Source organism: Pseudomonas sp. BO3-4 (assembly GCF_034044115.1).
In the GTDB taxonomy this organism is placed as follows: Bacteria; Pseudomonadota; Gammaproteobacteria; order Pseudomonadales; family Pseudomonadaceae; genus Aquipseudomonas; species Aquipseudomonas alloputida.
The window spans coordinates 3,181,119-3,292,778 of record NZ_CP139018.1 but is presented as its reverse complement, the minus strand read 5'-3'; the positions used below and the strand labels follow the sequence as shown (position 1 = coordinate 3,292,778).

Genomic DNA, 111,660 nt, shown 5'->3' with positions numbered 1-111,660 from the left:
ACCGGCTTGTGCCTGGATGTGTTCGATGCGCAGGCGTGCCAGCTCATCGCCGCGAAAACCACGCCAGAAACCCAGCAACAGCAAGGCGCTGTCACGGCGAGCCCGGCGCAGGGCTGCCAAATCATGGTGCTCGCGGGCTTGTCGGGCTTCTTCTTCAAAACACGCTACAGCGGTTTGCAGGTGTTGCAACAACAGCGGGGCAGCCTGCTTGGGCGGCGTCGGGTGCAGGGTGCGGATGCCGCGTAGCACCTGACGTACCAACGGCGCCTTGGTCGGGTCGGGGAAACCTTGGGCGACGTGCCATTGGCTGAGCGCGGCCAGGCGTTGGCGCAGGGTGCTGACTGCATGCTGGTCGGCATGATCGGCCAGGTAGCGGGCGATAGTCTCGGCGGTGGCCGGGAGAAAGCCGCCCCAATGGCTTTCGAAGTGCTCGATGGCGGCCTGGTAGCTGCGCCGGGTGTTGTCACGGGTGGCGGCGCGAAGGTAGCGCTCGATATCGGTCATGGTGCGGGTGTCGGTGTGTGATCGGTACACGATAAACCGAAATGCGTTGCCTGTCCTTGCCCAACGCCATCGGCAAGCCTGCCGTTGCGCTCAGTACACGCATGCCTTGTCCTCGATACCGTTGAAGGGCGGGTAAACCCACAGCTGCGGCAGCGACAGTGGCCGGCTGAAGTGGTAGCCCTGGGCGATATCGCAGCCGGCAAGCTTCAGGTACACCACCTGCTCACGGGTTTCCACCCCCTCGGCCACCACTTCCAGGCCCAGGCGCTTGGCCAGGATGATGGTGGAGGACACGATCGGGCTGTCGTCATGGCTGTTGGACAGCGCCGCGATCAGCGAACGATCGATCTTCAGCTTGCTCAGAGGCAGTGAATGCAGGTGGGCAAAGCCGGCGTAGCCACGGCCAAAATCGTCCAGGCTGATACCCAAACCTGCGCCGCGCAACGTATGCAGGTGCGTCAACGCCGTGCCTTCGGGGTCCAGGATGGTGGTTTCGGTAATTTCCAGCTCCAGCTGCTGGGGCGCGATGCCGTGATGCTGCAATTTGCTCAGCAGCCGGTCAGCGAAATCGGCTTGACGCAGCTGCAGGGCGGAGACATTGACTGCCAGCCGTGTCTTGCGGCCTTGGGCATTCCAGCTCGACAAGGCTTCACAGGCCAGCCGCAGCACCTCCCAACCCAGTTCGACAATGAAACCACTGCGCTCGGCCAGGCCGATGAAGCGGTCCGGGTACAGCAGGCCGAAATCAGGGTGGTCCCAGCGCACCAGCGCCTCGTAGGCCAGCACCTGGTGGGTGTCCAGGCGCATCTGTGGCTGGTAGTGCAGCACGAACTGGCGTTCGGCCAAGGCACTGCCGAACGCTTGCTCAAGGGTGAAAGCCTGGATATCGGCCCGGTTCAGCGAGGGGTCGAAAAAGCGATACTGCGCGCGTCCAGCCTGCTTGGCCGAGTACATTGCAGCATCGGCACTGCGTATCAGGCTGTCGATGTCCTGGCCATCACGCGGGCAGATGCTCACCCCTACGCTGGGGCTGGTGTTGACCTCTTGGCCATCCAGGGCGTACGCGGCCGACAGTTTCTGCACCAGTTCGTGGACCCAGGCGTTGATCTGTTCCTCGCTGCGCTCGCCGGCCAGCAGCACCACGAATTCGTCGCCGCCAAAGCGCGAAGCCTCGTCGCCGGGCTCCAGCAGGCGCTGGATACGCCCGGCCACAGCCTGTAGCAGCAGGTCACCAATCTTGTGTCCGAGCGAGTCGTTGATCGACTTGAAACGGTCCATGTCGATGAACAGAATCGCCATCAGTCGGCGCTTGCCACGTTGCCGAGTCAGCGCCTGGCTGGCCACTTCGACGAACTGGCGGCGGTTGTGCAGGCCGCTGAGGTGGTCCGTGGCGGCGGCGTGGCTGCTGCGCCGGTGTTCGTCCTCCAGGCGCACGATCAGTTGCTGATTGACCTGCTGGGCATGTTCCAGCGCGTCGAAGGCCTCCTGGCGTTTGCGTAGCAGGCGCAAGGTCCATAGCAGGCTGGCCAGGATCATCAGGGTCATGCTCAGGTTCAACCAGAACTGCCGGGAATAGGCCAGCGTCGAGGGTGCGAGGATTTCTGCCTGGCGCTGGCTGACCACCACGCTGAAGCCGTGCTCGGGTACATGGCGGTACAAGCTTTGGTAGGCATCACCCGCTATGTATTGGGTCAGCATGCCTGCTTCGGTGTTTAGCACCGGCAGCGGTGGCTGCAATAGGTCGCCCGCAGTCACCACGCCGCTGTTGTCGATGCGCAGCCGCTCCAGGCCGTCATCCTGCAGCAGACGCACCAGGCCACTGTTGCCCAGGTCGATAGGCTGAAACAGCACCGCCAGGTAGCCGACGTCCAATTGCACCACCAAAAGGTTGTCGATTTCCCGGCCGGTCGAATTGGTCAACGGCAGCAGGAAGGGCAGGCGCCCAGTGGGCGGGGCAGCGTTTTGGCTGACAGGCTGAATGCTCGGCAGGAAAGGTTTGAAACCGTAGCGGTCAATGTGCCGCTGCAGTTGGTGCAACCAGTCTGCCGGCAACTCGGCGGCCTCATCGGTGTGGCTGGCCGCTAGCAGCCGGCCTTGTCGGTCGTACAGGCTCAAGCGCTTGAACACTGGGTCTGCGGCCAGGCTGGGTACCAGGCTGAAGTTGCCTTGGCGCAGCGCTTTCATGTCGTCCTGGGTAACACGACCCACCGCCTGGGCGCGGTCGACAAGCTGTCGCAGGTTTTCGCCCACGATGCTGGCCAGGTTCAGGTGCTCGACGGCCTTGGCCGACAGTGCACCCTGTCGGGCGGTGGCTTTCTGCGTGACGTGCAGCCCCCAGAGAAAGGCCAGGGTCGCTGCACAGAGCATCAGGATCAGCAGTCGCAGAAGGCTGGAGGAGGAAAGCGAACGGCGAATCACTGCTGATAGTTCCCGACCCTGGGTAATGCTCGGAAAATACGACAATAAGATGACAGCCTGATGACTGGTGGCCAATAGCCTTTAGGGGATTTCCCTATTAGCCATGGGTGTTTGCAGGCGAGCTGTTTCCTCTTCGAGGTAACTCATCAATGCGCTGACTTCGGCATCGCCCAAGCGCATGTTGGGCATGGCCAGGCGGTTGTACTGTTCGAACAGCAGCATGGCCAAGGGGTCTTTTTCGGCCAGCATCTGGTCGGGCACCTTGAGCCAGCGGGCCAGCCAGTTGGCGTCACGCTGACGGGTCACGCCCAGCAGGTCGGGGCCGATGCCTGGCTGGCCTGGCTCGGTGTTGCCCACGGTATGGCAGGACGAGCAGCGGGTACGGAATATCTGCTCGCCGCTGCTGGGTGAGCGGATTTGCGGAGCCTGAGCGTAGTCATTGCTCATGGCGCTGGCCTGCTTCCAGTTGTGCAGGCTGTTGCCCAGGCGGTCTGCGAGGATGTACGGGCTTTCGAAAGGCGAGGCTTTCATCCAGCGGCCGGTGGACTGGTTGCCGATGATGAGGCTCAGGTTGTGGTCTTTTGAGCGGCCGTTTTCCAGGCCATCGATCCACAACCCCAGGCTGCGGCGTAGTTGCTCGATGTCGTCGGGTTCGCCGGTCAGCAAGGTCCAGCCTGGGCCGATGCCGAACTTTTCGGCATAGCGCTTGAGGGTGGCGGGGGTGTCGTTATAAGGGTCGATGCTGATGGAGTAGAGGAAGATGTCTTTGCCGACCCGGTCACCGAGGATTTTCTGTACCTGGCGCAGGCGAGCGGTTTCTACTGGGCAGGAGTCGGAGCAGCCGGTAAAGATGAAGTTGATGGCGACCACCTTGTCCTTGATCAGGTCGTCGAAGAAATGCACTTTTTCGCCGTCCTGAGTGAGCAAGGGGATGTTGGGGAAATAGCTGGCCCCCCAGGGAGAGGCCGCTGCTTCGGCCACCGTTCGTTGGGGTTGCAGCGGCCAGAACGGAATGCTGGCGGCGAACAACGCGAGTACCAGCAGGAAACGCCATGAGCTGGGCATGATGCGGTCCTCGTGGGTTGGCTGATGGGGGCCGCATGGCGGCCCCGCTTTGCACTCACTTGTAGGTGACTGGCGCTGTCACCGTCTGGCCCAGCGTCGATTTCACCGTGACCGTCGCTGGCGTGGCCGGGCCAAAGCCGGTGGTGGTCACCGCTACCCGCCAACGGGCCCCCGTAGTCGTGGCAGTCAGCGTCGCGTTCCCCAGGCTTACCGGACCACCGGTGGTTGCTGCAGTCACGCTGATGCTGTTGCCCGTGGCCACCGTGGTTGTCCCCTGCACATCCCAGGTGAACCGGTTGCCGCTACGCAGTTGCACTGTGGCACTGGTGACCTTGAGCTCGTCGGCCGCCACTGCTGGGGTGACGGCGATGCTGACCGTGGCCGGGGTCACCGACTCGGCCCCCTTGGTATCACGCGCCGTGTAATTGAAGCTGGCCGTGAACGGCGTGGCGACCGTAGCGGGTGGGTTGTACGTCACGGTGGTGCCGTCTGTGCTGACGGCTCCCTGGCCGGAGTCTGGCTGGCTGAGGCCGGTGACCGTGAGCGGTACGTTGCCGTCCGGGTCGCTGTCGTTGGCCAGCACGTTCAGGGTGATCGCCTTGCCTGCAGTCGTTGCGGCACTGTCATTGGCCACGACAGGTGGTTTGTTGGCCGGGTCGTCATTGTCGTCATCGGTTTTGGTGCGGAACGTTGGCAGGCCTACCGAGGCCATGTAACGCACGCCATCCCATCCTGGCAGCGGGGTGGGCATCACCTGGAACTGCCCCGGGTGTTCAAGGTCCCAGCGCAGCAGCATCGAAGAGTCCTCGTGCTGGGTGTTGTGGCAGTGCTCCATGTAGGTGCCGGCGAACTCGCGGAAGCGGATGGCCATTTCCACCTCTTCGGACGAATCAGGTTCCGACCCGATACGGTACACATCCTTGCGCGCCCATTTTTCCCATTCTGGCGGGGCCTTGCCGTCGCGGCTAAGAATCACGCCTTCCTCGAAGTGCACGTGTACCGGGTGGCTCCAGCCATTGCCGCCGTTGACGATCTTCCACACTTCCAGGGTGCCGTCGCCGCTAAAACCACCGTCGGTGGATTGGTTGGCCAATTGCGGCGCGGCACTGATGCGGCGCGGGTCCATGCTGTAGCCAAAGCCGCCGTCGGTCTTGATGGTCCACGGGGTGGTGTCCGTACCGTCAGAGCGGCCAAAGATGAACTCGCGGTGGCGGGCATCCTTGAGTTTGGCCTGGTCGGCTGCGGCGTCGCGGTCAATGGGCAGGGGCAGCATTTTCAGGCCAGCAGCTTTGCCTGGCTTGGCCGGCTCATAGGCTACCGGGTCCATGCTCAGGTCCTGGCCGGTGTACGGTTGCACCCACAGTTGCAGAAACTTGCCGACAGCCGGGTCGCCGTTGTCCCACTGCGGGCCTTTGCTGGTCTGCTTGATTACCGCCTTGTATTTTTCCGACAGCACGTCGGCCAACGGGATAGCTTGATTCGGACCTTTGCCGGAGTCGTGCTCCATCAGGTTGACGAAGTACAGCTTGTCGCCGGCCTTGATGCCGTTCTTGGCGAAGTTGATGATGATGTCGTAGCGCTCGGCAATGGCCTGCAACGGCAAGACGCCGTTGTTGTCTTGCAGGTTGCCGTCACCATTGAGGTCCATCGTGCCGTCGAATGGCACCGCGTGTTCCATGATATTGCCGTCGTTGGCGATCATGTGGAACGGCACCCGCGCATACGACAGGTTGGAGCCGGACGGGCCTTTGAACTCACCACTGGTACCGGCAATCTCCCGCACCACGGCGAACTTGAAGTAGCGCGACACCGAGCCGTTGAGGAGACGGAAGCGGTAACTGCGCGCACGCACCTTGAGCTTGGGCTTGTACTGCCAGTTGACCAGAATCTGGTCAGCGAGGAAGCCGTCCGTGTTGAACGGGTTGAACCACAGCTGGCCATTGGCATCCCAGGCTTTGTCGGCAATCACCAGGTTGACGTCATAGTCACGGTTCCCCCAAGGCATGGCTGACCCGCTTGGGAAGCGCAGGTTGACGCCGTCCTGCAGGGCCTCGTTGCCGCGGTCCAGGGCGCTGTAGTAGTTCATCATCACGGCGTTGCCCTTGTAGACGTTCTGCGCCGTGAAATCCATCATGTGGTCGTGGAACCAGTGGGTACTCATGGTTTCGCGCCAGTCGCCACGAATCTTGATACTGCCGTTCTCGCAGGTTTTCAGGCCCGGTGAACCATCGTTGACGAACAAGGTTTCACCCGGCGAGCAGGGGAACGCTGCACGCGGGTCCTGGGCACGGGTGTTGATGGTGTCGTAGCCGGCCAGCTGCACCGGCCAGCGGTAGTCGTAGTACTGGCCGGGGAAGAAGTACGCGTTGGCAAAGCCGTCGCTTTCGGCCGGCGAGTGGCCGTTGTGCTCGTGGGTCGAAATGGTATGCAGGCCAAAGCCACCGTTGGCCGAGGGGTCAATCGGCAGGGCATTGTAATGGCGCATCAGAATTGGCTGGCCGTAGCGCACCATCAGCAGCTTGGGCGGGAAGGTGCCGTCGAAGGTCCAGAGCGATTTGTGGTTTTGCAGCGGCATGTTCGGATGGAAGCGTGTGTCGATGCCCTTGGTGGTGCCCAGCGTGGTCGGAATGTCGGAGGTCTGGTAGTACAGGCCGCCCGGGGCAAATTCGCCGACGGCATAGTTGTGCATTTGCTTGCGGTCGCGCAGACCGAGGTTGATGCGCGCACCGGCCTGGGCGGTCTTGAACGCTGCCTGCGGGTAGAACTCGGTCCAGCGCTGGTGCGACCAGCCTTTTCCTGGTGGCCGGCCTTCAGCGGGTGAACCGACCGGCTGGCGGTTGAGGAACATCTCGATCTGCGCCTTCCATGGGTTGCGGTCCAGCACGTTGGCGTACTGGGTCGGAAACGGGTACAGGCCGGGTTGCTTGAGGAACGCTTCCAGAGCGCTGCCACTGGGTCCGCTGCGTGCTACCACGTTGGGGTCTTGCGCGGGGGCCGCGCCGAGGGTCGGTACCGGGAAGGTCAGATCGGGCGCCGGCGTGGTCGGGTCGAGCTTCTCTGCTCCGAATTCTTCGAACAGCAACAGTTGCTGGGTGAAAGGTTGTGCACCGAACAACGGGCTGGGTTTGCCGTTGGTAGGGTACTTGTCCGATGTTTGCAGGGCCGGCGGCAGCACGTTGTCGGTGCCTACCGTGTTGCGGTCGCCATACGCGCCATCGGTCAGCTCCAGCGAGCCTTCGTTGGCCTCTGGCATGGTGTTCAGCTCAAGCAAGGCAGCGGTCGGGTCGTCCGGCTGGTCGGTGTAGGCCGACGGGTCGGTCGGCGGTGGCATGCTGTTGTCGTCGAGGGGGGCTGCCATGGCCGTGATCAACCCGAGGCTGATCATCAGCGCAGTGACGGAGGACAGATGGAACACGCGTCTGGACGCGTGACTCGCAGCAGGTGTTTTCATTGGCTTAAGCCTCTTTTGCGGCCTTAGGGCCTTAAGCCATCAATGGCGTTTTGCCCGTTAAATGGCCATCAGCAACAGCTATGCCAACAGATATTTCAGTAATGCTTTGACATACATAACTTTGCAGCGACTGGCGTGCACTCAAAGATGGCGCGTCAAGAATGGGGACAGATACCCATTAGCGGGTCACCATTGCCCACAGTTTGGGGCGTGACAGCCGCGGCGCCCTCGGGTATACCTGAGCGCTACCAAGGGGAGCCCGGCAATGGGCTGAGAAACCGCTGAACGCTGCAGCGCGGTGACCCTTCGAACCTGATCCGGATCATGCCGGCGAAGGGATGGGGCTCGTAACCTGCCTTTTTGCCGGCCTCACTGCGAGGCCAGTCCATGCCAACTTTCAAGGTCTCGCTGTCACCCTCATCAAGGACAGCAACATGACCGAACGTTTCAGCCAGTCCCTGCGCCGCCAGAGCGAGCCGACCTGGTCGGCGGCCGTTGGCCACCGTTTCGTGACCCGATTGTGCGACGGCAGCCTGCCGGACCCGATCATGGTCGACTACCTGGTCCAGGACCACCGTTTCCTCGACAGCTTCGTGACCCTGCTAGGCGCGGCCATCGCCACCGCTGACACGTTTGAAGCCCGCCTGCGCTTCGGCCGCTTTGCCGGGATGATCTGCAGTGACGAGAACACCTACTTCCTGCGTGCCTTCGAGGCCTTGGGTGTCAGCCCGGCGCAACGCAGTGAACCGGCCGATACCGCGCCTACCGCAGGTTTCAAGGCGATCATGCGCGAAGCGGCAGCCACCCGTTCCTACGCAGCGGCACTGGCGGTGCTGAACGTTGCCGAAGGCCTGTACCTGGACTGGGCGCTCAAGGCGCCGAAACCGATGCCGGACAACTTCGTCCATGCCGAGTGGATTACCCTGCATGACAACCCGGCATTCCAGGCATTCGTCGCTTTCCTGCAGGCCGAACTGGACCGCGTCGGCCCGCAGGAGGCCGCATTGGCAAGTGACTTCTACCAGCGCACCGTGGCGCTGGAGCTGGCTTTCTTCGATGCAGTGTACCCGGAGGGCAAATGAGCATGGATATCTTCGAGCGCCTCAAGGCCGCTGCCTCGCCACAATGGAACAGCTACGTAGACCATGACTTCGTGCGTCAGATGGGCGAGGGCACGCTGAGCGAGGAAGCGTTCCGGACCTACCTTGTGCAGGATTACCTGTTCCTGATCCAGTTCGCCCGCGCCTGGGCGTTGGCCGCCTACAAGAGCCGCCGCCCGGCCGACATTCGTGCAGCGCAGGCCGGGCTGGCGGCGATCCTGGATGAAACCGAGCTGCACGTGCGCCTGTGCGTGCGCTGGGGCTTGACCCAGGCAGACATCGAGGCCGCGCCAGAGCATCAGGCCACGGTGGCATACACCCGTTATGTGCTGGACTGCGGCGCAGCCGGCGACCTGCTGGAGCTGCACGTGGCACTGGCACCTTGCGTGATCGGCTATGCCGAAATCGGCCGGACCCTGGCCGAGCGCATTGGCGACTTGAGCAATCACCCCTACCGCGAGTGGATTGGCGAGTATGCCGGGGAGGGCTACCAAGGGGTGGCCGCAGCAGCGCGCAAGCACCTGGATGAACTGGCGGCGCGCAGCATGACCGAGCAGCGGTTCGCCGAACTGGCAGGGATTTTTGGCCAGGCCTCCAGCCTGGAGGCTGATTTCTGGCAAATGGGGTTGGACGGGACCGTGTAAACCGCCGTGGGCTGGGTGATTACTACCCAGCCCAGGCCCGCTTTGGTGCATGAGCGCCTCAAAATAAGTCGTCCCGCACACTTCAGATCGTCAGATCGCAGCTTTAATGTGCACAGTGCATATGGATTTCTGGGCGAGCAGCCCGATTTCTTCCGGGTGGCGGCGCAGGAAAAAGCGGCCCGCATATTGCTCTTTCCGCTCCCAACTACACACCCGGAGCCCCGTGCAATGAGCTCACCCAGCGAATTTCCACTCAGCGAAGCCCCCCAGTCCGCCCGCAAGGGCCTGCTGCCGATCGCGATGGTCTTGTTCAGCTTCACCTTCTTTACCGGCACGATGTTCGCCGGCGGCAAGCTGGGCATGGCATTCAGTTTTGTCGACATGCTGTGGGTAGCTACCCTCGGCAACAGTTTGCTTGCCTTGTATGCCGCAGTGCTGGCCTTCATCGCCTCACGCAGCGGGCTGAATACCGTGTTGATGGGGCGCTTCTGTTTCGGTGAAGCGGGGAGCCGGCTCTCGGACTTTCTGCTGGGTTTTGCCGAACTGGGCTGGTATGCCTGGGGTACGGCCACGGTGGCCATCGTGCTGGTCAAGCTGCTGGGGCTGGCGGATGGTTTCGGCATGCCGTTGATGGTGCTGTTCGGGCTGGGTTTCAGCATTACGGCCATCATCGGGTTCAAGGGGCTGGACCTGTTGTCGCGGGTGTCGGTGCCATTGATGTTCGTGCTGCTGTTGGTGTCCATGTACATCGCCACCCGCGATGCCGGTGGCTTTGCCGGCCTGGCTGCAGTCGTCCCGCATGAAACCATGACCTTTTCGGCGGCAGTGACCATGGTCTTCGGCACCTTCGCCAGTGGCGCCACCCAAGCCACCAACTGGACACGGCTGGCACGCAGTGGCCGGGTAGCGGTGATCGCCAGCGTGGTGGCATTCCTCCTTGGCAACGGCCTGATGGTGGTGGCCGGGGCGTGGTGCGCGATGGTTTATCAGCAGGCCGATATCGTCGACGTGATGATGCTGCAGGGCCTGTCGTTCGCGGCCGTGGTGATGCTGTGCCTGAACCTGTGGACCATTCAGGGTCCGACCATCTACAACGTGTCGGCCGCCGCCTGCCACTTGTTGCGCAGCGAGCGCCGGCGCACGGCAACGCTGGTGGCGGCCGGGGTTGGCATTGTGCTGGCGATGGGTGGCATGTACGAAATGCTGATCCCGTTCCTGGTGCTGCTGGGGTCGATCATTCCGCCGGTGGGTGGGGTGATCATGGCTGACTTCTGGTACCGCCACCGCGGCAAATACCCGGCACTGGGTACGGCAAACCTGCCACGCTACAACCTCACCGGGCTGTTTGCCTATGCCGTGGGCGCTGTACTGGCCTATGCCTCACCGTGGGTCGCGCCGCTGGTGGGCATCGCCGCCTCGGCAGTGTGCTACATCGTCATTCTAGAGCTGGGCGCACGCCGCCGCGCGCCCGGCCAGGCGGGCGTCGAGCCGTGAGCCTGGCGCTGGACGAGCTCCTTCATTTGCCCGGTCTGCACGAAATGCAGGTGCGGGCCGGCGCGCGCAACCTGCAGCGGCGGGTACGCTGGCCTTACGTGGCGGAGAACGAGGGTATCGCCGAATGGGTGATGGGCGGTGAACTGGTATTCGTCACCGGCATCAATCACCCGCGCGGCGAAGCCAACCTGCTGAGCCTGGTGGAGGATGGCGACGCCGTGGGCATTGCCGGCATGGTGATTCTCACCGGCGGCAGTTTCATCCAGAGCATCCCGGCGCCCGTTGTCGCGCGCGCCGAGCAGCTGGGCTTGCCGCTGATCGAACAGCCCTACGCACTGAAGATGGTGGTGGTCACCCACCTGATCGGCACTGCACTGGTACAGATGAGCCAGGCGCGCCGCTCGCGTAACGACATCCTTGGGCAACTGCTCACAGGCGACTACCCAAGCCTGGCGATTGCCCGGCAGCGGGCAGCACACCTGCAACTGGCCCTGGATAAACCGCGGCGCCTGCTGGCGTTGCGCCTGACGGGCGTGGACGCCTTGTTCGAGCGCCAAGGGCTGGCCCACGGCGAGCGTACCTGGCAAGCCACCCGGCAGGCCCTGGAAGACCAGCTCGAAGCCTGGTGCCGCCAGCGGCCCGGCAGTGTGACGGCGCAGTTGCCGGGCGACCTGTTCGTGGTGCTGCTGGCCGATACACACGACTTACCCGAGACGTTGGGCGCGCTGTACCGGCAGTTGCAAGCCGCGACTGATGAACTGGGCCTTTACATGGGCTTGTCGAGCCTCGCTGACGATTGCGCGCACTACCGCCAGGCCCTCAACGAGGCACGCCAGGCGCTGGATGTGGCGCAGCATCTGCGCCCGGCCAACGGTTATTGCAACTTCAGCGAGCTCGGCGTGTTGCGCCTGCTGCAAGGTATTGTTGACCGCTCGCTGGTTGACGATTTCGTCAGCCGCACCCTCGGCCCGCTGATCGCCCCTGGGCGCAAACACGCCCATGCTTTGGTGCATACCCTCGACGCCTTGCTCATGGAAAATGGCAACGGGCTCAAGGCCGCACAGCGTCTGGGGCTGCACCGCAACACGATCAATCAGCGCATCCAGCGCATCGAACAACTGAGCGGGCAGTCGCTGGACGACCCGCTTTTTCGCATGAATGCTTCGGTCGCCATGCTGGTATGGCGCATGAGCGAAGCCCACGGCAAGGAGTAACAGCATGAACATCATCAACGCACGCCTGCGCGGCAAGCCTGGCCTGTTCCGCGTCGAACTGAACGGCGAGCGCATTGCCGCCATCGTGCCCCAGACCGACGTCGTGGCGCCCGCTACGGCCAATGACCTGGACGCCGGGCAAAACCTGGTGGTCGCGCCCTTTGTCGAGCCGCACATTCACCTAGATGCCACGCTGACCGCAGGTGAGCCGAAGTGGAACATGAGCGGCACGTTGTTCGAAGGCATCGAGCGCTGGTCGGAGCGCAAGGAAATCACCACCCACGACGACATCAAGACCCGTGCGAAAAAAACCATCGGCATGCTGGCGGACCACGGTATCCAGCATGTGCGCACCCATGTCGATGTGACCGACCCGAAACTCACCGCGCTCAAGGCCATGGTCGAGGTGCGTGACGAAGTGCGGGAGCTGATCGACCTGCAGATTGTCGCCTTCCCGCAGGAGGGCATCGAGTCGTACGCCAACGGCCGGGCGCTGATGACTGAAGCCGTGGCGATTGGCGCCGACGTCGTCGGCGGCATTCCGCATTTCGAAAATACCCGCGACCAGGGGGTATCGTCGGTGAAGTTCCTGATGGACCTGGCCGAGCGCACCGGCTGCCTGGTGGACGTGCACTGCGACGAGACCGACGACCCGCAATCACGCTTCCTCGAAGTGTTGGCCGAAGAAGCGCGGGTACGCGGCATGGGGGCCCGGGTCACGGCCAGCCACACCGTGGCCATGGGCTCGTATGACAATGCGTATTGCTACAAGCTGTTCCGCCTGCTCAAGCTGTCGGGCATCAACTTCGTGTCGTGCCCGACCGAGAGCATTCACCTGCAAGGGCGCTTCGACAACTACCCGAAGCGTCGTGGCGTGACCCGCGTGGCCGAGATCGACCGCGCCGGCATGAACGTGTGCTTCGGCCAGGACTCCATCGTCGACCCGTGGTACCCACTGGGCAATGGCAATATCCTGCGCATTCTCGAAGCCGGCCTGCACATCTGTCACATGCTCGGCTATGAAGACCTGCAGCGCTGCCTGGACCTGATTACCGACAACAGCGCCCGCACCCTGAACCTGGGCGAGCGCTATGGCATCGAGGTGGGTCGGCCGGCGAACCTGTTGCTGCTGTCGGCGCCAGATGATTACGAGATGGTGCGCAGCCAGGGGCACGCGTTGGTATCGGTACGCAATGGCAAGGTGCTGATGCAGCGCACGCCAGCGCAGGTGCAACGTTTGCGCTGACGCTGTTGTCGCCTCAGGCGCACAGGGCTGCCAGGGCGTAGCTTGCGACTTGTGCATCCTGCACTGCCACACCGGTCAGGTCCGCCAAGGTAATCTGGCTGTCGTGCTCACGCCCCTTGGCACGGCCAGCCAGCAGCGTACCCAGCTCGATCAGCTGGTGAGCGTCGATCTGGCCACTGCCGAGGGCATGGGCCACTTCGCCGTACTGGCTGCACTGCGCGATGGCGTCGACGATGATGCGGTCCGCCCTGGCCACCAGTGCCGGGTCCAGTTCCTGCTTGCCGGGCGCATCGGCACCGACGGCGGTGATATGCGTGCCCGGCTGGACCCAATCGCTGTGCAACAGCGCCTGGCGAGAAGGCGTGGTGCAGACGATCAGGTTTGCCGCGCCCGCAACCTCGGCAGCATCCTGCGTGCTGTGCACTGCGAAGCCCAGCTCGCGGGCAAATGCCGTATAGGCCGCAAGCCCGCGTTCATGCCGACCCCAGACAATCACCTGGCGACAATCAGTAACAGCGCGAAGCTGCTCAAGCTGCATCTGCGCCTGCATGCCGGTGCCGAGGATGCCAATGGCCTTGACCTGGGCCGGCGCCAGCAGCCGGGCGGCGATACGCCCGGCCAATGCGGTGCGCATGGCAGTCAGCCAGCCTTGGTCCTGCAGCAGTGCCAGCGGCTGACCGGTGTGTGCAGACAACACAAGCATCAAGCCATCATTGCTCGGCAGGCCCTTGGACGGGTTGTCGTAGAAGCCTGTCGAAAGCTTGACGGTGAAGGTCGGGCTGCCTTCGATGTAGGCCGACTTCACGCAACAGTCACCGTTCGCGCCCTTGAATGCGAAGCCCTGCACGGGCGGCACCTGCACCTTGCCTTCGGAGTAGGCGATGAAGCCTTCCTCCAGTTGGCTGACCGCGAGCTCGGGGTTGAAGCGAGCGATGATCTGCGCCTTGCTGAAGACCCTCATTGAACAGCCTCGAGGAACTTCTCCAGCAGGATGTTACGGCCACACAGGATCACCGCGACACGCTTGCCCTGATAGCGTTCGGCGAGCTTCTGCATGCCGGCGACCGCAACCGCTGCAGCGCCTTCGATGATCCAGCGCTCACTGCTGGCGATGTCGCGCATGGCGCGGCGGATTTCGTCCTCGCTGACCAGCACAGTATCGGTGAGCAGCGCCTGGCAAAGCGGGAAGGTGATCGAGCCTGGCTCGACACCGCCAGCCGTGCCATCCGACAGCGTTTCGCAGGCATCCAATTCGATGATTTCACCGGCCTTGAGTGATTGCTGCAGGGTTGGGTCATTCGCCGGCCAGCAGCCGATGATCTCAGTGCCCGGCTTGAGGACGCGCAGGGCGGCGCCGATACCGGAAATCATCCCGCCACCGCCCACGGCGACGAACACCGCGTCCAGGTCTGGCGCCTGCTCGAACAACTCCACGCCTATGGTGCCCTGGCCGGCAATGACTTGCAGGTCGTTGTAGGGGGATACGAAGGGTACGCCGTGGGCCTTGGCTTGCCTGGCGGCTTCCAGCTCTGCACTCAGCGGGTCGGTGGGCAGGCAGACCACTTCGGCGCCCAGCATGCGCATTGCCTCTGTTTTGTATGCCGATGCGCCCGTGGTGGTGTAGACCTTCACTGGCACGCCAGCCATCTTGCCGGCCAAGGCTAGTGCCTGCCCATGGTTACCGGAAGAGGCAGCTATGACCCCCTGCTTGCGCGCCTCGGCCGGCAGCAGGCGCATCTTGTTGCTGGCACCGCGAAACTTGAATGAACCGGTGTGCTGCAGGTGTTCGCATTTGAGCAGCACTTCACAGCCGGTCAATGCCGACAAACGAGGGCTGTGCAAGAGCGGGGTAATGCTGACGGCCGGGCGGAGCGCCGCATGGGCGTCCTGAATGTTTTGGTGCAGCGTATCAAGGAACTGGGCATCAACTGACGGGGTGGCTGGCATGACGGGTCCTTGCAGGCGTATGGATAACTTGTCCACAATAGAATAATATTCCACCAGCAGCAAGGGCGTGTGCCTACAGCCAGGCAATACCGCCTAGGCCCTGACTTCCTTCAGGTATTTGTACACGGTGGCTCGCCCCATGCTGAGGACGTTGGCAACGTAATCGGCGCCGCTGCGCCCCTCGAATGCACCCTCGGCGTGTAAGGCCAGTACGAGGTTGCGCTTGTCTTTCATCTTCAAGGTCTGCAGCGACAGGTTATGCGCTTGCAGCCACGCTTGCAGGAAGGTGTTGATGCGCTCCTGCCAATCGTTGCGGAACAACGCATCCGGTTGCGGCTCCAGCCGACTCATCTGGAAGAACGCATCCAATGCCACACGCGCCTGTTCCAGCACCGACACGTTCAGATTGATGCACATCAGATACTCGGCTTCGCCTTGCGAATTGTGCAGCACAGCACTGATCGAGCGGACCTTCTGACCGTTCCAGTTGAGCTTCTCGTAGGGACCAAGGTTGGTACCCTTCAAAAGGTCACCCAGTTCTGAACCGAGTGCTGAATCATCGCCGAGCTTGCGATGTGAGAAATTATTGGCGATATGAACGATTGTCTGGGCGCGTATCTCATGAATGACGACTTCCGCGTGGGGGTACAGCAGCAGGGCAATGCTTTCAGCGATTGCCTGGTAATTTTCCAGTGTCATGCATTAGCCAATGATCTATTGAAGATCGCCTATGTTGGCCCTAGAGAATCCTGGGCACAAGACGGAGCTTTACCGGGTCAGGATCAAGTCCTGGCTGCGAGCCGTTCGCCTCGGCCATTGCTGCGTCAGCAGCATCCCAAGTCCTCCAGTGGGATCCGCAGCCGGCGAGCGACCTCGCCTTGGCCTGGCTCCGCCAATTGCTGGTGGAGCAGGCCAAGGCGTTGGCTCAGGGCTGAAGATCGCCGCTGTCGCCGATCAGCCCTAGCGCTTCGATGGCCAGCAGCGCGCACCGCTCATCGTTGTCCGAGGTATCGCCACTGACGCCGATGGCGCCCAGCAGGCGGCCTTCTGCATCGCGCAGAAGAACGCCGCCGGCGACCGGAATCACCTCGCCACCGGTGAGGCTGTTGATAGCATCGAAGAAGGCCGGCATGGTCTGGGCGCGGCGCGCCAGTTCGCGGCCGCCGAAGCCCAGGCCCAGGCAGCCGCGGGCCTTGCCGGTGGCGATCTGCGGGCGCAGGAAGCTGGCCTGCTCATCGCGCAGCACCGCCAACGGGTGGCCGGCGCTGTCGAGCACCGCTGCGGCCATAGGCTTGAGGTTCAAAGCGCGTGCCTGGTGCAGGGTCGCGACGGCCAGTTGCACTGCCAGTTCGAAGTTGAGCGTTGTCATGTTCACAGGCTCCATTTGCCGAGTTCGGACACGCGGTCGCGGGTGTAGAGGTCGGTCCATTTCAGCGAATTGAAGTCCGACACCTGCTTGGGGTTGTAGGCGGTGCGTTGCAGCCGTACCGGCTCGCCGGCCTTGTACACCGCCTGCAGCCGAGCGCGGTCTTGAAGGATGCGGATGTCGTCCAGGGGCGAACCGTCGAGCACCAGCAGGTCGGCCTGTTTGCCCGGTTCCAGGGTGCCGAGCGTCTCGCCGCGCGGCATCAAGCGTGCGCCGACATGGGTTGCGGCGAATAACGCTTCGGCCGGGGTGAAGTCCAGGTGCCGTACCAGCAGCTCCAGTTCGCGAGCGTGCCATTCGCCATAGGGCGTCACTGCAAAGCCGCTGTCGCTGCCGCAGGCGAAGGGTACGCCGGCGGCCTTGGCGCGCTTGAGTACCGGCGCGCCGAGCTCGAGGGTCCGGGCGCAGTAGGCGGCGTAGCCGGTGCTGATCGCGGGGTCATGGGGCTGGCAGAAGTCCACGGTGTTCTGCGGGAAGGTCATGGTCGGAGCGAGCACGCTGCCAGCCTCGAGCAGCGCTTCGATGCAGGCGTCATCCATGTAGAAGGCGTGGAACACCAGGTCGACGCCGGCCTTGGCCGCGTACATCACCGCTTCTCGGCCATAGGCGTGGGTAGCCACCCGGCAGCCGAGGCGATGAGCTTCGTAGACCATCTCACGGGTCTCGTCGGCGGTGAAAGCGGCGATGATTTCGCCGTTGGGGCGGCGGTGGGTGCCGTCCATGGCGATCTTGATCAGGTCCACGCCGTCCTTGGCCTGCTTGCGGATCTGGGCAATGGCATCGTCACGGCTGGTGACCAGCGCGGCGGTGAAGTACTCAGGGGCGCCGACGCGGCTGGGGAACCAGTCGTTCAGGCTCTGTCGATTGGTGATCACTCGGCTGCTTGCCGCGATACGGGGGCCTTCGAACAGTCCGGCGTTGACCGTATTGCGCACGGCAATGCTGAGTTGGCCACTGTCGCCAGGGCAGACCATGGACGTCACGCCGGCAGCCAGAACGTGCTGAGCGAAGAACAGCCCCCGCAGGGCGCGAAACTCGTCGCTGGTCCAGATGTCGATGTCTTCCTCGCTCTGGGCATTGCCAAACGCCAGGTGGGTGTGCACGTCCACCAGCCCGGGCATGACGAACTGGCCGTGGGCTTCACGGTCGCCGGGTTGCGGACGGGGTGCCTCGGCGGATGGCCCGACATGGCGGATCACGCCGCCTTCGATGATCAATGTCTGTCGTTGGCGGGTGTGCAGGCCAGTACCGTCGAACAGGGTAGAGCAGTGCAGGTGCAGGGCACTCATTGGTGAGCTCTCTCATCGTGAGGTTGGTGCAAGGCTAGGCCGTGGTGACTGCCCAGCACCAACAGATGCTATTGATGGCCAGGTATCGATGGCATCGATACTTGGCGCTCTCTGGCGCAGAAACGAGAACGGCGCCAATCGGCGCCGTCGGAGCCAGGGCCGGCAGCGCCGATCAGGCCGTGTGGCCGCCAAGGGTTTCGGCGATCCAGTCGGCGATGTAGTGCCCGGCATTGATGCTGTTGTCGAAGCTCGAGTGCTGCACGCCGCCTTCACGGTCAGTGAAAATCTTCAGTTCGCGTTTCGGGCTGTTGACCAGTTGCTCGTAGGTGCGGTGTGCCCATTTGAGCGGGATCTGCGAGTCTTTCTCGCCGTGGGTAACCAGAAACGGTACGTGGATGCGGTCGAGTACACCGTCGAGGTGTACGTTTTCGGCGATGCGCATGAAGTCGTCCAGGTCCTTCGCCCCCCAGACCCATTGCACATGCGCCCAGTAGTGTGGCACCGGGAAGTTGCCTTCCTTCTCCAGGCGACGCTTCTGCACGTCGCGCCAGTCGTGGTTGGCGCCCCACACCACGCCGCAAGCAAAGCGCGGTTCGAACGCCACTGCGCGCGGACAGTAGTAGCCGCCCAGGGAAACGCCTTCCAGGCCGATGCGCTTGGCATCGACATCAGCGCGGGTTTCCAGCCAGTCCACTATGCGGCTGGCCCAGTGTTCGCTGTCATGGCGTGCCGTCATGCCGTGGAGGCGAAGCGCTTCGCCGGTGCCAGGCTGGTCGACAATCAGCGACGACACGCCTCGCCTGGCCAGCCAGGCAGGCAGGCCGACGCGGTATTTCATTTCCTTGGTCGAATCCAGCCCGTTGACTTGCACCAGCAGCGGTGCCGGGCCACTCACGCCTTCTGCGCGCACCAGCAATCCCGAGAGGTGCTTGCCTTCATACGGGATCTCTACGCGCTCACAGTTCTCCTTGGCCAAATCGATGCCACGGGCGAAGGTGTCGAGGAAGCGCTGATACAAGGCCGCACGACCCGGCGCGCCGTGGGCCTGCAAGCGTTCGCAGGTGAGGTAATAGGTGGCCGCGCGGTTGTATTTTTCGCCGGCGGACAAGCGTCGGCCGGCGGTTTCGTCCTCTTCGGCCAAGCCGCACAGCTTGTCGGCCATGGTCGACCATATTTCCCGGAAGGCCTGGGTGCCGGCGGCGTCGGGCTGTTTGGCGGCTTCCTGCAGCGGTGCGCACATTTCCTCGATTTCACCCATGCGGGCACCCATTTCAATGGCCAGGTCCACCGAGAGGTTCCAGACGTAATTGGTGGGGAAGTAACGGAACATTCTTGTTGTCCTTCTGCGGTCGTGGAGTCCGGCGCCCACTTGAGCGACAGGCAGGCAGGGCGCGGTTTGAAGGCAAGGTACGCAGGCAGGGCAGGGTGGGGCCAATCGTGATCAGGGATGCGAGGTATCGCGAAACGCGATGCCCCAGCACCGTCGCGGTGTCTGGGGCGATGGCCGCCGCTCAGGCGGTGGCGCGCAGAGCATCTGGCTGCGTGCTGGCGCACTGAATGACATCGCTGATGCGCTCGCGCAGCCATCTGTGCATGGGGTCGCCGTCCATGCTGCGGTGCCACAGTATGAATTCACGCATAACCGGGATCTTCACTGGCGGTGGCAACAGGCGCAGCGGCAGGTAGCCGGCATAGAGTTCGGCCAGTCGGCGGTGCATGGTAGCGATCCGCACGGTGCCCACCAACAACTGGGGCAGGGTGTTGAAGTCGTTGGTGATGACTTCCAGCCGCCGATTGAAGCCGTACTGGTTCATGAACCAGTCCTCGATGCTCAAGTGGCGGTTGCGGCCAAAGCCCACCGAAATGTGGCCCATCTGCATGTACTGCTCAAGTGTCAGATGCTCGCCCACCAAGGGGTTGTCGCGCCACACCACGCAGACATGATCTTCCTCGAACAGCAGCTGCGCCGGATGGCCTTCGATGAGGTAGCGCTCGGGCACGATCATCATGTCGACCTCGCCTCGCATCAGCAATTCGGCGCTACTGTCGCCTGGGCCGATCATCTCGAAGGTAATGTGCGGCGCCTCCTGATGGATTTTCTGGATGACCTGAGCGAATACCACACTGATCAGGTAGTCCGAGGTCACCAGGCGGAAGTGTCGCTTGCTGGCGGCCGGATCGAACACCGGCTTGGCCGTTATCGAGGCGCGAATGGTCAGTAGCACCTCGCGTACCGGTTTGGCCAGTTCCAGAGCATAGGGGGTGGGCTGCATCTTGCGGCCGACCTGCACCAGCAACTCATCCTCGAAAAACGTTCGCAAACGCCCCAGCACTCCACTGGTGGCCGATTGAGTCATGTGCAGGCGCTCGGCGGCGCGTGTGATGTTTTGCTCCTCGAGCAGGATGTCCAGGGCAACCAGCAGGTTCAAGTCCAGGTGGTGAAAGCGCATGGTGATAGCTCTCGGTTCTTGTAGTTATTTTCGCGATACCTTCCCGCTGCATTGCCGCTACGTCAAGACCTGCAAGCCACGATACCGAGCCAACGCCACAGCACATGGGCTGTGGTCCAGGTATCGCGATTGCCGATGCCTCGCATTCTGACTCGCGATTGGTCACGCCACCCCGCCACCGAGCAACCTGCACGCCAGTCGTACGGCCGACGTGCCGCCGCGACCCATTACCGGTGACCTGCCTCGCCGAATAACAATTTCAATGGAGTGGTAGCCATGAATATTCTTGGTCTCGACGCGCTGGTGTTTGGCGTCGACGATATCCAGGCCTGTGCCGATTGCCTGCGTGACTATGGCCTCGATGCCGTTCAACTGGACGGCGACGGTGGCCGTTTCGAGGCGCTGGACGGCACCTCGATCATTATCCGCCGCGGCGACGACCCTGGCTTGCCGCCGGCGCTCGGGCCGACCCCATCGCTGCGCGAGACCGTTTACGGCGTCGCTTCGAGCACCGATCTGGCGGCCATCGCCGACGAACTGGGCCGTGATCGCGAAGTACGGCGCGACGCCAGCGGCGCGTTGCACACCTTCGACGACCTGGGCTTTGCCATTGCCTTCCAGGTGACCTGCCGTCGCCCCTTCGACGCGCCGGCCGACCTTACCAACGCCCCCGGTAGCGCACCGCAGCGCCCGATCAACCAGCTCGGCATTGCCCCGGACATGCCGGCGTTGCCGCGCACCTTGTCCCACGTGGTGTACTTCGTACCCGATGCGGCCAAGGGTGAAGCGTTCTACCGCGATCGCCTGGGCTTCGTCACCACTGACAGCTTCATCGGCGTCGGCCCGTTCATGCGCACCGCCGCCATGGATGATCACCACTGCCTGTTCATGATCCAGACCCCACCCCACATGCAGGGTTGCGAGCACTTCACCTTCCATATGGGCAGCGGCACCGAGGTCCTGCTGGCCGGTACGCGTTTCCAGCAGCAAGGCTGGACCAGCTTCTGGGGCCCGGGCCGACACCTGCTGGGTTCCAACTGGTTCTGGTACTTCAACAGCCCGCTGGGCTGCCACATCGAGTACGACGCCGACATGGACAAGCACGATGACGCATGGGCGGCGCGTCAGGCGCCGATGTCGGCCGACAACTCGCAGCTGTTCCTGTTCGCCTCGCGGGAGAAATGGGCACCCAGCGGCCCGCCTGCGAAGCAGGGTTGAAACATGGCGTGGGTGGAGCTGTGCCGGCTCGATGAGCTGGGCGAGGGTCACGCGCGCGGTTTCGACCCACAGGGCAGGGGCGCGGACAGCCTGTTCGCCCTGCGGTACCTGGGCCAGGTACGCGTCTACCGCAACCTGTGCCCGCATTTGATGGTGCCCCTGGAGTACCGCAAGAACCGCTTTTTGAGCGCCGATGGCCAGTGGATCGTCTGCTACGCCCACGGTGCGCGCTTCATGCCCGAAGACGGCACTTGCGTTCACGGCCCCTGCCGAGGCGAAGCCTTGGAGGCACTCGATCACAAGGAAGCGGACGGCTGGCTGCTATTGCCGCTGGAGCAGCTCGATCGCTGACCTATCGCGCCGCGCGATAGGTCGCATCCCGCGACGCGATTGGTCATGGACCGGCGCAGGCGGGAAGCTGTGCATAGGCACAGGAAACGGCCGCCCCGCATGACGGGGCGCACAACAAGAACAAAACGTGAGACATGCCATGGATACTGTGAACAACGTGTTGATCGTGGGCGGCGGAATTGGCGGGCTGTGTGCCGCCATCGCCTTGCGCCGCAAGGGCGTCGCCGTCGATCTGGTCGAGCTGAAAACCGAGTGGACCGTCTACGGCGTCGGCATCATTCAACAGAGCAATGTGGTGCGCGAGATGCACCGGCTGGGCCTGCTCGAAGCCTACCTTGATGCCGCCTACTCCTTCGAGGACGTGGCCATCTATACCACCGAAGGGCAGCAACTGGCGCGCATCCCTGGCCAGCGCCTGGCCGGTCCGCAGTATCCGGCCAATGTGGGTATCTCGCGCCGCGCCCTGCACAAGGTGTTGAGCGAAACTGCCATCGAACTGGGCACCCAGGTGCGCCTGGGCACCTCGGTGGAAAGTTTCGAGCAAGACGACAGCGCAGTGGACGTGCTGTTCACCGATGGCAGCCAGGGGCGCTACGGTCTGATGGTCGGCGCCGACGGGTTGTTCTCGAAAGTCCGCAGCGTGCTGTTCGGTGATCGTTATCAGCCGCGTTTCACCGGGCAGTCGGTGTGGCGCTACAACTTCCCGCGTGCGGCAGGTATCGACCACCTTGCCAACTACCAAGGGCCCTCTGGCAACGCGGGGCTGGTTCCGCTGGCCGATGACCTGATGTACCTCTTCACCACCTCCCACGAGCCGGGCAACCCCTGGATGGAACCGGCCGCTTTGGCTGATGGCCTTCGCCAGCGCCTGGCCGGTTTCGGCGGGCTGATCGGCGAATTGCGCGAGCAGATCGTCGACAACGCCGGGGTCGTTTACAAGCCGCTTGAAGCGGTGTTTGTCGACGAACCCTGGTACTGCGGTCGAGTGCTGCTGATCGGGGATGCCGCCCATGCCACCACGCCACACCTGGGGCAGGGGGCTGGCATGGCCATTGAGGACGCCGTGGTGCTCGCCGAAGAACTCACCGCGGGTGGCAGCCTCGACGCGCAATTGCAGCGTTTCATGGGCCGGCGTTTCGAGCGCTGCAAGTTCATCAGCGAAATGTCCCTGCTGGCAGGTGTGAAGGAGATCCAGCGCGATCCTTCCTTCGACCGCATCGGCCTGGTCAAGCGCATGCTGGAGGTCACTGCGCAGCCGATCTGACTCCCCGTACCCGGCACGCCCTGCCTTGTCGGCGCGCCGGCCCTATGCCAACACCGACGCACAATAAAAAGAAAGAGGAAACCCCGATGTTGACTCGCAAAGGTGCATTCACACGGCCGTTACCGGCGCTCAAGCCCCTCAGCCTGGCGCTTGTCGCGCTGGCCGCAAGCCAGGCGCAGGCCTTTGAATTCGATACCGGCAACCCCGACCTGCGGGTGCGCTGGGACAATACCCTGAAATACAGCGCCGCCTGGCGTACACAGGACGCGAGCAGCAAGCTCACCCAAGGGCAGACCGCGCTGAACCTGGACGACGGTGACCGCAACTTCGACAAGGGCCTGATCTCCAACCGCCTCGACCTGCTGTCGGAACTGGACATTACTTACAACAACGTCGGCGCACGGGTCAGCGGCGCGGCCTGGTACGACGATGTCTACAACCAAGGGACTGACAACAACGACCCTGGCCGTGCCAACAGTTATTCGGTCGACTACGACGCGTTCACCGACGACACGCGCAAGCTGCATGGGCGCAAGGGCGAGCTGCTCGACGCCTTTATCTTCGGCAAGACCGAGATCGGCGACATGCCGCTGTCCGGCCGTTTGGGTCAATACGCCATGCAGTGGGGCGAGAGCCTGTTCTTTGGCATGAACGGCATTGCTGGCGGCATGGCTCCGGTGGACGTGGTCAAGGGGCTGTCGGTACCCAACACGCAGTTCAAGGAACTGATCCGTCCGGTACAGCAGATTTCCGGACAACTCCAACTGACGCCGGATGTGTCGGTGGGGGCCTATTACCAGTTCGAGTGGGAGGCCAACCGCCTGCCGGCAGCGGGCAGCTATTTCTCCACAGACGACTTCTTCGGTGATGGCGCCGAGCGCATGTTCGTCGGCGCGCCGGTGTTCCCCGGTGGCCAACCTCTGGCGTTCTTCCACGGCAACGACAAGCAAGCCAAGGACTCAGGGCAGGGCGGCATGCAGGTGCGCTGGCGCACCGAGACGGTCGACTGGGGCCTGTACGCCATCCGCTTCCACGACAAGTCGCCGCAGCTCAATGTACGCCCGAACTTCGCCAACCTCGACCCGGTCAGCGGCAAGGCCGGCGAGTTCTACTGGGTGTATCCCGAGGGTATCGAGGCGTTCGGTGCGAGCTTCTCCACCACCGTTGGCAACTTCAACCTCGCCGGTGAGTTGTCAACGCGCTGGAACCAGCCGTTGGCCTCGACCAACCAGCATGCGTTGGCCGTGGGCGAGGCGATCGACAATGACGATAACCCGGTTTACGCCACCGGCCGCACGTTGCACGCCAACGTCTCCTGGCTTGCCAGCCTGGAGCCGAACTTCATCGCTGCCGAGTCGAGCTTCCTCGGCGAAATCGCCTGGAACCGGGTGATGAGCGTGAGCAAGAACGCCGATGCCGTTGACCCTAACGCCGACCGTGACGCCACCAGCCTGCGCCTGGTGTTCGAACCGATGTACCGGCAGATCTTACCGGGTCTCGACCTGTCGGTGCCGATCGGCGCGAGCTACACCAACGGCGCGTCGATGGCGCTGGGCACCGGTTTTGGTACCGATCATGGCGGTGACTTGAACATCGGCCTGAAAGGTAACTACCTCAACACCTGGAGTTTGGGTCTGACCTACACGCACTACTACGGCCCGGAGAACACCTTCCTCGACGCCGATAACCACTACACCTTCGAACAGTCGCTCAAAGACCGCGACTTCATCGCCTTCACTGTCAGCCGCACCTTCTGACCGAGGACCACCCGATGAAACACAATAATAAAGTCGTTTCCCTGCTCACTGCCCTGAGTGCCTCGCTGCTATTGGCCCACGGCGCCGTTGCCGCAGTGCCCGCCGAGCAGGCGGCCATGCTCAAGACCAGCCTGACCCCGCTCGGTGGCGAGCGGGCCGGCAATGCGGATGGCAGCATTCCTGCCTGGACCGGTGGCTACATCCAGGCCGACCCGGCCTATAAGGAAGGCGGCAAGCGTGGCGATCCGTTCGCCAGCGACAAGCGGCTGTTGAGCATCACCGCGCAGAACATGGCGCAGTATGCCGACAAGCTGACGCCGGGCATCCAGGCCATGCTGAAGAAGTACCCGGACAGCTATCGTCTCGACGTCTACCCGACACGCCGCAGCGCTGCCGCTCCGCAGTCGGTGTACGACGCCACCCTCGCCAACGCCACCAGCGGCAAGCTGGTGGACGGCCCCGCCGGCCCCATGCCCGAAGGCGCATCCGGCGGCATCCCGTTCCCGATCCCGGCCAATGGCGTGGAAGCCATGTGGAACCACCTGCTGCGTTGGCGGGGTGCGTCCTGGCACGCCAGCTTCAATCAGTACCTGACCACCGCCGACGGCAAGCACGTGCTCACCAATGACTCGCGGGCCGATTTGCAGATGCCCTGGTACCTGCCCGGTGGCAGTGGCGACAAGGGTGTGTTCTGGTCCATCCGCATGACCAACGACGGCCCGCCCCTGCGTGCCGGGGAGTCCATTACCGGCCTTGAGAATCTCAACGCCGACAAAGCTGCGGTCTGGACCTACCTGCCTGGTCAGCGCCGTGTGCGTCGCCTGCCCAACGCCTGCTGCGACACGCCGACCCCGGCCACCGCCGGCGTCATGAGCTTCGATGAGCTGTACGTGTTCAACGGTCGTCTTGATCGCTTCGACTGGAAGCTGGTGGGCAAGAAGGAGATGTACATCCCCTACAACGCCAACAAGGTGTTCACCGCCAGCAACGCCGAGGCGCTGTTGGCCCCCCATCACCTGAACCCCGACGCCATCCGCTGGGAGCTGCACCGTGTGTGGGAGGTGGAGGCGACGCTGAAGAATGGCCAGCGTCATGTGATGCCGCGTAGCACCTACTACCTCGACGAAGACACCTGGGCTGCCGTGCTGGGCGAGCGCTATGACGCCCGCAACCAGTTGGCCAAGGTGGTCTGGACATCGCCGGTGGTGCTGCCTGACCTGCCGGGTGTGGTGACCTTGACCAACGGCTTCTACGACCTGCTCTCCGGTGCCTGGTTCGCCGGTGACCTGTTCGCAGGCAAGAACGAACAGTACCGCATCGTGCCGCCCTACAAGGACTCGGTGTTCACCGCCGACGCCATGGCCGGCGAGGGTGTGCGCTGAGCAGGCGCGCTGCGCAGGTGCAGTACCGACTCTAAGAACAAAAGGTTGCGTGCGATGAACAAGATGCTCTACGGCTGGCTGCTGGCAGCCTGTTGCGGGCTGCCGCCGGCGTTCGCCGGTGACAGCGTGGATGTGCTCGCGCAGCCCGCGCTGCACGGCCCCCAGGCCCTGCGTGCGGTGTTGCAGGATGTGGCCCGGGCCGATGCACGCCTGGTCGCGGTGGGTGAACGTGGCGTGGTACTGCTGTCCGATGACAATGGTGCCACCTGGCGCCAGGCCACTGCCGTGCCGGTGGGTGTCAGCCTGACCGCCGTGCAGTTCATCGACGCCCGCAACGGCTGGGCGGTCGGCCATGCCGGCGTGGTCTTGCACAGCCAGGACGGTGGTGAGCACTGGAGCGTGCAGCTCGACGGCAAGCGCGCCGCCGCCCTGGAGGTGCAGGCAGCCGAGGCTGCCTCAGACGAGCGTCGCCTGGCGGCGGCGCAACGGCTGCTGGCCGACGGCGCGGACAAGCCGTTGTTGGCCCTGAATTTCACCGATGCCCGCAACGGCCTGGTCGTGGGTGCCTACGGGGTGGCCATGCGCACCGCCGACGGCGGGCGCAGCTGGCAGTCGGAGATCGGCCGACTGCCGAACGGGCGTGGACTGCACCTGTATGCCCTGGCGCGCCAAGGCAACCAGGTGTACATCGCCGGCGAGCAGGGCCTGCTGCTTCGCTCGCGTGATGGCGGTGAGCATTACGAGGCGCTGCACGGGCCCTACGATGGCAGCTACTTCGCCGCCACCGTGTTGCCTGATGGCCGTCTGCTGCTCGGCGGCCTGCGCGGTTCGCTGTTCGCCTCTGACGACGGTGGCGACAGTTTCCAGGCGCTAGCCAACCCGATCCCGGCATCGATCAACGGCCTGCGCGTCGCCGGTGGCCAGTTGTTGCTCGCCAACCAGGCAGGGATGCTCCTGCGCAGCGGCCTCGGCGCCTTTGTCGCCCAGCCCGTGGCGGTCTCCGATGGCCTGCCACTGACCGCCGCTACCACCGCCGCCGATGGCTCCATCGTCGCCGTCGGCATGGCCGGTGCGCGCCGCCTGGAACCTTCCTCTCTTTCCACCACGACGGACTGAACCATGCACGTCATGAATTCATCTGCGCCTTCCAGCGGCCATCTCGACGACTTCGACAGCGCGTCCGGCTCGCTGCTGGAACGTGCGCTCTTCAACCACCGTGTGCTGGTGTTGCTGCTGTGCCTGGCGGCGACCTTGCTGCTCGGCTGGCAGGCCTCGCGCCTGACCCTCAATGCCAGCTTCGAGAAGATGATCCCGCGCGATCATCCGTTCATCCACAACTATCTGGAGCACCGCCAGGAACTCGCCGGCCTGGGCAACGCGGTGCGCATCGCCGTGGCCAATCCGCGCGGTAGCATCTACGACAAGGACTACCTGCACAGCCTGCAGCAGCTCAACGACGCGGTATACCTGCTGCCTGGCGTCGACCGTGCGGCGATGAAGTCGCTGTGGACGCCGTCCACCCGCTGGACCGGAGTCACCGAGGAGGGCCTGGAAGGTGGCCCGGTGGTGCCCGACGGCTACGATGGCGCTGCCGCTAGCCTGGAAGCGCTCAAGCGCAACGTGGAACGCTCCAACGAGATTGGTCAACTTGTGGCCTTCGACCAGCGTTCGAGCATTGTCTACGTGCCGCTGCTGGAGAAGACCCCGGACGGCCAGGCCCTCGACTACACGGCCTTCGCCCATGAGCTGGAAACCCTGCGCGAGCGCTTCCAGGCGCAGGGGGTGGAGATCCACATCACCGGTTTCGCCAAGGTCGTCGGCGACCTCATGGACGGCCTGCGGCAGATCCTGCTGTTCTTTGCCGCCGCCATTGCCATCACCGCCGCCGTGCTGTACTGGTACACCCGCTGTGTGCGCAGCACCGCGCTGGTGGTGGTGTGTTCGCTGGTGGCAGTGATCTGGCAGCTCGGCCTGCTGCCACTGCTGGGTTACGCGCTCGACCCCTATTCGGTGCTGGTACCGTTCCTGGTGTTCGCCATTGGCATGAGCCATGGCGCCCAGAAGATGAACGGCATCATGCAGGACATCGGCCGCGGTATGCATCGCCTTGTGGCAGCGCGGTTCACCTTCCGCCGGTTATTTCTGGCCGGGCTCACCGCGCTGCTATGCGATGCGGTTGGTTTTGCCGTGCTCATGATCATTCAGATACAGGTGATCCAGGACCTGGCCGTCATCGCCAGCCTGGGCGTGGCGGTGCTGATCTTCACCAACCTGATTCTGCTGCCGGTGCTGCTCTCCTACGTGGGCGTCAGTGCCCGTGCGGCGCGGCGCAGCCTGCGCGCTGAAGAGGGCGAGGCCAGCGGAGCGGGCAAGCATGCGGTGTGGCGCTTCCTCGACCTGTTCACCCGCCGGCGCTGGGCGGCGGCGTGCATCGCCGTCGCTGCGCTGATGGCTGCCGGGGGCTACGCCGTGAGCCTGCACCTGAAGGTCGGCGACCTCGACGCCGGCGCTCCCGAGCTGCGCGCCGATTCGCGCTACAACCGCGACAATGCCTTCGTCACCCGGCACTACGGCGCCAGCAGCGATGTGTTCGCGGTGATGGTGCGCACCGCCCCCGGTGGCTGTTCGGCCTACGGCACCTTGAAACACGTGGATGACCTCGACTGGCAACTGCGTGGCCTGCAGGGCGTGGACTCGACAAACTCGTTGGCGTTGCTCAACCGCCGGGTGCTGGTCGGCCTCTCCGAAGGCAGCCCGAAGTGGTATGACCTGGTCAACAACCAGGCGACCCTGAACATGGTCACCGCCGGTGCCCCGCGCGGGCTGTACAACGACGACTGCAGCCTGCTGACGCTCTATGCCTACCTGAACGATCACAAGGCCGACACCCTGGCGCGGGTGGTCGACAGCGTCCAGGCGTTTGCCCAGGCCAACGACAGCGAGCAGGCCAGCTTCCTCATGGCTGCCGGCAGTGCAGGCATCGAGGCTGCCACCAACCAGGTGGTCAAGCAGGCCAACCGCGACATGCTCTGGTGGGTCTACGGCGCGGTGATCGTGCTCTGCCTGGTGACCTTCCGCTCCTGGCGCGCGGTGCTCTGCGCGGTGCTGCCACTGGTACTCACCTCGATCCTCTGCGAAGCGCTGATGGTGGCGCTGGGTATTGGCGTGAAGGTGGCGACCCTGCCGGTGATCGCCCTTGGGGTCGGCATCGGCGTGGACTACGCGCTGTATGTGATGAGCATCGTGCTGGCCCAGCTGCGCCAAGGCGCGAGCCTGTCCCAGGCGTATTACCGCGCGCTGCTGTTCACCGGCAAGGTGGTCATGCTCACCGGTATCACCCTGGCCATCGGCGTTGGTACCTGGATCTTCTCGCCGATCAAGTTCCAGGCCGACATGGGCGTGCTGCTGGCATTCATGTTCGTCTGGAACATGGTCGGCGCATTGATCCTGCTGCCGGCGTTGGCCTACTTCCTGTTGCCGCACCGCAAGGCCTGTACCGAGCAGCTGACATTGCCGGCGCATGAGCACACAAGGCGCGAGCACAGCAGCGGGATGCTGGAGCAGGGCGCCAGTTTTCGCCCACTGGAGGAGGTGAGCCATGGCCGCTGAACGCACCGCCGGAAGCGCCCAGGCTGCCTTGCTGCTGTTCGGCAGTTGCCTGCCCGTCCTGGGGGCGGTGCTCATCGCACCGGTGCTACCCCGCATGCACGCGCATTTTGCCGAGACGCCGGGCGTGGCCGTGCTGGTGCCGGTGGCCCTGACGTTGCCGGCACTGGTGATAGCCTTGTTGGCGCCGCTGGCCGGGGTGTTGGCAGACCGTGTGGGGCGGCGAGCACTGCTGCTGGCGAGCATGTTGCTCTACAGCCTGTGCGGTTTGTTGCCGTTGTGGCTGGACTCGCTGGTGCTGATTGTCGCCAGCCGCGCCGGCATCGGCTTGGCCGAAGCCGGCATCATGACCTGTTGCACCACGCTGATGGGTGACTACTTCGACGGCCAGCGCCGGGCGCGGTTGTTCGCTTTGCAGATGGTGGTCACCTCGTTGGCGGCGGCGTTGTTCATGGGCGTGGGCGGTGCGCTGGGGGAAAGCGACTGGCGGACACCGTTCACCCTCTATGCGGTGGGTGCGCTGTGCCTGCCCTTGATGGCCCTGCTGTTGTGGGAGCCGCGTGCCTGCCAGACCGCCAGCGAAGCCACCGTCGATTCGCGTTTTCCATGGGCGGCCCTGACGCCGTTATACCTGCTCACCGTGCTGGCTGGCGTCAGCCTGTTCATCGTCCCGGTACAGGCCGGTTACGTGCTGCAGTTACTGCACATAGATGCGCCCCGTCAGGTCGGCCTGGCCATGGGCGCCAACCAGCTCGGCGTGTTGGCCGGCGCACTGGCTTTTCGCTTACTGGCGCGCTTGCCGGCTGGGCGGTTGCTGGCCTTGGGCTTTGCCACGGCGGGGCTCGGTGGCGGCCTGATGGCGCTGGCGAGCAGCCACGCGCCAGTGGTGCTGGCGGTGCTGATCAACGGCCTGGGTGTTGGGCTGTTGCTGCCGACGCTGATCACCCTGGTGATGCAGCAGGTTGGCTTCGATCAGCGCGGCCGTGCCACGGGTGGGTTCACTTCGGCGATTTTCGCGGGTGAGTTCGTCAGTCCATTGATCGTCCTGGCATTGACCGCTGGTGTGGCTACGCAACTGCCGCATGCACTGCTGCTGGTCGCCATCGGACAACTGCTACTGGCGCCTGTGTGCCTGTCCTTGATGCGCCACCGGCGTGCGGTGACGGTGGCAGGTGCACGATGAACGAAATTTTCCTTGGCGGGCGAGCCGGTGCCAGTCGCTCTCTGCGCAGCGCCATGTGGCTGACCAGCACGCGCCTACCGGCCATGGCTGAAGGCGCAGCGTTCATCAGCGGACAGAATCTTATTGTCGACGGTGGCTCGACCATCGGCGACGGCAATTGAAAGGAGACAGCATGCAATCGCTTCCTGCATTCAAACGTGTAGTCACCGGCCACGATGCCGAGGGCCAGGCGGTCGTCGCCAGTTGCGGCCCGACACCGAACAACTTCCCACTCAAGGCGGTGCCTGGCACCCTGTTCTACGAAGTCTGGAACAGTGTCGGCAGCCCGGCGACACTGGACAACGGCAATGATCCGACAGCGCAGCCGCTGCAATTGAGCCCTGGCCCGCTGGGCAGCGTGATTCGCGTGGTGGACATACCGCCTGACAGCGTGCAGAACCAGGTCAGTGCCGAAGATGCAGCCGCTGCCTTCGCCGAGATCGGCGAGGCGAGTGCCGGCACGGGCAAAGCCGACTCGAAGCACAAGCTGATGCACCGCACCGAAACCCTGGACTACGGCATCGTTACCGAGGGCGAGGTCTGGCTGGTGCTGGACGATGGCGAAGTCCACCTCAAACGGGGCGATATCGTGGTCCAGCGCGGTACCAACCACGCTTGGAGCAACCGCAGCGAACAGATGGCCCGGATGGTCTTCATCCTGCTCGATGGGCGTTATGCCGAGACGCTCAAGGAGCTGCTGCCATGAAGCTCGCCACGTTCGACGACGGCAGCCGCGATGGTCGCCTGCTGGTGGTGGCCCGTGACCTCGGGCATGCGGTCGATGCCAGCGACATCGCCACCAGCTTGCAGGTCGCGCTGGAAAACTGGCCCCAGGTCGAAGCCCGCTTGCAGGCTCTGTATCAGCAGCTCAACGACGATGCGGTTGCGGGTGCCTTCGCGCTCGACCTCGCTCGACTGGCTGCGCCCCTGCCGCGTGCCAGCCAATGGCTGGATGGCTCGTGCTTCCTCAGCCATGGCGCGTTGATGCAGAAGGCCTTCAACCTGGACCCGATCGAAGGCGTCGAGCACACACCACTGATTTACCAGGGTGCCAGCGACGACTTTCTCGGGCCACTCGCGGACATTCCCTTGCCCAGCGAGGCCCACGGCATCGACTTCGAGGGCGAGTTCGCGGTGTTGCTCGATGACGTACCCATGGGATGCCCGGCGGAGCAGGCCTTGCAGCATGTTCGCCTGATCCTGCAACTCAACGATGTCAGCCTGCGGGCCCTGGCACCGCGGGAAATGAAGACCGGCTTCGGCTTTCTCCAGGCCAAGCCCGCCAGCAGTTTCGCGCCCGTCGCGGTCACCCCGGACGAACTCGGCGAGGCCTGGCGCGACGGCCGGGTGCACTTGCCGCTGCACGTGCACTGGAACGGCGAGTGGTTCGGCCATCCGCATGGCGGCGCCATGCACTTCGGTTTCCACCAGTTGATTGCCCATGCGGCGCTGACGCGACGCTTGAGTGCGGGCACGCTACTGGGCTCCGGCACCGTGTCCAACGCCGAGCGCAGCGTGGGCTCGGCGTGCATCGCCGAGCGCCGCGCCATCGAAACCATCGCCTGCGGTGCGCCGCGCACGGCCTTCATGCGCTTTGGCGACCGGGTGCGCATGGAGGCTCGCGGGCCCGAGGGCGAGGTGCTGTTCGGGGCGATTGACCAGCGCGTGGTGCGGGGAGGCTGGCCATGCGAGTGATGGTCACCGGGGCCAATGGCTTCGTCGGGCGCCAGTTGGTGCAGCGCCTGCTGGACCTGGGCGAGCTGCGCGGGCGGCGAATCGAGGCACTGCTGGCGCTGGATCAGGCACTGGATGGCCTGCCCGAAGACGCGCGCCTGCGTCGCCATCACGGTAGCGTCACTGACGCGGCCTTGCTGCGTCGAGTGCTGGCTGACGGTGTCGACGTGGTCTTCCATCTCGTCAGCGTGCCTGGCGGCGCTGCCGAGGCGCAGTACGAACGGGGTTACCAGGTAAACCTGCAAGCAAGCCTGGAGCTGCTCGACCAACTGCGTAATCCCCTCTGTCCACCGGTGCTGGTGTACGCCAGCAGCGTCGCGGTGTACGGCGGCAAGTTGCCGACGCGCATGGACGAAGGCCAGCCAGCGTCGCCCCAGCTGTCCTATGCGGCGCACAAACGCATGGTGGAGATCGCGTTGCAGGACCTTGCCCGCCGTGGCGAGGTTGACGGCCGCGCCTTGCGCTTGCCCGGTATCGTTGCTCGCCCGCGCGAGCCGAATGGTCTGCGCTCGGCGTTCATGAGCGACCTGTTGCACGCCTATGTGGCCGGGGAGGCCTACACCTGCCCGGTGTCACCCGAAGCGAGCGCCTGGTGGATGTCGGCCCGTTGTTGCGTGGACAACCTGCTGCACGCCGCCGAGCTGGAAGACCCGGGCAGCCAGCGGGTTTGGCAACTGCCCGTGCTGCATTTGACCATCGCCCAGGTGCTGAACGGGCTGGCGGCTGTTGTTGGCGAGGCCAACCGTGAGCGCATCGCCTTCGCCCCCGATCCCCAGCTCGAAAGCCTGTTTGGCCGCTACCCACCGTTGCGTACCTCGTTTGCCCGCGAACTGGGCTTCTGCCACGACGGTTCAGTGGCCGGGCTGCTGCGTAATGCCCTCGACTTGCCGCCGCGCCACACCCGTCGCGCGGCCATCCGCAAAGGAATCCTCGTATGAGCTTGAACACACGTCGCTTGCTGGACCTGTCTGTCACCCTGGACAACAACCCTTACACTGATCCGCCACCTTTGCTGCCGAAGATCGATTATATGGATCATCAGCAGGGTTGGCCGGAGATGGCCGCGATGTTTCCCGGGCTGCGCAAGGAGGACCTGCCGGGCGACGAGTCCTGGGCGGCGGAGCGCCTGCAGATCACCACTCACAGCGGTACTCACATGGACGCGCCCTGGCACTACGCATCCACCACCGACGGTGGCAAGCCGGCCTTCGGCATCGACGAACTGCCGCTGGAGTGGTGCCTGCAGCCGGGGGTGAAGCTGGATTTTCGTCATATGGCGGATGGCCACGTGGTCACTGCGGCGCAGGTCGAGGCGGAGCTTGCGCGTATTGGTCATGAGCTGCAGCCGCTGGAGATCGTGCTTGTCAACACCCGCGCGGGCAGCTTGTTCGGCCAGCCAGGCTATCTCGAAGCCGGAGTGGGGATGGGCCGCGAGGCGACCTTGTACCTGCTGGAGCGCGGGGTGAGGGTGGTCGGTACCGATGCCTGGAGTTGGGATGCGCCATTCAAGTTCACCCGCGAACGCTTCAGTGAAACGGGCGACGCCTCGATCATTTGGGAGGGCCATAAGGCCGGGCGTGATATCGGCTATGGGCAGATGGAGAAGCTGGCCAATCTGGAGCAGCTACCGGCGGATGGGTTTCTGGTAAGTTGCTTCCCTTACAAGATCCGGCATGCCTCAGCCGGCTTCGTCCGGGCGGTAGCGATCTTCGATTAGGGACAAAGCCATGGGCGAAAGGAGCGGGCGTGCGCAGCTGCCGTCAGCCGTTGGCCGTCGGGCAGCTGCGGGCGATGGTCAAACGTCCAGCACCAACCGGGCGCTGTGGCAGCCCGATACGCAGGGCGTTATCCATTCTCCGCTGTTGCGCTGGGCATCGCTGAGGTACTCGTCGCGGTGATCAAGCTGCCCCTCGATGACCCGGCTGACACAGGCGCCGCAGATACCCATCCCACATGACACGGGTAGCTCCACGCCAGCCCGCGATGCTGCTTGTACCAAACTTTCGCCCGGTTGCACCTCGACCTGAAGACGACTGCGCTGTAGCACCAGTGTGCAGTGACGCTCCACGTGCAAGGTGGGTTCTGCGGCCTGGAAATGTTCGCGATGAAGCGCCGTGGTTGGCCAGCCGCTTGCCAGCGCGACGTGCTCAACACAATCCATGAAACCTGCAGGGCCACAGCAATAGAGGCTTGCGCTGCCGTCCCAGGCCGGCAGGTGTTCCTCCAGGTACCCGGCGATCATCGGGGCGCGCAAGCCTGCATGAACCTCGGTATTCGCATCGAGGTACTGGACAAAAGGCACCTGTTTGGCATCGCGGGTGAAAAACAGCAAGCGCACCGACCGACCTTGCGCTTGGCATTGCCGGTACATGGCGAGCAGTGGCGTGACTCCTATGCCTGCGGCCACCAAGACGACCTGTCCAGTGCCAGGTTGCAGGTTAAAGAAGTTGCGCGGCAGGCCCACCTCCACCCGGGCACCCAGCCGCAGGTGCTCGTGCAGCCATTGCGAGCCGCCGCGGGAGGCTTTTTCGCGCTTGATGCCCAGGTATACATGACCGTCCTCGGGCAGGCTGACCACTGAGTATTGGCGTACCACGCCATTGCCCAGGCGCAGGTCCACATGAGCACCGGGTGCCCAGTCGAAGGGCAGGGGAGCAGGACTCGGCGGGGCCAGTTCCACACCTAGCACGTCGTCGGCTTCAAGGCGCAGGGCCCGCACCTGCAGAGGCGTCCAGCTCATGCGCGTACCCCCGCGGCCTGTTGCAGGCGAAGTACAGCCTGCCGCGCCTGGCTGCCCAGTTCGGCCAGGTCCAAGCCAGGAAGCGCATCGTTTTCCACGCTCAGGCGGCCGCCCACCAGCAATGCCCGCAGCGTCGGACGGCCACCGCCAACCACTGGCGCGATACCCAGATCATGCAGACCGAAGTAGCGGGGTTGATCGAGGCGGTAGATCGCCAGGTCCGCCGCCATGCCGACCTGCAGCGTGCCGATGGCGTCCAGGCCCAGCACCTGGGCGCCACCTGCTGTGCCCCAGCGCACAACGTCCTCCACGCTGGCGACATGGGCACCGCCCTCCAGATCGCCGCCGGCATGGCGGGCCATGGCGCGTTCGCCGGCCTTGGCCCTTTGCATCAGCCAGGCGGCGTGGGTTTCGCTGATCATGTCGCAGGCTTCGTTGGAGGCAGCGCCATCCACGCCGATCGAAACCGACATGCCTGCAGCCTCCATGGCAACGATATCTGCGATACCACTGCCAAGCCGGCCATTGCTTTGTGGGCAGTGGGCGATGCCGGTGCCGGTGGCGCCCAGCAGCTGGATTTCTTCGGCGCTCAGCTTGACCAGGTGCGCGAACCACACGTCCGGCCCGAGCCATTCCTGCTCCGCGCAGAACACCACGGGCGAGAGGCCGTGGCGATCATGGACTTCGTTCTGGTACTCCACGGTTTCGCTCAAATGGCTGTGCAGGCGGATGCCCAGGCGGCGTGCGGTGCGGGCGGTCTCCCGCAGGTGCTCGGGCGGCATGGAGTAGGGCGGGCTGGTCGGCGCCATTACCACACGGCGCCAGGCATCATCGGCGGGATCATGGTAGACCTGCACCAAGCGCTGAACATCGTCCAGGTACTGCTTGAGGGTCTCAGGTCCGGCCGTCGCGGGGCCTTCCGCCTGACGTACCTGGGTTGCGCCGCCCCGGCAAAGGACGAAACGCAGTCCCAGGCGCTCGGCTTCTTCGAAGAGGATCTGTGCGCTGTCGAAGGCCATGCCTGGCAAGTACAGGTAATGATGGTCGGCCACCGTGCTGCAGCCGGAACGGGCCAGCTCCACCAGCCCGACCCGTGCGGCCAAGCGAAAACTGTGCTCATCGAACAGCCCGCGATAGCGATAGGGCACGGCCCCCAACCAGGCACCGAGGCTCTGGTCGATGCCAGCGGGAATGCCCTTGAGCAAGGACTGGAACAGATGGTGATGGGTGTTCACCCAGCCTGGATACACCACGCAATCGGTGGCATCGAGCACTTGCTCACCTGGTAACGGTTGCAGCGAGCCCAGGGCGGCGATACGCCCCTGGGTGATACGGATGTCCGGCCCGACATGGCGCGCGGCGCCGCCGCGCAGGCCAGTGAGGATGGCGCTGGCGTTACGGATCAGCCAGCTGTTGCTGTGTTTCATGTTCGTCTCCATAGGCAGTACGGCGTTTTGCATGGAAGTCAGCCCAGTTCGCTTTCGTGCCAGTGGCGCAGGCTCAAGCGCGCCAGCAACGCCATCAGGCTGAACAGCGCCACGCCGGTCAGGGCGATCAACACCAGGGCGGCGAATAGGCGGGGGATGTTGAGCTGGAATCCCGCCTGCAGGATCTGATAGGCCAGGCCCGCACCCGTGCCGCCCGTACCGGCGACGAACTCGGCCACCACCGCGCCGATCAATGCCAAGCCACTGGCGATGCGCAGGCCAGCGAAAAAGCACGGTAAGGCGCTGGGAATGCGCAGGCGCAACAGCACTTGCCAGCGGCTGGCACGGTTCAGGTGGAACAGGTTGAGCAGGCCAGGGTTGACGCTGCGCAGGCCCAGGACGGTGTTGGCGATGATCGGGAAGATCGCCACCAGCGTGGCGCAGATCACCAACGCCAAGGTCGTGTCGCTGCACCAGATGATGATCAGCGGCGCGATGGCCACCACCGGCGTGACCTGCAGCAGAATCGCGTAGGGAAACAGACTGGCCTCCACGACGCGGCTCTGCACGAACACGAACGCCGCCAGCGTGCCGATGACAACGGCGAGGGCGAATGACAGGAAGGTGATCTTCAGGGTCATCCACAGTGCCCCCAGCAGCATCGGGCCATCGGCGACCAGGGTGCGGCCGATATCGGCCGGTGACGGTACCAGGTACACCGGGACTTTCCAGGCGATGCATGCCAGTTGCCAGACGCCGAGCAGCAAGGCGCCAACCAGTAGTGGTGAAACGATGCGTAGTACGGAAGGGTGGCGTAGCCAGGGAGTAGAGGGTCGGCTCATGATGATGCTCTCAGGAAGGGTCGCCATTGGCCTGGGCCAGGAGTCGGGACAGGTGCGCGCATTGCTCGATGAACGCCGGCGAAGTACGGTATGCCTCGTCGCGTTCCCGTGGGCCGTCGATGATTACATCGGCGATCACTCGACCGGGACGCGCGCCCATCACGACCACCCGCGAAGACAGGTACACCGCCTCGAAGATGCTGTGGGTCACGAATACCACCGTCAGGTCGCGCTGGAGCCAGAGCTGGCGCAGGTCGCTATCGAGCTTGTTGCGGGTGAACTCGTCCAGGGCGCCGAAGGGTTCGTCCATCAGCAGCAGATTGGGTTCGGTGGCTAATGCCCGGGCAATGGAGGCGCGCATCTGCATACCGCCGGAGAGCTCCCGCGGGTAAACGTCGCCGAACTTGCCCAGCCCCACCAGTTCCAGGGCGGCTTGCACCTTGGGCTGGCTCTGGGCCTTGGGGGCGCCGGCCAAGTCCAGGGGCAAGCGCACGTTGTCGTGCACTTTGGCCCATGGCATCAGGGTGGCTTCCTGGAACACCATGGCCAGGCTGCGCCCCGGTGTGCCTGCGTGGTGGTCCGTACCCGGGGCATCCTTGCCCCACCAGCGCACATGGCCGGCGGAGGGCTGTTCGAGCCCGGCGAACATTTTCAGCAGGGTGCTTTTGCCACACCCCGACGGGCCCAAGAGCGAGACGAACTCGCCGCGTTCGATCGCCAGTTTCACGCGGCTCAAGGCATGGGTGCCATTGCTGTAGGTTTTTTCCACCTGATTGGCGAACAAAGGGGTGTCCACACCGATGGTGTTCGGCAGGGCCTGCGGCTGGACGTCGGCTTTGGATAGGGTCTGCATCAACATAGCGCTCTCCCCGTGGGTCATGAGCGGTGGTGAATGCCCCGGCGCACCGGGGCGTTGGGCAAGTGTCAGTGGCTGAGGAACACTTCGCTCTCGCCATGGGCTTCAAGCAGACCCAATAGTTGCCGACGGATAACCAACCCAGGCTTGTCCGATGGCATGTGCAGTTCCACCCTGCGGCGGGTGTCGACACAGGCGTCAGGATCGGTGGCTTCCAGTATGTCGCGGTCTTCGGCTGTGATCGCCGCGTCCCAGTCGATCAGTTCCTGGGTTGAGCATTGGTCTTCGCTGTCGTTGCGATACAACCACTGCACGAGCATCAGTCGGTTGTCGTCGATGGGCGTGGCGCAGTTGTAGATGATGTGATGGATGCCGCTGTCCGGATACATGCAGCCAAAGCGCCGGGAGAAGGGCAGGTAATAGCGGTTGAGCAGGTGCCGCTGGGTGATTGGCTCGGTGGTACCGGTGATACGGAAGCTTGCCTCGGGGTTGCGGATCGGCACGCGGGTCTCGGCTTCGAAGCCATAATCGGTTTCGCGAAATGCGTAACTGGCCGGTTGGGGCTGGTCGAACAAGCCGAAATTGGCCTTGTGCACGAAGGAAAAGTGCGAGTTGTCGAAGGAATTCTCCATGACCCGCAGCGGGCTGGTCTTCCACTCTTCGTAAAACTGGAAGATGCGTCGGTAACCGGGGGCGCCGTCTTCTGGGAACTCAGGGATCGGTTGTAGCGGGTCGTCCAGGCTGACCCAGGCATAGCCGTACTTCTCCTGGCAGTGATAAGCCTTCACCGCGGCACCCGGAGGAATAGCGCCGGTGGGATTCTGCGGGATCTTCACGCAGGTGCCAGTGCAGTCGTATTCCCAGCCGTGGTACCCGCAGGCGATATTGCCCTCAGCACTGACGAAGCCTTTGGACAGTTTGGCGGTGCGGTGGCAGCAGCGGTCCTGCATTGCCACCGGGGTACCATCGGGACGCTTCCACAACACCAGCGCTTCACCCAGCAGGGTGAATGGCTTGGGGCCGTCTTCGAGGGCTGTCATAGGGAGCAGGGCATACCAGAAACGGCGCAATACAGGTTGTTTGGTAACCAACATAATCAGGATTCCTCACAGCGTTGAGCTTGTTAGGGTGTTCAGCGGCTGCCGACCTGCTCGGCCTCAGGGAGTACCTTCAGGTCTTGCACAAAGCGCGTGGTGTACGCGTTGCGCCAAGGTGCGTCGGGACCGAGCAGACCCGCCTCGACCATGAAGTCGCGGGTTGCTTGCCAGCGGCTGTCCGTCATGGTGCCGATCCCCTGGGTTGCAGCCTCTCCACCGGTGACCAGGCGGTACTGCTTGAGGGTCGAGACGCCCCAGGCCAGCAGTTCATCGGTCATGTTGGGGTTGTCGCGCTTGATCAGTGCATTGCCGGCGCTGGGGTCATCCAGATAGCGCTTCCAACCCTCCATGGACGCGCGCACGAAACCTGCTACCCGCTCCGGGTGCTGAGCGATGATGTCTTGACGGGTGACCACGGTGGATCCGTAGGGTGGATAACCGGCATCTGCGAAGAGGAAAAAGTTAGGCGTCACGCCTGCCTTTATCGCCTGGAACAGTTCCGAGCTGGCATACGCCTGTTGTGTGGTTTGCGGGTCGGCTAGAAAGGGTTGCAGGTTGAAGGTGTAAGGCCGCGCCTGGTTGTCAGCCAATTGATATTTACCCTTCAGCCAGGGCCACCAGGTTTGCTGGCCCGAGGTGGACACCAGCACAGGCTTGCCGCCAAGCCCATCAAGTCCGCTGACGTCCGCGTGGGTCATCAACCCTTGCGGGTCTCCCTGGAAGGGCGCAGCCACTGCGACCACTGGCAGGCCTTGCTCGACACTTTTTAGAATCTGCAGGTCATAGTTGACGATGAAATCAGCTTGCTTGCTGACCAGCAGTTGCATGCCATTGACCTGTGGTCCCCCCATGCGGATGGACACATCCAGGCCTTCCTTTTCGTACAACCCATCGGCCAGTGCCTGGTAGAAGCCGCCCTGTTCGGCCTGAGCATACCAGGAGGTCAGCAACACGACTTTGTCGCCAGCGATCGCCAACGGAGCGATCGTCAGCGTGGTGGGGAGCAACGCTGCTGCCAACAGCGAGCGTAACGGGCGAGCCAAGGCAAAACGCGTTTTCATCATGTGTTCTTCACCCCGATTCAAAAACCGCCGTGCGCCGGATAGCGCGACAGCGAAGGAGCCGGGCGGAGAGAACGTGGGAAGAGAATGGCGTCGCGAAGCAAAAGGGCGTGAACTGGCGACTGACATTGCTCTCTTGCCCGGGGCTGCCATAGCCTCGTTCAAACATCCGCTCGGATGTACGCCCCGAAGGACGCAAGAGCAATGCCCCATGCCATGCCTGGCACTGACCGCTTCTACTCGCTGATACAAGAAGCCAGAAGCATGCCAATTTCATGAAGCCGCTGACTTTGCGGTGTAGCGACCCGCATCCGAGGGGGCCTGGACTGACGCGTGAGTTGAGAAGGTGCAGAACGTACCGATTGAGCACTAATAAAGTGCGCAATGTTCTGATGGGATGGTGTTCATTGATTCTGAGGATTGCTCACAATAAGCAAATTACGTGTATCCGATTAGTTGGCACGCGCCCTGCTTTGCGCTAACTCGAGTAGAAGCGGTCAGTGCCAAAAGTTGGCATGGGACATTGCTCTGGCGGCCTCGCGCCGCTCCCCCGGCAAGGGTGGCGCCTCGGCATGAGCCGGGGCCAGAGGAGAGGTCGTCCGCTGCTGCATACCCTTGCTGGCGAAAACCAACAATCACGACCCAAGGGATGCAAATGAAACCGAACGCTCTTTCCTGGCTGCTTCACAGCGTCGTCCCACTCTGCGCGCTGGCCACTGGCAGTGCCCAGGCGAATCCGCTGATGTGGAGCAACAACAGCCTAAGCTACCTCTACGGGCATGGTTATAAAGTCGATGGCACCGGCAACGATATCCAGCAAACCATCACCTTCGAGCACGCCAGTGGCTGGACGTGGGGCGACATGTTCTTGTTCGTCGATAACAAGTGGTCCAACGGCTTGTCCGGCAACGATGGCTACACCTATTACGGCGAGTTTTCACCGCGACTGTCGCTCGGCAAAATCAGCGGACACCGTCTTAGCTATGGCATCGTCAAGGATGTGTTGATCGCTGCCACCTATGAGCGCGGAGAAGGGCGCAATCGAAAGTACCTGCTTGGGCCCGCTGTTGACCTGAACCTGCCTGGTTTTGATCGTTTTTCACTGAACACTTACTACCGCAAGCCCGATGGGATAACCGGCAAAGCGTCTGGACAGTGGCAGATCAACCCGACCTGGGCGATGACGATACCGCTCGGGCGCTCCGACATTTTGTTCGACGGTTATCTGGAGTGGTACGTCAATGATGTGGGGACGAAGGGTACCTCGAACTATGTAGCCAAGAGTTTCCACTTCAACCCCCAAATCAAGTACGACGTCGGTAAGGCGATGGGGCAAGCGCCGGCGCGTTTCTATGCGGGAATCGAGTGGGACTATTGGTCCGACAAATATGGCATCGAAGACAGCCACGGTTTTCCGACCGATCAGAACGCGTTGAGTGCATTGATCAAGGTGCATTTCTAGGCTCTGTACGAATGCAGATGTCGCAAACACCGCATGGACAAGCCAGCGAGACAACTGCGGCATAGCTTTTCGTAAGCTTGTCGAAGGGTGTCACGACCCGGCGGTTCCCTTCAGTCAGCCAGACATGCGCTCGATGATGTTGTGCTGTTGGTACTTGGGCCGATCAAACAGTCTGGGTAAACCACGCTTTGGATTGCACTTCATTGAGCGCATGCGGGTGCCCATGTAGCGGCTCATTATAACCAACACGTCCGCTCGCCTGTGTCAGAGCCTTCAGTTCGCGATTGTTCACAGATTCAGTCATGAGCGCTGCTGCGCCAGCTGAATCCAAGCGATTTTACCGCTCACATACGATAAGCCGTGATTATTCCACCTGAGGAAATGTTTGCAGGAGGGGTTTTCTATCGCCATAATTGGTACGTAATTACATGTTACATAACACAGTACAAAATCGTAGGAGCAAGCATGGCCCGTGGCGGCATCAACAAGGTGGTAGTGCAGCAGGCACGTCAGGCACTGATCGCCCGGGGTGAGAACCCCAGCATCGATGCCATACGTATCGAATTGGGCAATACCGGCTCCAAAACCACGATTCACCGCTACCTGAAGGAACTGAACGGCCAGCAGCCGGTGGCTTCCGAGGGCGGGGTCGCGCTGAGCGATGTGCTGAGCCGCCTGGTTGGGCAACTGGCAACCCAGCTGCAGGACGAGGCCAACCTGAAGATCGAGCAGGCCGAGAGCACCTTCACGCAACAGCGCGAGACGCTTGAGGCGCAGCTGGAAATCGCCCAGCAGGCACTGGCTGCAGCGCATCAGCAACACAAGATCGATGCAGCGGCATTGGCTGCAGAGACAGAAAAACTGTTGTCCACGCAGAGCACGCTGCAAGCCGAACAGCTGCGCAGTGCCAGCCTCAACCAGTCGCTGGGTGAGTTGCAGGTGCGCCTGGCTGACAAGGACGAGCAGGTCAAATCGTTGGAAGACAAGCACCGCCATGCCCGCGACGCCCTGGAGCACTACCGCAATGCCAGCCGTGAACAGCGTGAGCAGGAACAGCGCCGCCACGAAGCGCAGTTGCAGCAGATGCAGGTGGAATTACGTCAGATGCAGCAGGGCATGATCGTCAAGCAGGACGAACTTACCCGCTTGCACCGTGACAATGAGCGGTTGCTGGGAGAGCATCGTCAGGCGGCCAGTGAATGCCGGGCGCAGGATGAGTTGCTGGAACAACGCGATGCGCAGATCCAAGGCCTGCGCACGATCCTGGCCCAGGCACAAGGCGCCAGCGAAGAGATGCGCCGGCAGCTGGATGTGCAAGCCCAGAGCCTTGAAGCCAGGCGCGACGTGTGCACCGAGCAGGCGCGGCAGTTGCAGTGGCTTGAGGAGCAGTTGAAGGCGCGTGACGAGGCGCTGGCGCAGTGTCGCGCGCAGTTGGCCCCGGTCGCAGATTAATCAGGCGTTTCCTGGTGGGTGGTTTCTTCCTTGATTACTGGTCTCGTTGCCGGCAAGCCATGTGCGATCCCTTGGGAACCGGCTTGCCGGCGACGGTCACCACAGACGACTGTCAGCCTTCAGCGCGCCTGGCGGCCTCTACGCCTGCCGCCGACAGCTTGATCGGGTAGTGCACGCTGATCTGATGATCACTGCTTACCGCCACGCTACCGTCGTGAATCAAACCGGCTTCCTGCAACGTCTTGAGCATGCCGGCCACCGCCTTTTCGCCGCGGTAGTTGTCCAGTACTTCCTTGCCTAGCCCTTCGGGGTGCGCATGCAACAGGCGGGTAAGTACTTCGGTCTTCAATGCATCGTTACTCATGTGCGGCCTCACTTGCCGTGCTTGGACTGAAGGGCTTTGGCCTGCTCCAGGTGCTGTTCGAGTTTGGGCAGCGTTTCGCTGGCAAAGGCCTTCAGTTCAGCCTTGTCGGACGATGCAGCCTCTTTCTTGAACAGCTCCACCGCTTTTTCGTGAGCGTCGACCTGGTTGTTGAGGTACGACTTGTCGAAGGACTCATCGCGCCACTCCAGGATCATTTTCTTGATCTTGTCGGTCATCGCGGCTTCATCCGGAACCGAAATGTCCAGTTTGCGGGCAATGTCGCCGAGTTTCTGGTTGGCCTGGGTGTGGTCGGTGACCATTTGCTGGGCGAATGTCTTGATCTCGGCGTTTTGGCTTTTCTCCTGAGCCAGCTTGCCAGTCACCACTTCGGCAATGCCGGCTTCGGTGGCCGCATCGACGAAATCATCGGAAGTCGCGGCCATTGCTTGCACCGATGCCAGGCCCAACACCATGGAAAAACCAACGCGTCTGATGAAGAGACTCTTCATGCTTCACTCCTTTAAACCGTGGCGCGACCTCAATGTCGCGTACGGTTGAGGGGGAAGGCAGGGCAAAGGTTTAATCTTTTTTGCCGCCGGTTCCGACCGTGCGACGCTGAACTATAGTGAAGACGGCGAACGCGGTACGGCCAGGGATTCCAATGTGCGCAGCCAGGAAACAGGACGACGATGGGCTTTACGCCATAAGTGGCGAGGGCCGCGCGGTGGCGCTGTTCCGCCTGGTACTGGCGTTCATGCTGGTGGTGATGCTGGCATTTGTACTGGTGGAAGGTTGGCGCATCTGGCGCGACTACCGCTTTGCCTATAACAATGCCGAGAACATGGTCAGCAACCTGGCCCGAGCCACGGCGCAGCACGCCGAGGACGCTATCCGCCAGGTCGACGCCATTACCGCAGCCTTGGCCGAGCGGCTGGAAGGCGATGGTTTCGATCACATCGACCGGCCCCGCCTGCACGCCTTGCTGGCCCAGCAAAAAAGCATCATGCCGCAGTTGCACGGGCTTTTCGTTTACGGCCCGGACGGCAGCTGGATCGTCACTGATCAGGCGGCCATCCCGCCCAACGCCAATAACGCCGACCGGGACTACTTCGCCTATCACCGCAGCCATACCGACCCTGGTGTACGTATCGGTTCGGTGGTGCGCAGCCGTTCCACCGGCGACCTGATCATTCCTATTTCCAGGCGCCTGGAGTATGCCGACGGCAGCTTCGCCGGCGTATTGCTCGGCACCATCAAAGTGGAGTGGTTCGTGCGTTACTACGGCGACTTCAAGATCGACGAACGCGGCGCGCTGGTGCTGGCCAAGCGCGACGGCACCCTCCTGGTACGGCGCCCGTTCGTGGAACAGGTGATAGGCCGAAGTCTTGCCAACAGTGAGATCTTCCGCAACCACTTACCGTATGCCACAGAAGGGGTAGCCGAGGCGGTAGCGGTCGTCGATGGTACCCCTCGGCTGTATGGCTACCGCGCGTTGTCCAGCTACCCGTTGGTTGTGGAGGCGGGGCTGTCGCGTGAATCCATTGTCGCGCCCTGGCGGTACGATGCGATCAAGTCGGTGGCGGTATTGCTGCTGTTGTTGGTAGGGCTGGCAGCGTTTGGCGGGGTGGTGCTGCGCCAACTGCGCGAGCGGATCGCCATCGAGCGGGCGCTGCTCCAGGCGCATCAGACGCTGAAAGCGTTGGCCTTGACCGACAGCCTTACCGGGCTGGGTAACCGTCGGCGGCTGGATGGGGTGTTCGAACCTGAGCTGCGCCGTGCACGGCGCCAAGGCTACCCCCTGGCGCTGGTGATGCTAGACCTGGATTACTTCAAGGCCTACAACGACCGCTACGGCCACCCGGCTGGCGACCAGTGCTTGCGACGCTTTGCCGAAGTGCTGCAGCAGGCCTTGAAACGGCCGGCCGATCTGGCGGTGCGCTATGGTGGGGAGGAGTTTACGCTGTTGCTGCCCGATACCGATCGCCGCGGGGCGGAAATGCTGGTGCAGGAGTTACAGCAGCTGGTGCGCCGACAGGCACTGGAACATGCCGCTAGCCCATTGGGGAGGGTGTCGTTCAGTGCCGGGATCGCGGTGGTCGACCTGGCGCGGGAGGGCGTCACTGCCGAGGCGCTGGTCGCGGCGGCGGACGGGGCGTTGTACCAGGCCAAACAGCAGGGGCGGGATGGGTATTGCGTGGCGGGAAATGTGGCGGCGGGGCAGGGTTGCTGACCTGGATGGAGATTGCGCAGGCGCCATGCGTCGCGATGAAACGCTAAAGCCCCAGGCGCATTGCACAACGCCCGCTGAGACCGTGAGCATGCTCGCTTGCGAGGATGCTCTGGAGTCGTTCGCAAAGCCGGCTTTCCTGAAGCATCTCAAACCCTAAACGGGCATAAAACGGCGCATTCCACGGCACATCCACAAAGGTGGTCAGCGTCAGCTCGCGCACACCGGCGCAGCGCCCTGCATCGACCACTTGCTGCAGCAACCGGCGCCCAACACCTTGCCCTTGGGCCTCCTGGCGAACCGATATTTCATGAAGGTGCAATGCCTGATCCGCCAGCCGCGCGCAGGCAAAACCCACAATGCGCCCAGCCGGGTCCTGCGCCACCCAACTACTACCCGCCTCGACGAAAGCCCTGTGCGCCGCGCAATCCATGACTTCGCCTTGCGCCAGCCAGGCCAGTGCCGGCCAACTGGCAAAAGCCTGGGCTGCCGAGCGCTCGACGTCCGGTAGCCACGTGATGTCCCGTTCAAGGGTGGGGCGGATAAGCATGAGTCACTCCTGTCGTTCTAATCCGTCGCCAGCACCTGCGGCTGTAGTTGCCAGCGCACCGAGCTTACACCTTTCTCCAGGCTGACCCTGCTGACCAGGCGCTCCAGTTGCGCCGGCGCCTGCGCGGTGCCCAACAGCTCGGCGCGCACCTCCAGGCGCGCAGGGTTGTCCAGGTCCTGGCTCTGCAACGACTGCAGGCGCAGTTGTGGATCGCCCAGGCTGTGCAGCATCAGGCTACGCACCTGGATCTCATCCTCGCCGCGGCAGACGACGCGGACTTCGAAATGCTGTTCCACCTCGCTGGCCGGCACTACATCCTGACGGTCGAGGCGCTGGGCGATGTCACGCAACAAGATGTTGGCGCAGAGCACCACCAGGCTACCCAGTGCCGCCTCCATCATCAGCCCGAGGCTGCACAGCACGCCGACCGCAGCCGTGCACCACAAGGTGGCCGCGGTGTTCAGGCCACGTACATTGAAACCATCGCGCATGATGACACCACCGCCGAGAAAGCCGATGCCCGACACCACATAGGCTGCGACGCGCGACGCATCGGCAGGCGCCATGCCTGGCACCGCCTGGGTCATCAATACGAACAGGCAGGCACCGGTACTGACCAGCGCATTGGTGCGCAGCCCAGTCAGGCGTTGGCGCAATTGCCGCTCGGCACCGATCAGCGCCCCCAGCACCAGGGCAATGCTGACGCGCAGCAGAAATACTTTTCAATCCATAGCAAACCTCTTCCGCAGGCACACGCCCGCATGAACGCCATCAGTTGGCGCGGTTGAAATAACCAGAAATTGCGCAGGACCACGCGGAGGGAAGGAGAAGCGGGGGTTACAGGAAACCACCGTCTTGCCAGAGCGGCCAGACAGTGCAGAACACTGCCGGGCTAGCGCGCCACGCGGGCCTGTCGCAAGCGACTGGGGCTACTGTCCAAGGCAGGTCTCCTGTTGAGGAAGGCAAAATTGCGTCGCGGACCATACGCCGCAGGGCAAAGCAGGTCAAGGGCAAACACATGACAATGGCTTCATCCGGGAACGGCCTGCTGCCGGTCACGCCCACATGGAAAAAACCCTGGGCAGCCGGTAACCTTGCGCCTTCCTTTGCCATCACCCGGACCGTTCCATGCTGTTCAATCTCGCCGTATTGTTCGGCACCCTGGTGGCCATGGAGGGCGTTGGTACGCTGGCTCACAAGTACATCATGCATGGCTGGGGCTGGTGGCTGCACCGATCGCACCATGAGCCACACCTGGGCATGCTCGAAACCAACGACCTGTACCTGGTGGCCCTGGGGCTGATCGCCACGGCGCTGGTGGCGCTGGGCAAAAGTGGTTATGCGCCTTTGCAGTGGGTAGGCGGTGGTGTGGCAGGGTATGGCGCACTGTATGTACTGGCCCACGACGGTTTCTTTCACCGGCATTGGCCGCGCAAGCCGCGGCCGGTCAACCGCTACCTGAAACGCCTGCACCGCGCACACCGCCTGCACCATGCGGTGAAGGGGCGCACGGGGAGCGTGTCGTTCGGGTTCTTCTATGCGCCGCCGCTGAAGGTGTTGAAGCAGCAACTGCGCAGCAGGCGCAGCCCATCGTGACGCATCCCCGGCACCTGCCGGGCATTGGGTGACGTCAGTTCACGGTTTCACCTTTGGGCTCTGCCGTCACATGCCCGCGGCTCACCCACCAGCCAAACCCGGCCGCAGTAAAGAACATGATCAAGCTGTACAACGCAGCCGGCACCGCCATGGTCGCGTTGTTCAGCAGCGAAGGGCTCAACGCCAGGGCAATCGCCAAGGTCCCGTTATGGATGCCAATTTCCATACCAATGGCAATCGCCTGGCGCTTGGGAATGTTCAACAGCCGCGGCACCCAATAGCCCACCGTCAGGCTCAGCAGGTTGAACAGGAGCGCCGCCAGGCCCACCACCGGTGCGTACTCGACCACTGTCTGCCAGTCCTTGGCCAGTGCCAGGACGATGGTGAAGGCCAGGAACAGCGCAGCCACCAGCTTCATCGGTTTTTCCATGCGCGCAGCGAACGCCGGGGCAAAATGGCGAATCAGCATGCCCAGCGCCACCGGCAGCAAGACGATGGCGAACACCTGCATGACCTTGGCGAACTGCAGTGGAATAGCCTGGTCCGAGGCCATGAACCAACTCAGCGACAGGTTCACCAGCAACGGCATGGTCAGGATCGCGATCAGTGAGTTGACCGCCGTCAGGGTGATGTTCAACGCCACGTCGCCGTGGGCCAGATGGCTGAACAGGTTGGCCGTGGTACCGCCCGGCGAAGCAGCCAGCAGCATCAACCCCACTGCCAGGGCAGATTCTAGACCAAAGCCGTTGGCGATCAGGAAGCACACCAGCGGCAACAGCAGGATCTGGCACACCAGGCCCACCACCACGGGCTTTGGGTACTTCACCACGCGAGCGAAGTCAGCCAGGGTCAGCGACAACCCAAGGCCAAGCATGATGATGCCCAGGGCAAGCGGCAGAAACGCAGTGAGCAGGGGCGAGGCGGTCATGAGTGGTCTCTCGGGCGAAGGATCTGAAGCAGTGTAGGTCGGCCTTGATTGATAGCTAATTGCAAAGGGCCAGCTCTTGGTAACCGTTTGTTACCACGTGCAGCGGCTGGCGAGGCTGCATGCCGCATTGCAGCAGGCATGCAGGCGAAGTAGCATTCCGTTTTTACCTTAGGATTAGCCTGATATGCCGTTCCAGCAAGGTCTGCTTGCCACCCCGGTGCCGGCCCACGCCCGTCACCTGTTCTTCACCCTGCAGTCGCCCGAGGCGTTGCCTGCCGCGCTGGATGCCTTGCTGCCGCAGGTCGATGGCAAACAGTTGCTGCTGGGCGTAGGCGCCCCGCTGGCCAAGGCCCTGGGCCGTGAAATACCAGGCCTGCGCCCGTTCCCGCTGCTGGATGCTGCGGTGGAGAACCCCAGCACCCAACACGCCCTGTGGCTGTGGCTGCGTGGCGACGAACGTGGCGACCTGCTGCTGCGCGCCCAGGCCCTGGAGCAGGCGCTGGCTCCCGCGCTGGGCCTGGCCGACAGCGTTGATGGCTTCCTGCACCGGGGCGGCCATGACCTTACCGGTTATGAAGACGGCACCGAAAACCCGGTAGACGAAGAAGCGGTGCAAGCGGCCATTGCCGCAGATGGCTCCAGCTTTGCCGCGTTCCAGCTGTGGAAGCACGACCTGCAATACTTCAAGTCGCTGCCTCAGGCTGACCAGGACAACATCATCGGCCGTCGCTTGAGCGATAACGAAGAACTCGACGACGCCCCCGAGTCCGCGCACGTCAAGCGCACCGCCCAGGAAAGCTTTGAACCCGAGGCGTTCATGGTCCGTCGCTCGGTAGCCTGGGCCGACCAACGCGGCGCCGGCCTGGCTTTCGTCGCCCTGGGCAAGAGTTTCGAGGCATTCGAGGTGCAGCTGCGGCGCATGAGTGGCCTGGAAGACGGCATCATCGACGGGCTGTACCGCTTTAGCCGCCCGCTGACGGGGGGCTACTACTGGTGCCCGCCAATGAGCGAGACGGGTGTTGATCTGAGCCCCTTGCTGCGGGCCTGATCTCTAAACATCCAGATACAGAAACACCCGCAGGCGAGGGACAGAGCGGCTAGGCTTGAAAGTTTCCGATTCATGACGGGAGATTTTCCATGTACGCACGTCGTGAAGTCCTACGCGCAGGTGCAACATTGGGGTTGCTGGCCGCCGCCAGCCCTTGGCTGCACGCTGCCGCGCCGGCGGGTTTGCTGGCCCGTAAAGTCCCGTCCACCGGTGAAGCGTTGCCGGTGATCGGTGCCGGTACTTCGGGCAGTTTCGAGGTAGAAAGCGGTTCGCCCCAGTACCTTCAGCTCAAAACGGTGCTGAAGGCATTTTTCGAAGGCGGCGGCCGGGTGATCGACACCTCGCCCAACTACGGGGGCGCCGACAGCATTCTCGGCCAGTTGCTGGAAGAGGGCGGCTGGCACCGCCAGTGCTTCCTGGCCACCAAGATCGCCGCCAATAGCCGGGCTGAAGCCCAAGCGCAGTGGGCCGGCAGCCTCAAGAGCCTGCGCACCGACAAGGTCGACTTGCTGCAGATTCACAACCTGCGCGACTGGCAGACCCAGCTGCCTTATGCCCGCGAGCTGAAGCAGCAGGGCGGGACGCGTTATGTCGGCATCACCCATTACCTGAACAGTGGTCACGACGACGTCGCCCGTATCGTGCGCAGCGAGCCGCTGGACTTCATCCAGATCAACTACTCGGTCAACGCGCCGGACGCTGCCCGGGAACTGCTGCCGCTGTGCCAGGACAAGGGCGTTGCGGTGTTGATCAATCGGGCCTTCGACGATGGTCGGCTGTTCGCCCGGGTCAAGGGCCAGGCCTTGCCGGGCTGGGCCGCCGAAGCAGGCATCGGCAGCTGGGCACAGCTGTTTCTCAAGTTCGCCATCAGCCACCCGGCAGTGACCACGGTCATACCCGCTACCAGTCGGCCTGACCGCCAGCTCGATCAGCTCAAGGCCGGGCATGAGCCAATGCTCACCCCGGCGCAGCAACAGGCGCTGATCACGCAGTTTGCCTGACATCATGCAAGCCTGGCGGCGGCGCCTGGACCAAGGGCTGAATATCCAGCCTGGTGAGGGGCCGGCGGTCATCGCCGGCTTGTTGCTGTTCTACCTGCTGTTCACCGGTTACTTCATGCTGCGCCCGGTGCGCGAAACCATGGGCGTTGCCGGTGGCGTGGAAAACCTGCAGTGGCTGTTCACCGGCACGTTCATTGCCACGTTGGCGTGCCTGCCGCTGTTCGGCTGGCTGGCATCCAGGGTGCAGCGCAGGCATATCCTGCCTTGGACTTATGGTTTTTTCGCCAGCAACCTGTTGCTGTTCGCGGCACTGTTGGCCGGTAACCCTGACGATCTCTGGACCGCCCGGGCCTTCTACATCTGGCTGTCGGTGTTCAATTTGCTGACGATCTCGCTGGCCTGGAGCGTGCTTGCCGATCTGTTTTCCACCGCCCAAGGCAAGCGGCTGTTCGGTCTGCTGGCAGCCGGGGCCAGCCTAGGCGGGCTCAGTGGCCCCCTGCTTGGCACCCTGCTGGTGGCGCCGCTCGGCCATGCCGGGTTACTGGTGCTGGCGGCGGTATTTCTGCTGGGCAGTATCGGCGCGACACTGTTCCTGCAACGCTGGCGAGCCCGTCAACCCATTGCGATTCAAACCGAACATCAGGACGCGCGGCCACTGGGTGGCAACCCCTTTGCTGGCGCCACCGCCGTCCTGCGTTCGCCCTATCTGCTAGGCATCGCCTTGTTCGTGGTATTGCTGGCCAGCGTCAGCACATTCCTGTACTTCGAGCAGGCGCGTATTGTCAGCGAAACCTTCACGGACCGCACCCGACAGACACAGGTGTTCGGCCTGATCGACACGGTTGTGCAGGCCCTGGCCATCCTCACCCAGGTCTTTCTTACCGGGCGCCTGGCCCGTCGGCTGGGTGTCGGTGTGTTGCTGGTTGCAGTGCCGCTGGTCATGGCTGTCGGCTTCTTGTGGCTGGCACTGGCCCCGGTGTTTGCCCTGTTCGTGGTGGTGATGGTGGTGCGCCGGGCAGGTGAATACGCACTGGTACGGCCAGGGCGGGAGATGCTGTTCACCGTGCTGCCCGCCGAGGACAAGTACAAAGCCAAGAACTTCATCGACACGGTGGTCTACCGTGGTGGCGATGCGCTGAGCGGCTGGGTCAAGCGTGGGTTGGACGTCATGGGCGAGCACCCACAATTGGCGATGCTGATCGGCGCGCTGCTTGCCGTGGGCTGGGCCGCGACGGGCGGCTGGCTGGGCCGGCGCCAGGCGCGCATGGATCGCCCGCCGCACCACTGACACGCGCACCAAATACGGCGATGCCGCTTATTTAACGCCACCGGTCCGAACCTCTCGTAATAAAGCGAATCTGCCGATATCGCCGAACTCCGAATCTGTGTACGGCATCTTGCCGTGCATTCCGAAGTCATATGAGGTTTGAACACCATGGCCACTAAAGACAACAGCCGCACCGGCAATCAACAAGGCAGCCAAGGCGGTAACAAGAACCCGGGCAATTTCGCCAATGACCGTGAAAAAGCTTCCGAAGCCGGTCGCAAAGGCGGCCAGTCCTCGGGCGGCAACATGCCCCACGACCGCGAGTCGGGCCACAAGGGCGGCCGTTCGTAACTGACCGACGCGCAGTGCCGGGGCGACCTGGCACTGCAATTATCCAAGGGGGTACTCCATGCGACTGACTCCACTGATCATCCTGATGGCGGCGCTGAGCTTGGTCGGCGGCTGTTTCGACCGCGACAATGACCACCCTGGTAAAGATTCCGACCCCAGCAAGCCTTCGCTGCAGATGCAGCAACCTGATTCCAAGCCTGCACCGCAGCCTGCGCCCGACCCCGAGCCGATGCCTGGCCAAAAGCCGAGCCAGTAAGAAGACAAGGAGCACGGCATGACGGTGATGAACCGCAATACTGCAAGAACTGCGCAAGTGGTCACCGAATCGACCAGCCTGCGACAACGCTACCAAGCAATGCTCGCAGGCCAGGATGCTGGCAGCGGCTCATGGCTCGAGGAACAACTGGCGGGGGCCGCGAGCATGCCGGACGACTTGCCCGACACACCGTCCGAGTTGCCGGCCTGGAGCAAAAAGCATACCGCCGAGGTCGCCAAGGCCTACACCGATTACCGGGCACAACGCCGTCAAGGCATGCCCCGGCGTTACTTTTCCAACCGCGCCCACGCATTGTGGTTCCTGCAACAGGTTGCGCCGACCAAGGCCGTCGATGGCGCCTGGCTGCAGGGCACCCTGCATCACTGGCGCGATCCACGTTATCACGGGCTGATTCGCACCTATCTGGAAGAGCTCGGCAACGGTGATCCACGCTGCAACCATGTGCTGATCTATCAGCGCCTGCTTGGTCGCCTGGGTTGCGTAGAGGCCATGCCCCTGGATGACACGCGGTATCTGCAAGGGGCCCTGCAACTTGCCCTGGGGCAGCACTGCGACACTCACCTGCCAGAGGTGGTTGGCTACAACCTCGGTTATGAGCAGCCACCGCTGCATCTGCTGATCACCACGTACGAGCTGGCCGAACTGGGCATCGACGGGCAGTATTTTCAGTTGCATGTGACCATCGACAATGCCGCCAGCGGCCACGCCCGCCTGGCAATTCAGGCGCTGAACCAGCTAAGCCCCGCGCATGATACGCAGGCGTTCTACGCCCGCGCGCGCGTAGGCTACCGCCTGAATGACCGGGGTATCGCCACGCCAGACCTCATCGGCCAGTTCGACCTGCAAGGCGAACTGTTTGCAGCCCTTGAACGCAAGCGGGTCTATGGCCAATTGATGCATGCCGACCATTGCCGCCTGCAGCAGCGTACGATCAATCAATGGCTGGCCGAACCCGGCGCCATGCCCGCATTCGTTGCCGCATTGCAGGCTCAGGGTTGGATCCGCAGAGGGCAGCCGCCAGCGAACAGCCGCTGGTGGACGCTGATCGACGGGCCGACCGCGGCGATGTTCGGAGTGTTCAACGCCTATGAAAAACAGCTATGGCATGACTGGATCGCCGACGATTGGCAGCCGTCCATCCGCCGCGTGTCCCCTGGCAGTTGGGGGCTGCCCGAGGAGCCTGAAGACATACCCAAGGACGCCTTGAATGTGGCCCCCAAGGCGTTGATCCAGAGGATGGTCGGCAATCGCCACGCCACGCCCGACGGTCTGTCTGCCACGCGCGCCTACATGCGCGTAACCGGGCTGCGCCAGGAGGAACCACGTTGATGATGCTCGCTCACAGGCAAATCGAGGCAGACCAGGCGTTGCTACAACTGGGACAGCGCCTGCGCGCCGATGGATACCGCTTTACCTGCGTGACACCCGCCACCCACGCGCGCGTCAATGCCCGCGAGGGCTGCGGGCAGGCCAGCACCCTGCGCGATATATTCGGCTGGAGCCGACCTTTCGAGCCAGGTTTGCTGTCGGCAGATCAGTTACTGTTGCTCGAACGTGCGCAGGCGTTGGGTGCACAGGGTGAACGGCTGATCAGCACGGTACGCTGGTCCAGCCTGGATGATTTACTGTTGCTGCATTCGGCGTATCCAACCGACGCCAGCGATGCCGTGTTCTTCGGCCCGGACAGTTACCGCTTTGCCCAGGTCATCCGCGATCACCTCCAGCACTGCCCCGAGCGGGTCGAGCATGCAGTGGATATCGGCTGTGGCAGCGGGGTGGGCGCCTTGCTGATTGCCCGCGCCGCCCAGCACGCACAGGTCAGCGCCGTTGACATCAACCCCCTGGCACTGCGCTATACGGCAATCAATGCAGCCTTGGCGGGTGTGAGTAACCTGTCGGTCGAGCCCAGCGACTTGCTGGACGGTATCAGCGGCACGTTCGACCTGATCGTTGCCAACCCGCCCTACATGCTGGACCCCAACGCCCGCCTGTACCGCCACGGCGGAGGCGCGCTAGGCGTCGACCTGTCGCTACGTATCGTGGAGCAGGCTCGCGATCGGCTGAGCCGCCACGGTACGTTGCTGCTATACACAGGCGTGGCCATTGTCGAAGGCCGCGATGCCTTGCTCGAAGCCATCCGCCTGCGCCTGGCCGGTCCGGATTGGGCTTGGGTGTATCGGGAAATCGACCCGGACGTATTTGGCGAGCAACTGGCTGAGCCGGGCTACGAACAGGTCGAACGCATCGCCGCCGTGGCGCTCACCGTTACCCGCAGCCGCTGAGGCAGCATGATCCGGCCCTGTACGTTCGGCATCGAGGAAGAGTACCTGCTGGTGAACCTGGGCTCGGGTCAGGTTCCGGCCACACCGTCACCCGCGGTGATCGGGCGCTGCCGTGAAGCACTTGGCCGCTATTTCGCCCAGGAAATGTTCCGCAGCCAGATCGAGCTGGCGTCGCCGGTGTTCACCAACCTGCATGAAGCGCGTGAATTCTTCCAGCGCAGCCGTCAGCGGCTGCGCGTGGCATAGGCCGAAGAGGGGATGGGGCCATACGCTGCGGCCAGCCACCCCTGCGCCGCGTGGCTGCGGCAGAAGCCCGCGGCACAAGGGCACTATCAGCAGCTGTTCGATGACTACCGCCATGTGGCAAGGCGTAGCCTGCTCAATGGCCTGCATGTGCACGTTGGCGTGCCGCCAGCTTGTGACCGCATGCAACTGATCAACCGCCTTTTGCCCTGGTTACCGTTGTTGCTGGTGTTGAGCACTTCGTCGCCCCTGTGGGCTGGCCAGGCTACCGGGTACATGAGCTGTCGCCGTGTGATCTGTGGTGAGTGGCCGCACATGGGCTTGCCCGAAGCGTTGCCGGATTGGGCCGCCTATCAACGCTACCGTACCCTGTTGCAGCGCACCGGTGCACTGGCTGCCGATGGCGACCTTTGGTGGGCACTCCGGCCTTCGCGGCGCTATCCGACAGTGGAGTTGCGCATCTGCGATGGCTGCCCGAATCTGGAAGACGTTCTGTGCATTGCAGCACTGTTTCGCCACTTGGTTGAACACAGCATTGCCTACCGCCATGACCCGCTACCCTGCAGCCGCGAATTGCGCTGGATCGCCCAGGAGAACTACTGGCGTGCCATGCGCCATGGGCGCCACGCACACTTCATAGGTTGTCACGAGCAGCAGCCGGTCACGGCGCAAGGCTGGCTCGCCCAACTGCAGGCCCAGATACCCATAGACAGCGCGGACGCCGAGCGCGCCTGCCGGCACGCCCTGCACGTGCTGCGCCATGGCACCCATGCCGACCAGCAATTGCGCTGCCTGGCACAGGCCAGGGCAGACGGGCTTGGCAAAGGGCAGGCGCTACGCGCCGTGGTGGCTGCCGGGACTTGCATTTAGCCCGGGTTGACCGACAATGGCCGCGCCCTTTGCAGCCACTCGGAAACACCTGCTCCATGATGCTGATCAAGCAATTCCCCGACATTTCCCTGAATGACACGCTGTTCGTCTTTGCGCTTGAGGCCGAGGCTGGCGATGTCTTTACCGAGGTGAACACCGTGTTCACCGGCATTGGCAAGGTCAATGCCGCGATCGCCCTGACCAAGGCGATCGCCACGCGCAGGCCCAAGCTTATCGTCAACCTGGGCTCGGCTGGCAGCCAGCGTCATGGCAAGGGTGAAGTCGTGTGCTGTAACCGCTTCGTACAACGCGACATGGATGTGACCGCGCTGGGCTTTGCCCGCTATGAAACGCCCTTGTCCGACACCCCGGTGGTACTCGAACACGGGGCGGCAATACCCGGCCTGGCTGTGGAAACCTGTGGCAGCGGTGACAGCTTCGAGATCAACCATGGCGACGCGCCTTACGACGTGGTCGACATGGAAGCCTACGTGCTGGCACTGATCGCGCGTGGCGAAGGTATTCCGTTCGTGTGCCTGAAATACATTTCCGATGATGCCGGCAGCGAAGCCGCGGGGGATTGGACGGTGCAAGTGCACCTGGCGGCCGAAGCGTTCAAGCGGGTGCTGTTCAGCCAGGCGTGACGGTCGCCGCAGGGCAGGCCAGCTAAACCTTTGTCGCTCGGCGCAGTCACTTCTGGTATCAGCAGGCAACCCTGGGAGCACCCTCATGGCTCGGGCAATCTGGAAAGGCGCCATCAGTTTTGGCCTTGTGCACATCCCCGTGGCACTCAATACCGCCGTGCGCACCGAGCGTGTGGACTTCGACTGGCTGGACAAACGCAGCATGGAGCCGGTCGGCTACAAGCGGGTGAACAAGGTGACCGGCAAGGAAATCGACAAGGACAATATCGTCAAGGGCGTAGAGTTCGAGAAGGGCCGCTATGTGGTGATCAGTGAGGAGGAGATCCGCAAGGCCCGGCCCGAAGCGACCCAGACGATCGATATCTTTTCCTTTGTGGAAGCGGGCGATATTCCGCTGCAGCATTTCGATACGCCGTACTACCTGACCCCGGACCGCCGTGGCGGCAAGGTGTACGCCTTGCTGCGCGAGACGCTGGAAAAGACCGGCAAGGTGGCACTGGCCACCGTGGTATTGCATACCCGGCAGCACTTGGCGCTGCTGCGGCCGCTGAACCAGGCGCTGGTGATGATCACCTTGCGCTGGCCTGAAGAGGTGCGCGGGCTGGAAACGCTGGAGCTGGATGCCAGCGTGACCGACAGCAAGGTGGAGAAGCGTGAGCTGGAGATGGCCAAGCGCCTGGTAGAGGACATGAGCGGGCCCTGGAAGCCTGAGGATTATCACGACGCCTTTCGCCAGACAATCATGGACCTGGTGGAAGAGAAGGCCAGCAAGGGCAAGATCGAGGCGGTGGAGAAGGGCGACGCAGGAGGGGCCGAGAAAGGTGCGGACATCCTCGACCTGACCGAACTGCTCAAGCGCAGCCTGGGTGGCAAGAAACCGGTGAAGAAGACGCGAAAGGCCTCATGAACATGGCCAAGACCATTAAGGTCAAGACTGCGCCTGCAACCCCGCCAGGTAATCACCAAACCCTTCGCGGGCGCGGCTGTCACGTCGACTGCTGGTGGCCACACTATGCCTGGCGGTCCAGACGATCTGGGCGCCGCTGGCCTGCAGGTCACTGACCAGTTGCACATCTTCATGCGCCGCTAGGGGCTGAAAGCCACCCACACGCTCATAGGCATCGGCACATACCCCCAGGTTTGCGCCGTGCACATGCCGATGCCCTTCACACGCCTGGTAGCGGCTCTGGTAGAGCTTGCGCAGCGCGGCTGTCTGCCAGGGTTGCCAGTACTCGACATGCACGGTGCCGCAAACCACCTCGGCGCTACAGGCCAGCTGCGACAGCAGCCAGTGCGCCGGGACCCGGCTGTCCGCATCGGTGCATGCCAACCACGTGGCGCCTCGCGCGACCATGTGCGCCGCGCCCACGCGACGTGCCATGCCGACATTACCGGCATCCACCTCCAGTAGGTGTACGCCGAAACGCCGCGCCACGGCGGCGCTGCCGTCACTGCAGCGGTCCAGTACCACCAGCACTTCCACGTGCAGCCCCGACTGCTGCGCCTGCTGGGCAGCGATCAGCACTGCCCGCAGGCATCGCCCAAGGCGGCGGGCTTCGTTGTGTGCAGGGATGACAACGGCAATCATGGGCACGTCTCGTCGAGGTCGACAACGCTTGGCTGGCATGACCAGTACTCCAGCAAAAAGTCCGCCTCCTCATGGCGGAACTGCTGATGCAACGGCAAATGCCGGGTCAACAGGCGGTGCACGTCGCGACCGTCCTGCGGGCAACCCGCGATAGGGTGCTTCCAGTGGCAGGCCAGTAACGCGCCGTCGTAGGTAAGGCTGGCCACCGATTGTTCGATCACCTGCAGCCAGTCGGTGGGATCAAGGTAGTAACCCACCTCGCTGAGCACGATCAGGTCAAAGCGGCCGCCGGGCCAGTCCCCCGGTAACCGGGCCCGTTCGACCGAGGCATTGTGCACGTGAGCCAGGCGTTCACGGGCCAGGCCTACGGCCGTCGGGTCCAGGTCCTGGCACAGCAGTTCGGCACAACGCTCGGCCAGCAGCGCGCTGAGCTCGCCATTTGCGCAAGCAGGCTCGAATACGCGCTGATAGCACTGGCGTGGCAGGCTGGCCATCACCAGCTCGCGTTTGCGCCTCTCGTACCAGCGGGTGCGAAAGGCCCAAGGGTCTTCATGGGTGGCGTATAGCTCGGCAAAGTACTGTGGATCGAGGCTCATGACAGCTCCACTCAAAGGAACACCAGTTCGAAAGGTTGCAGAAGGCAATCCAGCAGGTGCGGCGGTAGCACCGGCGGCTGCTCGCCGTCCGGCTGCAGCTGGCTGACGTGGGCGGCCAAGGCCTTGCGCTTGCGTGCCAGACGGCTTTCATCGAGCTGCACGCGGTGCGCACGGGGCCATGGCAGGCGCGGGTCGTCAGGCTCAGCCCAGTGCCAGGCCCAGACCGGTACCTCAGCCAATTGCACCCCACGGGCTGCAGCCGCCTGCGCAGCGGCGCGGCCGACGACCTCGTGATCGCAATGGCCATCACTGCGCCAGGTGGCCATCAGCAGGTCATTGGGGCGAAGTAACTGCGTGAGGTGACTGGCCAGAAACGCTTCTTCGCGCGGCAACTGGCCGTCCTTCAGATGGAGCCTGCGCCAGTCCAGGCGCTCAAGGTCAAGGTCGAGCTGTTGCAGGGCCTGTCGGCTTTCCTGGGGGCGCTGGCGGCGCAAGCGATGTTCGGTCCAGTGGCTGGAGCCGGGGTGGCTGCCTTCGCCGTCGGTGGCGGAGATCAGCACCAGCTCGTCCTCGCGCCCTTTGAAGCCTGCCAGCAGGCCGCCAGCCATGAGAATTTCGTCATCCGGGTGCGGCGCAATCAATACCAGCCGGCGCCCCGGCGGGCACAGTTGGCGTGAATCGAGCCAGGTTGCACGCGCCAGGTGCGCGCTATGCTGCCAGGCTGTCCAGGGCGTGCCACCGGCGGACTGGATCAGGTTCTGGTTCATAGCTGCCATACCCCCGCTGGCAAGTGGGCCAACTGCTGGCCCAGCATCGCCAGATCGCGCTCGGCATGGCTCTGACGCAGGAACACCGGCAGGTCGGCGCTCAGCCGGGCAAAATGACTGCTGCGACAGAACGGCGTGGCCCCCAAGGCACGCCCGACGTGGCTGATGACCTGCTCTACGGCCTGTTCTACCTGGGCGCGGGTGCGGCGAACTTCGAAACTGGCATCCACACCGGGCTGCTGATCGATCCAGGCAGCACATTCACGCAATGACGCACGGGCGCCATGCAACGCAGCATCCACAGCGCCCAGATGCGCATCGGCATGCGGGTCTGGGCGGGGTTTGCGGCACTGTTCACGCAGGTAATCCGCCAGCGCCTCGGCCGCGCCGTACCAGCAGGCGGCGATACCCGCACCGCCTTGCCAGAAGCCAGGGCGCGAGAGGTATTGGCCCGGCGCGCCGATGAGCGTGCCTGGGGTATCGTTGAACGCCACCTCGACACTGGCGGTAGTGGCCATGCCAACGGCCTGCCAGTGCTCGATGTTCAGGCCCTGGCTTGGCTGTGACAGCTCGATTGCCACCAATTGCGGCTGCTCGGCCTCATCCCAGGCAGTAATCAGCGCGCGATCGATCTGCAAGGCACCGGAACACCAGGCCTTGGTGCCACTCAGGTGCACCTGGTCGCCTTCACGCGCAGTGATGTGGACTCGCGCATCGGGCGGCTCTGCCGCCCATACGCCCCAGATGCCGTCGTTGGCGTGGTGCGCTGCGCCGCATTCCGCCAGGATCGCCAAGGCATCGGTATGGCCCTCATAGAGCTTGGCCAGTGCCAGGTCACAGCCGGCCACCCGTGCCAAGGTCTGCCAGCGACGCAAGGTGTTGCCTTGCCCCGGCAGCGGCAGCAGGTCGAGGTGATCAGCTTGCAGCGCCTGGATCAATTGCGGCAATTGGGTATCGAGGTTGAGCGGTAGCTGGCGTTCGCCAAAGGTGCGTAAAAGGCGGTCAAGGGTGGTCAGGTTGAAGTCCTGAACGATGCTCATGGGCGGGCCTCCCGGGTCGTGTCCAATCGCTTGGGCGTCATCATTCGAGCCCTAGTTGCTTGCGCATGCGCGCGGTGATCGACTGGCGTACCTTGCCCATGTCGGCCCAAGGGTCGTCGACCTCCGCCAGACGCTCGTGCAGGTTGGTGATGTTCCATTGGTTGGCGGCCTTGATTTGCGCCAGTTCCTCACGCCAGATAGGTACCGATACTGGCAGCCCGTCACGGGCTCGCAGTGAATAGGCGCACGCCGTGGTAGCGCCCTTGCCATTGCGCAGGTAGTCGATGAAGATGCGTCCCACGCGATTTTTCGGCCCCGACACCGCGCTCAGGCGCTCCGGAAACAGCTTGGCCAGGTAATTGACGATGGCGTGGCTGAAGTCCTTGACTTCGTCCCAGCCGGCACGTCGGGTCAAGGGCACAACCACGTGAATACCCTTGCCACCACTGGTTTTCAGGAACACCTTCAGGCCCAGTTCATCCAGCAGGGTGAGGGCCAGTTGGGTCGCCTCCACCATCGCCTTCCAGGGCAGCGCAGGATCAGGGTCCAGGTCGAGGACAAAACGGTCCGGCTTGTCGAAATCCTTGTCCGTGGCGTTCCAGGTGTGCAGTTCCAGCGTATTCATCTGCACCGCGCCCAGCAGCGTGTCCGGGCGATTGATGACCATCGCCGCCTGGCCTGCCTCGGCCTTTTCATAACTGAGCACGTTGGGTATGTGCAGCTGGCCCGCGTTTTTCTGGAAGAACAGCTCGCCACCCAAGCCGTCCGGGGCGCGCACCAATGCCACCGGGCGGTGCTTGAGCTGTGGCAGGATCCACTGGCTGATGCCAGCGTAATACTCGGCGACTTCGCGCTTGGTCACACCCGTGGTGGGGTCGATGACCCGGTCGGGGTGGGTCAGCCGCAGTTCACCCAGGTTCTCAGACGCCTTGGCCTGCTTGTTGCGGTTGGATACAGTTTTTGCGGGCATGGCGCGCTCCAGGTCAATGGCGGTGGCCGCCTTGTCATCGCGCAGGCCGTGGAACACCGAATGCCGCACGATGCCGTCACGGGTCATCTGGGCAAAGGCGACTTCAGCCAACAACTGCGGCCGCAGCCAGTGCACACCACGCGCTTCGGCTCCGGCAGGTGGCGAGGGCAGGGCAGGGCAGGCGATTTCCAAGGGCTTGAGCCGCGTGTGGATGCTGGCCAGTGTCGTGGTGTTGAAGCCGGTACCAACCTTGCCGGCATAGCGCAGCTCGCCACGCTCATTGTCGTGCAGGGCCAGCAGCAGGGCACCGAAGCCGCTGCGACTGCCTTTGGGGTCGGTGTAGCCGACGATCACGAATTCCTGGCGTTGCTTGCACTTGAGCTTGATCCAGTCTGGGCTACGGCGGCCGCTGTAAACACTGTCAGCACGCTTGCCGATCAGGCCTTCCAGCTTCAGCCGGCAGGCACTGTCGAGTAGCGATTCGACAGGTTCGTCGAAGTCGGCGGAATACTTGATGAAGTCGGAATGGTTGTGCTCAAGCAGTTGGCGCAACGTATCGCGGCGGTGCTGCAGCGGTAGCTGTCGCAGGTCCTGACCGCGCAGAAATGGCAGGTCGAACAGGTAATAGGTGATGCGTTCGTCGTGCTCGGTATCGAAGGCGTTCTGCAACGCCTGGAAGTCAGCCATGCCATTCTCATCAGCCACCACCATTTCGCCATCGAGCCAGGCCGAGTCGATACCGAGCGCGCGCAGGGCAGCCACCTGCCGGGGCATCTTGCTGCTCCAGTCATGGCCGTTGCGGGTGAACAGGCGGATGTCCTGGCCCTCTATTCGGGCCAGGATACGGTAGCCATCGAACTTGACTTCGTAGCGCCAGTCGCCGCTGGGTGGAGAATCCACCAACGTTGCCAGCTGTGGCTGTAGCTGTGCTGGCAAGGGGGCAGCCTGAACTTTGTCGGCGCGTTTACGGCTGCTGCGCGGGGCAGTGGCTTTTTTTGCAGCGGATTTGCGTGGCACCAGCGTGCGCTCGCTGAGCACGCTGTCGGGCAGGGCCTCGACAATGCTGTACTCGGTTTCGCTGCGCGCCTGGGCGTCGTGCGACTTGACCAGCATCCATTGTTCTTTCTTGCCGGCCAGGTGGGTGCGAAACAGGTTCCACACGCCGGCTAGCTTCTCGCCTTGCAGGCGGAAACGCAGCTTGCCTTTGACGTAGGCTTCATGGGCATCGCCTTCAGGCTCCCAGATACCGCGGTCCCAGACGATCACATCGCCTGCACCATAGTGGCCTTCAGGGATATGGCCCTCGAAATCGGCGTAGTCCAACGGATGGTCCTCCACATGCACTGCCAGGCGGCGCACCTTAGGGTCCAGCGATGGGCCTTTGGGGATCGCCCAGCTTTTCAGGGTCCCGTCGAGCTCGAGGCGGAAGTCGTAGTGCAGGTGACTGGCGTCGTGCTTCTGGATGCAGAACTGCAGCGCATGGGCCCGCTTGCCACGTTTGCGTTTGCCGCTGGGCTCGGGCGTGGCGTTGAAGTCGCGCTTGCGCGCATATTCCTGCAGGGGCTTGGCCATGGCGGGCTCCGGGCAGATCACAGTCTCTAAGGTGGGAGGTGCCGGCCGAGGCGGTAGTTCAAAAAACTCTGAATCTTCCGTGAGCGGGTGCAGTCGACCGAATGAAGCCACCTGATGGAGAACGCACATGACCCGACCCGATGCACCTAAGCCATACACCCCCACCGAAATCGATGACACCGAAGACCGCATGGGCAGCGTGCATGAGCTGGATTTCGATGAACGCCTGGATGAGCGCGAAGGGCGTGTGGGCGACGAACGACCCGCCGCCGAGATCGCCCGTGAGTTCCCACCCCAGCGCGTGGCACACAGTGGCATGACCGGCGGCGAAACGCTGAGTGACAGCCTGCATGAGGACAATGTCACCTACGACGATTTGAGCCCGGACACCCTGCTGGACGAAACCGGTGCCCGCGACCCTCACGAACCGGGCGGCAGTGACGGCCCGGCAGACCAGCGTCTGCGCGAGGTGGATGCCGATGAGATCGGTGGCGGCATTGGCCTGGACGAGGCCGAATTGGCCCGATCCGCTCCGCTGGATGGGGTGCCCTGGACCGATGATGTGATAGACGACGAGGAGAGCAAGCCATGAACGAACAACGCTGCGCCTGCACGCACTGCTCCTGCACGGTGGATGCCAATGCCTTGCAACGCGACGGCAAGGCCTATTGCTGCGAGGCCTGCGCCAGCGGCCACCGCAAGGGTGAGCCATGCCGGATGCAGGACTGCCATTGTGGTGATAAGCCCGGCGAGAGCGCGGTAGACAATGCGCTGGATGAAACCTTTCCAGCGAGTGATCCGATTTCACCCTGAAGCCAGTAGGCGGGCAGCCCTTTCACCCGATCGCCCAGTTCTTTGGGCCTCGGGTGTTGCGCGGGGTTGGTTTCTTGGCGCGCCCCCCGTAGGAGCGGGTTCACCCGCGAACACCGGCAAAGCCGGTGCCATGCAACGTGCTGCCTGCTTCGCGGGTAAACCCGCTCCTACATTTACGGCGCATGTCTTGCGCCGGGTTGGTTTCTTGGCGCGCCCCCCCGTAGGAGCGGGTTCACCCGCGAACACCGGCAAAGCCGGTGCCACGCAGCCAGCTCCAGCGCACACGGCCCCTTTCAGGTCTGAGCAGGCTTGTCGCGCCGGCGCATGGCTTTGGCGCGCTTTTCCAGGATCAGGTAGGTCACCACCGCCAACAGCAGCGGAATCAGGTAGTACAACGTGCGGTAGCCGAGCAGGGCAGCCACCAGCGTGCCCTGGGCCATCTGCCCGTGCAGCAGGGCCAGAAACACCGCTTCCAGCACGCCCAGCCCCGCAGGAATATGCGCCACCACACCGGCCACGCAACTGATCAGCAGGATGCCGAGAATCGATGGGTAGAACGCTTCACCCGGCAGCAACCAGAAGATCAGCAGGGCCATCAGTGCCCAGTTGCTGGCACCCAGCGCCACCTGGCACAGCGCCAGACGCAGCGAGGGCAGGGTCACTTCGTGGTCGCGCCAGCGCCAGGTGCGCTTCTTGGCAAAACCACAGGCCAGCAGGTAGCCGCCTGCAATCGCCAGCAACAGCAGGCCGATCAGGCGCAGGCCTGTAGTGCCCACCGCCCAGTTGCCGGGCATCTCGACCAGGCCCAGGGCAAATACGGTGCCGGCCAGCAGCATATAGCCCATCCAGTTGGTCAACAGCCCCAAGGTGAGGATTCGCGTAATGGTCGCGGTATCCAGGCCCAGTCGACCATAGAGTCGGTAGCGCAAGGCAACCCCGCCTACCCAGGTCGTGAAATTGAGGTTGAACGCGTAGCACACGAACGCGACGGGCAATACCTGCCGGGCAGGTAGCGTATGGCCGGTGTAAGCCCGGGCCAGCAGGTCGTAACTGGCGAACGCGAGGTAGCTGCTCAACGCGATCGCCAAGCCGATGGCAAGGGTGCCAGGCTTGTAGGCCAGCAAAGACTGGCGCACTTCGTTCCAGTCCAGGTTGCGCGCCAGCAGGTACAACAGCACAGGGATCAGGATCAGAAACGCGAGTGTGAGCAGACGTTTGCCCCACGTTTGCCAGCTTTTGCGCGCCATCAGGAGTTGCCCTCGTGCAAGTTGCCATGAGGTTCGGCTTCCGGCTGCACCGAGCGCAAACGCTGCCGGTGCGCTGGGAACCAGCCCGCAATGCGCGGGAAGTGGCGGATCACGTGGAAGCACACGAAGATCAACGGTGCTCGCCACCAGTAGCCGCGAATCATGCGCTCCAAGGTGACCGGTTTGCATTGCTCGCTGGCCAGTGCCTGCAGATGCTGGTGCAGTTGCTGGTTGAAGGCCCGATCACGAATGAACAGGTTGGCCTCCAGGTTGAACGACAGGCTGAGGGGGTCGAGGTTGCTGGAGCCGACGGTGGCCCATTGGTCGTCCACCAGTGCCACCTTGCCGTGCAACGGCCGCTGGCAGTACTCATGGATCTTCACCCCGTCGCGCAGCAGGTAGTTGTACAGCAGGCGCGACAATGCACGGACCCAGCGCATGTCGGGCTGGCCCTGCAAGATCAACCGAACCTCCACGCCACGCCGGGCCGCGTTGCGCAGCTCACGCATCAGTCGGTAGCCTGGAAAGAAATACGCATTGGCGACCACAATGCGTTGCCGGGCTTTACGAAACGCCTGAAGGTAGTGTGCCTCGATATCGGTGCTGCGCATGCCGTTGTCACGCTCGATCAACACCGCACTGCTGCTTCCGGCGGGCTCGGTAACCGGGCGTACTGCACTGGGGGGCTGCAGCACGGGAGACATCAGGCGCTTACTGGCTGCATGTACCTGCGCCACGACCGGCCCAGTGACCTCCACGGCATAGTCCTGCTTGGCCATGGCACCAAAGTCGCCTAAATGGTCGGCGCTGTAGTTGATACCGCCGATGAAGGCCCGTTCACCATCGACCACCACGATCTTGCGGTGCAAACGGCGAAACAGGTTGGTGCGCATGCCCAACAACAGGGGCTGTGGATCGAACGCATGAAAGCTTACACCCGCGTCGGTCATCGCTGAAATGAACTCAGCCGGCAGCTCGGCTGTGCCGTAGCCATCCGCGGCCACTTCCACGCGCACACCGCGCCGGGCCGCCTCGATCAACACCTGCTGCAATTGCTTGCCCACTTTGTCGTCGAAGATGATGAAGGTTTCCAGCAATATTTCTTCCCGCGCCTGGGCCATGGCCTCGAACACGCGGGGGTAGTACTGCTCGCCATTGATCAGCAACTGCACACTGTTGCCATCTACCCAAGGTCGGTTCACAGGTTGATCTCCGCAGCCAGTGGTACGTGGTCGGACAAATGCGACCACGGGTATTTGGACAGCACCTGGGCCGCGCCCGGCATCGCGTTTCGCAAGTAGATGCGGTCCAGGCGCAACAACGGCAGGCGCGCGGGAAAACTGCGCGCCGGGGTGCCGAAGGCTTCTGTCAGGTGTTCGCTGAGCACCGCGTCCGCCTTCAACCGCCAGTCGTTGAAATCGCCGGCGATGATGACCGGCGCGTTGGGCGGCAGGCTGGCCAGCAGGTCCAGCATCAGCTTCACCTGGCGCTGCCGGTGTGCTTCGCGCAGGCCCAGGTGTACGCATACCGCATGCACCTCGTCATGGCCCGGCACCTCCAGCTGGCAATGTAGCAGGCCACGTTGTTCATTGCCCTGCACCGACACATCCAGGTTGTTGAAGCGGCTGATGGGGAATTTCGACAACAGCGCGTTGCCGTGGTCGCCATGGGGATACACCGCATTGCGGCCATAGGCGAACTGCGGCCACATGCTGTCGGCCAGAAACTCGTACTGCGGTGTTTCGGGCCAGGCAGGGTGGCGCAAGGCGTGCTGCTGGTGACTGCCGTGCACCTCTTGCAAGAACACCAGGTCGGCGCCGGTGGCACGAACAGCCTCGCGCAACTCGGGCAAGATGAAGCGACGGTTGAAGAAGGTGAAGCCTTTGTGCACGTTCAGCGTCAACACATTGAGCCGGCGTACAGCGGTCACCTTGTCGATGATGCAGCGTGGGGCGGGCAGGGGCTTGTTCACAAGGCCACCTCCGGCACCACGCCTGGCTCGGTCATCAGCTCATGGTCCAAGGACAGCTTTTCCAGCAAGCGCCTGGCGTCGTATGGCGCGTGAACCTTCTGGTCATTGTCGAAGTAGCAGTACACATCCCGTGCCGCACACCGAGGCGGCGGCCCCGGCACGATCAGGCGGGCATCGTCCGCCTGCTTACCTTCACTCCATTGTTGGATACGCTGCTTCCAGCGCCGCAGCGCGCGTGCGGTATATCCGCTGCTGTAAAGCTCCACATCCCCGTGCAGGCGCATGTAGACGAAGTCGGCGGTCACATCTTCGACACAGGGCCATTTGCCGGCGCTGTCGGCCACTACCAGCGCCACGCGATGCTTGCGTAACAGCTTGATGAAGGCTTCGCAGAGGAAACTCTCGTGGCGGATTTCCACGGCGTGACGCAAGCGAGCATTGCCCTTAATAGCAAGGCTGCCATTACCCTTCAGGCGCTCGGCGCAGCCTTGGGCGCGTTCAAGGGCCGCTTTGCGGGTGTGTGGCAGCAGCGCCAGAAATCGGGCAAAACGGTCTTCATCGAACTTCATGTTGGGAGGGAACTGCCACAGGAACGGCCCGAGCTTTTCGCCCAACAGCAGCGGCCCGGAGGCGAAAAAATTGGCCACTGGCTCTTCGATGTCCTTCAGCCGCCGCACATGGGTGATATAACGCGGCCCCTTGACCGCGAACACGAAGCCGTCCGGCGTTTCTTCACGCCAGCCCAGATAGCGCTCGGGCGTTTGCAGGCTGTAGAACGAGCCATTGATCTCGATGCTGTTCACCGCCCGTGAAGCGAATGCCAGTTCATCGTCCTGTCTCAGGCCTTTGGGGTAGAAGTCCTTGCGCCAGGGGCCATAGCGCCACCCGGAGATACCGATGCGAATATCGCTCACGCTGCCGTCCTCACTGCCGGTTCCTTGTTCGGTCGCTCTGAAAGTGCGACCGGCAAAGGCCGGCGAGGGTTCACAACGCTTGACCAACGGAAATGCTGACGCCGAGTTGAACTTTGCGGCAGCTGGCGTCTCCACCGCATACCCGTTTCCTGGCAGGGTGCCCGGATGACATTCGAGCCTTTCTCCCACTGCCAGATGGCCGGGCTGGGCAACGATGTGCAAAAGCACAAGCAATGACCTGCCACCCGCGGAGGCAAGCATGGCCAGACATATCATCCACTTCACCGGGCCGATCAATTCGTCTACCTGCGGCAACCTGATCACGACCTGCTCACGGGCATTGCAACAGGGTGCCGAGCTTCTGCAACTGAACATCGCCACCATGGGCGGCGAATGCAGCTATGGCTTTACCCTGTACAACTTTCTGCGGGGGTTACCCGTAGAGGTGCATACCCACAACCTGGGTACGGTGGAATCCATGGGCAATATCCTCTTCCTTGCCGGAGCGCGACGCACGGCTTGCAGTTTCAGCAAGTTTCTTTTCCACCCGTTTCATTGGACCTTGCATGGTTCGGTGGACCATTCGCGGATGTCCGAGTATGCGATGAGCCTGGATTACGACCTGCGCCTGTATGCGCAGATCGTGGCCGAGCGCACCAAAGGCGCGGCCGAGGTCCTGGATGTACCGCGCTATCTAATGGCCTATCCAAGGATTCTGGCGCCGCGGGAGGCGCTGGAAAACGGAATGATCCATGCCATCGACGAGATGCCGATCGCGTCAGACGCCGTTCAGTGGAGTGTGCACGCCTAGCTTACCGAACGGACGCCGCCGTGCCCGCGTCACAGGCCAGCAAGGAGCGGATCAGGGCCTTGATCTCGCCCTTCACCACAGCCACCTGATCCAGGTGGGCAAAGCGGCAGTCGGCAATTTCGTGCCGGGCCTTGGGCTGCGGTGCGTCGGCAAACTCCGCTGCGAACACGTAATGCACACGCTCTGGCGTTTCGTGGCGCATCAACAAAACCAGCGATTCAGCCTGTAGCCCAGTCTCTTCCAGCAACTCCCGCTGCGCGGCCTGCATCGGCGTCTCGCCGGGCTCGATCTTGCCGCCTGGAAGGGTCCAAGGCGCCTTGGGCTTTCTCACCCACAACCACTTATGGCGCTGCTTGCCATGCCGGCAAATGATGGTGGCGCGATGCTTGACTGGTTTCATTCCGGCTCCTGGGCGATTCCTTTATTGCATGAAGTTTCGGCCCTGGATGGCAATAAACGTTGCGTTGAAGCTGACGAACGGTCACTTCCAGCACGCAAACAGCTTGCCTGCCTGTTTTTCATGCCACCGGTCAGCTGATCGTAAAACCATTGAGCACAGCGACAAATCGGGGGCTCGGAAGTTAGGCATGGCACCGATTCATGCGATCAGCCAATCCATCGCAAGGAGAAACGACATGGCGCAGGACCAAGAGCGAACCCGCCAGCGCGGCGGCACCAAGGAAACCAACCCAGGTAACTTTGCCAATGACCGCGAGAGGGCATCGCGCGCTGGCCACAAGGGTGGCCAGGCATCTGGCGGCAACTTTGCCAACGACCGCCAACGGGCGTCGGAAGCCGGACGCAAGGGGGGACGCAACAGCCACGGCGCAGGCCGCAGCCAGTGAGTGGGGCTTTCGCTGAACGGCAACTCCCCACAGGTGCCCAGCAGCGATTTCGGGGTAGCCGCCCCGGAATCGCGCCATGACATTTTGTTAGACAAAATTTTGAATCTTCTGGCCACCGCCCGATCAATCAAAATGTCATCCATGGAGAAGAGGAGGCCCCCTGCGATGCCTAGCCCACAGTTGTACATAATCGATTACAAACTGCATGACCAGCCGCGCAGTTTCATCATTCGCCTGGAACGCCTGGACAATGCCGAGGCCTGGCATTGGGCAAGTTGTGATGCGGGCATCGGCATCATTCCCAAGTTCGGTCGCGAGAAAATCAGGAAGGTCAGTCGGCCGATGGCCGAGCGTTACGGCATTACCGCCGTGAGCTGGCGGATTTCGGGGAGCAAGCCTAACCAGTCGGTGGGCGATCCGGCGGCGATGGTCTAATAGCTCGCGTGCAACCGGTAAAGAAACTGCAGGAGCGGAGATGCCCGCTCCTATAGGGTACGTAGATACCGTGAACTGTCCTTAAGCGGCTTGAGCAGCTACCGGCCTCTTCGCGGGTGAACCCGCTCCTACAAAGGGCACTGGGCATTACCGATCAGAGGCGGCTTGCCCGAGAGGAGGCCAGTAGCTTCAACCCCTCATTCTGGTTTTTTCAGCACCAAGGTCAGGATGTCATAGCTGGCCACCAACTCACCCAGCTGATTGGTCACCTCCACATCCCACGCCACCACCCCCTGCGGCTGCCCCAGCGGGCTGGTCTTGCCTTGGTCGATCTTGCGCTTGCAGGTCAGGCGCGCCTGGATGGTATCGCCAATGCCCACCGGGTTGATGAAGCGCAGGGTGTCCAGCCCATAGTTGGCCAGCACCGGTCCGGCACCGGGCGACACAAACAGCCCGGCCGCTGCCGACAGTACGAAGTAACCGTGGGCAATGCGCTTACCGAATTGCGACGCCTTGGCGGCGATTTCGTCGAAGTGCATGTAGAAATGGTCGCCTGACAGGCAGCCGAAATTGACCAGGTCAGCTTCTGTCACGGTGCGGCGATGGGTGAGCAGCGACTCGCCGATACGCAGCTGCTCGAAGTAGCGACGGAACGGGTGCACGTCGGTTTCGATAACTTCGCCGCCGCGCACGTACTCGCCGGTGACCGCCGTGAGCATGCTCGGCGAGCCTTGTACGGCGGCGCGCTGCAGGTAATGCTTGACCGCACGCAGGCCACCCAGCTCTTCACCACCACCGGCGCGGCCCGGGCCACCGTGCTTGAGCTGCGGCAGCGGCGAGCCGTGCCCAGTGGACTCCTTGGCAGCCTGGCTATCGAGCACCAGCAGACGGCCATGCCAGGCAGCCGCCACCGGGATAGCCTTGGCGGCCACGCTGCGGTCGGCGGTGACCAGGGTCGCCACCAGGCTGCCTTTGCCACGGGCAGCCAGTGCCAAGGCTTCGTCGAGGTCGTCATAGGCCATCAGCGTACTGACCGGGCCGAACGCTTCGATATCGTGGGCGCCGCCCTCGGCATGTGGGTCGCGGGCCTGCAACAAGGTTGGCGCAAAGAACGCGCCTTCAGCCACGCCTTCGCCACGCGGGGCAAAGCCATCGCTGGCGCCGAACAGCTGATCACAACTCTGCAGCAGGCTGCGCACCCGCTCGCCAACGTCGCGCTGCTGGTCATGGGAGGCCAGGGCCCCCATGCGCACACCTTCAAGCGACGGGTCGCCAACCACGACCTTGCTCAGGCGCTCGCGCAGGCGCGTGGCAACGGCATCCAGGTGCCTGGCCGGGACGATCGCGCGGCGGATGGCGGTACACTTCTGCCCGGCTTTAGTGGTCATTTCACGCACCACTTCCTTGATGTACAGGTCAAACTCTTCGCTGTCCGGTGTCACGTCCGGGCCGAGGATGGCGCAGTTGAGCGAGTCGGCCTCGGCAGTGAACGGCACCGAGTTGCGAATCAGGTTGGGCGTCACGCGCAATTTGGCAGCGGTATCGGCGGACCCGGTGAAGGTCACCACGTCCTGCCCCTGCAGGCGGTCGAGCAGGTCGCCGGTGCTGCCGATAACAAGCTGCAGGCTGCCTTCGGGCAGCAGGCCGGAGGCATTCATCAGGCGTACCACGGCCTCGGTCAAATAGCTGGTCGAGGTCGCCGGCTTGACGATGCAGGGCATACCGGCCAGGAACGTCGGGGCAAACTTTTCCAGCATGCCCCAGATAGGGAAGTTGAACGCGTTGATGTGCACCGCAACGCCTGCCCGTGGCACCAGGATGTGACTACCGGCGAAATGGCCTTGCTTGCCCAACGGTATGGCTGGCCCTTCGTGCACCAGGTTACCCGACGGCAGCTCGCGGCTGCCGATGCCGGCATAGGAGAACAGCGTGGCGTTGCCGCCTTCGATGTCGATCCAGCTGTCGGCCCGGGTGGCGCCGCTGTGGTGCGACAGGGCGTAGAGCTGCTCCTTGTGCTCGGCCAGGTACAGGGCCAGGGCTTTGAGGCGTTGGGCACGTTGTTGGAAATCCATGCCCATCAGCGAGGCAAGACCGCGTGCACGCGCGTAGTCCACAGCTTCGGCGAAGTCCGGGCGCTCTTCATGGCTGTAGGCCAGTACGTGGCCGTCGAGGGCGCTGCGCAGGGCCTGGGCGCCGTGCTGGCCGAGCCAACGGCCGGCGATGAAACTTTGCAGAGTAGGGGCGGCAGACATGCTGTTCTCCATGCTGTTCAAAATGTGAGAGGCGCTGTTACCACAGCGCCAGGGTGTAGCCGATGATCAGGCGGTTTTCGTCCACGGCGTTGGTCAGGCCGTTGCCGGAGCGGAAGGTGACATTGCGCCAGCGCAGGCTGACGTCCTTGAACGGGCCACTCTGGATGACATACGTGATGTCGGTGTCGCGCTCGCGCTCGCGGCCATTGGTCACGGTGGCAGTTTCCGCGTGGCGACCGTCGGTATAGCGGGTCATGAAACTCAGGCCGGGGATGCCCATGGCAACGAAGTCGTAGTCGTAGCGCACTTGCCAAGAGTCCAGCCCGGCGCGGGTGAAGGTGTTGTAGGTGACCAGGTTGACGGTGAACGGGTCGCCGCCGTTGACGAACGGGAAGGCGCTGTCACCGGACATCTGCTGCCAGGTGGCGGTGAACTTGTGCGCCCGCACGCCCAGGGTGAACATGGCGTTGAAGTTACGGTTGTCGATGTTGCCGGCACGCTCGGCACCATCATTGCGGCTGTCGAAGTAGCGCAGGTCACTGCGCAGGCTCAGTCCTTCTGCCAGTGGGCGGGTGTCGATCAGCCCGACGAACTGCTGACGGTAGATGTCCTGGAGCTTGGCGTAGTAATAGCTGACCGTGGTTTGCGGGGTGATGGCGTAGCTGCCACCGCCAAAGTCCAGGTGGTCACTGCTGGCAGCGCCATAGCCGATGTCGTCGCGGCCAGAGGAATCACGCAGGTTGGCCTTGGTCAGGCGTCCGGCATTGAAGGTGAGGCCATCGAGGTCCTGACTGGTGAGCAAGCCACCCTGGAAGGTGGACGCCAGCAGGCGGGTGTCGTTGTACACCACCACCGGCAGGATCGGCTGCAAGGTGCCCAGCCGCAAGGTGCTCTTGGACACGCGAACCTTGCCGGTCAGGCCTAGCTCGCTGTAGTCATCGACCGGTTCGTGGCTGTTCGGGCCAAAAGGCAGCAGGCCGGTGTTGCGACGGTCGCGGCTGGAATCGAGCTTGATGCCCAACTGGCCCAGCGCGTCCACGCCAAAGCCGACCGGGCCCTCGGTAAAACCCGACTCCAGCTTGGCGGTAAAGCCTTGGCCCCATTCCTCGGCCTTGGCCTGCGGGGCGTTGCTCTGGCGAAAATCACGGTTGATGTAGTGGTTGCGCAGCTCCAGGCGTGCATGGCTGTCGCCGATGAAGTCGGCCAGCGCGGGCATCGGCAGGGCGAAGGTGGCCAGCCAGGCGGCTGACAGGAAGTGTGTGCGGTTCATTGTTGTTGTTTTACCCGACATGTCTGTTCGTCCTTGAAGTCAGTGTTTGCTGGCGCCAGCCGCACCGATACCGGTCATGGAGCGGATGAACTGGCCCAGGTAGCGACCACGCTCTTCAACGGCACGTTCGGAGCTGTCGGTAACCGAGAACACCCAGGCACTGAGGAAGGCCAGGCTCATGGAGAACAGCGCAGGGTTGCTGTAGGGGAACAGCGCCGTTTCGTTGTGCAGCACGTTGACCCACACCGCCGGGCCCAGCACTACCAACAGCACCGCCGAGACCAGCCCGGCCATGCTGCCGCACACCGCGCCACGGGTGGTCAGGCCTTTCCAGAACATGGAAAGGAGCAGCACCGGGAAGTTGACCGAAGCGGCCACCGCCAGCACCAGGCCGGAAAGGAAGGCAATGTTCTGCGACTCGAACATCAGGCCCAGGATCACCGCCAGCAGGCCGATGAGCAACGTGGCAATGCGTGACACGCGCATTTCCTCTTGCTCGGTCGCCTTGCCTTTGCGCATCACGCAGGCATACAGGTCGTGGGACACGGCCGATGCCCCGGACAGCGCCAGGCCGGCGACCACAGCCAGAATGGTGGCGAAGGCGACGGCAGAGATGAAGCCCAGGAACAGGTTGCCACCCACGGCCTGGGCCAGGTGCACGGCGACCATGTTGCCGCCACCGATGATGGCGCCAGTGGCGTCGCGGTAGGACGGCTCAGTGCCGACCATGACAATGGCGCCAAAGCCGACAACGATCAGCAGCAGGTAGAAGTAACCAATGAAACCGGTGGCGTAGAACACGCTCTTGCGTGCTTCCTTGGCATCACTGACAGTGAAGAAGCGCATCAGGATATGCGGCAGGCCAGCGGTGCCGAACATCATGCCCAAACCGAGGGAAATGGCGTCCACCGGGTTGGACAACAAGCCGCCTGGGGCCATGATCGCCTGGCCCTTGGCATGCACGGCCACCGCACTGGCAAACATGGCCTCGGTGCTGAAGCCGAAGTGCTTGAGCACCATGAAGGCCATGAAACTGGTGCCTGATAGCAGCATTACCGCCTTGATGATCTGCACCCAGGTGGTGGCGAGCATGCCACCGAAGGTGACATAGGCAACCATCAGCACACCGACCAGCATGACCGCGTAGAGGTAGTTGATGCCGAACAGCAGCTCGATCAGCTTGCCGGCGCCGACCATTTGCGCCACCAGGTACATCAGCGCCACCACCAGGGTGCCGAAAGCCGAGGTCAAGCGCACTGGGGTTTGCGCCAACCGGTAGCTGACCACGTCGGCAAAGGTGTACTTGCCCAGGTTGCGCAGGCGCTCGGCAATCAGGAACAGGATGATCGGCCAGCCCGCCAGGACACCAAGGGCATACAACAGGCCGTCGTAGCCGTTCATGAACATCATCGCGGAAATGCCCAGGAACGAAGCGGCACTGATCATGTCGCCAGCGATTGCCAAGCCGTTCTGCATGCCAGTCAAGCCGCCGCCGGCGGTGTAGAAGTCACTGGCCGAGCGGGTGCGCAGGGCAGCCCAGCGGGTGACCAGCAGGGTGAAGCAGACAAACACCATGAACATCGAAATGGCGGTCCAGTTCATTGTGCGCACTCCTGCTTGACCTTGTCGTTGAGCGGGTCGAGCACGTTGTTGGCGCGGTGCACATAGATGCCGGTCAGGGCAAAGGACAGCAGCACCATCAACACGCCCACCAGCATGCCGACCGTGGTCACGCCGCCGCTGAGGGACTGGCCGAGGGTGCTGGGCGAAAACGCAACCAGCAGGACGAAGCCGTAGTAGACCACCAGCATGGCCAGGGTCAGGCTGCCGTTGAGGCGGCGCTTGCGCCGCACCAGGTGCTGGAAGTCGGGGTGGTTGGCGATGCTTTCTATGCGTTCGGGTGTCATGGCAAGCGATCTCTTGGTTTTGTAATTGTTGTGTTGAGGTCACGCGGGGTATTGCGTTGTTGCTTAGGCCCTCTTCGCAGGTAAGGATGCCGCCCTAAGGCCTTGCGCAGGCCCTGTAGGAGCGGGTTTACCCGCGAAGCAGTCGACTCGGCTACAGCTGGTCGAAGTCAAGCACCACCTTGTCGCTCACCGGGTACGTCTGGCACGACAGCACATACCCGGCCGCCACTTCGTAGTCTTCGAGGGCATGGTTGCTGTCCATCTCCACTTCGCCCTCGATCACCCGGCACTTGCAGGTGGAGCACACGCCGGCCTTGCACGAGTAGGGCAGCTCGGCGCCAATGGCGTTGCCGGCGTCCAGCACGTTCTGGGTGTTGCGCGGCAGGTCGAAGCTCAGTGCCCGGCCGTCGCTGATCACGGTGATATGGCTAAGCGCCGAATCCACCTGACGTGCCGCCTCACGGGCTTCGCGGCGGGCCTCGCTGCCGGCGGCGGCGAACAGCTCGAAGTGAATGCGTTCCTTGGCCATGCCGTTGGCCTGCAGGCTGTCACGCACGGTCTCGGTCATCGCCTGCGGGCCGCAGATGAATGCCGCGTCCAGCCCGGCAACGTCCAGCCAGCGCGAAAACAGCTGGCCGCATTTGTCGGCGTCGATGCGGCCGTTGTACAGGTCGACGTCCTGCTGTTCGCGGCTGAACACGAAAATCAGGTTCAAGCGGTCGAGGTAACGGTTTTTCAGGTCTTCGAGCTTGTCGCGGAACAGCGCCCCCGAACTGGAGCGGTTGCCGTACAGCAAGGTGAAACGGCTGTGCGGCTCGCTGGCCAGCGTAGTGGCGATGATCGACAGTATCGGGGTGATGCCGCTGCCGGCGGCCACACCCAGATAGTTGCCCTGGCGAGCCGGGTCCAGCGGCACGAAGAAGCTGCCCGATGGCGGCATCACTTCCAGCTGCTGGCCTTCCTTGAGCACCTCATTGGCAAACGCCGAGAAGCGCCCGCCCGGTACGCGCTTGACGGCCACGCGCAGTTCGCCGTCCTGTACGGCGCTGCAGATGGAGTAGGAGCGGCGGACTTCTTCGTTATCCAGCTGGGTGCGCATGACCAGGTACTGGCCCTGAGTGAAGCGGAACTGGTCCTGCAGGTGCTCGGGCACATCGAAGGCAATCGATACCGCATCACGGGTCTCATTGCGCACTTGCTTGATGGTCAGGCTGTGAAACTGGCTCATGGTGGTCTCCACGGCTCAAATGCATTTGAAATAGTCGAATGGCTCCAGGCACTCGCGGCAGCGGTACAGCGCTTTGCAGGCCGTGGAGCCGAACTGGCTGAGCAATTCGGTATGGGCGCTGCCGCATTGCGGGCAGCACACCTGGGGGGCTTCGCCGAGCAGGCTGCGCTTGCTGGCACTGCCTTGCGGCGGCGCAATGCCATAAGCGCGCAGGCGCTCGCGGCCCAGTTCGCTGATCCAGTCGGTGCTCCAGGCCGGGGTCAGCCGGCGCTCCAGGTCTGGCGTGGTGAAACCGGCCTGTTCCAGCGCCTGGCGGATATCCCCTTCGATGACTTCGGTGGCCGGGCAGCCAGAATAGGTCGGGGTGACCACCAGGTGCAGGTGGCCGGCGCGCCAATCGACGTCGCGCACGATCCCCAGGTCGACCACGCTGACCACCGGCACTTCAGGGTCCATGACCTGGCCCAATACCGCCCAGGCGCGAGCCAGGTCGTCGCCTTGCTGTGCCCGTGCGCCGCGGTCGCCGGCAATCAGTTCACCAGGTTGCATCGGGGTAGGCCCTTGGCAGGAACTGCATTTCGGCCAGCAGCAGGCCCAGATGCTCGGTGTGCAGGCCTTTGCGGCCATCCAGGTAGAAGTGGCTGGCGGCCTTGGGCAGCGGCAGTTCGACCGAAGCAAACGTCGCGGTGACCTGCTTCAGCCAGGTGGCGCCGACGGTAGCTGGATCGGCACCGATACCGCATTCGGCCAGACGGACTTCGTTGTCGCTGGCAGCAGTCAGTTCGACGGTGAAGCGCCACAGTGCCGGGATAGCGGCGAGCATGCGCTGGCGGCTGGCATCGGTACCACCGCCCAGACGTTGTACCCATTCGCTGGACCGGCGCAGGTGGTAGGTGACTTCCTTCAGGGCCTTGGCGGCAATACCGGCGATTCGCGCGTCGCTGGACTCGACCAGCCCCTGCAGCACAGCGAAGTGCCACGCGTCGTAAAGGAACTGCTTGGTCATGGTCACGGCAAAATCACCGTTGGGTTGCTCGACCAGCAGCAGGTTGCGGTAGGCGCGCTCGTCACGGCGGAACGCCAGGGCATCGGCATCTCGGCCATCGTCGAGCAGCTCGGCGGCATACTCCAGCCAGTTGCGGGCCTGGCCGACCAGATCGAGGCCGACGTTCATCAGGGCCAGCTCTTCCTCGATGGCCGGGGCGCGGCCACACCACTCACAGAGGCGCTGGCCCTGGACCAGGGCGCTGTCGCCGAGCAACAGCAGATAGGGGATAAGGGCTTCTTTATGCATGGCCCACCTCACATGTGTCCGACTTCGTCGGGCAGCTCGTAGAAGCTGGCATGGCGATAGACCTTGTCGTCCGAGGGGGCGAACAGCGGGTCTTTCTCGTCGGGGGAGGAGGCGGTGATCAGCGCCGAAGGCACCACCCACAGGCTCACACCTTCGCTACGGCGGGTGTAGAGCTCGCGGGCGTTCTCGATGGCCATGGCGGCATCGGCGGCGTGCACGCTGCCGACATGCTTGTGGTTAAGGCCGTGCTTGCTGCGCACGAACACTTCGTAGAGGGTCCAGACAGACATTTTCGATCTCCGCATCAATCGCCGCTCAGGCGGCGTTCTTGTTCTGTTGCTTGCGCGCATAGGCCACGGCGGCCTCGCGTACCCAGGCGCCATCCTCGATGGCCTTGCGCCGGGTGGCGACACGTTCCAGGTTGCATGGGCCATTGCCCTTGATCACTTCGTAGAACTCGTCCCACTGGATTTCGCCAAAGTCGTAGTGGCCGCGCTCGGCGTTCCACTTCAGCTCAGGGTCAGGCGCAGTGCAGCCAAGCAGTTCCAGCTGCGGCACGGTCTGGTCGATGAAGCGCTGGCGCAGTTCGTCGTTGGTCTGGCGCTTGATCTTCCAGGCCATCGACTGGGCGCTGTTGGGCGAGTGTTCATCGCTCGGGCCGAACATCATCAGCGCCGGCCACCACAGGCGGTTGATGGCGTCCTGAACCATGTCGCGCTGGGCTTGGGTGCCCTGGCGCATCATGGTCAGGAGCATTTCGTAGCCCTGGCGCTGGTGGAAGCTCTCTTCCTTGCAGATACGGATCATCGCGCGGGAGTAGGGGCCGTAAGAGGTGCGCTGCAGCACCACCTGATTGACGATGGCGGCGCCATCCACCAGCCAGCCCACAGCGCCCATGTCGGCCCAGCTGAGGGTGGGGTAGTTGAAGATGCTCGAGTACTTGGCCTTGCCGCTGTGCAGTTTGTCGATCTCTTCGTCGCGGTCAGCCCCCAGGGTTTCCATGGCGCTGTACAGGTACAGGCCGTGACCGGCTTCGTCCTGAATCTTGGCCATCAGCTGCAGTTTGCGCTTGAGGCTTGGGGCACGGGTAACCCAGTTGCCTTCGGGCAGCATGCCGACGATTTCAGAGTGGGCGTGCTGGGAGATCTGCCGGATGAGGGTCTGGCGGTAGGCCTCGGGCATCCAGTTCTTGGCTTCGATCTTGATTTCGGCGTCGATCTTTTCCTGGAAGTTGCGTTCCTCGGGGGACATTTCTTCCAGCGTCTTGACGCGCTTGACTCCGGTTTCCACTAGCTGTGCGTACATGTGCTGCGACTCCTGCTAAGGCATGAGTCATTTGTAAGCGATACAAAACATAACGTCAAACACATTTATGTGTATCAAGTAATATTTGTGTATCACATTGCCGGCCAAGGGGCTGTTGCAGCCCACTCTCGGCACAAGGCTGCGCCTGCATCAGCGCGTGCCCGAGGGAACGCAGGCAAAAAAAAGGCCCCGGGCAATGCCGGGGCCGAAATGGCAGCCGATTGGGTCAGCTGGCCAACCGTTTGTCGAACACATGGCACGCCTTGCCCTCGGAGCGCTTGAGCGTGCCGCAGGGTTGCAGGTGCACCTGGGTGCTGATGCCGATGTAAGTCTTGATCTGTTTGGTCAACTCCCCGACGACCAGCTTGCGCTGGCCTTCGTCAAGGTGCTGGCACTCTGCGCGCAGTTCCACATGCACTTGGACACTGTCCAGGTTTCCATTGCGATACAGATGAATCTCATACAGCTCTGAAAGCTGTTTTATTTTTAGGACCTGTTCCTCGATCTGGGTCGGGAACACATTGACCCCGCGAATGATCAGCATGTCGTCACTGCGGCCGGTGATCTTGCCGATCCGCCGCATTGGCCGAGCGGTGCCGGGCAGCAGCCGGGTGAGGTCACGGGTGCGGTAGCGCACCATCGGCAACGCCTCTTTGCTCAGCGAGGTGAATACCAGCTCGCCCAGCTGGCCATCCGGCAGTACCTCGCCGGTAGCAGGGTCGATGATTTCGGGATAGAAGTGGTCTTCCCAGATGGTCGGGCCGTCTTTGGTCTCGATGCACTCCATCGCCACGCCGGGGCCCATGATCTCCGACAGGCCATAGATATCGAGGGCATTGATGCCCAGGCGCTGCTCAATTGAACGGCGCAGCTCGTCGGTCCACGGCTCGGCACCAAAAATGCCCAGGCGCAGCTTGAGGTGGTGGGGGTCGATGCCCTGGCGCTCGATTTCATCAGCCAGGTTGAGCATGTAGGACGGGGTGACCATGATGATGTCGGGCTGGAAGTCGCGAATCAGCTGCACCTGCTTTTCGGTCTGGCCACCGGACATGGGGATCACGGTGCAGCCCAGGCGTTCGGCACCGTAGTGCGCGCCGAGCCCGCCGGTGAACAGCCCGTAGCCGTAGGACACATGTACCTTGTCACCTTTGCGCCCGCCGGCCGCACGAATCGAACGGGCAACCACATTGGCCCAGGTGTCGATATCGTTCTGGGTGTAGCCGACCACCGTCGGCTTGCCGGTGGTGCCACTGGAGGCATGCAGGCGCACCACTTCTTCCTGGGGCACGGCGAACATGCCGTAGGGGTAGTTGTCGCGCAGGTCGTTCTTGCCGGTGAAGGGGAACTTCGCCAGATCTTCCAGGCACTTGAGGTCATCGGGGTGGGCGCCGCACTCGGCAAAGCGCTGGCGGTACAGCGGCACATTGTCGTAGGCGTGCTTCAGGCTCCAACGCAGACGCTCCAGCTGGTGCTGGCGCAGGGCGTCGACGCTGGCGGTTTCCATCGGGTCCAGCAGGGCACGATCGGCATCATGGTACATGTTCATGGCTTCACTCGAATTGTTCTTGTACGCCGCGCGCCAGCGGTTGCAGGCCACGCGGTGAGTGTCATGGAGGCAGCATATACGGCTGCGTTCAGTTCGGTAACAAGCGCAGGGCCCGAACCGCTCAGAGGCGCTCGATGATCATGGCGATGCCTTGACCTACACCGATGCACATGGTGCACAGGGCGTAGCGGCCGGCCGTTTCTTCAAGCTCGTGCAAGGCAGTGGTCACCAATCGAGCACCGCTCATGCCCAGTGGATGGCCCAGGGCGATGGCGCCGCCGTTGCGGTTGACGCGTGGGTCGTCGTCGGCCAGGCCCAGCTCGCGCAACACGGCTAGCCCTTGGGCGGCAAAGGCCTCATTGAGTTCGATGACATCCAGGTCAGCCAGTGCCAGGCCGGTGAGCGCCAGCACCTTGCGGGTCGCAGGCACCGGACCAATACCCATCAGCCTGGGCTCAACCCCGGCCACCGCCATGCCGACGATGCGGCCGCGGGCCTTCAGCCCATGGCGGCGGGCCGCGGCGCTGTTGGCCAGCAGCAGGGCGCAAGCGCCGTCATTCACGCCGGAGGCATTACCCGCTGTTACGCTGCCGCCTTCACGAAACGGCGTCCCGAGCCGAGCCAGCTGCTCCAGGGTCGTGTCGCCGCGCGGGTGCTCGTCATGCTCGACCACTTTGGCTGGGCCTTTGCGTTGCGGGATTTCGACCGGCACGATTTCCCGCGCCAGGCGGCCGCGGGCCTGAGCTGCTGCGGCTTTGTGCTGGCTGCGCAGGGCAAAGGCATCCTGGTCGGCGCGCGAGATGCCGAACTGTTCGGCCACGTTTTCAGCCGTTTCCGGCATCGAATCGATGCCGTAGGCGGCCTTCATCAGCGGGTTGACGAAACGCCAGCCGATCGTGGTGTCGAACAGCTCGGCCGCACGCCCGAATGCCTGCTCCGACTTACCCATCACAAACGGTGCACGCGACATGGACTCCACACCACCGGCCAGCATGAGCCCCGCTTCGCCGCAGCGCAGGGCACGTGCCGCATTGCCGATGGCATCCAGGCCGGAACCGCACAGGCGGTTGATCGTGGTCCCTGGTACTTCGAGTGGCAGCCCGGCCAGCAGGCTCGCCATGTGGGCCACGTTGCGGTTATCTTCGCCGGCCTGGTTGGCACAGCCGAAGATAACGTCATCAATGGCTTTCCAGTTCAGTTCGGGGTGACGCTGGATCAAGGCTTTGAGCGGGATGGCCGCCAGGTCGTCGGCGCGCACGCTGCTCAGGGCCCCGGCATAGCGGCCAATGGGGGTGCGCACGGCGTCGATGATCAAGGCATCGGCGTGGGTCGGTTCATTCATCTTGCGTCTCCTGCGCCAGCACGGTGCCGCGCACTTTGTAGGATTTGCCATGGAACATCGCCACCAGCTCACCACGCTGGTTGTCGATGCGCACGTCGTACAGGCCGGTGCGGCCTTTGCGGCTGACTTCGCTGGCGTGGGCGGTGAGCACGTCATCGCGCAGTGCCGGGGCCAGGTAGTCGATGGTGCAGCCCAGCGCCACCGTGGCCTGGTCGTAGCTATTGCAGGCGAAGGCGAACGCCGAATCGGCCAACGCGAACAGGAAACCGCCATGGCAGGTGCCATGCCCCTGGATCATGTCGGCACGTACCGCCATGCGCAGGCTGGCCCGGCCTGGGCCGGCATCCAGCAGGCTGATGCCCAGGCCCTGAGTGGCCGGGTCGCGGGCGTACATGGCGTCGGCACAGGCTTGTGCCAGTTCCACTTCAGTCATGCAGGGTGCCTCCTTTGGCTTCGCAGCGACGCAACAACAGGGAAGGGCGATAGCGGCTTTCACCGTAGCTACGCTGCAGGTTGTCGAGCACGCGCAGGGTATGGGCAATACCGATGTTCGCCGCCCAGGCCAGCGGGCCGCAGGGGTAATTGACGCCGGCGCGCATGGCCAGGTCGATGTCGGCGGCGCTGCCGACGCCCTGAAGCACCGCATCGGCGGCCTCGTTGGCGAGCATTGCCACGGTGCGCAGTACCACCAGGCCGGGCAGGTCGGCGACACCGGTCACTTTCAGGCCGGCACGCTGCAGCAGGGCTACGGCCTGGTCGCGGGCGCTGTCAGTGGTATCGGCGGACCAACTGATGGCAAGGCGGGTGGCGCTGCTGTAGTCCAGCGCCAGGTCGAGCAGCACAAGATTGCGAAGGCCGTCTTCGCGGGCGCGCTGGCTGGCCAGGCGGCCATCGGACAGGGCCAGGGTGGCATCGCCCACCTGAATCAAGCCACTACCGGCGCGTTGGGTCACGGCAATGCCGCTTTGGCGAAGCCGCTCGACCAGCGGCTGCATCACCCCCAGGTTGCCCTCGACAACGCAGGCCTCTGCGCAGGCGAAGCTGTGCAGTTCGGCCGGCTGCGGGCGCTCGACGCCTTCGGCATAGCGATAGAAGCCTTGGCCGGTCTTGCGCCCCAGGCGGCCGGCGTCCACCAGTTCCTTCTGCACCAGCGAAGGCTGGAAGCGGAAATCGCCATAGAAAGCATCAAATACGGAACAGGTAACAGCGTAATTGACGTCATGGCCAATCAGGTCGGTCAGCTCGAACGCCCCCATGCGGAAGCCACCCGCGTCACGCATCAGCGCATCCAGGCTGGCGCAGTCGGCGGCACCTTCCTGTAGCAGGCGCAGGCTTTCGGCATAGAACGGCCGCGCTACCCGGTTGACGATGAAACCGGGTGTAGAGCGCGCATGGACCGGCTGCTTGCCCCAGGCCTGGGCAGTGGCGTAGATGCGTGCGGCCACTGCCGGGTCGGTTGCCAGGCCCGACACCACCTCGACAAGCGCCATCAGCGGTGCCGGGTTGAAGAAGTGCATACCAACCACGTGCTGCGGGCGTTCAAGGCCAGCCGCGAGGCTTGTGATGGACAGTGACGAAGTGTTGCTGGCAAGGATACAGTCGGCCGCGCACAAGGTTTCGAGCTGGCCGAACAACGCCTGCTTCACCTGCAGGTTTTCGACGATGGCTTCAATGACCAGGCCGGCATCTGCCAAAGCGTCGAGTGTATCGACCGGGCACAAGCGGGCATTGATCGCTTCGCGTTCAGCGGCCAGCAACGTTCCTTTGTCCACCAGCCGGGCCAGTTGGCGATCGATACCCGTCACCGCCTGGGCGGCAGCACCCGGGCGGTTGTCGTAGAGCTTGACGGGGTGGCCGGCCTGGGCCGCGACCTGGGCGATACCGGCGCCCATGGCGCCGGCACCGATCACCGCCACCTGCACATTGCTTGCGAGTGCGCCCATGTTCAGCGCCCCTTGAAGGCTGGCGTGCGTTTGTTCATGAAGGCGCTCACGCCTTCGCGGTAGTCCTCGCTGCGCCCGGCCAGGCGCTGCAGGTCGCGCTCCAGCTCCAGCTGCGCCTCAAAACCGTTGTCGAAACTGGCATTGAGGCTGCGCTTGATCAGTGCCAGGCCGTAGGTGGGCTGGGCGGCGAGCTGGCGGGCTAGGGTGAGGGCTTCATCACGCAGCGCGGCATCATCTACCACGCGGTGGATCAGCCCCCATTGCTCGGCCTGTTCGGCGCCAAGGCGCTCGCCCAGCATGGCCAGCGCCTTGGCCCGGGCCATGCCAACCAAGCGCGGCAGCAGCCAGGTACCGCCGGAGTCCGGCACCAGGCCGATCTTGCAGAAGGCCTGGATGAAACTGGCCGAGCGGGCGGCCAGCACCAGGTCGCAGGCCAAGGGAATGTTGGCACCGGCACCGGCCGCCACGCCGTTGACCGCACAGATCACCGGCAAAGGCAGGTCGCGCAGGGTGCGCACCAGCGGGTTGTAGAACTTGTCGATCGATTGGCCCAGGTCAGGCATTTCGGCGCCTGGGGCAACGTTGCGGTCGGACAGGTCCTGGCCGGCGCAGAAGCCGCGGCCTTCAGCCGTCAGCAGCAGCACCCGGGCGTTACTGCTTTGGCGCACTTGCTTGAGCGCTTCGCGCACCTCCAGATGCATGGCCGTATTGAAGCTGTTCAGCTGCTCGGGGCGGTTCAATGAAAGGAAGGCAACGCCGTCCTCGATGGAAAACAGGATGTGCTGGAAAGTCATGACAGGCTCGCTCCGTCAGTCGAGAGAATGATGGTCAGCGCCCCTGGAAACGGGCTTGACGCTTTTCCTGGAAGGCGCGGATGCCTTCGTCGCGGTCGGCGGTGCCCGCCAGCAGGGTGAAGGCATGGCGCTCGAAGCGCAGGCCGCTGGCCAGGTCGGTATCACCGGCCTTCAGTAACGCCTCCTTGGCCAGGCGCACGGCCAGCGGCGCTTTGGCGGCGATGCTGCGGGCAATCTGCATGGCGCGTTCTACGGTGAGTTCGGGCTGGGTGATTTCGCTGACCAGGCCGGCCTGCTGGGCGCGGTGGGCAGTGATGGCTTCCCCCGTCAGCACCATCTGCATGGCCAACGGCTTACCGACGGCACGTAACAGGCGCTGGGTGCCGCCAGCACCGGGGATGATGCCAAGGTTGATTTCCGGCTGGCCGAAACGGGCGTCGGTACCGGCGATGACGATGTCGGCGCACATTGCCAGTTCGCAGCCGCCACCCAGGGCATAGCCGTTGACTGCGGCAATCAGCGGTTTGGCGAATGCGGCGATGCTTTGCCAATGCGCTACGCGCGGGTCATTGAGGATGCCGACCAGGTCGCGATCGGCCATCTCGCGGATGTCGGCGCCTGCGGCGAATGCTTTGGCACTGCCGGTAATCACTGTGGCCCGGACATGCTCGTCGTCCCCGGCAGCCTGCAGCGCAGCAGCCAGTTCTGCCAGTAGCTCGGTGCACAGGGCATTCAAGGCCTCGGGCCGTTGCAGGGTAATGAGCTGAACGCCGTGTTCGGGCGCCTGCACATCGATATATCGCGGCATGTCGGGTTCCTCTGGCTGCACGCTCGGCACATCGCGTGGCCGGCATTTTTTGGAATTGTTTGCAGGGGCGTAATGCGGGATCACGACCAGGTGAGGTCAGTATATGCTCTATGTGATACATCAATGCAAGGTTCAAAATGTGTTCGCGTATCTCTTTTTTATTTTCCAGCGGCCAAAGCCGCAGAGCAATGCCTGCAGAAGAATCGGTTCATCTCGTTATTTTCTGGTATTTAACGCTGGTTTTTGCCTGACAGAATCAAATCAACACAAGTGATACACGATTGACGACCAAACAGCTTCTGATACAAGATCGAAAGAAATTTCAAATCATTTCAGGAGTGATGCCATGCCTTGCTATCGACTGGACGGCCTGACGCCCGTGGTTCACCCGACAGCCTACGTGCACCCCAGTGCAGTCCTGATCGGCGACGTCATCGTTGGACCCCGCTGCTACATCGGCCCACTGGCATCGCTCAGGGGCGATTTCGGCCGCATCGTGCTGGAGGAGGGCGCCAACTTGCAGGACACCTGCGTGATGCACGGTTTCCCGGGGGGCGACACCGTAGTAGAGCGTAACGGGCACATCGGCCATGGCGCCGTGCTGCACGGCTGCCGTGTGGGCGAAGACGCATTGGTCGGCATGAACGCCGTGGTGATGGATGGTGCCCATGTAGCACCACGCAGCATCGTCGCGGCCACCGCCTTCGTCAAAGCTGGCTTCGAAAGCGCGGCGCAGAGCCTGGTGATGGGGTCGCCAGCCCAAGTCAAACGCCCACTGACCGATCAGGAGCTTGCCTGGAAACAGCGCGGGACGGCGGAGTACCAGCACCTGGCGCAGCGCTCCATGAACAGCATGGTCGAATGCCCGCCGCTGGCCGAGGCAGAGCCGGGACGCCCGCGCATGGAAGACACCGGGGTCAGGCCCAAGGGCCAGGCGAGCGCATGAGCCTGGCAGCGACACGCAATGGCCAGGCGGCCCACCGCACAGGTATAGTCGGTGCTTTATCCGCGCACAGTTCGCCCATGAGCACTCTTGCCCCACTGAACCACTTGATCACCCGCTTTCAGGAACAGACGCCGATCCGCGCCAGTTCCCTGATCATCACGTTGTACGGCGATGCCATCGAGCCGCACGGCGGTACAGTCTGGCTCGGTAGCCTGATCAACCTGCTGGAACCGATCGGCATCAATGAACGGCTGATTCGCACGTCCATCTTTCGCCTGACCAAAGAAGGTTGGCTCACTGCAGAAAAGGTGGGTCGACGCAGTTATTACAGCCTGACAGGCACTGGCCGTCGGCGTTTCGAAAAAGCCTTCAAGCGCGTTTATAGCCCAAGCCAGCCAGCCTGGGACGGGGCCTGGACGCTGGTGTTGCTGTCGCAACTCGAGGCGGGTAAGCGCAAGGCCGTGCGTGAAGAGCTGGAGTGGCAGGGGTTTGGTGTCATGGCGCCGAACCTGCTGGGTTGCCCACGGGCAGACCGTGCCGACCTGGTGGCCACGTTGCGTGACCTTGAGGCCGGCGACGACAGTATCGTCTTCGACACCCACACCCAAGAGGTACTCGCGTCCAAGGCGATGCGCGCCCAGGTGCGGGAAAGCTGGCGTATCGACGAACTGGGGCAGCAATACAGCGAGTTTATCCAGCTGTTCAGGCCGCTGTGGCAAGGTTTGAAAGAGCAGCCGTTGCTGGATGCTCAAGATTGCTTCCTGGCACGCACGCTGCTGATTCACGAGTACCGCCGCCTGCTGCTGCGCGACCCGCAACTGCCCGACGAGCTGCTGCCAGGGGACTGGGAGGGAAGGGCTGCGCGGCAGTTGTGCCGTAACCTCTACCGACTGGTGTTTGCCAAAGCCGAAGAATGGTTGAATGCAGCACTGGAAACAGCAGATGGCCCATTGCCGGATGTGAGTGAGAGTTTCTACAAGCGCTTTGGCGGGTTGGCTTGAGGGTAAGTCACCTACTACCAGCAGGCAGTTCTTGTGTCCCTATAGGAGCAACCCCAACCACATTGCCCCCAGGATGAGCAGTTGCCCTGGAATGAGGTATCGCGAAAAGCTGAAACCTCCGTTGCTCAAGGCCAGAACACATTTGCTCAATGTGTTCCCCGTCAATGCGAGCAACCCCGGTATGACGATTTCATTCGCACTGATTCGTCCGGCAGCGACCAACGAGGCGATCGAGGCCGTGGCCGCATGAGCATCGGCCAGGCCGCCGACGAAAGCCGCGAGATTGACGCCATTGGGGCCCAGAAGCTGAAGCAGAAATGCCGAGAACAAGGCGATGCCGGTTATTGCAGCGGTGATCGCCAGTGCTGTCCAGAGACTGAACGCGCCATCACCCGGATGTGTGGCGGATCCTCCATGAGCAGCACGCCAAGGGGCTAGCAGAAGCACGCCATACACGAGTGTGACCAGTGCCCCCAGCGCGATCGATGACCAGAAAGGGTCGAGCAAGCGACGGTCGACGATGCTCAGCACCAGTGCAAATTGGGTGATGCTGGCGAGATTGGACAATACGGCAGCGCCGGCAAATGGCCTGGCAGCAGCGCCTTGCTGTCTGACGCGGTGCGCAAGCAGGGCAATGGTGGCAGAACTTGAAGCAAAGCCCGATGCGATCGCGCTCAAGGGCAGGCCATAGCGAGGTCCCATCAGGCGCATGACGATGTGTCCTAAAGCACCCACGGCCATCAGCAAGACCACCAGGTTACAAATCGTGCGCGGGTTGAGTATGTTGTAGGGGCCTAGAAACTGGTCCGGTGTCAGCGGCAGTACCACCAAGGCCACCGTGGACAACATCAGGCCATCGCGCAGCTCTTCCTCGCTCAATTGTTGCAGCACGAAATGATGCAGTTCGCGTCGCAGCGCCAACAGCACGGTGAGCACCACGCCCACCGCTGCGGCGAGCTCAGGCTCATGAAGGCTAAGCGCCCCGAGTGTCAGCACCAGCAGCAGGGCAATTTCACTGGTCACTTCAGGGTCTTTATCGGCATGTCTGCGGTAGTGCATGCAGAGCATCAGCACCAGGCCCAGACTCGCCACCGCGACCAGCACCGCACCGGCCAGCAACATGCTGACGTAGCCCAGCAATGCAGTGATGGCGAAGGTCCTGAGCCCGGCGGCCGCGTGGTCTTCGTTACGCCCCTTCTTACGCTCGCGCTCCAGCCCCACCAGCATGCCAATCCCCAGCGCCACAGCGCCGTGGCCAACATTCAAGGCGTCGAGCATGGTGCCTTTAGCGGGACCTTGGCCTCACATTCCCCGCCACCTTGTTCCAGTGCCATGAGTGCAGGCATATCGAGAATTTCTACCAACCTGCCATGCAGGTCGACGATACCCAGCGCGCGCAGACGGGCGACGGATCGGCACACGGTTTCCAGGCGTAACCCCAGGTACGAAGCCATGTCTTCACGAGACATGCGCAACATGAAGCCATGGGCAGAGTAACCGCGGCTGACGAAGCGCCTGGAGAGCCCCACCAGGAAGCTGGCCAGCCGCTGTTCTGCTGTCAGGTTGCACAGCATCAACACGCGCCCGTGCTCACGCACGATCTCGCGGCTCATCAAGCGATTAAGGCTCTGCTGCAGCTCCGGAAACTCACGCGCCAGGGTTTGCAAGCGACGATAGGGGACGGGGCAGACTTCGCTGTCTTCCAGGGCAATGGCGTCACAGACATGGTGCTCTATGGCAATGGCATCGAGGCCGAGTACATCGCCCGGCATCCAGAAGTTGATCACCACGCCTTGCCCCTCGGCGGTGTTCAGGCTGGTCTTGAAACTGCCGCAACGTACGGCATAGAGCATGGTCAGCGGATCGTTGGCATTGAACAGCGCGGCACCCTTGCGAATGCGCATGCGCGGGCCTATCAAGGCCCCCAGGCAGCTGTTGTCGTCAACCGGCAGACCAGTGGGGAGGCACAGGCCGCTTACCCGGCAATCCATGCAGTGGTTCACCAGCGGTTTCAGGTGAATAGGGTTTGCCTTGGACAATGCGTTGGGTGAGTCGAGCAGGGTGACCTTCAGCTGGCCAGGCATTTTCAGGCCTCCTTCGCATTTTGGAGGCCGCTTTGGGCCCCTGCGCCATGACGCGCACCGAGCCCCACGGTCACCCCGGTATGGGGCGACCAATCTGCAAGCATGTCACGCGAGTGGGGGGCATTGAGGCGGCTTGTAAGCCGTTCAACAAACCGCTCGGCTTCGGCAGCCGTCCTGAAACCCACCCGCCAGTCATCCATGTGTACCCAACAGCGTCCCTGCTCTGTGTGCTTCTCGACGTAAACGTTCATCAGGGCCTCCAAAGCATGTATCGGTAGACAATGCAGAATGAAGGCGTCCCTGCCGGCAGTGCAGGTGAAACTCAGGGCGGTGTCGCCATGGCACGCCTGCGGGGCCTGAAGTGGCTGTGATCTGGGTACAGGGTGCGCCGGCGAAGTCCCGAGGTATTGATCCGCGTCAAGTTCTTGCGCCATGGGCAATGCCACTGGTCGGTAGGTGCCTCCAGTTGATAAACATCAAGTTCGCAACACGTAGGTGACAGATGCTTTACGTACGTATCGCAACCTCAGAGGTGTGCCATGGAAACTCCGCAAAGATTGCTGCTGATCGCCTCCCCCCTGATGCGCCGAACCCCGGCCTATGACCGGGCCGCTGCGCTGGCAAAGGCCAAGGGGATGGCGCTGCACATCGTCGCTTTCGACTACGTGGAAGGGCTTGCCACGGCGGGCTTGGTGAATGATCAAGCGCTCGCAGTCATGCGCGAGGGTTACGTGCAGCAGCACCGTGCATGGCTGGAAACCCAGGCGTTGCCGATGCGGCGCAATGGCGTCACCGTCACAACCGAGGTGGTGTGGGTGCAGCAGCCCTTGAATGAGATCCTGATACACTTGCGTGAGCAACCGTTTGCCATGCTGATCAAAGAGCTTGAGCATGAGCCTTGGTGGATGCGCGCAATGTTCACCTCGCTGGATATCCAGCTGCTGCGCGAAACGCGAATACCCTTGCACTTGGTACACAAGGCCAGCCATGCGTTGCCACGCAGGATTCTGGCGGCGGTGGACCTGTCCAGGCCTGAGGATCAGTTTGAAGGTTTCAACGACCAGATCATCAGCGAAGCGCTGAAGCTGACCTTGCAGTGCAATGCCCAGATCGAATTGCTGTACACCTACGACCTGGGTTCCATGTACCTGGACGCCGGCGGCAGCCGGGAACATTCGTTCCTGTTCGATTCGAACCGTGCCCAGACCTTGCATGACGTTCAGAGCGCTGCCTTCCAAGAGCTTGCCGAACGCAACGGGATCGCCGTCGAACACCGCCATATGCGCATCGGCGACCCGGCAAAGGCCCTGGCCATGTTCATGGATAACAATGATATCGACGTATTGGTCATGGGCAGTTATCACCACCATGGCATCGGCTGGTTCATCGGCAGTACTGCCGAGCGCGTTTTGCATCGGTTGTCCAGCAGTGTGCTGGTGATTTCTCCAGAACGCTCCAAAGGCTGAAGCACAAGGCCCGCAAGGGCCTTGTTTTTTCAAGGCCGCAGGTCAAGTTCGTGCAGGATCTCGCTCACATCCCCGCCAGGGTATCTTGAGGTGAAGCCCAGTGCCTTGACCAGCCGGTGCATGCCATAGTTGCTGGCCAGATCCCTGGAGACCATGCACTGAAAGCCATTGCGTCGTGCGGCTTCAATCAGGTGTTGCATCAGGCGCTTGCCCACCCCCTTGCGCTGCCAGTCTTCGCTGACCGCCACTGCACATTCGCACCGCGGACTACCAGGTATGCCTGCATAGCGGCTGACGCCGATTTGTTGCAATTGACCGTCTACATGAACCAAGGCGACATAGGCCATGCGCTGGTGATAGTCCACGGGCATGTCTTGCGTGTCCAAGCTAGGCAAGCCGCCGCTGAGCCCAGCAATGAAACGAAAACGCCGTGATTCATAAGCGATGGTGCTCAGAAAACGCTTGTCCCGTTCGCGGTCTTCCTCGCGCAGTGGGCGGATCAGCACCGCCGAACCGTCCTCGAGGTTTTCGACCCAGTGTTCGCAGGTCTGTGGCTGTGCTGTTTGCTGCCCGTTCATGACGCCTCCCGTTGCTTGATCAGTACCTGGTGCAGCCGTTTTAACGTGGCGGGCCGTTTCGGTTCTGACAATCATCAAGTTCAGCCTGGGTAGCGGTTTTCTGATCTGCATCAAGCAGCAGCGATCCTGCGCGCGGAATATCGTCAGCATCACACCCACTCACGAAAGCGCGGAGGTTCACCATGGGGCAATATCGACAATTGCTGGTGCTGCTGACCGAGGTAGAACCGCATTCCGCCGCTTTGCGCAGAGCCCTTGCCTTGGCGCATGTCAGCGGCGCCAGCGTGCATGTACTGGGCTTGTTCGAGCCAAGCGAGGAGCACCTTCTGCGCGAAGAGCGGCTGAACGAGGCCGATATCAAGCGCCAGTACGAGCACTATCGCGCTCAGTTGACGGGATTGGTCGAGCGGCATCGCGGCAGCGGTATAACGCTGACGGTCGACAGCCTGAATGCGGAGGATATCCGCAGCCAGGCGATCGATTACATCAGTGAACTGCAGCCCGATATGGTCATCAAGGACAGCGAAGCCGCATCGGCCCTGGTGCGCGTGTTCGGCACCCCACTGGATTGTGCGCTGATGCGAGGTTTCAAAGGCGTCAGCCATTTCGTGCCGGCGGGGGCCATCTCATTGCCGCGGCGTGTGCTGGTCGCAGTGGATACGGCGTTCAGTGAGACGCCTGCCGTTCAGGCGTGCTTCAATCGTGGTCTGGTTCGTGCTGCCCAGGCGCTGGCGTTGCAGTGTGACGCGCACCTGCATCTGCTATCGGCCTACAACCTGGCAGGGGTATTTGCCTCGGACATGAATGTCACCCAGGCGTGGATCGACGAGATGCGCGAGGCACTGCAGGAACCTTTCGAAGCGCTGGCCGATGCCGAAGGCGTCGCGCCTGACCGCCGACATTTCATGGAAGGAGGCCCGGTACAGGTGATCCGTGAACAGGTCGCAGCCCTGGACATCGACGCGGTGGTGATGGGCGTGGTGCAGCCCAAAGGCCTGGACAAACTGTTGGGAGACACCACCGAGCGTATCGTCAGCCGCCCACCGTGCAGCGTGCTCGCCGTTCATCCCCAAATAGCCGAAAGTTGGGAGCCTTGGCCATGCAACTGACATTTCTTGGCGGCACCGGCACCGTGACCGGCAGCAAATTCCTGTTGACCCGTGACAGCACGCGGGTATTGGTCGACTGCGGACTCTTCCAGGGTTTCAAGCAACTGCGCCTGCGTAACTGGCAGCCACTGCCCCCGGCGCTGCGGGCGCTCGATGCGGTGGTGCTGACCCACGCCCACCTTGACCACAGTGGTTATCTACCGGTGCTGGTTCGGGAAGGCTACCGCGGGCCGATCTACGCCACGCCGGCGACGTGCGCCTTGGCGGAAATCCTCCTGCTCGACAGTGCACGGCTGCAGGAAGAGCAGGCCGAACATGCCAATCGCCACGGTTACTCCAAGCATGCGCCGGCGCAACCGCTCTATACCGAGCAGGATGCCAAACGTGCCCTGGCACTGTTTCGGCCCGTGGCGTTACATCAGGTGACCATGATCGCGGAGGGCATGGAGTTACTGTTGCGTACCGCCGGACATATTCTGGGGGCAGCCACGGTCCAGATCAGCGCCGAAGGGCAGACCGTGCTGTTTTCGGGTGACCTCGGCCGCCCTCAGGATCCGATCATGCGTGCGCCTGAGCTGGTCAGGACGGCGGACGTGCTGTTGATCGAGTCTACCTATGGGGACCGCCAGCATCCCGCCGAATCGACCGAGCAGTACCTGGCCAAGGTCATCAACGAAACGCTCCTGCGCCACGGCATTACCCTGGTACCCTCGTTCGCCGTCGGCCGTGCCCAACTGCTCATGTATTACCTGTACACGCTCAAGCGCGACCGGTTGATCCCTGATGTCCCGGTCTACCTGAACAGCCCGATGGCCACCGACGCCACCGCCTTGTACCAGCAGTACCGTAGTGAACATCGGCTGACCGCAGCCGAGTGCGCCGCCATGTGCAGAGGCACGCACATCGTCCGGACAGTCGATGAGTCCAGGCACCTGGACCAGCTGCGCGAGCCCGCAGTGATCATCGCCGCCAGTGGCATGGCGACCGGCGGACGGGTGCTTCACCACCTGAAGGCGCTGGCCCCCAACCCACGCAACAGCATTCTGTTCTCGGGCTTTCAAGCCGGGGGGACGCGGGGTGCCGATATCGTCGCGGGCGCCCACAGTGTGCGGTTGCACGGCGAGGATGTGCCCATCCGTGCACAGGTGCATGCGATGGAGAATCTTTCTGCGCACGCCGATGCCGATGAAATCATGGAATGGTTGCGCGGGTTCACCCGGCCACCCCGTCAGACCTATGTCATTCATGGTGAGCCACACGCTGCCGACACCTTACGGCGGCGAATCAGCCTCGAACTCGGCTGGCAGGTGTGCGTGCCTGAGTATCAGGAAACGGTTGCCATCGACCCTGTGCGCTAGCCGGGCGCGGGAGGTGAATCATGAGTACACAAGCAAGGGCGAAACTGCGGGCCTGGTTGCACAGGCCCAGGGGCAGCCTGGGTTGGATCGTGACCATCGTCGCTTTACTCGTCGCCGCGTCCGTCTATCGCGCCTTGAGCGCTAGCTGGCGCATGCCCATGCGTGATCCGGCGGTACTCCTTGGCCTGCTGGCGTTGAGTGTCGCGCTGGGGTGGGCGGTGCAGCGGGGCGTCAAGCGCACGGTCGGCAAGGCCATTTTCAATGGCCAGCAGACGGGTTGGCAGGCCAGGCTGGCGTTGCTGCGTTCAATCACCCGGGAATCGAACACGTTGATAAGCGTGTTGCTGCTCCTGGTCCTACTCGGTGCTGGCACCGTGTGGCTGGCGGGGCGCTCCGTGGCGCAGATCGTGGAGAATTGCACGGCCAACCTGCAGGCCCAGGTGGAGGTGCCTGAGGATGACAAGCTCGCTGCGCTGGTCGGCAAACCCGTGTGCACGTGCCTGGCACAGACCTTTCTGGAGCGCAATGGGGTGCTGCGCCTGGCCCTGTTCGAAACGCCCATGCAGGAAGTGAGCGGTCTGAAGGCGCTGACTCCCGCTGATGAGCAGCGTTGCCTCGCGCAGTTCGACCTGTTGCCCGAGGCGGGGCGTGCAGCCACGCCTTGAAGCCATCAACGGCTCCATCGGCAGCTGAAATGACCGGCGCCCATCGCGGCGCGGGAGGTGTTCATGTCCCATGATCTTGCCTTGCCAACTGTGTTTGTCGACCGTACCCAGGCTGGACGTTGCCTGGTAGAGCCACTGGCCCGGTATGCCGGCAGGCCCGACGTGATCGTGCTTGCACTGCCGCGTGGTGGTGTTCCGGTGGCCTATGAAGTCGCGACTGCCCTCAACGTTCGCCTGGACCTGCTGATGGTGCGCAAGCTCGGTATGCCGTTTCATCCCGAGCTCGCCATGGGGGCGATAGCCAGCGGCGGAGTAACCTTCCTCAATGACGACATGTTGCGGGCCTATCCGGTAGATCGCGCGGTGTTCGATGCCGTGGTTGCCAGGGAAACCGAGGAACTGGCGCGGCGCGAGCGGGCTTACCGGGGAGGGCGGCCAGCCCAGCAACTCAAGGATCAGGTGGTGATTCTCGTTGATGACGGCCTGGCGACCGGTGCCACGATGAGGGCGGCGATACAGGCTGCACGAGCCCAGTCACCGGCGCGAATCGTCGTCGCCGTCCCGGTCGCACCGCCAGAAACGCTCGAAGCGCTGTACGGTGAAGTGGATGAGCTGGTGTGCCCGCGTGTGCCTGAGCGGATGGTCTCGGTTGGCTATTGGTACCAGGATTTCCCGCAGACGTCGGACGAGGAAGTCATGACGCTCATGGGGCAAGCTGATCAGCAAGCACTTTGCCGGAGTGCCCCCCATGACTGAGCGCAGGGTTGAAATCCGCACGCAGACTGATAGCGCTTCGCCGAGGCTCATACACCAAATGGATAGGTTTCGTCCTCAGGCTCAAGGTGCTGTTGTTTCGGCAAGGGCAGGGCAGTCACTGGCTGGGTCTGTTCGAACCAGAGCAGCGCATCGAACTGCTCGGCCAGCACCGCCTCGAAGTAGTGGCTCAGCCGTTCGCTCTCGGGGCGATAGATGACGCCGATGGCGCGTTCGAGTAGCGCCGTGGACAACACATGGCGCAACGCCTTGCGCTGTGGGTCGCGCCAGTCGCTCAGGCTGGCTGGCACGCCTGCGAGGCGGAACTGGTGCTCCCAGCTGTCGCTGCGCGAAGGACGGATTTCCTTGATCTGCATGTCGCCGTCCCAGTCATCGGCGGCGGCCACCTGGCCGCGGTCGGTGGCCATGCCGATCAGCACCGCGTCGTGCCCGAAAGCGCTGCGGCAAAGCTGGCCGATGGTGAACTGGCCTTTCCAGCCCATTTCCGTGGCTCCGGCATTGCCGATGTGTGAATTGTGTGCCCAGACCACGGCCTTGGCGTGGGGACCACGGTGTTCCAGCAGTGCGCGCAAGGTATCGAACATGTGCCGGTCGCGCAGATTCCAGGAAGCCGTCGAACCTCGGTAAATGGCGCGGTAGTACTGTTCCGCAGCGATGATTACACGGGCGTTCTGCGTTGCGTTGAAGAAGGCTTCATCATTGCGGACAAGCCCTGACAGTTGCTCGGCGAGCATGACATTCAACTGCTGGATCACCGGTTGCTCACAAGGCATGACGCCACCGCGCTCGACAAAGTGCCCGTACAGCGCGGGGTCGTCCTGCCAAGGCGTCAGGCAACCGTAACGGCGGCGGGCTTCATGGGCCAGATGCGGATCGACCCGGTCCAGATAGGCCAGGACTTCATGGATGGAATTGCGCAGGCTGTAGACATCCAGGCCGCGGAATTCCACGCGGTGGTCGGTGGGCAGCAGGCGGTTGTGCCCGTGAAGCCATTGGGCGAAGGCTTTGACTTCGCTATTACGCCACATCCATGTAGGAAAACGGCTGAAAATATGGCGTTTCCACGCCGAGTGCGCCAAGCCTCGGACGTACTGATCGACATGCCCGGCATCCGGCCAGTCAGCCTCGACAGCAACGATGTTGAAACCATGCTGTTCGATCAGGCGCCGGGTGATCGCCGCGCGGGCGCGATAGAACTCACTGCTGCCGTGGCTTGCCTCGCCCAGCAGGATGACGCGCGCGTCAGCATAGCGGTCGAACAGCGCTGCGAATGCCGGCGTATCCAGGTCCGGCAAAGGTTCGGCGTACTGATGAAGCACCGGGGCAATATCGGCAGTGTCGACCTGATACTGCTTGCCGTAGAGTTTTTCCATCAATGTCTTCGAAGGGCCGCTCATGGAGAGCCTCCCGTAATCGGGCCGCCGCGCATTGACCCGTCAGTGCGACGGCCCAGGGTTCAGATCAGGGAGAGCCGGTGGATGACCTGGCTGGGATCATCCGGGTCAGCGACGGTGGTGAACCCCGCCGCTTTGGCCAGCTCGCGCATCGCTTGGTTGGCTGCTGCATCAACCGAATACATCTGCCGCAAGCCCTTGGCCCGGGCATGGTCGACCAGGTGCTTGAGCAGCAGGCGACCCAAGCCATGGTGCTGCCAGCTGTCCATGACGGTAACGGCACACTCGCACTCGTCCTTGCCGCTAGCAGTGGCGTAGCGGGAAATGCCCACTTCCTGCAATTCGCCATCCACGTGGGCAAGGGCGACGTAAGCCGCCTGGCGATCCTGGTCGACCTTCATCAGCTGGTCGAGCATGGCTTCACCGGGCTCCCTGAGCTGGCACAGGAAGCGGAAATGCCGCGATTCGGGCGACAGCCGTTCGATGAAGGCTTTTTCGCGTTCTCGGTCCTGGGCTTGCAAGGGCCTGATCAATACGTGAACGCCGTTTTCAAGGGCTTCGATCCAGTATTCACCCGAAGGTTTTGGGAACGAAGGCGTTTTATGCTCACGGGAAGTCTCGGCGGGCGCCATGGCAATGTCCTCTGTGTCGAATGAACAAGGAAGTTCAGTTTCGGCAGCGGGCCCATCGCTGACTTGACAGTTGTCAATTGCTTCCCACATGACTTGTCAAACCGATAGAAAAAAGCGGGTATAGCCGGGGATAGCGTCCGACCCTTGGTCGGACAGACCGCTAACGTTTAGTGGAACCGCTAACTTCAATAGATACACGCCTGCAAAAAAGCAGAGGCATCATCATGTCAGGCCTTGCGGAAATGGGAGCAAAGCTCCAGGTCAAGTGCCTTGCGTGCTCGTTGAGCCGGCTTTGCCTGGCAGCCAGCCTCAGTGCCGACGAAGTGGCCAAGCTGGAGCGAATTGTCCGCCGTAACCGGCCGTTGAAGCGGGGTGAGTACCTGTTCAAGGCCAATGAACCCATGGAGCACGTGTATGCCTTGCGCTCCGGGGCGATCAAGAATTTTCTGCTCGATGCCGAGGGCACCGAGCGGGTGACCGGCTTTCTCCTGCCGGGGGAAATGCTCGGGCTGGACGCTATTGGTGCCAGTTGTTACCGAAGCTTTGCCGTTGCCCTGGAAATCTCGCTGGTCTGCGCCATCAGGCTGGACCAACTGGTGGACCTGTCCGGCCAGATTTCAGGGCTGCGCTATCAGTTGCTGCACATGCTCAGCCTGGGGATCCAGGGCAAGGACGAGCACCTGCGCTGCTGCCATGGGCGTGCCGAACAGCGGTTGGCGATCTTCCTGCTGGGCATGTCCGCGCGTTACCAGGCGCGAGGCTTGCAGGCTGATGTGTTCAACCTGCCCATGTCCCGTGGTGATATCGCCAACTACCTGGACCTCACGCAGGAAACGGTCAGCCGACTGTTCAGCCGTTTCGTCCATGCAGGTTTCATGCTGTGCGCCGGGCGTGAGGTCAGGCTCATCGACATGCAAGGCCTGGTCAACCTGACCCGCCTGGAGGAGCCCACTTGAGCGCGGCAAGCACCCGGTCATAGCGTTGCACAGGCCAGCTTTCGGGGGAGTGCCCCACCCAGATCGGGCGTGACACATGGTCTGTGCGTATCCAGATACGCTGCGCGGCTACGCCAGTTTGCCAGCACAACCGTGCCACTTGGCGCGCCACCTGTGGCGGCGCGCAACAGTACACCGTGTCCGGGCGGAAAGTGGTCAGCAAATGCCTGGTCTGCCACCAGCCACTGCTGTAGTCACGCGACAATGGCGACAGTGCCGACAGCCAGGTTCGACAATCGTCTGGCAGCAGTTCGGCCGCAATGCCGTCATGTGACAGCTGCAATTGTAACCAGGGCAGCCAGCAGCGAATCTCATCCAGCGCACCCAACAACGGCAGCAGGCCGTCGGCGCGACTGATGGCCAGCAACCTTGTGCTTTGCAGGGGCAACGGCCAAGCGCTGCCAAGCGGCCCGGAATAGTCGAGCAGCTCCCCCGCACGGCCCAAGGGCTGCGCGCTCTGGGTGCTGACGATAAATTGCCCGGCCACGCCAGGTAGGGTCACGTAACTGCACGGCCAGCACTCGGTACGACCACTGAGCACGCAGTACTGGCCAGCCATTGCCTCGCCGCATGGCTGGCTGCAAAGGGCCAGGCGCACGAATTGCTGGATGCCCAGGCCGGGCAATGTCTGGAGCAAGCGAACGCTGGCACCCTCGCGGTCCATGACTGCCTCGCACTGTAAGGATGACTTGCTGTAATCAGCCTAGACCGTGGGCAATCCGGCACTTTGATCAGGATCAAACCAGCGGGCGGCAGGGACTTCACGTTGTTGATAAAGGTCAAATGGGCTGCTGCCCCACGGCGCATGATCGAAGCGTCTCCCTGGGAGGCATTACTCATTCGAGGAGGTCGCCATGTCAGAAGTTGCCAAGAAAGTGCCTGTTACCCCCGCCGCCCCCCAGCCAACCAAAGCTTCGCCGCCCAGCGTCGAACCTTCGGAGCTGTGGCGGCCCTTCCAGCAATTGCGCCATCAGATCGACAGCCTGTTCGAGGATTTTGGACGGCGGCCGATGCGCATGCCGTTCAGCCACACACCGTTCGATGTCGAACCTTTCTGGCGGCGTGACCTGTTCACCCACGGCATGCCGGCCATGGACATCAGCGAGCTGGCCGAGGAGTACCGCATCAGCGCCGAGTTGCCTGGCGTGGACGACAAGGATATCGAGATCAAGCTCGTCAATGGCAACCTGTTGATCCGCGGCGAGAAACAGGAAGAAGTGGACGAAAAACGCAAGGCATATCACCTGTCCGAGCGCCATTACGGCAGCTTCGAGCGGGTTTTCCAACTGCCCCGTGAAGTCGACGCCGAGAAGATCAACGCTCAGTTCAACAAGGGCGTGCTGCTGGTGCACCTGCCCAAACGCGCCGAAGCCATCCATCCGGAAAAGGTGATTCCGATCAAGAGCGGTAAATGATCACCCATCCTCACCGCATCGAGGAGCAAGGAGGCTCCGCCTGTGGAGGTAGCACATGATGTCCATTGGCAAATACTGCAACCGGGACGTGGTCATCGCACCACCCGGTATCTCCATCTATGCCGCGGCGCGCCACTGTCCGACGCATTCCGGTCGTCGATGATCTCGGTCTGCTGGTCGGAATCGCCACGGCGGACGACCTGATGGGCCTGCTGTCGGACCACCTGTACGAACTGTGACTGCTGATCCGTCAACAGAGCCGGCGGGAGGAAGATCTTCGCGGCGAAGACCTTTGAGCGCCCCGTGCGCGATTATGAAAGGAGGCTGGCATGAGTGATTTCCCCGGTACTGAAGAGCTCGAAAGCCTGGATGCCTATTGGCGGGCGGCGAACTACCTCACCGTTGGCCAGATCTATCTGCAGGGCAATGCCTTGTTGACCAGGCCCTTGACCTTGGCCGATGTCAAACCTCGGCTGCTGGGCCACTGGGGGACTTCCCCGGGGCTCAACCTCGTCTATACCCATCTGAACCGGTTGATTCGCCAGTACAGCCTCAATGTGCTGTTTGTCACGGGGCCTGGCCACGGCGGTCCTGCCCTGGTCGCTCAGGCATACCTCGACGGTACCTACACCGAGCTCAACCCATCGGTCGAGCGCAACGCACTTGGAATGGCCCGGCTCTTTCGGCAGTTTTCCTGGCCTTATGGCATTGGCAGCCATGTCGGTCCCCATGTGCCTGGCTCAATTCACGAAGGGGGCGAACTGGGCTATTCGCTGGCCCATGCCTATGGTGCCGCCCTGGACAATCCGCAACTGATCGTGGCGTGCGTCATTGGTGATGGTGAGGCCGAAACCGGGCCACTGGCTGCCAGCTGGCACTGCAACAAGTTCCTCAACCCCGCCCGCGACGGCGCGGTGCTGCCCATCTTGCATCTGAACGGTTACAAGATCGCCAACCCCAGCGTGCTGTCGATGATCAGCGAGGAGGAGCTGACCAGCCTCATGTATGGCTATGGTTATGATCCGTATTTTGTCGAGGGTGACGAGCCTATGGAGGTCCATCGCGCGTTGGCCAGGACGCTGGATGTCATCTACGAGAAGATCAGCCAGATCCAGCGCCTCGCGCGGCATGCCGAAGACCCGAAGGTGGTCGACAGGCCCTTGTGGCCGGTGCTGATTCTTCGTACCCCCAAAGGGTGGACGGGGCCCAGGTACGTGGATGGGCAACGCGTAGAGGGCACCTGGCGGTCCCATCAGTTGCCGTTGGCGGACCTTGACAAACCGCCGCACCTGATGCAGCTGCAACAATGGCTGGAAAGTTACCGCCCCCATGAGCTTTTTGACGCACAGGGTACGTTGTTGCCTGAGTTGGCCGCGCTGACCCCAACTGGCCGGCGACGCATGAGCGCGAACCCCCATGCCAACGGCGGTCTCTTATTGCGGGCCCTGGATTTGCCGCACTACGCCGATTACTGCGTGCCGATGCCGGGCCCTGGTCAGGTGCGGGCCGAGGCGACCAGAGTGCTGGGTGGTTATGTACGCGATGTCATGAAGAACAGCCTTGCGTCGCAGAATTTCCGCCTGTTCGGCCCTGACGAAACGGCGTCCAACCGTCTGGATGCGGTATTTGAGGTGACCGACAAGGTGTGGCTGGATGCTCGGGCCAGCGATGATAGACACCTTTCGGCACAGGGGCGGGTCATGGAGATCCTCAGTGAGCACATCTGCGAGGGCTGGCTTGAGGGGTACCTGCTGACGGGCCGCCATGGCCTGTTTTCCTGTTACGAAGCTTTCATCCATATCGTCGATTCGATGATCAACCAACATGCCAAATGGCTCAAGACAGCTGCCGAGGTGCCTTGGCGCAAGCCGATCGCCTCATTGAATATCCTCCTGACTTCGCATGTCTGGCGGCAGGACCATAATGGTTTCTCGCACCAGGACCCGGGCTTGCTCGACCTGCTGGCAAACAAGAAGGCCAACCTTGCGCGGATCTATCTGCCACCTGACGCCAACTGCCTGTTGTCGGTGGCTGAGCATTGCCTGCGCAGCCGTGGGTACATCAATGTGATCGTTGCCGGCAAGCAGATGGAGTGGCAATGGCTCGATTGCGAAGCGGCCGCCGTGCACTGCCAATCAGGTATAGGGCGCTGGGGCTGGGCCTGCCATGATGACGAGATGCCCGAGGTGGTGCTTGCCTGCGCGGGCGATGTGCCGACACTGGAGGTACTGGCGGCGGTTACACTGCTGCAAGAGCAGGCTCCAGACGTGCGTGTGAGGGTGGTGAATGTCGTTGACCTCATGGCGCTGCAACTGTCGCAACAGCACCCTCACGGGCTGTCCGACAGCGATTTCAACGGGCTGTTTACCGAAGATCGACCGGTCATCTTTGCCTTCCACGGCTATCCGGCGCTCATCCACCGCCTGATCTACAAACGCGCCAATCCGCAACGGTTTCATGTCCGGGGCTTTCGCGAAGAGGGCGCAACGACCACGCCATTCGACATGGCAGTCATCAACAATCTGGACCGCTACCAGCTGCTGCTCGATGTGTTCGAGCGCGTGCCACGTTTGCAGCCCCAGCTCGAACAGGCCCGCGCCCGCTATTGGGCCACGATGGAGAAGCACAAGCTCTACCTCATCGAACATGGCGAAGACATGCCTGAAGTTGCGCAATGGCGCTGGACATCAGCGTCGCGTGCCTGACCCCGCCTTACTTGGCCTTCCAGTACTTCTGCATTTCCAGGAACAGGAACGAGGCGGTCCAGGTGATCAGCACCAGGCCCGTCAGCGCCTGCAGGCCGGTGAGGTACTTGAGGTGGCCAGTGGGGGCGATATCGCCGAAGCCTATGGTGGTGTAGGTGGTGAAGGAAAAATACACGCAGTCCAGGAAACTGCCGTCGAAATTGCCGCTGAGCGTGCCCCAGCCTGGGGCATGGGCCATCAGGTAATAGGCCAAGGCAAAACACCACACCTCCAGGGCATGGGCCAGCAGCGCGCCGAACACGCCTGCGACGATGCGAAAGCGGCTCCAGAGCTTGAGCCGAGGTAGCCAGTCATTCAGGCGCAGCAGGCATTCGTAATGAATGATCACCACCAGGATCACCACCAGCATATTGATCAGCGTGACAAAGAGCATCGCAGGTACCCTGGCCAGGATCGGCGGTTCATTTCGTTGCATCGACCAGCACATAGGTGGCGGGCTCATTGGCTTGCGGTTGCAACGCCGGGAATTCTTCGGGGGTGATGGTCTCCTTGGCCAGCAACAGACGCGCGCCTGCATCCAGGTCGTCGCGGCGCTGCTCCAGCAAAGCCCGGGCGCGGCCATAGGCTTCTTCGAGCAAGCCGCGGACAGCGAGGTCGATCTCGCGCGCGGTTTGCTCCGAGTAGTCCTTGCGCTCCTGACGCAACAGCGAGTCACCCAGATAGCCGGCTTGCTGGCGCTCAAGGACCGCCTGGCCCAGTACCGGGCTCATGCCGAAGCGGGTGACCAGCTGGCGGGCGATATCGGTGGCGCGCCCGAGGTCGTCGGCGGCCCCCGTGGAGACCTGGCCGAACACAAGGTGCTCGGCGGCGCGCCCGGCCATCAGCACGACAAGGCGGTCACGCAGCATCTGCGTGCTGATCAGGTAGCGGTCATCGGTCGGCCGTTGCAGGGTGTAGCCCAGTGAACCCGCGGCGCGGGGAATGATCGACACCTTGTGCACCGGGTCCATCGCCGGCAGGCTACTGGCGGCCAGGGCATGGCCCATTTCGTGGTACGCCACCACCTGGCGCTCGTCGCTGCGCAATACGCTGCCTTTGCGCTCGATGCCCGCCACCAGTCGCTCGACCGCAGCGGTGAAGTCCTGCAACTCGACCCACTGGCTGGATCGCCGGGTGGCAACGATGGCAGCCTCGTTGACCAGGTTGGCCAGGTCGGCGCCCGTCAGGCCCGGGGTGATCTCGGCAATCCGCTCGCAGTCCAGGTCGTTCTTGTAGATGATCTTGTGCAGGTGGACTTTCAGGATCGCCAGGCGGCCCTTGCGGTCGGGCCGGTCGATGAGAATCTGCCGGTCGAAGCGCCCGGCACGCAGCAGCGCCGGGTCCAGCACTTCCGGGCGATTGGTCGCTGCCAACAGCACCACGCCTTCCCGTGGGTCGAAGCCGTCGAGCTCGGCGAGCAACTGATTGAGGGTTTGCTCTTTCTCGTCATTGCCGCCAAAGCTGCCGACGCCGCGCATCTTGCCCAGGGCATCCAGCTCATCGATGAAGATGATGCAAGGCGCCGCTTGGCGGGCCTGGTCGAACAGGTCACGCACCCGGGCGGCACCCACGCCCACGAACATCTCCACGAACTCCGAGCCGGAAATCGAGAAAAATGGCACCGCTGCTTCCCCGGCGATGGCCTTGGCGACCAGGGTCTTGCCGGTGCCGGGTGGGCCTACCAGCAGCGTGCCCTTGGGCACATGGGCGCCAAGGCGCGCATACCACGCCTTGTTTTTCAGGAAGGACACGATCTCGGTCAGCTCGCCCTTGACGTCGTCGATACCGGCCACGTCGGCGAAAGTCACCTGGGTGTCGTGTTCGACATAGACCCGCGCACGCGACTTGCCCACCCCCATCAACCCGCCCAACCCCTGTTTCTGCCCCAGGCCATGAAACAGGAAGTACCACAGCGCCAGCATCATCAACAGCGGCATCAACGCGCCCATCACGGTCGCTACCGTGTTGCCCTCGACGACGCCAGAGAACGCGACTCCAGAGCGTCCCAGCTGCTCGCTCAGAGCCGGGTCGACGCGAACGGTGGAGAATACCGAGTGGCCATCGATCGGCTCCTGCAGCCTGCCGAGGATCCGCTCGTGCTCGATATGCAGGTCGCTGACCTTCTGCTGATCGAGTAGTTGCAGGAACTGGCTGTAAGGAATGGCTTGCACGGCCGGCTGGCTGAACAGGCCGAACTGCACGGCAGCGAGCACTGCCAGGCCAACTGCCAGGAGGTAGAGCGTCCAGGGCTTATCCTTGTTCATGGCCATCTGTCCTCGGCGCGGCGGCGCTAGGCGATCAACAGATAATCTTCGACCTTGCTGACGCCCGGCACCGACCAGGCCGCACGCTCGACCACTTCTCGCTCGCGCAGCAAGTGCACCTTGCCTTCCAGCTTGACCACACCACCGTCGACCGTGACGCGGATGCCTTCGGCCTCGATTTCGGCGCTGCGCTTGAGTGCGTCCTCGATGTGGCGCTTGATATCGACCACGTCGGCCCGGGCTTTGAGGGTGATGCGGTTGTGTACGCCAACCACACCCGACAGGCGCAAGACCGCCTGTTCGATCACTTCCTTCTGGTATTGCCAATCGAGCTGGCCTTCCAGGGTCACCGTCCCTTTTTGCACGGTGACCTGGATGCCCTCCACGTTGGCGTCCGAGCTCCAGGCGATGATGTTCAGGGCACGGCTGGCAATCGTGTCGTCAGCGGTACCTTCGAGCTTGTTCAGGCGTACCTCTATCTCCTCTGCCAGGCCGCGCACGCCTTTCATGGCCTTGACCGTGCGCTCGGCACTGACTTTCTGGGCGTAGCTGTTGACGTGCCCGGAGAGGGTCACCACGCCGTTCTGCACCGTCACACCGATGCTGGCTGCATTGATATCGGGTTTGAATTCCAGCTCTTCGAGCACAAGGTCTCGCAGGTCAAGGTCGTTCATGATCGGCTCCGGTAGCAGATAGGGTAGGGGCGGTGCCCTGAGTCTTTGTTTCTACCCTTGTGCCCCCCAGCGCGATTGATAAAGGTCAAACCGGGTGAACAGGCCGGTCGCGGTTGACAAATGTCAGGCGTGCGGCGCACGCCGCCATCGATACTTAGCGTGTCCTGGCCATGCACGAGGGTACCGACATGCGACGTTATGTGCTTTGCGGGTGGGCAAGCCTGTTGCTGGTTACCGCGTCCGGCTGCACGGCGTGGCGCGCCCAGGAATACGATGCGCGCCTGGAATCAGCGGAGAACAACGCCGCCACCGCAAGGTTGCGCGCCGATCAAGTGTGTTACCGCATCGATCTGGTCGAGCAGACCGCCAACGAGGCCCTAAAGCGGGCAACTCAGGCTCAGGAGGAAGTGCAGCAACTGCGCCAGCAGGCCAGACGCAAGTAGCCCGCCATGCCACGTCGATGGCTCGACCCCGCACTGCTGGTGGTCTGCACGCTGGCCCTGCTGACTGGCGGCGTGGCCTATGCGGCGCAGCGGCCTGCCTGGGCCGCGCTGGTGTGGGCAACTGGTGGCCTGGTCATGGCCGGGGTCCTGGCGGTGGAAATGTTCAGGCGCCTAGCCCGGGGTGAGGCGGGTATCGACCTGATTGCCTTGCTGTCGATCACCGCCGCCCTGGCCCTGGAGAACATGCTGGTGGCTGCGGTGGTCGCGCTGATGCTGGCCACTGGCCGAGCACTTGAAGCGTTCAGCGTGCGTCATGCCGAGCGCGAATTGCGGGCGCTGATCGACCGAGCGCCGCAACGTGCCTGGATCCAGGAGCAAGACGGGCTGCGCGAAGTTGCGGTGGATCAGGTCAGGCCAGGGCAGGCCGTGCTGGTGCGCCTGGGTGAAATCGTGCCCGTGGACGGGCGCCTGCAGAGTCCCCAGGCCACCCTGGACGAGGCGGCGCTGACCGGGGAGTCGTTACCCGTCACTCGTCATTGCGGCGAGCCGGTGGCCAGCGGGGTGTGCAACGCCGGCGCGCCGATGGTGCTGGTGGCCACGCAGACTGCGGCACAAAGCACCTATGCCGGCATCGTGCGCCTGGCCGAGGCGGCACGCCAGTCACGGGCGCCCTTCGTGCGCCTGGCTGACCGCTACGCGCTGGCGTTCATCCCGCTGACGTTGCTGATCGCCGCGCTCGCCTGGTGGGCCAGTGGCGACCCGCAACGCGTGCTGGCGGTGCTGGTGGTCGCCACACCTTGCCCCCTGATATTGGCGGTGCCGATTGCCGTGCTGTCGGGCATCTCGCGAGCGGCGCGGCGTAGCATTCTGGTGCGCGATGGCGCGGTACTGGAGGCGCTCGCCGGGATCCGCCAGGTTTTTCTCGACAAGACCGGTACCTTGACCAGCGGCCATGCTCGGCTGCAATCGATCGAGCTTAACGGGGAGGGCGCGCCGCTGCAGATCTTGCAGTGGGCCGCGTCATTGGCCCAGGCATCCACCCACCCGATCGCTCGGGCTATTGTCGATGCGGCCCTCGCGCGGGGCCTGAGCCTGGCGGCGCCGCAACAGGTGCAGGAGGCGCCAGGCCAAGGGTTGGCCGGCCTGGTACAAGGCAAAGCCGTGCGCTTGGGGCTGCTGGCTTACGTGCAGCAGGGCAGGGATGCGGGCCCTTGGGCACAGGTGTGCTTGCAACAGCTGGACTATCTGGCCAGCAGTGGCAGTTTCGTAGCCGTGGACGGTGAATTGAAAGCGATGCTGCGGCTGGCCGACGATGTGCGTCGGGAAACCCCTCAGACCCTGCGCCGGCTTCGAGCCCGCGGCATCGACCAGATTGTCATGCTGACTGGCGACCGCCCCCAGACGGCGCAAATGATCGCGCTGACAGCGGGTATCGATGCGCTTCACTCTGGCCTCTCACCGCAGGACAAGGTCCGCCTGGTGCAGGAAGGTTGCCGAAAAGGTCCCACGCTGATGGTCGGGGATGGCATCAATGATGCGCCAGCACTGGCTGCCGCCGATGTCGGGGTTGCCATGGGCGCGTCCGGCGTGACTGCTTCGGCACAGTCAGCCGGCGTGGTCTTGCTGGTCGACAGGCTGGATCGTCTGATCGAAGCGCTCGACATCGCCCGACACACCGTGCACATCGCCCGGCAAGGCGTGTGGGTGGGCATGAGCCTCTCGCTGCTGGCCATGCTGTTCGCTGCGGCCGGCTACCTGCCTGCGGTGATGGGGGCGGTACTGCAGGAAGGCATCGACCTGTTGATCATCCTCAACGCCCTTCGCGCCCTCGGCCCGGTTGCGGGCGATGGCCACAACGGGTTGCCGACCGAGAGCCTGCAGCGCATGCAGGACGAGCATCGACAACTGGACGGGGTGTTGACCGACCTGAGCCAGATGGCGCGGGACTTTGCCAGCCGCCCTGCGGAGCAGGCGCGGGCCGACCTCGGGCGCCTGGTCGCCGCCCTGCATGGCTCGCTGGAGCGCCATGAGCGGGACGACGAGCAGCAGCTGTACCCCCTGTTGAGCCGCTACATGGGAGGCGAGGATCCGCTCTCGCCGCTCAGCCATACCCACCGGGAAATGTTCAGACTGATCCATTTGCTGACGCGCATGAACGAGGATTTCGCCCAGGCCGCCGCCAACCCGAGCGCCGACGAAATCCAGCACCAGCTCATACGCCTGGATACCTTGGCAAAACTGCATTTCGACCAGGAGGAGGCCTTGTACCGTTACCTTGACCAACATTGAACACCGCTGCGGGCATTTGCACGCTTGATAAAAATCAAGCGCCAAGGGCAGCGTTGACCGGATGCTGGCAGCAGCGGTCAATCACTGCCGGCCGAAAAGCCCCGTCTCGATGCAACCCGAGCGACCTGAGTGATCAGGCCGGCCCACCGTTGGAGGCCATCATGAGTCACTATCAACGGCTGTTGCTGATCATGCGTCCAATGCTGCACCAGGCGGTCGCCCTGGAGCAGGCTGTTGCACTGGCCAGATCGGCATCGGCCAGCCTGCACATCGTCGCCTTGCTCGAGTCATTGGACAAACTCTGGCTGCTGGAGTCCGGTAAGCATCAAGCGGAGCGGGAGGCTTATCGGCTTGCTCAGCATGAACAGCTGGAAGCCCAGGCAAACGCACTGCGTGCCTCCGGCGTGCAGGTGACGACCGAGGTGGCCTGGAGTAACGACCTGCAGGATGACATTCTGCAGCACGTGCTGGAGATGCAACCGGACCTGCTGCTCAAGCAGGTCGAGCATGAGCCTGCGCTCAAGCGCGCCTTCTTCACGCCGCTTGACTGGCAACTGTTGCGCCACTGCCCGGTCCCGGTCTACTTGCTCGGTGCCAGCCAGCCGGCGTTGCCGCGCCAGATCGTGGCGGCGGTGGACGTGGCCGACACCTCGCCAGAGGGGCAAGCCCGAAATGACAGCATCGTCCAGCAGGCCGGTGCTTTGGCCTTGCAGACAGGGGCGCAACTGGACCTGCTGCACGCCTGCGATCTGTCGATGGCCTACATGGGCGATATGGGGTATGCCGCCTGGGCCATCGGTGACATTGCCGAGCCCTTGCGCCAAGCGCTGGAGGATGATTTCAGGAAACTGGCCGAACGCTTCGGCGCACCACCGCAACGTTGCCATTTCGTGCTCGGACGCCCGGTCGCGGTGCTCAGCGCATACGTCGAATCACAGCCGGTGGAGGTACTGGTCCTGGGGCGGCCCATCGCACGGGGACTGGACCGTCTGTTCGGCAGTACCACCGAACATGTGTTGTACCAGGTACCTTGCAACATCCTGGTGGTGTAGGAACGTGCGGATGACTACGCCATGGGCGGGAGGCGCTCGGCGACCAGGGCGCTGGTGGCGACGATGTCCAGCCGGGCCTGGCAAGGGGCGGGCAGGCGAAAGGGCTTGATGCTGTCGGCGACCAGGATGCGTTCGAACATCCCGTTTTGGAACAGCGCCCCGCGCTGCTGAAGCTGCGGCGGCGTAGGCTATCCTGCAGCCGCACCGGGAGGTGCCCGATGAGCCCGTATCGCCGGATTTTGCTGATCATGACCAAGGCTCAAGCCAATGCCGCGCTGGACCGGGCCATGGCCCTGGCTGCGGCGTCTGGTGCTGCCCTGCACGTGCTGGGTATTCATGAACCCGGCGAACTGCGCCTGCGCCACGAGTTGCCGACAACCCCGCGGCCTTGCGTTTCATTCGTGCATTTCAGCACAGCGCTCAAGGCGCTGCTCGATGAACAGCCGGCAAGGGGGGCAAGCCCAGGTTTCGAGGCCGTGGAAACCTCCGATCCCCGAGACCTGGTGCCGGCCTGCATTGCCCGCTATGCGCCTGACCTGGTGATCAAGGACTGCTCGGGCTGTTCCCTGATCGATCAGCGGGCCCGGACTTCACTTGACCAGGTACTGTTGCATGGGAGCGAGGTGCCGTTGATGTTCGTACCGGCGAATGCCCCAGCCATGCCAGCTAGCGTGCTGGTCGCGGTGGATGTATCCCACGCCTCGCCGCTCAATGACGCACTGGTGATGGCCGGTCAGCAACTGGCAACACAATGCCAGGGCCAGCTGAACCTGCTTTCGGCTTACGACCTGCCAATCGCCATGCTGGCAAATCCTGACCTCGCCGGCCCTTGGGCGGATGAGCTGCGGGAATCGCTGCAGTTGCCGTTCGATGCGTTGGCCGATGCCCACGGCATCGCCCACAACCATCGATTCTTCAGCGAAGGTGCGCCGTTGCGTGTCATCAAGTCCCATGTCGCTGCGCTGGGAGCCGATGTGGTGGTGGTCGGCGCCGTGCAGGCCAGGCGTTGGGCCAAGCTGATCGGCGATACCACCGAGCGGCTTGTCAGCCATGCGCCGTGCAGCATCCTGACGATCAGGCCTGCACCTGGCAGTTGAATCAGACGGTATCGCCTGTTCGGCCATGGCGCACCACCTCCACGCAGAATTGAC

General features: G+C 63.1%; 106 protein-coding genes, 4 pseudogenes and 1 riboswitch (2 of these 111 running past the window's edge). Of the genes and pseudogenes, 51 read left to right on the top strand and 59 right to left on the bottom strand.

Annotation, left to right across the window (positions count from 1 at the left end; genetic code table 11):
- From REH59_RS15355 to REH59_RS15340, 4 genes are all read right to left on the bottom strand, one after another.
- On the bottom strand, window positions 1-534 hold the 5' portion of the coding sequence (locus REH59_RS15355; RefSeq protein WP_014859569.1) for a site-specific integrase. Its footprint begins 447 nt before the window's first position; 534 of the gene's 981 nt are visible here — the first part of the coding sequence; its start codon is at window positions 532-534; the stop codon falls past the left edge of the window.
- 60 nt (window positions 535-594) lie between these two features.
- Complete coding sequence (locus REH59_RS15350) at window positions 595-2,922, bottom strand: putative bifunctional diguanylate cyclase/phosphodiesterase (RefSeq protein WP_014859568.1); 2,328 nt, start codon at window positions 2,920-2,922, stop codon at window positions 595-597.
- Between the two features lie 81 nt (window positions 2,923-3,003).
- Complete coding sequence (locus REH59_RS15345; protein WP_004374374.1) at window positions 3,004-3,987, bottom strand: SCO family protein; 984 nt, start codon at window positions 3,985-3,987, stop codon at window positions 3,004-3,006.
- A 55-nt stretch (window positions 3,988-4,042) separates the two neighbouring features.
- Window positions 4,043-7,438 carry an Ig-like domain-containing protein gene (locus tag REH59_RS15340; RefSeq protein ID WP_121783518.1) on the bottom strand — a complete coding sequence of 1,132 codons (3,396 nt, stop codon included), beginning with the start codon at window positions 7,436-7,438 and terminating at the stop codon, window positions 4,043-4,045.
- 241 nt (window positions 7,439-7,679) lie between these two features.
- Window positions 7,680-7,794: riboswitch (TPP riboswitch) on the top strand.
- 78 nt (window positions 7,795-7,872) lie between these two features.
- On the opposite strand from REH59_RS15340, the gene REH59_RS15335 reads away from it, so the two are divergent.
- The 5 genes from REH59_RS15335 (at window position 7,873) to codA (ending at window position 13,136) form a co-directional block, all read left to right on the top strand.
- Window positions 7,873-8,520: a TenA family protein gene (locus tag REH59_RS15335; protein WP_004374380.1), complete on the top strand. Its 648-nt coding sequence runs from the start codon at window positions 7,873-7,875 to the stop codon at window positions 8,518-8,520.
- Window positions 8,517-9,182, top strand: coding sequence for a thiaminase II (gene tenA / locus REH59_RS15330; RefSeq protein ID WP_014859563.1), 666 nt, complete (start codon window positions 8,517-8,519; stop codon window positions 9,180-9,182). The genes REH59_RS15335 and tenA overlap by 4 nt, the downstream gene beginning before the upstream one ends.
- Window positions 9,183-9,410: 228 nt before the next feature.
- Window positions 9,411-10,676: a cytosine permease gene (gene codB / locus REH59_RS15325; RefSeq protein ID WP_014590990.1), complete on the top strand. Its 1,266-nt coding sequence runs from the start codon at window positions 9,411-9,413 to the stop codon at window positions 10,674-10,676.
- Window positions 10,673-11,890 carry a PucR family transcriptional regulator gene (locus tag REH59_RS15320; protein ID WP_014859562.1) on the top strand — a complete coding sequence of 406 codons (1,218 nt, stop codon included), beginning with the start codon at window positions 10,673-10,675 and terminating at the stop codon, window positions 11,888-11,890. The genes codB and REH59_RS15320 overlap by 4 nt, the downstream gene beginning before the upstream one ends.
- A gap of 4 nt (window positions 11,891-11,894) precedes the next feature.
- Window positions 11,895-13,136 (top strand): cytosine deaminase, encoded by a 1,242-nt coding sequence (gene codA / locus REH59_RS15315; protein WP_014859561.1) that lies wholly within the window; start codon window positions 11,895-11,897, stop codon window positions 13,134-13,136.
- A 13-nt stretch (window positions 13,137-13,149) separates the two neighbouring features.
- Here codA and REH59_RS15310 read toward each other — a convergent pair whose 3' ends face one another.
- The 7 genes from REH59_RS15310 to REH59_RS15280 all read right to left on the bottom strand — a co-directional run bounded on the left by REH59_RS15310 (window position 13,150) and on the right by REH59_RS15280 (window position 20,248).
- Window positions 13,150-14,097 (bottom strand): ornithine cyclodeaminase family protein, encoded by a 948-nt coding sequence (locus REH59_RS15310; RefSeq protein ID WP_014859560.1) that lies wholly within the window; start codon window positions 14,095-14,097, stop codon window positions 13,150-13,152.
- Window positions 14,094-15,083: a threonine/serine dehydratase gene (locus REH59_RS15305; protein WP_014859559.1), complete on the bottom strand. Its 990-nt coding sequence runs from the start codon at window positions 15,081-15,083 to the stop codon at window positions 14,094-14,096. The genes REH59_RS15310 and REH59_RS15305 overlap by 4 nt, the downstream gene beginning before the upstream one ends.
- A 93-nt stretch (window positions 15,084-15,176) precedes the next feature.
- The gene (locus tag REH59_RS15300) at window positions 15,177-15,782 is read right to left on the bottom strand and encodes a helix-turn-helix transcriptional regulator (RefSeq protein WP_014859558.1); all 606 of its coding nucleotides are present in this window, start codon (window positions 15,780-15,782) and stop codon (window positions 15,177-15,179) included.
- A gap of 226 nt (window positions 15,783-16,008) precedes the next feature.
- Entirely contained in the window at window positions 16,009-16,452 is a 444-nt protein-coding gene (locus tag REH59_RS15295; RefSeq protein ID WP_049587911.1) for a GlcG/HbpS family heme-binding protein, read from the bottom strand.
- A 2-nt stretch (window positions 16,453-16,454) separates the two neighbouring features.
- Entirely contained in the window at window positions 16,455-17,798 is a 1,344-nt protein-coding gene (locus REH59_RS15290) for a metal-dependent hydrolase family protein (protein WP_014861072.1), read from the bottom strand.
- A 172-nt stretch (window positions 17,799-17,970) separates the two neighbouring features.
- Window positions 17,971-19,128 (bottom strand): alpha/beta hydrolase family protein, encoded by a 1,158-nt coding sequence (locus REH59_RS15285; protein ID WP_014861071.1) that lies wholly within the window; start codon window positions 19,126-19,128, stop codon window positions 17,971-17,973.
- 181 nt (window positions 19,129-19,309) lie between these two features.
- Window positions 19,310-20,248, bottom strand: coding sequence for a LysR family transcriptional regulator (locus REH59_RS15280; protein ID WP_014861070.1), 939 nt, complete (start codon window positions 20,246-20,248; stop codon window positions 19,310-19,312).
- Between the two features lie 276 nt (window positions 20,249-20,524).
- Here REH59_RS15280 and REH59_RS15275 point away from each other — a divergent pair, with 276 nt between their 5' ends.
- The 13 genes from REH59_RS15275 (at window position 20,525) to REH59_RS15215 (ending at window position 34,499) form a co-directional block, all read left to right on the top strand.
- Window positions 20,525-21,466: a VOC family protein gene (locus REH59_RS15275; RefSeq protein ID WP_010954082.1), complete on the top strand. Its 942-nt coding sequence runs from the start codon at window positions 20,525-20,527 to the stop codon at window positions 21,464-21,466.
- A 3-nt stretch (window positions 21,467-21,469) separates the two neighbouring features.
- Entirely contained in the window at window positions 21,470-21,817 is a 348-nt protein-coding gene (locus REH59_RS15270; RefSeq protein ID WP_128573762.1) for a Rieske (2Fe-2S) protein, read from the top strand.
- Window positions 21,818-21,956: 139 nt separating this feature from the next.
- The gene (locus REH59_RS15265) at window positions 21,957-23,081 is read left to right on the top strand and encodes an FAD-dependent oxidoreductase (RefSeq protein ID WP_014861068.1); all 1,125 of its coding nucleotides are present in this window, start codon (window positions 21,957-21,959) and stop codon (window positions 23,079-23,081) included.
- 86 nt (window positions 23,082-23,167) lie between these two features.
- Entirely contained in the window at window positions 23,168-24,838 is a 1,671-nt protein-coding gene (locus tag REH59_RS15260) for a DUF1302 domain-containing protein (protein ID WP_014861067.1), read from the top strand.
- Window positions 24,839-24,852: 14 nt separating this feature from the next.
- A complete protein-coding gene (locus REH59_RS15255; protein ID WP_014861066.1) occupies window positions 24,853-26,220 on the top strand; it encodes a DUF1329 domain-containing protein in 1,368 nt (455 codons plus the stop codon).
- 54 nt (window positions 26,221-26,274) lie between these two features.
- Window positions 26,275-27,336, top strand: coding sequence for a WD40/YVTN/BNR-like repeat-containing protein (locus REH59_RS15250; RefSeq protein ID WP_014861065.1), 1,062 nt, complete (start codon window positions 26,275-26,277; stop codon window positions 27,334-27,336).
- A 3-nt stretch (window positions 27,337-27,339) separates the two neighbouring features.
- Window positions 27,340-29,829 (top strand): efflux RND transporter permease subunit, encoded by a 2,490-nt coding sequence (locus tag REH59_RS15245; RefSeq protein WP_121783510.1) that lies wholly within the window; start codon window positions 27,340-27,342, stop codon window positions 29,827-29,829.
- Entirely contained in the window at window positions 29,819-31,009 is a 1,191-nt protein-coding gene (locus REH59_RS15240; protein WP_014862037.1) for an MFS transporter, read from the top strand. Before REH59_RS15245 ends, REH59_RS15240 begins: the two co-directional genes overlap by 11 nt.
- Window positions 31,006-31,170 (top strand): hypothetical protein, encoded by a 165-nt coding sequence (locus tag REH59_RS15235; protein WP_014862036.1) that lies wholly within the window; start codon window positions 31,006-31,008, stop codon window positions 31,168-31,170. Before REH59_RS15240 ends, REH59_RS15235 begins: the two co-directional genes overlap by 4 nt.
- Before the next feature lie 11 nt (window positions 31,171-31,181).
- Window positions 31,182-31,754 (top strand): cupin domain-containing protein, encoded by a 573-nt coding sequence (locus REH59_RS15230; RefSeq protein WP_014862035.1) that lies wholly within the window; start codon window positions 31,182-31,184, stop codon window positions 31,752-31,754.
- The gene (locus tag REH59_RS15225; RefSeq protein WP_010954090.1) at window positions 31,751-32,743 is read left to right on the top strand and encodes a fumarylacetoacetate hydrolase family protein; all 993 of its coding nucleotides are present in this window, start codon (window positions 31,751-31,753) and stop codon (window positions 32,741-32,743) included. The genes REH59_RS15230 and REH59_RS15225 overlap by 4 nt, the downstream gene beginning before the upstream one ends.
- Window positions 32,734-33,720: an NAD-dependent epimerase/dehydratase family protein gene (locus REH59_RS15220; protein ID WP_014862034.1), complete on the top strand. Its 987-nt coding sequence runs from the start codon at window positions 32,734-32,736 to the stop codon at window positions 33,718-33,720. Before REH59_RS15225 ends, REH59_RS15220 begins: the two co-directional genes overlap by 10 nt.
- A complete protein-coding gene (locus REH59_RS15215; protein ID WP_014862033.1) occupies window positions 33,717-34,499 on the top strand; it encodes a cyclase family protein in 783 nt (260 codons plus the stop codon). The genes REH59_RS15220 and REH59_RS15215 overlap by 4 nt, the downstream gene beginning before the upstream one ends.
- Window positions 34,500-34,577: 78 nt before the next feature.
- Here the strand turns inward: REH59_RS15215 and REH59_RS15210 are convergent, their stop codons facing one another.
- The 6 genes from REH59_RS15210 to REH59_RS15185 all read right to left on the bottom strand — a co-directional run bounded on the left by REH59_RS15210 (window position 34,578) and on the right by REH59_RS15185 (window position 40,805).
- A complete protein-coding gene (locus REH59_RS15210) occupies window positions 34,578-35,522 on the bottom strand; it encodes a PDR/VanB family oxidoreductase (RefSeq protein ID WP_014862032.1) in 945 nt (314 codons plus the stop codon).
- The gene (locus REH59_RS15205) at window positions 35,519-36,949 is read right to left on the bottom strand and encodes an amidohydrolase family protein (protein WP_014862031.1); all 1,431 of its coding nucleotides are present in this window, start codon (window positions 36,947-36,949) and stop codon (window positions 35,519-35,521) included. The genes REH59_RS15210 and REH59_RS15205 overlap by 4 nt, the downstream gene beginning before the upstream one ends.
- Window positions 36,950-36,987: 38 nt before the next feature.
- Window positions 36,988-37,716 (bottom strand): ABC transporter permease, encoded by a 729-nt coding sequence (locus REH59_RS15200; RefSeq protein WP_014862030.1) that lies wholly within the window; start codon window positions 37,714-37,716, stop codon window positions 36,988-36,990.
- A gap of 85 nt (window positions 37,717-37,801) precedes the next feature.
- The gene (locus REH59_RS15195; RefSeq protein WP_014862029.1) at window positions 37,802-38,650 is read right to left on the bottom strand and encodes an ABC transporter ATP-binding protein; all 849 of its coding nucleotides are present in this window, start codon (window positions 38,648-38,650) and stop codon (window positions 37,802-37,804) included.
- A gap of 65 nt (window positions 38,651-38,715) precedes the next feature.
- On the bottom strand, window positions 38,716-39,741 hold the full coding sequence (locus REH59_RS15190; protein WP_014862028.1) for an aromatic ring-hydroxylating oxygenase subunit alpha: 1,026 nt from the start codon (window positions 39,739-39,741) through the stop codon (window positions 38,716-38,718).
- A gap of 38 nt (window positions 39,742-39,779) precedes the next feature.
- Window positions 39,780-40,805, bottom strand: coding sequence for an ABC transporter substrate-binding protein (locus tag REH59_RS15185; protein WP_128573895.1), 1,026 nt, complete (start codon window positions 40,803-40,805; stop codon window positions 39,780-39,782).
- Window positions 40,806-41,460: 655 nt separating this feature from the next.
- On the opposite strand from REH59_RS15185, the gene REH59_RS15180 reads away from it, so the two are divergent.
- Entirely contained in the window at window positions 41,461-42,267 is an 807-nt protein-coding gene (locus REH59_RS15180; RefSeq protein ID WP_019751605.1) for a membrane protein, read from the top strand.
- On the opposite strand, the pseudogene REH59_RS15175 reads toward REH59_RS15180, so the two are convergent.
- Window positions 42,264-42,480 (bottom strand): annotated as a pseudogene (locus REH59_RS15175) (IS5/IS1182 family transposase); the annotation flags it as partial. The gene REH59_RS15180 and the pseudogene REH59_RS15175 sit on opposite strands and share 4 nt — an antisense overlap.
- A 252-nt stretch (window positions 42,481-42,732) precedes the next feature.
- Between REH59_RS15175 and REH59_RS15170 the strand changes: the two are divergent.
- Window positions 42,733-43,719 carry a DNA-binding protein gene (locus REH59_RS15170; RefSeq protein WP_014862025.1) on the top strand — a complete coding sequence of 329 codons (987 nt, stop codon included), beginning with the start codon at window positions 42,733-42,735 and terminating at the stop codon, window positions 43,717-43,719.
- A gap of 112 nt (window positions 43,720-43,831) precedes the next feature.
- Here REH59_RS15170 and REH59_RS15165 read toward each other — a convergent pair whose 3' ends face one another.
- Window positions 43,832-44,083, bottom strand: a complete 252-nt coding sequence (locus REH59_RS15165) for a hypothetical protein (protein WP_004374436.1) — start codon at window positions 44,081-44,083, stop codon at window positions 43,832-43,834.
- 8 nt (window positions 44,084-44,091) lie between these two features.
- Window positions 44,092-44,592, bottom strand: coding sequence for a DUF4142 domain-containing protein (locus tag REH59_RS15160; RefSeq protein ID WP_014862024.1), 501 nt, complete (start codon window positions 44,590-44,592; stop codon window positions 44,092-44,094).
- 152 nt (window positions 44,593-44,744) lie between these two features.
- Here REH59_RS15160 and REH59_RS15155 point away from each other — a divergent pair, with 152 nt between their 5' ends.
- Window positions 44,745-46,313 (top strand): sensor domain-containing diguanylate cyclase, encoded by a 1,569-nt coding sequence (locus REH59_RS15155; protein WP_014862023.1) that lies wholly within the window; start codon window positions 44,745-44,747, stop codon window positions 46,311-46,313.
- A gap of 43 nt (window positions 46,314-46,356) precedes the next feature.
- Here REH59_RS15155 and REH59_RS15150 read toward each other — a convergent pair whose 3' ends face one another.
- On the bottom strand, window positions 46,357-46,860 hold the full coding sequence (locus tag REH59_RS15150) for a GNAT family N-acetyltransferase (protein WP_014862022.1): 504 nt from the start codon (window positions 46,858-46,860) through the stop codon (window positions 46,357-46,359).
- A gap of 17 nt (window positions 46,861-46,877) precedes the next feature.
- A complete protein-coding gene (locus tag REH59_RS15145) occupies window positions 46,878-47,573 on the bottom strand; it encodes an MgtC/SapB family protein (RefSeq protein WP_245150141.1) in 696 nt (231 codons plus the stop codon).
- A gap of 415 nt (window positions 47,574-47,988) precedes the next feature.
- Between REH59_RS15145 and REH59_RS15140 the strand changes: the two genes are divergently transcribed.
- On the top strand, window positions 47,989-48,456 hold the full coding sequence (locus REH59_RS15140) for a sterol desaturase family protein (RefSeq protein ID WP_014862020.1): 468 nt from the start codon (window positions 47,989-47,991) through the stop codon (window positions 48,454-48,456).
- A 34-nt stretch (window positions 48,457-48,490) separates the two neighbouring features.
- On the opposite strand, the gene REH59_RS15135 is transcribed toward REH59_RS15140, so the two are convergent.
- Window positions 48,491-49,384, bottom strand: coding sequence for a bile acid:sodium symporter family protein (locus tag REH59_RS15135; protein ID WP_014862019.1), 894 nt, complete (start codon window positions 49,382-49,384; stop codon window positions 48,491-48,493).
- Window positions 49,385-49,568: 184 nt separating this feature from the next.
- Here REH59_RS15135 and REH59_RS15130 point away from each other — a divergent pair, with 184 nt between their 5' ends.
- The 10 genes and pseudogenes from REH59_RS15130 (at window position 49,569) to REH59_RS15085 (ending at window position 58,274) form a co-directional block, all read left to right on the top strand.
- Window positions 49,569-50,432: a Dyp-type peroxidase gene (locus REH59_RS15130; RefSeq protein ID WP_121783503.1), complete on the top strand. Its 864-nt coding sequence runs from the start codon at window positions 49,569-49,571 to the stop codon at window positions 50,430-50,432.
- An 89-nt stretch (window positions 50,433-50,521) separates the two neighbouring features.
- Entirely contained in the window at window positions 50,522-51,433 is a 912-nt protein-coding gene (locus REH59_RS15125; protein WP_014862017.1) for an aldo/keto reductase, read from the top strand.
- Between the two features lie 4 nt (window positions 51,434-51,437).
- Entirely contained in the window at window positions 51,438-52,721 is a 1,284-nt protein-coding gene (locus REH59_RS15120; protein WP_014862016.1) for an NTP/NDP exchange transporter, read from the top strand.
- 204 nt (window positions 52,722-52,925) lie between these two features.
- Window positions 52,926-53,051 (top strand): annotated as a pseudogene (locus REH59_RS15115) (general stress protein); the annotation flags it as partial.
- 58 nt (window positions 53,052-53,109) lie between these two features.
- Complete coding sequence (locus tag REH59_RS15110; protein ID WP_014756700.1) at window positions 53,110-53,307, top strand: hypothetical protein; 198 nt, start codon at window positions 53,110-53,112, stop codon at window positions 53,305-53,307.
- Window positions 53,308-53,325: 18 nt separating this feature from the next.
- The gene (locus REH59_RS15105) at window positions 53,326-54,657 is read left to right on the top strand and encodes an iron-containing redox enzyme family protein (protein WP_014862015.1); all 1,332 of its coding nucleotides are present in this window, start codon (window positions 53,326-53,328) and stop codon (window positions 54,655-54,657) included.
- Window positions 54,657-55,610, top strand: a complete 954-nt coding sequence (locus tag REH59_RS15100; protein WP_014862014.1) for a methyltransferase — start codon at window positions 54,657-54,659, stop codon at window positions 55,608-55,610. Before REH59_RS15105 ends, REH59_RS15100 begins: the two co-directional genes overlap by 1 nt.
- Before the next feature lie 6 nt (window positions 55,611-55,616).
- Window positions 55,617-56,723, top strand: a pseudogene (locus REH59_RS15095) (carboxylate-amine ligase).
- Between the two features lie 56 nt (window positions 56,724-56,779).
- A complete protein-coding gene (locus REH59_RS15090) occupies window positions 56,780-57,367 on the top strand; it encodes a nucleosidase (protein ID WP_014862011.1) in 588 nt (195 codons plus the stop codon).
- Between the two features lie 85 nt (window positions 57,368-57,452).
- Window positions 57,453-58,274: a Ku protein gene (locus REH59_RS15085; RefSeq protein ID WP_014862010.1), complete on the top strand. Its 822-nt coding sequence runs from the start codon at window positions 57,453-57,455 to the stop codon at window positions 58,272-58,274.
- Window positions 58,275-58,295: 21 nt separating this feature from the next.
- Here the strand turns inward: REH59_RS15085 and REH59_RS15080 are convergent, their stop codons facing one another.
- From REH59_RS15080 to ligD, 5 genes are read right to left on the bottom strand one after another with little or no spacing between them, the layout of a single operon-like run.
- A complete protein-coding gene (locus REH59_RS15080; RefSeq protein ID WP_014862009.1) occupies window positions 58,296-58,955 on the bottom strand; it encodes a glycosyltransferase in 660 nt (219 codons plus the stop codon).
- Window positions 58,952-59,551 (bottom strand): class I SAM-dependent methyltransferase, encoded by a 600-nt coding sequence (locus tag REH59_RS15075; RefSeq protein WP_004374471.1) that lies wholly within the window; start codon window positions 59,549-59,551, stop codon window positions 58,952-58,954. The genes REH59_RS15080 and REH59_RS15075 overlap by 4 nt, the downstream gene beginning before the upstream one ends.
- A gap of 11 nt (window positions 59,552-59,562) precedes the next feature.
- A complete protein-coding gene (locus tag REH59_RS15070; protein WP_004374473.1) occupies window positions 59,563-60,318 on the bottom strand; it encodes a PIG-L deacetylase family protein in 756 nt (251 codons plus the stop codon).
- Entirely contained in the window at window positions 60,315-61,358 is a 1,044-nt protein-coding gene (locus REH59_RS15065; protein WP_014862008.1) for an acyl-CoA dehydrogenase family protein, read from the bottom strand. The genes REH59_RS15070 and REH59_RS15065 overlap by 4 nt, the downstream gene beginning before the upstream one ends.
- A 40-nt stretch (window positions 61,359-61,398) precedes the next feature.
- Window positions 61,399-63,900 (bottom strand): DNA ligase D, encoded by a 2,502-nt coding sequence (ligD, locus tag REH59_RS15060; RefSeq protein ID WP_014862007.1) that lies wholly within the window; start codon window positions 63,898-63,900, stop codon window positions 61,399-61,401.
- Window positions 63,901-64,027: 127 nt separating this feature from the next.
- Between ligD and REH59_RS15055 the strand changes: the two genes are divergently transcribed.
- Together REH59_RS15055 and REH59_RS15050 are read left to right on the top strand one after the other, a co-directional pair.
- The gene (locus REH59_RS15055; RefSeq protein WP_014862006.1) at window positions 64,028-64,492 is read left to right on the top strand and encodes a hypothetical protein; all 465 of its coding nucleotides are present in this window, start codon (window positions 64,028-64,030) and stop codon (window positions 64,490-64,492) included.
- Window positions 64,489-64,713 carry a metallothionein gene (locus tag REH59_RS15050; RefSeq protein ID WP_014862005.1) on the top strand — a complete coding sequence of 75 codons (225 nt, stop codon included), beginning with the start codon at window positions 64,489-64,491 and terminating at the stop codon, window positions 64,711-64,713. Before REH59_RS15055 ends, REH59_RS15050 begins: the two co-directional genes overlap by 4 nt.
- Window positions 64,714-65,006: 293 nt before the next feature.
- Here the strand turns inward: REH59_RS15050 and REH59_RS15045 are convergent, their stop codons facing one another.
- From REH59_RS15045 to REH59_RS15030, 4 genes are read right to left on the bottom strand one after another with little or no spacing between them, the layout of a single operon-like run.
- Entirely contained in the window at window positions 65,007-65,960 is a 954-nt protein-coding gene (locus tag REH59_RS15045) for a lysylphosphatidylglycerol synthase domain-containing protein (protein ID WP_014862004.1), read from the bottom strand.
- Window positions 65,960-67,162, bottom strand: coding sequence for a cardiolipin synthase ClsB (gene clsB, locus REH59_RS15040; RefSeq protein ID WP_014862003.1), 1,203 nt, complete (start codon window positions 67,160-67,162; stop codon window positions 65,960-65,962). Before clsB ends, REH59_RS15045 begins: the two co-directional genes overlap by 1 nt.
- Complete coding sequence (locus tag REH59_RS15035; protein ID WP_004374485.1) at window positions 67,159-67,932, bottom strand: endonuclease/exonuclease/phosphatase family protein; 774 nt, start codon at window positions 67,930-67,932, stop codon at window positions 67,159-67,161. Before REH59_RS15035 ends, clsB begins: the two co-directional genes overlap by 4 nt.
- The gene (locus REH59_RS15030; protein ID WP_004374486.1) at window positions 67,929-68,981 is read right to left on the bottom strand and encodes a DUF72 domain-containing protein; all 1,053 of its coding nucleotides are present in this window, start codon (window positions 68,979-68,981) and stop codon (window positions 67,929-67,931) included. The genes REH59_RS15035 and REH59_RS15030 overlap by 4 nt, the downstream gene beginning before the upstream one ends.
- Window positions 68,982-69,105: 124 nt before the next feature.
- On the opposite strand from REH59_RS15030, the gene REH59_RS15025 reads away from it, so the two are divergent.
- A complete protein-coding gene (locus REH59_RS15025; protein WP_014862002.1) occupies window positions 69,106-69,657 on the top strand; it encodes an ATP-dependent Clp protease proteolytic subunit in 552 nt (183 codons plus the stop codon).
- 1 nt (window position 69,658) lies between these two features.
- Here the strand turns inward: REH59_RS15025 and REH59_RS15020 are convergent, their stop codons facing one another.
- Complete coding sequence (locus tag REH59_RS15020) at window positions 69,659-70,057, bottom strand: NUDIX hydrolase (protein WP_004577387.1); 399 nt, start codon at window positions 70,055-70,057, stop codon at window positions 69,659-69,661.
- Window positions 70,058-70,292: 235 nt separating this feature from the next.
- On the opposite strand from REH59_RS15020, the gene REH59_RS15015 reads away from it, so the two are divergent.
- Together REH59_RS15015 and REH59_RS15010 are read left to right on the top strand one after the other, a co-directional pair.
- Window positions 70,293-70,502, top strand: a complete 210-nt coding sequence (locus tag REH59_RS15015) for a general stress protein (protein ID WP_012052306.1) — start codon at window positions 70,293-70,295, stop codon at window positions 70,500-70,502.
- A gap of 165 nt (window positions 70,503-70,667) precedes the next feature.
- Complete coding sequence (locus REH59_RS15010) at window positions 70,668-70,937, top strand: DUF6555 family protein (RefSeq protein WP_004374494.1); 270 nt, start codon at window positions 70,668-70,670, stop codon at window positions 70,935-70,937.
- A gap of 197 nt (window positions 70,938-71,134) precedes the next feature.
- On the opposite strand, the gene paaZ is transcribed toward REH59_RS15010, so the two are convergent.
- The 15 genes and pseudogenes from paaZ to paaF form a co-directional block, all read right to left on the bottom strand.
- Window positions 71,135-73,189, bottom strand: coding sequence for a phenylacetic acid degradation bifunctional protein PaaZ (paaZ, locus tag REH59_RS15005; protein WP_004374496.1), 2,055 nt, complete (start codon window positions 73,187-73,189; stop codon window positions 71,135-71,137).
- Window positions 73,190-73,226: 37 nt separating this feature from the next.
- Complete coding sequence (locus REH59_RS15000; protein WP_128573894.1) at window positions 73,227-74,459, bottom strand: OprD family porin; 1,233 nt, start codon at window positions 74,457-74,459, stop codon at window positions 73,227-73,229.
- A gap of 39 nt (window positions 74,460-74,498) precedes the next feature.
- Window positions 74,499-76,067 (bottom strand): annotated as a pseudogene (locus REH59_RS14995) (cation acetate symporter); the annotation flags it as partial.
- Window positions 76,058-76,366: a DUF485 domain-containing protein gene (locus REH59_RS14990; protein WP_004374508.1), complete on the bottom strand. Its 309-nt coding sequence runs from the start codon at window positions 76,364-76,366 to the stop codon at window positions 76,058-76,060. The pseudogene REH59_RS14995 and the gene REH59_RS14990, both read right to left, overlap by 10 nt.
- A gap of 151 nt (window positions 76,367-76,517) precedes the next feature.
- A complete protein-coding gene (gene paaE, locus REH59_RS14985) occupies window positions 76,518-77,594 on the bottom strand; it encodes a 1,2-phenylacetyl-CoA epoxidase subunit PaaE (protein WP_014861999.1) in 1,077 nt (358 codons plus the stop codon).
- Between the two features lie 15 nt (window positions 77,595-77,609).
- Window positions 77,610-78,143 carry a 1,2-phenylacetyl-CoA epoxidase subunit PaaD gene (paaD, locus tag REH59_RS14980; protein ID WP_014861998.1) on the bottom strand — a complete coding sequence of 178 codons (534 nt, stop codon included), beginning with the start codon at window positions 78,141-78,143 and terminating at the stop codon, window positions 77,610-77,612.
- On the bottom strand, window positions 78,130-78,888 hold the full coding sequence (gene paaC, locus REH59_RS14975; protein WP_012052302.1) for a 1,2-phenylacetyl-CoA epoxidase subunit PaaC: 759 nt from the start codon (window positions 78,886-78,888) through the stop codon (window positions 78,130-78,132). Before paaC ends, paaD begins: the two co-directional genes overlap by 14 nt.
- An 8-nt stretch (window positions 78,889-78,896) precedes the next feature.
- Window positions 78,897-79,178, bottom strand: coding sequence for a 1,2-phenylacetyl-CoA epoxidase subunit PaaB (gene paaB, locus REH59_RS14970; RefSeq protein WP_004374528.1), 282 nt, complete (start codon window positions 79,176-79,178; stop codon window positions 78,897-78,899).
- Window positions 79,179-79,203: 25 nt separating this feature from the next.
- A complete protein-coding gene (paaA, locus tag REH59_RS14965) occupies window positions 79,204-80,193 on the bottom strand; it encodes a 1,2-phenylacetyl-CoA epoxidase subunit PaaA (RefSeq protein ID WP_004374531.1) in 990 nt (329 codons plus the stop codon).
- 226 nt (window positions 80,194-80,419) lie between these two features.
- Window positions 80,420-81,739, bottom strand: coding sequence for a phenylacetate--CoA ligase PaaK (paaK, locus tag REH59_RS14960; protein ID WP_004374534.1), 1,320 nt, complete (start codon window positions 81,737-81,739; stop codon window positions 80,420-80,422).
- A gap of 121 nt (window positions 81,740-81,860) precedes the next feature.
- Entirely contained in the window at window positions 81,861-83,081 is a 1,221-nt protein-coding gene (gene pcaF / locus REH59_RS14955; protein ID WP_014861997.1) for a 3-oxoadipyl-CoA thiolase, read from the bottom strand.
- Window positions 83,074-83,514 (bottom strand): hydroxyphenylacetyl-CoA thioesterase PaaI, encoded by a 441-nt coding sequence (gene paaI / locus REH59_RS14950; RefSeq protein ID WP_012052299.1) that lies wholly within the window; start codon window positions 83,512-83,514, stop codon window positions 83,074-83,076. The genes pcaF and paaI overlap by 8 nt, the downstream gene beginning before the upstream one ends.
- The gene (gene paaH / locus REH59_RS14945; protein WP_014861996.1) at window positions 83,507-85,024 is read right to left on the bottom strand and encodes a 3-hydroxyacyl-CoA dehydrogenase PaaH; all 1,518 of its coding nucleotides are present in this window, start codon (window positions 85,022-85,024) and stop codon (window positions 83,507-83,509) included. Before paaH ends, paaI begins: the two co-directional genes overlap by 8 nt.
- Before the next feature lie 2 nt (window positions 85,025-85,026).
- The gene (gene paaG, locus REH59_RS14940; protein ID WP_014861995.1) at window positions 85,027-85,818 is read right to left on the bottom strand and encodes a 2-(1,2-epoxy-1,2-dihydrophenyl)acetyl-CoA isomerase PaaG; all 792 of its coding nucleotides are present in this window, start codon (window positions 85,816-85,818) and stop codon (window positions 85,027-85,029) included.
- A 34-nt stretch (window positions 85,819-85,852) separates the two neighbouring features.
- On the bottom strand, window positions 85,853-86,626 hold the full coding sequence (gene paaF / locus REH59_RS14935; protein WP_320450317.1) for a 2,3-dehydroadipyl-CoA hydratase PaaF: 774 nt from the start codon (window positions 86,624-86,626) through the stop codon (window positions 85,853-85,855).
- Between the two features lie 346 nt (window positions 86,627-86,972).
- On the opposite strand from paaF, the gene paaY reads away from it, so the two are divergent.
- Both paaY and paaX read left to right on the top strand, forming a co-directional pair.
- Entirely contained in the window at window positions 86,973-87,572 is a 600-nt protein-coding gene (gene paaY, locus REH59_RS14930; RefSeq protein WP_014861994.1) for a phenylacetic acid degradation protein PaaY, read from the top strand.
- Window positions 87,573-87,649: 77 nt separating this feature from the next.
- Window positions 87,650-88,573, top strand: coding sequence for a phenylacetic acid degradation operon negative regulatory protein PaaX (gene paaX / locus REH59_RS14925; RefSeq protein ID WP_004374548.1), 924 nt, complete (start codon window positions 87,650-87,652; stop codon window positions 88,571-88,573).
- 39 nt (window positions 88,574-88,612) lie between these two features.
- Here the strand turns inward: paaX and REH59_RS14920 are convergent, their stop codons facing one another.
- Entirely contained in the window at window positions 88,613-89,851 is a 1,239-nt protein-coding gene (locus tag REH59_RS14920) for an MgtC/SapB family protein (RefSeq protein WP_004577375.1), read from the bottom strand.
- Window positions 89,836-90,657, bottom strand: a complete 822-nt coding sequence (gene fnrC, locus REH59_RS14915; protein ID WP_014861992.1) for a Crp/Fnr family transcriptional regulator FnrC — start codon at window positions 90,655-90,657, stop codon at window positions 89,836-89,838. The genes REH59_RS14920 and fnrC overlap by 16 nt, the downstream gene beginning before the upstream one ends.
- Before the next feature lie 539 nt (window positions 90,658-91,196).
- Between fnrC and REH59_RS14910 the strand changes: the two genes are divergently transcribed.
- Window positions 91,197-92,123, top strand: a complete 927-nt coding sequence (locus REH59_RS14910) for a universal stress protein (protein WP_004577372.1) — start codon at window positions 91,197-91,199, stop codon at window positions 92,121-92,123.
- Between the two features lie 29 nt (window positions 92,124-92,152).
- Here the strand turns inward: REH59_RS14910 and REH59_RS14905 are convergent, their stop codons facing one another.
- Window positions 92,153-92,701 (bottom strand): GNAT family N-acetyltransferase, encoded by a 549-nt coding sequence (locus tag REH59_RS14905; RefSeq protein WP_014861991.1) that lies wholly within the window; start codon window positions 92,699-92,701, stop codon window positions 92,153-92,155.
- Between the two features lie 182 nt (window positions 92,702-92,883).
- Between REH59_RS14905 and REH59_RS14900 the strand changes: the two genes are divergently transcribed.
- The 4 genes from REH59_RS14900 (at window position 92,884) to REH59_RS14885 (ending at window position 96,589) form a co-directional block, all read left to right on the top strand.
- Window positions 92,884-93,810, top strand: a complete 927-nt coding sequence (locus tag REH59_RS14900; protein WP_004577371.1) for a universal stress protein — start codon at window positions 92,884-92,886, stop codon at window positions 93,808-93,810.
- The gene (locus REH59_RS14895; RefSeq protein ID WP_004374564.1) at window positions 93,801-95,168 is read left to right on the top strand and encodes an MBL fold metallo-hydrolase RNA specificity domain-containing protein; all 1,368 of its coding nucleotides are present in this window, start codon (window positions 93,801-93,803) and stop codon (window positions 95,166-95,168) included. Before REH59_RS14900 ends, REH59_RS14895 begins: the two co-directional genes overlap by 10 nt.
- A gap of 20 nt (window positions 95,169-95,188) precedes the next feature.
- The gene (locus REH59_RS14890; RefSeq protein ID WP_232435460.1) at window positions 95,189-95,833 is read left to right on the top strand and encodes a hypothetical protein; all 645 of its coding nucleotides are present in this window, start codon (window positions 95,189-95,191) and stop codon (window positions 95,831-95,833) included.
- A 63-nt stretch (window positions 95,834-95,896) separates the two neighbouring features.
- Window positions 95,897-96,589, top strand: a complete 693-nt coding sequence (locus REH59_RS14885; protein WP_014861990.1) for a phosphoribosyltransferase — start codon at window positions 95,897-95,899, stop codon at window positions 96,587-96,589.
- Window positions 96,590-96,636: 47 nt separating this feature from the next.
- On the opposite strand, the gene REH59_RS14880 is transcribed toward REH59_RS14885, so the two are convergent.
- Window positions 96,637-98,004 (bottom strand): erythromycin esterase family protein, encoded by a 1,368-nt coding sequence (locus REH59_RS14880; RefSeq protein WP_012052287.1) that lies wholly within the window; start codon window positions 98,002-98,004, stop codon window positions 96,637-96,639.
- A 59-nt stretch (window positions 98,005-98,063) separates the two neighbouring features.
- Window positions 98,064-98,633 (bottom strand): GNAT family N-acetyltransferase, encoded by a 570-nt coding sequence (locus REH59_RS14875; protein ID WP_004374572.1) that lies wholly within the window; start codon window positions 98,631-98,633, stop codon window positions 98,064-98,066.
- Between the two features lie 224 nt (window positions 98,634-98,857).
- Between REH59_RS14875 and REH59_RS14870 the strand changes: the two genes are divergently transcribed.
- The gene (locus REH59_RS14870; RefSeq protein WP_012052286.1) at window positions 98,858-99,589 is read left to right on the top strand and encodes a transcriptional regulator FNR; all 732 of its coding nucleotides are present in this window, start codon (window positions 98,858-98,860) and stop codon (window positions 99,587-99,589) included.
- Here the strand turns inward: REH59_RS14870 and REH59_RS14865 are convergent.
- Entirely contained in the window at window positions 99,558-100,292 is a 735-nt protein-coding gene (locus REH59_RS14865; RefSeq protein ID WP_014861989.1) for a hypothetical protein, read from the bottom strand. The genes REH59_RS14870 and REH59_RS14865 overlap by 32 nt on opposite strands.
- 190 nt (window positions 100,293-100,482) lie before the next feature.
- Between REH59_RS14865 and REH59_RS14860 the strand changes: the two genes are divergently transcribed.
- Window positions 100,483-101,043, top strand: coding sequence for an Hsp20/alpha crystallin family protein (locus REH59_RS14860; RefSeq protein WP_014861988.1), 561 nt, complete (start codon window positions 100,483-100,485; stop codon window positions 101,041-101,043).
- Between the two features lie 329 nt (window positions 101,044-101,372).
- Window positions 101,373-103,748 carry a phosphoketolase family protein gene (locus tag REH59_RS14855; RefSeq protein WP_014861987.1) on the top strand — a complete coding sequence of 792 codons (2,376 nt, stop codon included), beginning with the start codon at window positions 101,373-101,375 and terminating at the stop codon, window positions 103,746-103,748.
- Between the two features lie 7 nt (window positions 103,749-103,755).
- Here REH59_RS14855 and REH59_RS14850 read toward each other — a convergent pair whose 3' ends face one another.
- The 3 genes from REH59_RS14850 to REH59_RS14840 are packed head-to-tail and all read right to left on the bottom strand — an operon-like array spanning window position 103,756 to window position 106,725.
- On the bottom strand, window positions 103,756-104,181 hold the full coding sequence (locus tag REH59_RS14850) for a potassium channel family protein (protein WP_088513168.1): 426 nt from the start codon (window positions 104,179-104,181) through the stop codon (window positions 103,756-103,758).
- Window positions 104,182-104,209: 28 nt separating this feature from the next.
- Complete coding sequence (gene ftsH / locus REH59_RS14845; RefSeq protein ID WP_128573893.1) at window positions 104,210-106,051, bottom strand: ATP-dependent zinc metalloprotease FtsH; 1,842 nt, start codon at window positions 106,049-106,051, stop codon at window positions 104,210-104,212.
- A gap of 26 nt (window positions 106,052-106,077) precedes the next feature.
- Window positions 106,078-106,725: a BON domain-containing protein gene (locus REH59_RS14840; RefSeq protein ID WP_004374591.1), complete on the bottom strand. Its 648-nt coding sequence runs from the start codon at window positions 106,723-106,725 to the stop codon at window positions 106,078-106,080.
- 188 nt (window positions 106,726-106,913) lie between these two features.
- On the opposite strand from REH59_RS14840, the gene REH59_RS14835 reads away from it, so the two are divergent.
- The 3 genes from REH59_RS14835 (at window position 106,914) to REH59_RS14825 (ending at window position 110,509) form a co-directional block, all read left to right on the top strand.
- Window positions 106,914-107,168: a hypothetical protein gene (locus tag REH59_RS14835; protein WP_004374594.1), complete on the top strand. Its 255-nt coding sequence runs from the start codon at window positions 106,914-106,916 to the stop codon at window positions 107,166-107,168.
- Window positions 107,169-107,174: 6 nt separating this feature from the next.
- Complete coding sequence (locus REH59_RS14830; protein WP_014861984.1) at window positions 107,175-109,457, top strand: heavy metal translocating P-type ATPase; 2,283 nt, start codon at window positions 107,175-107,177, stop codon at window positions 109,455-109,457.
- 161 nt (window positions 109,458-109,618) lie between these two features.
- Window positions 109,619-110,509 carry a universal stress protein gene (locus tag REH59_RS14825; protein ID WP_004374598.1) on the top strand — a complete coding sequence of 297 codons (891 nt, stop codon included), beginning with the start codon at window positions 109,619-109,621 and terminating at the stop codon, window positions 110,507-110,509.
- Between the two features lie 14 nt (window positions 110,510-110,523).
- Here the strand turns inward: REH59_RS14825 and REH59_RS14820 are convergent, their stop codons facing one another.
- Window positions 110,524-110,649, bottom strand: coding sequence for a hypothetical protein (locus tag REH59_RS14820; RefSeq protein WP_014756736.1), 126 nt, complete (start codon window positions 110,647-110,649; stop codon window positions 110,524-110,526).
- 78 nt (window positions 110,650-110,727) lie between these two features.
- On the opposite strand from REH59_RS14820, the gene REH59_RS14815 reads away from it, so the two are divergent.
- Window positions 110,728-111,606: a universal stress protein gene (locus tag REH59_RS14815; protein ID WP_014861983.1), complete on the top strand. Its 879-nt coding sequence runs from the start codon at window positions 110,728-110,730 to the stop codon at window positions 111,604-111,606.
- Between the two features lies 1 nt (window position 111,607).
- Here REH59_RS14815 and REH59_RS14810 read toward each other — a convergent pair whose 3' ends face one another.
- Window positions 111,608-111,660: the 3' portion of a bifunctional pyr operon transcriptional regulator/uracil phosphoribosyltransferase PyrR gene (locus REH59_RS14810; protein WP_014861982.1), read on the bottom strand. 520 nt of this gene lie beyond the right edge of the window; the window shows 53 of its 573 coding nt (coding positions 521-573); its start codon lies beyond the right edge, outside the window — the gene reads right to left on this strand; the stop codon is at window positions 111,608-111,610.

What these genes read in the sequence shown, in the direction of transcription:
- REH59_RS15345 (WP_004374374.1), bottom strand. Translation starts at nt 3,987, where the DNA reads ATGCCCAGCTCATGGCGTTTCCTGCTGGTACTCGCGTTGTTCGCCGCC.
- REH59_RS15340 (WP_121783518.1), bottom strand. Translation starts at nt 7,438, where the DNA reads ATGAAAACACCTGCTGCGAGTCACGCGTCCAGACGCGTGTTCCATCTG.
- REH59_RS15335 (WP_004374380.1), top strand. Translation starts at nt 7,873, where the DNA reads ATGACCGAACGTTTCAGCCAGTCCCTGCGCCGCCAGAGCGAGCCGACC.
- tenA (WP_014859563.1), top strand. Translation starts at nt 8,517, where the DNA reads ATGAGCATGGATATCTTCGAGCGCCTCAAGGCCGCTGCCTCGCCACAA.
- codB (WP_014590990.1), top strand. Translation starts at nt 9,411, where the DNA reads ATGAGCTCACCCAGCGAATTTCCACTCAGCGAAGCCCCCCAGTCCGCC.
- codA (WP_014859561.1), top strand. Translation starts at nt 11,895, where the DNA reads ATGAACATCATCAACGCACGCCTGCGCGGCAAGCCTGGCCTGTTCCGC.
- REH59_RS15310 (WP_014859560.1), bottom strand. Translation starts at nt 14,097, where the DNA reads ATGAGGGTCTTCAGCAAGGCGCAGATCATCGCTCGCTTCAACCCCGAG.
- REH59_RS15305 (WP_014859559.1), bottom strand. Translation starts at nt 15,083, where the DNA reads ATGCCAGCCACCCCGTCAGTTGATGCCCAGTTCCTTGATACGCTGCAC.
- REH59_RS15300 (WP_014859558.1), bottom strand. Translation starts at nt 15,782, where the DNA reads ATGACACTGGAAAATTACCAGGCAATCGCTGAAAGCATTGCCCTGCTG.
- REH59_RS15295 (WP_049587911.1), bottom strand. Translation starts at nt 16,452, where the DNA reads ATGACAACGCTCAACTTCGAACTGGCAGTGCAACTGGCCGTCGCGACC.
- REH59_RS15290 (WP_014861072.1), bottom strand. Translation starts at nt 17,798, where the DNA reads ATGAGTGCCCTGCACCTGCACTGCTCTACCCTGTTCGACGGTACTGGC.
- REH59_RS15285 (WP_014861071.1), bottom strand. Translation starts at nt 19,128, where the DNA reads ATGTTCCGTTACTTCCCCACCAATTACGTCTGGAACCTCTCGGTGGAC.
- REH59_RS15280 (WP_014861070.1), bottom strand. Translation starts at nt 20,248, where the DNA reads ATGCGCTTTCACCACCTGGACTTGAACCTGCTGGTTGCCCTGGACATC.
- REH59_RS15275 (WP_010954082.1), top strand. Translation starts at nt 20,525, where the DNA reads ATGAATATTCTTGGTCTCGACGCGCTGGTGTTTGGCGTCGACGATATC.
- REH59_RS15270 (WP_128573762.1), top strand. Translation starts at nt 21,470, where the DNA reads ATGGCGTGGGTGGAGCTGTGCCGGCTCGATGAGCTGGGCGAGGGTCAC.
- REH59_RS15265 (WP_014861068.1), top strand. Translation starts at nt 21,957, where the DNA reads ATGGATACTGTGAACAACGTGTTGATCGTGGGCGGCGGAATTGGCGGG.
- REH59_RS15260 (WP_014861067.1), top strand. Translation starts at nt 23,168, where the DNA reads ATGTTGACTCGCAAAGGTGCATTCACACGGCCGTTACCGGCGCTCAAG.
- REH59_RS15255 (WP_014861066.1), top strand. Translation starts at nt 24,853, where the DNA reads ATGAAACACAATAATAAAGTCGTTTCCCTGCTCACTGCCCTGAGTGCC.
- REH59_RS15250 (WP_014861065.1), top strand. Translation starts at nt 26,275, where the DNA reads ATGAACAAGATGCTCTACGGCTGGCTGCTGGCAGCCTGTTGCGGGCTG.
- REH59_RS15245 (WP_121783510.1), top strand. Translation starts at nt 27,340, where the DNA reads ATGCACGTCATGAATTCATCTGCGCCTTCCAGCGGCCATCTCGACGAC.
- REH59_RS15240 (WP_014862037.1), top strand. Translation starts at nt 29,819, where the DNA reads ATGGCCGCTGAACGCACCGCCGGAAGCGCCCAGGCTGCCTTGCTGCTG.
- REH59_RS15235 (WP_014862036.1), top strand. Translation starts at nt 31,006, where the DNA reads ATGAACGAAATTTTCCTTGGCGGGCGAGCCGGTGCCAGTCGCTCTCTG.
- REH59_RS15230 (WP_014862035.1), top strand. Translation starts at nt 31,182, where the DNA reads ATGCAATCGCTTCCTGCATTCAAACGTGTAGTCACCGGCCACGATGCC.
- REH59_RS15225 (WP_010954090.1), top strand. Translation starts at nt 31,751, where the DNA reads ATGAAGCTCGCCACGTTCGACGACGGCAGCCGCGATGGTCGCCTGCTG.
- REH59_RS15220 (WP_014862034.1), top strand. Translation starts at nt 32,734, where the DNA reads ATGCGAGTGATGGTCACCGGGGCCAATGGCTTCGTCGGGCGCCAGTTG.
- REH59_RS15215 (WP_014862033.1), top strand. Translation starts at nt 33,717, where the DNA reads ATGAGCTTGAACACACGTCGCTTGCTGGACCTGTCTGTCACCCTGGAC.
- REH59_RS15210 (WP_014862032.1), bottom strand. Translation starts at nt 35,522, where the DNA reads ATGAGCTGGACGCCTCTGCAGGTGCGGGCCCTGCGCCTTGAAGCCGAC.
- REH59_RS15205 (WP_014862031.1), bottom strand. Translation starts at nt 36,949, where the DNA reads ATGAAACACAGCAACAGCTGGCTGATCCGTAACGCCAGCGCCATCCTC.
- REH59_RS15195 (WP_014862029.1), bottom strand. Translation starts at nt 38,650, where the DNA reads ATGTTGATGCAGACCCTATCCAAAGCCGACGTCCAGCCGCAGGCCCTG.
- REH59_RS15190 (WP_014862028.1), bottom strand. Translation starts at nt 39,741, where the DNA reads ATGTTGGTTACCAAACAACCTGTATTGCGCCGTTTCTGGTATGCCCTG.
- REH59_RS15185 (WP_128573895.1), bottom strand. Translation starts at nt 40,805, where the DNA reads ATGAAAACGCGTTTTGCCTTGGCTCGCCCGTTACGCTCGCTGTTGGCA.
- REH59_RS15180 (WP_019751605.1), top strand. Translation starts at nt 41,461, where the DNA reads ATGAAACCGAACGCTCTTTCCTGGCTGCTTCACAGCGTCGTCCCACTC.
- REH59_RS15170 (WP_014862025.1), top strand. Translation starts at nt 42,733, where the DNA reads ATGGCCCGTGGCGGCATCAACAAGGTGGTAGTGCAGCAGGCACGTCAG.
- REH59_RS15165 (WP_004374436.1), bottom strand. Translation starts at nt 44,083, where the DNA reads ATGAGTAACGATGCATTGAAGACCGAAGTACTTACCCGCCTGTTGCAT.
- REH59_RS15160 (WP_014862024.1), bottom strand. Translation starts at nt 44,592, where the DNA reads ATGAAGAGTCTCTTCATCAGACGCGTTGGTTTTTCCATGGTGTTGGGC.
- REH59_RS15155 (WP_014862023.1), top strand. Translation starts at nt 44,745, where the DNA reads ATGTGCGCAGCCAGGAAACAGGACGACGATGGGCTTTACGCCATAAGT.
- REH59_RS15150 (WP_014862022.1), bottom strand. Translation starts at nt 46,860, where the DNA reads ATGCTTATCCGCCCCACCCTTGAACGGGACATCACGTGGCTACCGGAC.
- REH59_RS15140 (WP_014862020.1), top strand. Translation starts at nt 47,989, where the DNA reads ATGCTGTTCAATCTCGCCGTATTGTTCGGCACCCTGGTGGCCATGGAG.
- REH59_RS15135 (WP_014862019.1), bottom strand. Translation starts at nt 49,384, where the DNA reads ATGACCGCCTCGCCCCTGCTCACTGCGTTTCTGCCGCTTGCCCTGGGC.
- REH59_RS15130 (WP_121783503.1), top strand. Translation starts at nt 49,569, where the DNA reads ATGCCGTTCCAGCAAGGTCTGCTTGCCACCCCGGTGCCGGCCCACGCC.
- REH59_RS15125 (WP_014862017.1), top strand. Translation starts at nt 50,522, where the DNA reads ATGTACGCACGTCGTGAAGTCCTACGCGCAGGTGCAACATTGGGGTTG.
- REH59_RS15120 (WP_014862016.1), top strand. Translation starts at nt 51,438, where the DNA reads ATGCAAGCCTGGCGGCGGCGCCTGGACCAAGGGCTGAATATCCAGCCT.
- REH59_RS15110 (WP_014756700.1), top strand. Translation starts at nt 53,110, where the DNA reads ATGCGACTGACTCCACTGATCATCCTGATGGCGGCGCTGAGCTTGGTC.
- REH59_RS15105 (WP_014862015.1), top strand. Translation starts at nt 53,326, where the DNA reads ATGACGGTGATGAACCGCAATACTGCAAGAACTGCGCAAGTGGTCACC.
- REH59_RS15100 (WP_014862014.1), top strand. Translation starts at nt 54,657, where the DNA reads ATGATGCTCGCTCACAGGCAAATCGAGGCAGACCAGGCGTTGCTACAA.
- REH59_RS15090 (WP_014862011.1), top strand. Translation starts at nt 56,780, where the DNA reads ATGATGCTGATCAAGCAATTCCCCGACATTTCCCTGAATGACACGCTG.
- REH59_RS15085 (WP_014862010.1), top strand. Translation starts at nt 57,453, where the DNA reads ATGGCTCGGGCAATCTGGAAAGGCGCCATCAGTTTTGGCCTTGTGCAC.
- REH59_RS15080 (WP_014862009.1), bottom strand. Translation starts at nt 58,955, where the DNA reads ATGATTGCCGTTGTCATCCCTGCACACAACGAAGCCCGCCGCCTTGGG.
- REH59_RS15075 (WP_004374471.1), bottom strand. Translation starts at nt 59,551, where the DNA reads ATGAGCCTCGATCCACAGTACTTTGCCGAGCTATACGCCACCCATGAA.
- REH59_RS15070 (WP_004374473.1), bottom strand. Translation starts at nt 60,318, where the DNA reads ATGAACCAGAACCTGATCCAGTCCGCCGGTGGCACGCCCTGGACAGCC.
- REH59_RS15065 (WP_014862008.1), bottom strand. Translation starts at nt 61,358, where the DNA reads ATGAGCATCGTTCAGGACTTCAACCTGACCACCCTTGACCGCCTTTTA.
- ligD (WP_014862007.1), bottom strand. Translation starts at nt 63,900, where the DNA reads ATGGCCAAGCCCCTGCAGGAATATGCGCGCAAGCGCGACTTCAACGCC.
- REH59_RS15055 (WP_014862006.1), top strand. Translation starts at nt 64,028, where the DNA reads ATGACCCGACCCGATGCACCTAAGCCATACACCCCCACCGAAATCGAT.
- REH59_RS15050 (WP_014862005.1), top strand. Translation starts at nt 64,489, where the DNA reads ATGAACGAACAACGCTGCGCCTGCACGCACTGCTCCTGCACGGTGGAT.
- REH59_RS15045 (WP_014862004.1), bottom strand. Translation starts at nt 65,960, where the DNA reads ATGGCGCGCAAAAGCTGGCAAACGTGGGGCAAACGTCTGCTCACACTC.
- REH59_RS15025 (WP_014862002.1), top strand. Translation starts at nt 69,106, where the DNA reads ATGGCCAGACATATCATCCACTTCACCGGGCCGATCAATTCGTCTACC.
- REH59_RS15020 (WP_004577387.1), bottom strand. Translation starts at nt 70,057, where the DNA reads ATGAAACCAGTCAAGCATCGCGCCACCATCATTTGCCGGCATGGCAAG.
- REH59_RS15015 (WP_012052306.1), top strand. Translation starts at nt 70,293, where the DNA reads ATGGCGCAGGACCAAGAGCGAACCCGCCAGCGCGGCGGCACCAAGGAA.
- REH59_RS15010 (WP_004374494.1), top strand. Translation starts at nt 70,668, where the DNA reads ATGCCTAGCCCACAGTTGTACATAATCGATTACAAACTGCATGACCAG.
- paaZ (WP_004374496.1), bottom strand. Translation starts at nt 73,189, where the DNA reads ATGTCTGCCGCCCCTACTCTGCAAAGTTTCATCGCCGGCCGTTGGCTC.
- REH59_RS15000 (WP_128573894.1), bottom strand. Translation starts at nt 74,459, where the DNA reads ATGAACCGCACACACTTCCTGTCAGCCGCCTGGCTGGCCACCTTCGCC.
- REH59_RS14990 (WP_004374508.1), bottom strand. Translation starts at nt 76,366, where the DNA reads ATGACACCCGAACGCATAGAAAGCATCGCCAACCACCCCGACTTCCAG.
- paaE (WP_014861999.1), bottom strand. Translation starts at nt 77,594, where the DNA reads ATGAGCCAGTTTCACAGCCTGACCATCAAGCAAGTGCGCAATGAGACC.
- paaD (WP_014861998.1), bottom strand. Translation starts at nt 78,143, where the DNA reads ATGCAACCTGGTGAACTGATTGCCGGCGACCGCGGCGCACGGGCACAG.
- paaC (WP_012052302.1), bottom strand. Translation starts at nt 78,888, where the DNA reads ATGCATAAAGAAGCCCTTATCCCCTATCTGCTGTTGCTCGGCGACAGC.
- paaB (WP_004374528.1), bottom strand. Translation starts at nt 79,178, where the DNA reads ATGTCTGTCTGGACCCTCTACGAAGTGTTCGTGCGCAGCAAGCACGGC.
- paaA (WP_004374531.1), bottom strand. Translation starts at nt 80,193, where the DNA reads ATGTACGCACAGCTAGTGGAAACCGGAGTCAAGCGCGTCAAGACGCTG.
- paaK (WP_004374534.1), bottom strand. Translation starts at nt 81,739, where the DNA reads ATGAACATGTACCATGATGCCGATCGTGCCCTGCTGGACCCGATGGAA.
- pcaF (WP_014861997.1), bottom strand. Translation starts at nt 83,081, where the DNA reads ATGAATGAACCGACCCACGCCGATGCCTTGATCATCGACGCCGTGCGC.
- paaI (WP_012052299.1), bottom strand. Translation starts at nt 83,514, where the DNA reads ATGACTGAAGTGGAACTGGCACAAGCCTGTGCCGACGCCATGTACGCC.
- paaH (WP_014861996.1), bottom strand. Translation starts at nt 85,024, where the DNA reads ATGGGCGCACTCGCAAGCAATGTGCAGGTGGCGGTGATCGGTGCCGGC.
- paaG (WP_014861995.1), bottom strand. Translation starts at nt 85,818, where the DNA reads ATGACTTTCCAGCACATCCTGTTTTCCATCGAGGACGGCGTTGCCTTC.
- paaF (WP_320450317.1), bottom strand. Translation starts at nt 86,626, where the DNA reads ATGCCGCGATATATCGATGTGCAGGCGCCCGAACACGGCGTTCAGCTC.
- paaY (WP_014861994.1), top strand. Translation starts at nt 86,973, where the DNA reads ATGCCTTGCTATCGACTGGACGGCCTGACGCCCGTGGTTCACCCGACA.
- paaX (WP_004374548.1), top strand. Translation starts at nt 87,650, where the DNA reads ATGAGCACTCTTGCCCCACTGAACCACTTGATCACCCGCTTTCAGGAA.
- REH59_RS14920 (WP_004577375.1), bottom strand. Translation starts at nt 89,851, where the DNA reads ATGCTCGACGCCTTGAATGTTGGCCACGGCGCTGTGGCGCTGGGGATT.
- fnrC (WP_014861992.1), bottom strand. Translation starts at nt 90,657, where the DNA reads ATGCCTGGCCAGCTGAAGGTCACCCTGCTCGACTCACCCAACGCATTG.
- REH59_RS14910 (WP_004577372.1), top strand. Translation starts at nt 91,197, where the DNA reads ATGGAAACTCCGCAAAGATTGCTGCTGATCGCCTCCCCCCTGATGCGC.
- REH59_RS14905 (WP_014861991.1), bottom strand. Translation starts at nt 92,701, where the DNA reads ATGAACGGGCAGCAAACAGCACAGCCACAGACCTGCGAACACTGGGTC.
- REH59_RS14900 (WP_004577371.1), top strand. Translation starts at nt 92,884, where the DNA reads ATGGGGCAATATCGACAATTGCTGGTGCTGCTGACCGAGGTAGAACCG.
- REH59_RS14895 (WP_004374564.1), top strand. Translation starts at nt 93,801, where the DNA reads ATGCAACTGACATTTCTTGGCGGCACCGGCACCGTGACCGGCAGCAAA.
- REH59_RS14890 (WP_232435460.1), top strand. Translation starts at nt 95,189, where the DNA reads ATGAGTACACAAGCAAGGGCGAAACTGCGGGCCTGGTTGCACAGGCCC.
- REH59_RS14885 (WP_014861990.1), top strand. Translation starts at nt 95,897, where the DNA reads ATGTCCCATGATCTTGCCTTGCCAACTGTGTTTGTCGACCGTACCCAG.
- REH59_RS14880 (WP_012052287.1), bottom strand. Translation starts at nt 98,004, where the DNA reads ATGAGCGGCCCTTCGAAGACATTGATGGAAAAACTCTACGGCAAGCAG.
- REH59_RS14875 (WP_004374572.1), bottom strand. Translation starts at nt 98,633, where the DNA reads ATGGCGCCCGCCGAGACTTCCCGTGAGCATAAAACGCCTTCGTTCCCA.
- REH59_RS14870 (WP_012052286.1), top strand. Translation starts at nt 98,858, where the DNA reads ATGTCAGGCCTTGCGGAAATGGGAGCAAAGCTCCAGGTCAAGTGCCTT.
- REH59_RS14865 (WP_014861989.1), bottom strand. Translation starts at nt 100,292, where the DNA reads ATGGACCGCGAGGGTGCCAGCGTTCGCTTGCTCCAGACATTGCCCGGC.
- REH59_RS14860 (WP_014861988.1), top strand. Translation starts at nt 100,483, where the DNA reads ATGTCAGAAGTTGCCAAGAAAGTGCCTGTTACCCCCGCCGCCCCCCAG.
- REH59_RS14855 (WP_014861987.1), top strand. Translation starts at nt 101,373, where the DNA reads ATGAGTGATTTCCCCGGTACTGAAGAGCTCGAAAGCCTGGATGCCTAT.
- REH59_RS14850 (WP_088513168.1), bottom strand. Translation starts at nt 104,181, where the DNA reads ATGCTCTTTGTCACGCTGATCAATATGCTGGTGGTGATCCTGGTGGTG.
- ftsH (WP_128573893.1), bottom strand. Translation starts at nt 106,051, where the DNA reads ATGAACAAGGATAAGCCCTGGACGCTCTACCTCCTGGCAGTTGGCCTG.
- REH59_RS14840 (WP_004374591.1), bottom strand. Translation starts at nt 106,725, where the DNA reads ATGAACGACCTTGACCTGCGAGACCTTGTGCTCGAAGAGCTGGAATTC.
- REH59_RS14835 (WP_004374594.1), top strand. Translation starts at nt 106,914, where the DNA reads ATGCGACGTTATGTGCTTTGCGGGTGGGCAAGCCTGTTGCTGGTTACC.
- REH59_RS14830 (WP_014861984.1), top strand. Translation starts at nt 107,175, where the DNA reads ATGCCACGTCGATGGCTCGACCCCGCACTGCTGGTGGTCTGCACGCTG.
- REH59_RS14825 (WP_004374598.1), top strand. Translation starts at nt 109,619, where the DNA reads ATGAGTCACTATCAACGGCTGTTGCTGATCATGCGTCCAATGCTGCAC.
- REH59_RS14820 (WP_014756736.1), bottom strand. Translation starts at nt 110,649, where the DNA reads ATGTTCGAACGCATCCTGGTCGCCGACAGCATCAAGCCCTTTCGCCTG.
- REH59_RS14815 (WP_014861983.1), top strand. Translation starts at nt 110,728, where the DNA reads ATGAGCCCGTATCGCCGGATTTTGCTGATCATGACCAAGGCTCAAGCC.